The sequence below is a fragment of the Actinophytocola sp. genome (assembly GCF_049647105.1).
In the GTDB taxonomy this organism is placed as follows: Bacteria; Actinomycetota; Actinomycetes; order Mycobacteriales; family Pseudonocardiaceae; genus Actinophytocola.
Map to the genome: position 1 here is coordinate 1 of NZ_JBARWZ010000053.1, position 80747 is coordinate 80747.

The 80747-nt window shown below is 70.5% G+C and carries 78 protein-coding genes; 47 read left to right on the forward strand and 31 right to left on the reverse strand.

What is annotated here, in order from left to right; genetic code table 11:
* The 8 genes from dnaE to WBA97_RS07040 all read left to right on the forward strand — a co-directional run.
* Positions 1-2840: DNA polymerase III subunit alpha (dnaE, locus tag WBA97_RS07005; protein ID WP_424229882.1), on the forward strand; the 2840-nt coding region annotated here is incomplete at its 5' end.
* A gap of 53 nt (positions 2841-2893) precedes the next feature.
* The gene (locus WBA97_RS07010; protein ID WP_424229883.1) at positions 2894-4450 is read left to right on the forward strand and encodes a phosphodiester glycosidase family protein; all 1557 of its coding nucleotides are present in this window, start codon (positions 2894-2896) and stop codon (positions 4448-4450) included.
* A gap of 45 nt (positions 4451-4495) precedes the next feature.
* The gene (locus WBA97_RS07015; RefSeq protein ID WP_424229957.1) at positions 4496-5386 is read left to right on the forward strand and encodes an NADP-dependent oxidoreductase; all 891 of its coding nucleotides are present in this window, start codon (positions 4496-4498) and stop codon (positions 5384-5386) included.
* Positions 5387-5546: 160 nt separating this feature from the next.
* Positions 5547-6812 (forward strand): adenosylmethionine--8-amino-7-oxononanoate transaminase, encoded by a 1266-nt coding sequence (locus WBA97_RS07020; protein WP_424229884.1) that lies wholly within the window; start codon positions 5547-5549, stop codon positions 6810-6812.
* Between the two features lie 350 nt (positions 6813-7162).
* On the forward strand, positions 7163-7882 hold the full coding sequence (gene bioD / locus WBA97_RS07025) for a dethiobiotin synthase (protein WP_424229885.1): 720 nt from the start codon (positions 7163-7165) through the stop codon (positions 7880-7882).
* A gap of 99 nt (positions 7883-7981) precedes the next feature.
* Positions 7982-9016 (forward strand): biotin synthase BioB, encoded by a 1035-nt coding sequence (bioB, locus tag WBA97_RS07030; RefSeq protein ID WP_424229886.1) that lies wholly within the window; start codon positions 7982-7984, stop codon positions 9014-9016.
* Positions 9013-9228 carry a hypothetical protein gene (locus tag WBA97_RS07035; RefSeq protein ID WP_424229887.1) on the forward strand — a complete coding sequence of 72 codons (216 nt, stop codon included), beginning with the start codon at positions 9013-9015 and terminating at the stop codon, positions 9226-9228. Before bioB ends, WBA97_RS07035 begins: the two co-directional genes overlap by 4 nt.
* 168 nt (positions 9229-9396) lie before the next feature.
* Positions 9397-10002, forward strand: coding sequence for a DUF2567 domain-containing protein (locus tag WBA97_RS07040; RefSeq protein ID WP_424229888.1), 606 nt, complete (start codon positions 9397-9399; stop codon positions 10000-10002).
* A 20-nt stretch (positions 10003-10022) separates the two neighbouring features.
* On the opposite strand, the gene WBA97_RS07045 is transcribed toward WBA97_RS07040, so the two are convergent.
* Both WBA97_RS07045 and WBA97_RS07050 read right to left on the reverse strand, forming a co-directional pair.
* Positions 10023-10739, reverse strand: coding sequence for an LON peptidase substrate-binding domain-containing protein (locus tag WBA97_RS07045; protein WP_424229889.1), 717 nt, complete (start codon positions 10737-10739; stop codon positions 10023-10025).
* A 9-nt stretch (positions 10740-10748) separates the two neighbouring features.
* The gene (locus WBA97_RS07050; protein WP_424229890.1) at positions 10749-11465 is read right to left on the reverse strand and encodes an NUDIX hydrolase; all 717 of its coding nucleotides are present in this window, start codon (positions 11463-11465) and stop codon (positions 10749-10751) included.
* A gap of 71 nt (positions 11466-11536) precedes the next feature.
* On the opposite strand from WBA97_RS07050, the gene nadA reads away from it, so the two are divergent.
* The 4 genes from nadA (at position 11537) to WBA97_RS07070 (ending at position 16525) form a co-directional block, all read left to right on the forward strand.
* The gene (gene nadA, locus WBA97_RS07055; RefSeq protein WP_424229891.1) at positions 11537-12547 is read left to right on the forward strand and encodes a quinolinate synthase NadA; all 1011 of its coding nucleotides are present in this window, start codon (positions 11537-11539) and stop codon (positions 12545-12547) included.
* Positions 12544-14175, forward strand: a complete 1632-nt coding sequence (locus tag WBA97_RS07060; RefSeq protein WP_424229892.1) for an L-aspartate oxidase — start codon at positions 12544-12546, stop codon at positions 14173-14175. Before nadA ends, WBA97_RS07060 begins: the two co-directional genes overlap by 4 nt.
* On the forward strand, positions 14172-15017 hold the full coding sequence (gene nadC, locus WBA97_RS07065) for a carboxylating nicotinate-nucleotide diphosphorylase (protein WP_424229893.1): 846 nt from the start codon (positions 14172-14174) through the stop codon (positions 15015-15017). The genes WBA97_RS07060 and nadC overlap by 4 nt, the downstream gene beginning before the upstream one ends.
* A gap of 128 nt (positions 15018-15145) precedes the next feature.
* Positions 15146-16525 (forward strand): cytochrome P450, encoded by a 1380-nt coding sequence (locus WBA97_RS07070; RefSeq protein ID WP_424229894.1) that lies wholly within the window; start codon positions 15146-15148, stop codon positions 16523-16525.
* Positions 16526-16646: 121 nt separating this feature from the next.
* Here the strand turns inward: WBA97_RS07070 and WBA97_RS07075 are convergent, their stop codons facing one another.
* On the reverse strand, positions 16647-17411 hold the full coding sequence (locus WBA97_RS07075) for a carbon-nitrogen hydrolase family protein (protein WP_424229895.1): 765 nt from the start codon (positions 17409-17411) through the stop codon (positions 16647-16649).
* Between the two features lie 75 nt (positions 17412-17486).
* On the opposite strand from WBA97_RS07075, the gene WBA97_RS07080 reads away from it, so the two are divergent.
* Together WBA97_RS07080 and WBA97_RS07085 are read left to right on the forward strand one after the other, a co-directional pair.
* On the forward strand, positions 17487-19010 hold the full coding sequence (locus WBA97_RS07080; protein WP_424229896.1) for an ABC transporter substrate-binding protein: 1524 nt from the start codon (positions 17487-17489) through the stop codon (positions 19008-19010).
* Complete coding sequence (locus WBA97_RS07085) at positions 18977-20173, forward strand: aminotransferase class V-fold PLP-dependent enzyme (RefSeq protein WP_424229897.1); 1197 nt, start codon at positions 18977-18979, stop codon at positions 20171-20173. The genes WBA97_RS07080 and WBA97_RS07085 overlap by 34 nt, the downstream gene beginning before the upstream one ends.
* A 54-nt stretch (positions 20174-20227) precedes the next feature.
* Here the strand turns inward: WBA97_RS07085 and WBA97_RS07090 are convergent, their stop codons facing one another.
* A complete protein-coding gene (locus tag WBA97_RS07090; protein WP_424229898.1) occupies positions 20228-21508 on the reverse strand; it encodes a M14 family metallopeptidase in 1281 nt (426 codons plus the stop codon).
* Positions 21509-21700: 192 nt separating this feature from the next.
* Here WBA97_RS07090 and hisD point away from each other — a divergent pair, with 192 nt between their 5' ends.
* Genes hisD through WBA97_RS07115 form a run of 5 tightly spaced genes read left to right on the forward strand, consistent with a single transcriptional unit; the run spans position 21701 to position 25256 of the window.
* Positions 21701-23026 carry a histidinol dehydrogenase gene (gene hisD, locus WBA97_RS07095; protein ID WP_424229899.1) on the forward strand — a complete coding sequence of 442 codons (1326 nt, stop codon included), beginning with the start codon at positions 21701-21703 and terminating at the stop codon, positions 23024-23026.
* Positions 23019-24122, forward strand: coding sequence for a histidinol-phosphate transaminase (locus WBA97_RS07100; RefSeq protein ID WP_424229900.1), 1104 nt, complete (start codon positions 23019-23021; stop codon positions 24120-24122). Before hisD ends, WBA97_RS07100 begins: the two co-directional genes overlap by 8 nt.
* Positions 24119-24718 carry an imidazoleglycerol-phosphate dehydratase HisB gene (gene hisB / locus WBA97_RS07105; RefSeq protein ID WP_424229901.1) on the forward strand — a complete coding sequence of 200 codons (600 nt, stop codon included), beginning with the start codon at positions 24119-24121 and terminating at the stop codon, positions 24716-24718. The genes WBA97_RS07100 and hisB overlap by 4 nt, the downstream gene beginning before the upstream one ends.
* Before the next feature lie 36 nt (positions 24719-24754).
* Positions 24755-25081 carry an antibiotic biosynthesis monooxygenase family protein gene (locus tag WBA97_RS07110; RefSeq protein ID WP_424229902.1) on the forward strand — a complete coding sequence of 109 codons (327 nt, stop codon included), beginning with the start codon at positions 24755-24757 and terminating at the stop codon, positions 25079-25081.
* Between the two features lie 16 nt (positions 25082-25097).
* Complete coding sequence (locus tag WBA97_RS07115; protein ID WP_424229903.1) at positions 25098-25256, forward strand: hypothetical protein; 159 nt, start codon at positions 25098-25100, stop codon at positions 25254-25256.
* Positions 25257-25421: 165 nt separating this feature from the next.
* Here the strand turns inward: WBA97_RS07115 and soxR are convergent, their stop codons facing one another.
* Positions 25422-25883 (reverse strand): redox-sensitive transcriptional activator SoxR, encoded by a 462-nt coding sequence (soxR, locus tag WBA97_RS07120; protein WP_424229904.1) that lies wholly within the window; start codon positions 25881-25883, stop codon positions 25422-25424.
* 96 nt (positions 25884-25979) lie between these two features.
* On the opposite strand from soxR, the gene WBA97_RS07125 reads away from it, so the two are divergent.
* The 6 genes from WBA97_RS07125 to priA all read left to right on the forward strand — a co-directional run bounded on the left by WBA97_RS07125 (position 25980) and on the right by priA (position 30263).
* Entirely contained in the window at positions 25980-26651 is a 672-nt protein-coding gene (locus tag WBA97_RS07125) for a transketolase (RefSeq protein ID WP_424229905.1), read from the forward strand.
* A 4-nt stretch (positions 26652-26655) separates the two neighbouring features.
* A complete protein-coding gene (locus WBA97_RS07130) occupies positions 26656-27531 on the forward strand; it encodes a transketolase family protein (RefSeq protein ID WP_424229906.1) in 876 nt (291 codons plus the stop codon).
* A gap of 105 nt (positions 27532-27636) precedes the next feature.
* The gene (locus WBA97_RS07135) at positions 27637-28233 is read left to right on the forward strand and encodes a hypothetical protein (protein ID WP_424229907.1); all 597 of its coding nucleotides are present in this window, start codon (positions 27637-27639) and stop codon (positions 28231-28233) included.
* Positions 28208-28867 (forward strand): fibronectin type III domain-containing protein, encoded by a 660-nt coding sequence (locus tag WBA97_RS07140; RefSeq protein ID WP_424229908.1) that lies wholly within the window; start codon positions 28208-28210, stop codon positions 28865-28867. The genes WBA97_RS07135 and WBA97_RS07140 overlap by 26 nt, the downstream gene beginning before the upstream one ends.
* A 9-nt stretch (positions 28868-28876) precedes the next feature.
* The gene (gene hisH, locus WBA97_RS07145) at positions 28877-29506 is read left to right on the forward strand and encodes an imidazole glycerol phosphate synthase subunit HisH (protein ID WP_424229909.1); all 630 of its coding nucleotides are present in this window, start codon (positions 28877-28879) and stop codon (positions 29504-29506) included.
* A gap of 25 nt (positions 29507-29531) precedes the next feature.
* A complete protein-coding gene (priA, locus tag WBA97_RS07150; protein WP_424229910.1) occupies positions 29532-30263 on the forward strand; it encodes a bifunctional 1-(5-phosphoribosyl)-5-((5-phosphoribosylamino)methylideneamino)imidazole-4-carboxamide isomerase/phosphoribosylanthranilate isomerase PriA in 732 nt (243 codons plus the stop codon).
* Here priA and WBA97_RS07155 read toward each other — a convergent pair.
* The 5 genes from WBA97_RS07155 to WBA97_RS07175 are packed head-to-tail and all read right to left on the reverse strand — an operon-like array spanning position 30250 to position 33327.
* Positions 30250-30627 (reverse strand): PPOX class F420-dependent oxidoreductase, encoded by a 378-nt coding sequence (locus WBA97_RS07155; protein ID WP_424229911.1) that lies wholly within the window; start codon positions 30625-30627, stop codon positions 30250-30252. The two genes, priA and WBA97_RS07155, sit on opposite strands and share 14 nt — an antisense overlap.
* Before the next feature lie 36 nt (positions 30628-30663).
* Entirely contained in the window at positions 30664-31230 is a 567-nt protein-coding gene (locus WBA97_RS07160) for a Uma2 family endonuclease (RefSeq protein ID WP_424229912.1), read from the reverse strand.
* Positions 31231-31246: 16 nt separating this feature from the next.
* Positions 31247-31981 (reverse strand): ABC transporter permease, encoded by a 735-nt coding sequence (locus WBA97_RS07165; RefSeq protein ID WP_424229913.1) that lies wholly within the window; start codon positions 31979-31981, stop codon positions 31247-31249.
* The gene (locus tag WBA97_RS07170; RefSeq protein WP_424229914.1) at positions 31978-32703 is read right to left on the reverse strand and encodes an ABC transporter ATP-binding protein; all 726 of its coding nucleotides are present in this window, start codon (positions 32701-32703) and stop codon (positions 31978-31980) included. The genes WBA97_RS07165 and WBA97_RS07170 overlap by 4 nt, the downstream gene beginning before the upstream one ends.
* A gap of 57 nt (positions 32704-32760) precedes the next feature.
* Positions 32761-33327, reverse strand: coding sequence for a TetR family transcriptional regulator (locus tag WBA97_RS07175; protein ID WP_424229915.1), 567 nt, complete (start codon positions 33325-33327; stop codon positions 32761-32763).
* A gap of 43 nt (positions 33328-33370) precedes the next feature.
* Between WBA97_RS07175 and hisF the strand changes: the two genes are divergently transcribed.
* Together hisF and hisI are read left to right on the forward strand one after the other, a co-directional pair.
* Positions 33371-34132, forward strand: a complete 762-nt coding sequence (gene hisF, locus WBA97_RS07180) for an imidazole glycerol phosphate synthase subunit HisF (protein ID WP_424229916.1) — start codon at positions 33371-33373, stop codon at positions 34130-34132.
* Positions 34129-34467 (forward strand): phosphoribosyl-AMP cyclohydrolase, encoded by a 339-nt coding sequence (gene hisI, locus WBA97_RS07185; protein ID WP_424229917.1) that lies wholly within the window; start codon positions 34129-34131, stop codon positions 34465-34467. Before hisF ends, hisI begins: the two co-directional genes overlap by 4 nt.
* Positions 34468-34802: 335 nt before the next feature.
* Here the strand turns inward: hisI and WBA97_RS07190 are convergent, their stop codons facing one another.
* Entirely contained in the window at positions 34803-35411 is a 609-nt protein-coding gene (locus WBA97_RS07190; RefSeq protein WP_424229918.1) for a TetR family transcriptional regulator, read from the reverse strand.
* A 186-nt stretch (positions 35412-35597) separates the two neighbouring features.
* Here WBA97_RS07190 and WBA97_RS07195 point away from each other — a divergent pair, with 186 nt between their 5' ends.
* From WBA97_RS07195 to trpA, 5 genes are all read left to right on the forward strand, one after another.
* On the forward strand, positions 35598-37142 hold the full coding sequence (locus WBA97_RS07195; protein WP_424229919.1) for an anthranilate synthase component I: 1545 nt from the start codon (positions 35598-35600) through the stop codon (positions 37140-37142).
* Positions 37135-37677 carry a Trp biosynthesis-associated membrane protein gene (locus tag WBA97_RS07200; RefSeq protein WP_424229920.1) on the forward strand — a complete coding sequence of 181 codons (543 nt, stop codon included), beginning with the start codon at positions 37135-37137 and terminating at the stop codon, positions 37675-37677. Before WBA97_RS07195 ends, WBA97_RS07200 begins: the two co-directional genes overlap by 8 nt.
* A gap of 137 nt (positions 37678-37814) precedes the next feature.
* Positions 37815-38624 carry an indole-3-glycerol phosphate synthase TrpC gene (gene trpC / locus WBA97_RS07205; RefSeq protein WP_424229921.1) on the forward strand — a complete coding sequence of 270 codons (810 nt, stop codon included), beginning with the start codon at positions 37815-37817 and terminating at the stop codon, positions 38622-38624.
* The gene (gene trpB / locus WBA97_RS07210) at positions 38621-39847 is read left to right on the forward strand and encodes a tryptophan synthase subunit beta (RefSeq protein ID WP_424229922.1); all 1227 of its coding nucleotides are present in this window, start codon (positions 38621-38623) and stop codon (positions 39845-39847) included. Before trpC ends, trpB begins: the two co-directional genes overlap by 4 nt.
* Positions 39844-40635, forward strand: a complete 792-nt coding sequence (gene trpA, locus WBA97_RS07215; protein ID WP_424229923.1) for a tryptophan synthase subunit alpha — start codon at positions 39844-39846, stop codon at positions 40633-40635. The genes trpB and trpA overlap by 4 nt, the downstream gene beginning before the upstream one ends.
* Positions 40636-40826: 191 nt before the next feature.
* Here the strand turns inward: trpA and WBA97_RS07220 are convergent, their stop codons facing one another.
* On the reverse strand, positions 40827-41486 hold the full coding sequence (locus tag WBA97_RS07220) for a hypothetical protein (protein ID WP_424229924.1): 660 nt from the start codon (positions 41484-41486) through the stop codon (positions 40827-40829).
* A 19-nt stretch (positions 41487-41505) separates the two neighbouring features.
* On the opposite strand from WBA97_RS07220, the gene lgt reads away from it, so the two are divergent.
* Entirely contained in the window at positions 41506-42753 is a 1248-nt protein-coding gene (lgt, locus tag WBA97_RS07225; protein ID WP_424229958.1) for a prolipoprotein diacylglyceryl transferase, read from the forward strand.
* 49 nt (positions 42754-42802) lie between these two features.
* On the opposite strand, the gene WBA97_RS07230 is transcribed toward lgt, so the two are convergent.
* The 11 genes from WBA97_RS07230 to WBA97_RS07280 form a co-directional block, all read right to left on the reverse strand.
* On the reverse strand, positions 42803-43867 hold the full coding sequence (locus WBA97_RS07230; RefSeq protein WP_424229925.1) for a diacylglycerol kinase: 1065 nt from the start codon (positions 43865-43867) through the stop codon (positions 42803-42805).
* Positions 43864-44643, reverse strand: coding sequence for an SDR family oxidoreductase (locus tag WBA97_RS07235; RefSeq protein WP_424229926.1), 780 nt, complete (start codon positions 44641-44643; stop codon positions 43864-43866). Before WBA97_RS07235 ends, WBA97_RS07230 begins: the two co-directional genes overlap by 4 nt.
* 53 nt (positions 44644-44696) lie before the next feature.
* A complete protein-coding gene (locus WBA97_RS07240) occupies positions 44697-45491 on the reverse strand; it encodes an ABC transporter ATP-binding protein (protein ID WP_424229927.1) in 795 nt (264 codons plus the stop codon).
* A complete protein-coding gene (locus WBA97_RS07245) occupies positions 45488-46477 on the reverse strand; it encodes a FecCD family ABC transporter permease (RefSeq protein ID WP_424229928.1) in 990 nt (329 codons plus the stop codon). The genes WBA97_RS07240 and WBA97_RS07245 overlap by 4 nt, the downstream gene beginning before the upstream one ends.
* 38 nt (positions 46478-46515) lie before the next feature.
* Positions 46516-47472 carry an ABC transporter substrate-binding protein gene (locus tag WBA97_RS07250; RefSeq protein ID WP_424229929.1) on the reverse strand — a complete coding sequence of 319 codons (957 nt, stop codon included), beginning with the start codon at positions 47470-47472 and terminating at the stop codon, positions 46516-46518.
* Positions 47473-47844: 372 nt separating this feature from the next.
* Positions 47845-48849, reverse strand: a complete 1005-nt coding sequence (locus WBA97_RS07255; protein WP_424229930.1) for a LacI family DNA-binding transcriptional regulator — start codon at positions 48847-48849, stop codon at positions 47845-47847.
* 70 nt (positions 48850-48919) lie between these two features.
* Positions 48920-50281, reverse strand: coding sequence for a GH1 family beta-glucosidase (locus WBA97_RS07260; RefSeq protein ID WP_424229931.1), 1362 nt, complete (start codon positions 50279-50281; stop codon positions 48920-48922).
* A 103-nt stretch (positions 50282-50384) separates the two neighbouring features.
* The gene (locus tag WBA97_RS07265) at positions 50385-51221 is read right to left on the reverse strand and encodes a carbohydrate ABC transporter permease (protein ID WP_424229932.1); all 837 of its coding nucleotides are present in this window, start codon (positions 51219-51221) and stop codon (positions 50385-50387) included.
* Position 51222: 1 nt separating this feature from the next.
* Positions 51223-52212: a carbohydrate ABC transporter permease gene (locus WBA97_RS07270; protein ID WP_424229933.1), complete on the reverse strand. Its 990-nt coding sequence runs from the start codon at positions 52210-52212 to the stop codon at positions 51223-51225.
* Positions 52209-53477, reverse strand: a complete 1269-nt coding sequence (locus WBA97_RS07275) for an ABC transporter substrate-binding protein (protein WP_424229934.1) — start codon at positions 53475-53477, stop codon at positions 52209-52211. The genes WBA97_RS07270 and WBA97_RS07275 overlap by 4 nt, the downstream gene beginning before the upstream one ends.
* 276 nt (positions 53478-53753) lie before the next feature.
* Complete coding sequence (locus WBA97_RS07280) at positions 53754-55094, reverse strand: glycoside hydrolase family 16 protein (RefSeq protein WP_424229935.1); 1341 nt, start codon at positions 55092-55094, stop codon at positions 53754-53756.
* A gap of 417 nt (positions 55095-55511) precedes the next feature.
* Here WBA97_RS07280 and gltB point away from each other — a divergent pair, with 417 nt between their 5' ends.
* Both gltB and WBA97_RS07290 read left to right on the forward strand, forming a co-directional pair.
* Complete coding sequence (gltB, locus tag WBA97_RS07285; RefSeq protein ID WP_424229936.1) at positions 55512-60080, forward strand: glutamate synthase large subunit; 4569 nt, start codon at positions 55512-55514, stop codon at positions 60078-60080.
* Entirely contained in the window at positions 60073-61593 is a 1521-nt protein-coding gene (locus tag WBA97_RS07290) for a glutamate synthase subunit beta (protein ID WP_424229937.1), read from the forward strand. The genes gltB and WBA97_RS07290 overlap by 8 nt, the downstream gene beginning before the upstream one ends.
* A 113-nt stretch (positions 61594-61706) precedes the next feature.
* Here WBA97_RS07290 and WBA97_RS07295 read toward each other — a convergent pair whose 3' ends face one another.
* The 3 genes from WBA97_RS07295 to WBA97_RS07305 form a co-directional block, all read right to left on the reverse strand.
* On the reverse strand, positions 61707-62102 hold the full coding sequence (locus WBA97_RS07295; RefSeq protein WP_424229938.1) for a VOC family protein: 396 nt from the start codon (positions 62100-62102) through the stop codon (positions 61707-61709).
* Positions 62103-62167: 65 nt separating this feature from the next.
* Positions 62168-62554 carry a hypothetical protein gene (locus tag WBA97_RS07300; protein ID WP_424229939.1) on the reverse strand — a complete coding sequence of 129 codons (387 nt, stop codon included), beginning with the start codon at positions 62552-62554 and terminating at the stop codon, positions 62168-62170.
* A 17-nt stretch (positions 62555-62571) separates the two neighbouring features.
* Positions 62572-64008, reverse strand: a complete 1437-nt coding sequence (locus WBA97_RS07305; RefSeq protein WP_424229940.1) for an aromatic amino acid ammonia-lyase — start codon at positions 64006-64008, stop codon at positions 62572-62574.
* 75 nt (positions 64009-64083) lie between these two features.
* On the opposite strand from WBA97_RS07305, the gene WBA97_RS07310 reads away from it, so the two are divergent.
* The 5 genes from WBA97_RS07310 to dacB all read left to right on the forward strand — a co-directional run bounded on the left by WBA97_RS07310 (position 64084) and on the right by dacB (position 69897).
* Positions 64084-64749: a DUF2461 domain-containing protein gene (locus tag WBA97_RS07310; protein ID WP_424229941.1), complete on the forward strand. Its 666-nt coding sequence runs from the start codon at positions 64084-64086 to the stop codon at positions 64747-64749.
* A gap of 165 nt (positions 64750-64914) precedes the next feature.
* Positions 64915-66339, forward strand: a complete 1425-nt coding sequence (pyk, locus tag WBA97_RS07315; RefSeq protein ID WP_424229942.1) for a pyruvate kinase — start codon at positions 64915-64917, stop codon at positions 66337-66339.
* 23 nt (positions 66340-66362) lie between these two features.
* Entirely contained in the window at positions 66363-67283 is a 921-nt protein-coding gene (tesB, locus tag WBA97_RS07320; protein WP_424229943.1) for an acyl-CoA thioesterase II, read from the forward strand.
* The gene (locus tag WBA97_RS07325; protein WP_424229944.1) at positions 67280-68263 is read left to right on the forward strand and encodes a hypothetical protein; all 984 of its coding nucleotides are present in this window, start codon (positions 67280-67282) and stop codon (positions 68261-68263) included. The genes tesB and WBA97_RS07325 overlap by 4 nt, the downstream gene beginning before the upstream one ends.
* Positions 68264-68349: 86 nt before the next feature.
* Entirely contained in the window at positions 68350-69897 is a 1548-nt protein-coding gene (dacB, locus tag WBA97_RS07330; RefSeq protein ID WP_424229945.1) for a D-alanyl-D-alanine carboxypeptidase/D-alanyl-D-alanine endopeptidase, read from the forward strand.
* A gap of 519 nt (positions 69898-70416) precedes the next feature.
* Here dacB and WBA97_RS07335 read toward each other — a convergent pair.
* Positions 70417-70749 (reverse strand): hypothetical protein, encoded by a 333-nt coding sequence (locus WBA97_RS07335; RefSeq protein ID WP_424229946.1) that lies wholly within the window; start codon positions 70747-70749, stop codon positions 70417-70419.
* 318 nt (positions 70750-71067) lie between these two features.
* On the opposite strand from WBA97_RS07335, the gene WBA97_RS07340 reads away from it, so the two are divergent.
* The 3 genes from WBA97_RS07340 to WBA97_RS07350 all read left to right on the forward strand — a co-directional run bounded on the left by WBA97_RS07340 (position 71068) and on the right by WBA97_RS07350 (position 75490).
* Positions 71068-71919 carry a helix-turn-helix domain-containing protein gene (locus WBA97_RS07340; protein ID WP_424229947.1) on the forward strand — a complete coding sequence of 284 codons (852 nt, stop codon included), beginning with the start codon at positions 71068-71070 and terminating at the stop codon, positions 71917-71919.
* Between the two features lie 24 nt (positions 71920-71943).
* On the forward strand, positions 71944-72150 hold the full coding sequence (locus tag WBA97_RS07345; protein WP_424229948.1) for a DUF397 domain-containing protein: 207 nt from the start codon (positions 71944-71946) through the stop codon (positions 72148-72150).
* Positions 72151-72460: 310 nt separating this feature from the next.
* A complete protein-coding gene (locus WBA97_RS07350; protein WP_424229949.1) occupies positions 72461-75490 on the forward strand; it encodes a helix-turn-helix transcriptional regulator in 3030 nt (1009 codons plus the stop codon).
* Positions 75491-75504: 14 nt separating this feature from the next.
* Here the strand turns inward: WBA97_RS07350 and WBA97_RS07355 are convergent, their stop codons facing one another.
* From WBA97_RS07355 to WBA97_RS07370, 4 genes are all read right to left on the reverse strand, one after another.
* On the reverse strand, positions 75505-76035 hold the full coding sequence (locus WBA97_RS07355) for a hypothetical protein (protein ID WP_424229950.1): 531 nt from the start codon (positions 76033-76035) through the stop codon (positions 75505-75507).
* Between the two features lie 3 nt (positions 76036-76038).
* Positions 76039-76659 (reverse strand): peptidoglycan-binding domain-containing protein, encoded by a 621-nt coding sequence (locus tag WBA97_RS07360; protein ID WP_424229951.1) that lies wholly within the window; start codon positions 76657-76659, stop codon positions 76039-76041.
* Between the two features lie 91 nt (positions 76660-76750).
* Positions 76751-77143 carry a PAAR domain-containing protein gene (locus tag WBA97_RS07365; protein WP_424229952.1) on the reverse strand — a complete coding sequence of 131 codons (393 nt, stop codon included), beginning with the start codon at positions 77141-77143 and terminating at the stop codon, positions 76751-76753.
* A 49-nt stretch (positions 77144-77192) separates the two neighbouring features.
* Positions 77193-77801 (reverse strand): DUF4255 domain-containing protein, encoded by a 609-nt coding sequence (locus WBA97_RS07370; protein WP_424229953.1) that lies wholly within the window; start codon positions 77799-77801, stop codon positions 77193-77195.
* A 219-nt stretch (positions 77802-78020) separates the two neighbouring features.
* On the opposite strand from WBA97_RS07370, the gene WBA97_RS07375 reads away from it, so the two are divergent.
* The 4 genes from WBA97_RS07375 to WBA97_RS07390 are packed head-to-tail and all read left to right on the forward strand — an operon-like array spanning position 78021 to position 80590.
* The gene (locus tag WBA97_RS07375) at positions 78021-79559 is read left to right on the forward strand and encodes a phage tail sheath family protein (RefSeq protein ID WP_424229954.1); all 1539 of its coding nucleotides are present in this window, start codon (positions 78021-78023) and stop codon (positions 79557-79559) included.
* A 34-nt stretch (positions 79560-79593) separates the two neighbouring features.
* Complete coding sequence (locus WBA97_RS07380; RefSeq protein WP_424229955.1) at positions 79594-80034, forward strand: phage tail protein; 441 nt, start codon at positions 79594-79596, stop codon at positions 80032-80034.
* Positions 80031-80435 carry a phage tail assembly protein gene (locus WBA97_RS07385; RefSeq protein ID WP_424229956.1) on the forward strand — a complete coding sequence of 135 codons (405 nt, stop codon included), beginning with the start codon at positions 80031-80033 and terminating at the stop codon, positions 80433-80435. The genes WBA97_RS07380 and WBA97_RS07385 overlap by 4 nt, the downstream gene beginning before the upstream one ends.
* Positions 80432-80590, forward strand: a complete 159-nt coding sequence (locus WBA97_RS07390) for a DUF6760 family protein (protein WP_378058128.1) — start codon at positions 80432-80434, stop codon at positions 80588-80590. The genes WBA97_RS07385 and WBA97_RS07390 overlap by 4 nt, the downstream gene beginning before the upstream one ends.
* Positions 80591-80747 lie beyond the last annotated feature (157 nt).

Consider the following 80747-nt stretch of genomic DNA (forward strand, 5'->3'; position numbering starts at 1 on the left):
CGCTGTCGGATCCGAACCGCTTCAAGTTCGACGGTGACGGCTACTACCTGAAGTCGGCCGAGGACATGCGGGAGTACTGGGACTCCGAGGTCCCCGGTGCCGCCGACTCGACGCTGCTGATCGCCGAGCGGGTGGAGTCCTACGAGGAGGTCTGGGCGTACGCAGACCGGATCCCGGCGTTCGAGGTGCCCGAGGGGGAGGACCAGGCCAGCTGGCTCGCCAAGGAGGTCCAGCGCGGCCTGCACTGGCGGTTCCCGGCGGGCATCCCGGACGGGTACGGCGACCGCGCCGAGTTCGAGCTCGGCGTGATCGTGCAGAAGGGCTTCCCGGCGTACTTCCTCGTCGTCGCCGACCTCGTGACGTACGCGCGCAAGGTGGGCATCCGCGTTGGCCCTGGCCGTGGTTCGGCGGCCGGCTCGCTCGTCGCGTACGCGCTCGGCATCACGAACCTGGACCCGATCCCGCACGGCCTGCTGTTCGAGCGCTTCCTCAACCCGGAGCGCGCGTCGATGCCCGACATCGACATCGACTTCGACGACCGCCGCCGCGGCGAGATGATCGCCTACGCCACCGACAAGTACGGGCACGACAAGGTCGCCCAGGTCATCACGTTCGGCACGATCAAGACGAAGGCCGCGCTCAAGGACTCGGCCCGCGTCATCCACGGCCAGCCCGGCTTCTCGATCGCCGACCGGATCTCCAAGGCGCTGCCGCCGCCGATCATGGCGAAGGACATCCCGCTGTCCGGCATCGTCGACCCGAAGCACGAGCGGTACAAGGAGGCCGCCGAGGTCCGCACGCTGATCGAGACCGACACCGAGGTCGGCAAGATCTTCGAGACGGCCCGTGGCCTTGAGGGCCTGATCCGCAACGCGGGTGTGCACGCCTGTGCGGTCATCCTCTCGAAGGACCCGCTGATGGAGTCGATCCCGCTGTGGCAGCGCGACGACGGCTCGATCATCACCGGCTGGGACTACCCGTCGTGTGAGGCCATCGGCCTGCTGAAGATGGACTTCCTCGGCCTGCGGAACCTGACCGTCATCGGCGACGCGATCGACAACATCAAGTCCAACCGGGGCGAGGACATCGACCTCGACCGGCTCCACCTCGAGGACAAGAACACCTACAGGTTGCTGTCCAAGGGCGACACGCTCGGCGTGTTCCAGCTGGACGGCGGCCCCATGCGTGACCTGCTGCGGCGCATGCAGCCGACCGGGTTCGAGGACATCGTCGCGGTCGGCGCGCTGTACCGCCCCGGCCCGATGGGCATGAACGCCCACAACGACTACGCGGACCGCAAGAACAAGCGGCAGCAGATCAAGCCGATCCACCCCGAGCTGGAGGGATCGCTCAAGGACATCCTGTCCGAGACCTACGGCCTGATCGTCTACCAAGAGCAGATCATGTTCATCGCCCAGAAGGTCGCGGGCTACTCCATGGGACAGGCGGACGTGCTCCGCAAGGCCATGGGCAAGAAGAAGCAGGAGGTCCTCGACGCCGAGTTCGAGCGTTTCGAGGCCGGCATGAAGGCCAGCGACCTGCGGCAGGGCGGGTTCTCGTCCGCCGCGATCAAGGCGCTGTGGGACACGATCCTCCCGTTCGCCGGGTACGCGTTCAACAAGTCGCACGCGGCCGCGTACGGCCTGGTGTCGTACTGGACGGCGTACCTGAAGGCGAACTACCCGGCCGAGTACATGGCGGCCCTGCTCACGTCTGTCGGTGACAACAAGGACAAGTCCGCGGTGTACCTGTCCGAGTGCCGCCGTTCCGGCATCAAGGTGCTGCCCCCGGATGTCAACGAGTCGAGCCTGCGCTTCGCCGCGGTCGGCACCGACATCCGCTTCGGCATGGGCGCGGTCCGCAACGTGGGCGCCAACGTGGTCGAGTCGGTCATCAAGACCCGCGAGGCGAAGGGCGCGTACACGAGCTTCACCGACTTCCTCGACAAGTCCGAGCTGGTGGTCTGCAACAAGCGGGTCATCGAGTCGCTGGTCAAGGCCGGCGCGTTCGACTCGCTCGGTCACACCAGGCTGTCGCTGGTGCAGGCACACGAGGAAGCGGTGGAAGCGGTCGTGGGCCTCAAGCGCCAGGAGGCGATGGGCCAGTTCGACCTGTTCGGCTTCGGCGACGACGAGTCGTCCACCCCGTCGAACGACTCGAGCCCGTTGGCGCACCTGAAATTCACGCCGGACGAGTGGCCGCGCAAGCAACTCCTGGCCTACGAAAGGGAGATGCTGGGCCTGTACGTGTCGGCCCACCCGCTGGACGGCGCGGAACGCCTGCTGCGCAAGCACGCCCCGAAGCCGATCGCCGAGATCCTGGACAACCCGCCCAAGGAGGGCGAGCTCGTCCTGTCCGGCATGATCTCCTCGATGGAACGCCGTGTGAACAAGCAGGGCGAACCGTGGTGCATCTGCACGATCGAGGACCTGGACGCCTCGATCGAGGTCCTGTTCTTCGCGAAGAGCTACTCGGTCCTGTCGCAGGACCTGATCGAGGACGCGGCGGTGGCGGTCAAGGGCCGTGTGAACTGGCGCGAGGACAAGATGTCGGTGTTCGGCTCGGGTCTGGTCCCGCTGGACATCACCGACGCGGACCTGGCCGCCCCTGGCGAGGAAGCCCCGTTCATCCTGCTGTGCAACCCGGTCAAGCTGAACGACGAGGTCGTCGGCGAACTGAAGAACACCCTGTCCGCCCACCGCGGCGACACCCCGGTGCACCTGAAGTTCGCGCACAAGGAGAACGGCATCACCCTCGCCCTGGACGACTACCCGATCAAGGTCTCGCCTGCCTTCCTTGGCGAGATCAAGGCGATCCCGGGCGTGGCGGTCGACGCCTGAGCCACTCTGTCAAGGTCTGCCCAACTGTCGTCCATTGTGGTTAGGTGCCACCCATGTGGACGAGGAAGTCGGCCGTGCTGGCCGGAGCTGCCCTGCTTGCCGCCACGGTGCAGTCGCCGCAGGCGGCCGCCGCGCACGACCGTGGTCTCCCGCTGGGGCCCGGTGACCTGACCGAGAGCCGCTCGGTGCAGACACTGCAGCCGGGCGTCACGTTGACCACGATCGTCCGGGGTGCGCCGGATGCGGCGAACACCTGGACGGTCGAGGTCGCGATCCCGGGTGGCAGTGGCTCGCCGGACCCGGACACCCCGCCGACCGCGGTGTCCGACCGGGCGCACGCGGACGAGCTGGCCGCGGCGCTCACCGAGGCCGGTTTCGGCCCCCGGGTCGAGGAGGTCACGACTCCTCGGCTGGCCGACTTCCCGGGCGGCACCCTCGGTTACCGGGTCCGCGTCGGCAACCACCCGACCAAGGAGGCGGCCGACGCGGCGCTGGCCGCGATCCGCGCTGCGGAGTTCACGGCGTCCACGGTGTTCACCGGCTGGGACGGCGACAGTGCCGATCGCGGCCCGTGGGAGGTGCGGGTGCTGACGATCGACCCGCGCCGGTTCGCCGGCGACCTCGTCGGCGACTTCGGCCCGGACCTCGAACGCCGCGAGACCACGAGCGCACTCGGCGCGGCGCGTGGCGCGACGGCGGCCGTGAACGCGGGCTTCTTCGTGCTGGACCCGGCGGCCGGCGCGCCAGGCGACCCGGCTGGCGTCGGCGTGTACGCCGACCGGCTGCTGAGCGAGGCGACCAACGGCCGTCCCGCGTTCGTGTTCTCGGCCGACGGGCGGCACGCGGACGTCGCGCGGCACACGTGGACCGGAACTGTCCGAAGTGGACACGAGGTGCTGACGCTGGACGGCATCAACCGCGTCCCAGGCCTGATCCGCAACTGCGGCGGCACCGGCGACCAGCCGACGAACCACCCGCTGCACGACACGACGTGCACCGACGAGGACGAGCTGATCCTGTTCACGAGCGACTACGGCGCGAGCACCCCGACGGGCCCCGGCGTGGAAGTGCTGGTGGACAACAAGAACCACGTCACGGCGGTCCGCGAGCCGAGGGGCGGCCCGCTGCCGGCGGGCATCCGCTCGATCCAGGCCACGGGTGCGAAAGCGGGCGAACTGCGCGAACTGGGCGCCAAGCTGACGATCACGAGCCGTCTGAACGGCCGCGGTGGCGACTACGTACTGAACGGCGGCCCGGAACTGGTGCGCGACGGCAGGCAACACGCGACCCCGGCGACGGACGGCATGGTCCGCCAGAACGACCCGAGCTTCTACTACGGCTGGGTACAGAAGCGAAACCCGCGCACGATCGCCGGCGTCGACGGCCGGGGCCGCATCCTGCTGGCCACGATCGACGGCCGCAGCACCACGAGCCTGGGCCTGTCGATCGCGGAAAGCGCGGCGGTGGCACAGGCACTGGGCATGCGCGACGCGATCAACCTGGACGGCGGCGGCTCGACCACGATGGTCACCAACAACCAGGTGATCAACAAACCATCGGACGCGACCGGCGAACGCCCGGTGGGCGACGCGATCCTGATCCTGCCGTAAGGCGTGGCCTCCGGCCAGGAGCAGGATGGGCGCATGACAGCACGCATGCGGGCGATCAGCGCCCAGCGAGCAGGCGGCCCCGAGGTCCTGGCGGAGATCGAACTGGACCGTCCGGCGCCGGGCCCCGTCGAGATCCTGGTGCGCGTGCACGCGGCAGGCGTCAACCCGACCGACTGGAAGGCCAGGGCCCGCGGCGGCACGCTCGGCAGCCCCGGTCCGTTCGTCCCCGGCTACGACGTGTCGGGGGTCGTGGCGGCCGTCGGGCCCGGGGTGCGGATGTACGCACCGGGTGACGAGGTGTTCGGCATGCCGCTGTTCCCGAAGCCGCCTGGCGCCTACGCCGACTACGTCGTCGCGCCGCCCCGGCACTTCGCCCGCAAGCCCGCGAGCCTGGACCACGTCACCGCGGCCGGACTGCCGCTTGCCGGGCTGACCGCCTGGCAGTCCCTTGTGGACTGTGCGGGTCTCCTTGCTGGGCAACGGGTCCTGGTCCACGCCGCGGCGGGCGGCGTCGGCCACCTCGCCGTGCAGATCGCGAAGGCACGCGGTGCGCACGTCATCGGCACGGCGAGCGCGGCCAAGCACGACTTCGTCCTCGGCCTTGGCGCCGACGAGGTGATCGACTACACGACCACCGACTTCGCGACCGCGACCGGCGACCTGGACGTCGTCCTCGACACCATCGGCGGCGACTACCGTGCGCGGTCCCTTCCGCTGCTGCGCGCGGGTGGCACCTATCTCGCGCTCACGCCGGGTGAGGACTTCCTGCTGGTCGAGCCGGACCACGCCGGCATGCTCGCGCTCGTCGACCTCGTCGAGAACGGGCGGCTCACGGTCGCGATCGACTCGGTGTTCCCGCTGGCCGACGCGGCGAAGGCCCACGAACGCGGCGAGACCGGCCGTGCGCAGGGCAAGATCGTCTTGCGGGTGGTGTGACGCCCTGGTCCGCCTCCCCGGCATTCACAGTGTTGGTATCGACCCCAGCGACAGCTGCGGACCGTGGGTGGTTGGGTGCCGTCACGTTCCCCTGAGGTCACCTTTGGGCAGGTCCAGACCCTCGCGCAAAGATCCATTGGACAGGACCTAGCCTCCTGAGGTGACCGAAGATCTCGTCGCTCTCGACCGTGCGCACGTCTGGCATCCGTACGGCCCGATGCCGGGCGTGGTCGACCCGCTGGTGGTCGAGTCGGCGTCGGGTGTGCGGCTGCGGCTGGCCGACGGGCGGGAGCTGGTCGACGGCATGTCGTCGTGGTGGGCGGCGGTCCACGGCTACCGGAATCCCGTGCTGGACAAGGCTTTGGCCGACCAGGCGGGCCGGATGAGCCACGTCATGTTCGGTGGCCTCACGCACGAACCGGCGGTACGGCTGGCGACCACGCTCGCGGAGATCACACCCGGTGACCTCCAGCACGTGTTCCTGTGCGACTCGGGGTCGGTGTCCGTCGAGGTCGCGGTGAAGATGGCGCTGCAGCACTGGCGGTCGCTCGGCAGGCCGGAGAAGCGCAGGCTGATGACGTGGCGCGGCGGGTACCACGGTGACACGTTCCACCCGATGAGCGTGTGCGACCCGGACGGCGGGATGCACAGCCTGTGGCGGGGCGTGCTGCCGTCGCAGGTGTTCGCGGACGCGCCGCCATCGGCGTTCGAGCACGACTACGTTGCGCACCTGGCGGCGGTGCTGGAGTCCCACGCCGACGAGCTGGCCGCGGTGATCGTGGAGCCGGTGGTGCAGGGCGCGGGCGGCATGCGCTTCCACGACCCGCGCTACCTGCACGTGCTGCGTGAGCTGACCCTGGCGCACGACGTGCTGCTGATCTTCGACGAGATCGCGACCGGCTTCGGCCGCACTGGCACGCTGTTCGCGGCCGATCACGCGTCGGTGGCGCCGGACATCATGTGCGTCGGCAAGGCGCTGACCGGCGGCTACCTGTCGATGGGTGCGACGCTGTGCACCCCGGCGGTGGCGGACGGGATCTCCCGAGGCGGTGTCCCGGTCCTGGCGCACGGTCCGACGTTCATGGGCAACCCGCTGTCGTCGGCGGTGGCGAACGCGTCGATCGGCCTGCTGATGTCGCAGGACTGGCAAACGCGGGTCAAGCGTATTGAGACAGGTCTGCTGGCGGGCCTGGAACCGGCGCGTGCGTTGCCGGGCGTGCGCGACGTCCGTGTCCTTGGCGCGATCGGCGTCGTGCAGCTGGACCACGAGGTCGACATGGCGGCGGCGACGGCCGCGGTCGTGGCGGAAGGTGTGTGGCTGCGCCCGTTCCGGGACCTGATCTACACGATGCCGCCGTACGTCACCGAACCAGAGGACCTGGCCAGGATCGCGGAAGGCGTGCTGGCGGCGGCGCGCGCCGGATGACCGGCGTGGCCGCCGGCCCCCTCGAACCACGCTACGGCACGGCACCGACAGGAACGGCCACCGTCGCGGTGCACTGTGGACAACCTCCGCGGCTGTGGACAACCCCGCCCACGCGCCCGCTCGTTGTCGGTCCCGCCTCGTAGGCTGGTGACCGGGGGCGCAGCCCACCTGCCACCGCGCCGCGCACGGCCAGCCGCCGCAACACCACCTCGGGCGCGCCATCGAACAAACCGTCGATTCCGTTGCCCCGGCCCCACGGCTCGCGTACTGCCAGCTCATCCGCCCGACGCTCTCGGCAGGTACGGGGCAGTCGAGTTCGCCGGGAGCGGGTGGGTCTAGCCTGTCGCCTCGTGAGTTTCATGGTGCTCACGGGTACCGGTACGGGAGTCGGGAAGACGGTCGTGACGGCGGCCGTCGCCGCGCTCGCGTTGTCGCAACGGCGCAGTGTGGCGGTGCTGAAACCGGCGCAGACCGGTCTCGAGAGCGGCGAACCGGGGGATGTCGACGAGGTCACGCGCCTCGTCGGGCCCGACGTCACCACCTGGGAGCTGGCCAGGTTCCCCGACCCGCTCGCCCCCGCGACGGCCGCGCGCCGCGCTGGCATCATGCCCGTCACCCCCAAGCAGGCCGCGGCGGCCGCCGTCGAGCTGTCCCGAGGGCACGATCTAGTGCTGGTCGAGGGCGCGGGCGGGCTGCTGGTCCGCATGGACGACCAGGGCGGCACGCTCGCCGACGTCGCCTGGTCGGCGGCCGCACCGGTGCTGATCGTGGCGAACGCCGGGCTCGGCACGCTCAACGAGACGGCGTTGACCGCCGAGGTGCTGCGCCGCAGGGGCATCGAGTGCGCGGGTGTCGTCGTCGGCTCGTGGCCCGCCCAACCCGACCTCGCGGCCCGTTGCAACCTCGACGACCTGCCGGTGGCCGCCGACGCGCCGCTGGTCGGCGCCATCCCCGCCGGCGTGGGCACGCTGACCAGGCCGAAGTTCCTCGACATGGCGATTCGCTCGCTCGCGCCGTCGCTGGGTGGCGAGTTCGACGCGACCGGTTTCGCCGCCAGGCACGCCGCCTAGAAGCGTCGCTTCGCCGCGTGAGAAACATCGCGTCCGACGGCGGGAGTCGTGGGGCAGACTGAAGCCGATCAACGCGTCGACGACGAACATGGAGGCACCGTGACCGCAGCTGCCGAACGGACCGGGGCAGAGTCGGTATCCGACCCGCTCGCCGCCGCCAGGGAGCAGGTCCTCGAACGCGGTACCGGTCTCGGCGAGGAACAGCTGCTGGAGATCCTCCTGCTCGACGAGGAGCGCATCCCCGAACTGCTCGCACTCGCCCACAAGGTGCGGATGCGCTGGTGCGGGCCCGAGGTCGAGGTCGAGGGCATCGTGAGCCTCAAGACCGGCGGCTGCCCGGAGGACTGCCACTTCTGCTCGCAGTCCGGCCAGTTCCAGTCCCCGGTGCGCTCGGCGTGGCTGGACATCCCCGGCCTGGTCAAGGCGGCGCGGGAGACCGCGGCGACCGGCGCCAGCGAGTTCTGCATCGTCGCCGCCGTGCGCGGGCCGGACAAGCGGCTGCTCTCGCAGGTGCGGGACGGCATCAAGGCCATCCGCGAGGACGGCAACGACATCCAGATCGCCTGCTCGCTGGGCATGCTCACGCAGGCGCAGGTCGACGAGCTGGTCGAGATGGGTGTGCACCGCTACAACCACAACCTCGAGACCGCCCGCTCGCACTTCCCGAGTGTGGTCACCACGCACTCGTGGGAGGAGCGGTGGGACACGCTGAAGATGGTCCACGCGGCAGGCATGGAGGTGTGCTGCGGCGGCATCATCGGCATGGGGGAGACCGTCGCGCAGCGTGCCGAGTTCGCCGCCCAGCTGGGTGAGTTGAACCCGCACGAGGTGCCGATGAACTTCCTGATCCCGCAGCCCGGCACGCCGTACGAGAACTACGAGATCGTCGAGGGCAAGGACGCGCTGCGCACCATCGCCGCGTTCCGCCTCGCGCTGCCGCGCACGATCCTGCGGTTCGCGGGCGGCCGCGAGCTGACACTCGGTGACCTCGGCGCCGAGCAGGGCATGCTCGCCGGCATCAACGCGATCATCGTCGGCAACTACCTGACCAACCTCGGCAGGCCGGCACAGCAGGACCTGGACATGCTGGCTGACCTGAAGATGCCGGTGAAGGCGCTGAGCGAGCACCTGTGAGCGAACCGTCGAGCGCCGCGACGTACTGCGTGCACTGCGGCAAGCCGCGAGACGAGGGTGATCATCCGCGGTGTTCGGGGGCCAGGGCGGCCCTCGAACCGCCGCGGTTCTGCGCCGAGTGCGCGCGGCGCATGGTCGTTCAGGTGACTCCGGCAGGCTGGTCCGCCCACTGCAGCCGCCACGGTGGCACCAGCCCGCCTCCACGGAACTAAAAAGTGTTGGTCGCGCCCCAGCGAACGTCGCGGATGTCGGGTGGATAGTGGCTGAGTGCCGTCACGGTCCCCTGAGGTTCCGTGGGTTGGCGCGCGGCTGTGTCAATCCACGCCCTAGGCTTTACCACGGGCCGTTCCGGCCCTCGTGGGACTAGTGGGAGGTTGGGCGTGGCGGAACAGCCGGTCGGGGAGCAGGCAGCGCCGGACCGGGGGCCCGAGTACCCGAACTTCCCGCCGCCCGAGTACGCGTGGCGCCCGCCCGTGCCACGGGTCGTCGTCAAGCGTGACCTGCTGCCCGCGGTCAGCGTGCTGGCCACCGTCATGGTGCTCGGGCTCGCCGTCGCCTGGCTGTGGTCACGGCTCGCTCCGGCGCAGCGCAAGGTCATCACCCAGGACGGCGAGCAGGTGACCCTGACCGACGAGAGCTACCACCGCTTCGACGGGCTCGCGATCTTCATGCTGCTGTGCTTCGCGGCAGGCATCGTGGTCGCGGTCGCCGTCTGGTACCTGCGGGAACGCCGTGGCCCGGTGGTCATGGTGGCGGCCACCGCGGGTGGCGCGCTGGGCGGCTGGCTCGCGATGTCGGTCGGCACGGCGCTGGGCGACGGCCGCTGGCCCGCGCCGGAGTCGGTGAAGCCACTGGACATCGTGTCGGTGCCACCGGTGATCGAGTCGGCGTGGGCCATCATGCTGTGGCCGCTCGGCACCGCGCTGGTCTACGGCGTGCTCGCCGTGATGAACGGCATGGACGACCTGGGCCGCCGCCTGGGCTGAGGTGCCGCGCCCGAGTCCGCTCAGTTCTCGATCGCCTGCTGACGCAGGTCCGCAGGGGGAGCCGGGATCGCGTGCAGTGCCGCGAGTATGCCCGCCTCCCGGCTTAACAGCTGGGTCACGAGGCGCAGCCGGTGCAGTGGCCGGGTCTCCTCCAGGATGTGCTGCCGATCCTCCAGTGGCAGCAGGCAGTCCGTGGCGAGCAGGTGCGCGAGCGTCGCCACGTCGACGTCCTCCGCAGGCTCCGTCCAGTCGCCCTGTTTCCACGCCGCGTGGCAGTACCGCCGGTACGCCGCCCGCGCCGACGCGATCAGCTCCCCGATCTTGTCGCCCGCGGCGCGCTGCCCTGGAATCCTCGCGGGTGCGTCCGGCAGCCACTCGACCGTGCCCATCAGGTACGGCGCCGCCTCGCTGTCCACCGACAGCAGCCGGAACCGGCCCTCGCCGAGCGTCACGATGTCGAAGCGGCCGTCCGGCAGCCGTGCCGCCTGACGCAGGATCGCCGCGCACCCGACCGGTTTGAGCTGGTCGAGCGAGGTCACCTCGAAACCGGCCGACGGCGCGAGCGCGACCACCCCGAACCGCTTCTCCGGCACGGTGCCGGTCATCAGGTCGACGGTCAGCTGCCGGTACCTCGGCTCGAAGATGTGCAACGGCAACGTGACCCCGGGCAGCAACACCGTCTGCAGCGGGAACAGCGGCAGCGGCGTTGGTGGCTGTTGTGACGGACCCCTGGGCACGACCCAAGGTTAGGTTGCCGCGCCGCCTCTCGCTTGGTTCGGCGGACGGAGCACCGCGAACGGGTCCGTGACCTCGATGCCTCGTTCGGTGAATCGGAACAGCGCGGCGGGGCGGCCACCCGCCTTGCCCGGCGGCGCGGTGTCACCGGTCGCCTCGAGCAGTCCTCGGCGCGAAAGCACCCGCTGCAGGTTCGTCGCCGACACGCGGTACCCGAGCGCCGCCGAGTACAGCCCCCGCAGCGCCGAGATCGTGAACGTCGGCGGCGCGAGCGCGAAACCCAGGTTCGTGTACGACAGTTTCGCCCGCAGGCGGTTCCGCGCTCGACGCACGATCGACTCGTGGTCGAACGCGGTGCGGGGGAGCGCGTCGACGGCATGCCATGCCGTGTCCGGCGGCAGCGCGGGGTCGACGTCGGAGGGCACCAGCCCGAGGAAAGCCGACGCGACCACCCGCTCGCCCGGTACCCGGTCGGGCGCGCTGAACACCGCGAGCTGTTCGACGTGCGACAACTGCCGGACGTCGACCTTTTCCTCCAGCTGGCGGCGGATCGAGGACTCCACGTCCTCGGTCGCGCCGAGCCGCCCGCCCGGCAACGACCACCGGTGCGCGTGCGGTTCCTGAGCGCGTTCCCAGAGCAGAACCTGGAGTGATCCCGCTCGCACCTGGAGCACCGAGGCCAGCACTTCGTGGTCGGCCACGGTTAACGCGGTGGTAGCATTGCGCATGTTTTCGATCCTAAGGCGAAAACCTCTGGAGAGGAAACCGGACAAGCGGACCGTAGCCCAGGGAGGGACAAGTGGCCGCAACTCTCGAACAAGATCTCACGCCCTACACCGGGGTCGCGCCGGATGCGGCATGGCGCGACGAGGTGCGCGGGCTCGCGAAGGAACGCGACGCCGTGCTGCTCGCGCACAACTACCAGCTGCCGGAGATCCAGGACATCGCCGACCACACCGGCGACTCGCTCGCGCTGAGCCGCATCGCCGCGGCCAGCGACGCGTCCACGATCGTGTTCTGTGGCGTGCACTTCATGGCGGAGACCGCGAAGATCCTTGCGCCTGAGAAGACCGTGCTCATCCCGGACGCGCGTGCCGGCTGTTCGCTGGCCGACTCCATCGACGCCGCCCAGCTGCGCGAGTGGAAGGCGGAGCACCCCGGTGCGGTGGTGGTTTCCTACGTGAACACGACCGCCGAGGTGAAGGCCGAGACCGACATCTGCTGCACCTCCTCCAACGCCGTCGACGTGGTCCGCTCGATCCCCGCCGACCAGGAGGTGCTGTTCCTGCCGGACCAGTTCCTCGGCGCGCACGTCAAGCGGGAGACCGGTCGCGACAACCTGCACATCTGGGCGGGGGAGTGCCACGTCCACGCCGGCATCAACGGCCCTGAGCTGGCCGAGCGCGCCGCCGCGAACCCCGACGCGGACCTGTTCATCCACCCCGAGTGCGGCTGCGCCACCTCGGCGCTCTACCTCGCGGGCGAGGGCATCGTGCCGAGCAGCCAGGTCAAGATCCTCTCCACCGGCGACATGGTCACGCAGGCCCGTGCCACCTCGGCGAAGTCGGTGCTCGTCGCGACCGAGATCGGCATGCTGCACCAGCTGCGCCGCGCCGCCCCGGAGATCGACTTCCGCGCCGTGAACGATCGTGCGTCCTGCCGCTACATGAAGATGATCACTCCGGCCGCCCTGCTCCGAGGGCTGCGGGAGAACGCCGACGAGGTGCACGTGGACCTCGAGACCGCCGCCCGTGCGCGCGGCGCCGTGCGGCGGATGATCGAGATCGGCAAGCCCGGCGGTGGGGAGTGACGTCCTCGGCGCGACCCGGTCCCCGCTGGGAGGCGCAGGCGGACCTGGTGATCGTCGGTACCGGTGTCGCCGGGCTGACCGCCGCGCTGCGTGCCCGTGAGCTGGGCCTGGACGTCCTGGTCGTCACCAAGGACGCCGCCGACGGCGGCAACACGCGCTGGGCTCAGGGCGGCGTCGCGGTCGTGCTGGGCGACATCGAGGCGGACTCGGTCGCGCGGCACATCGACGACACGCTCATCGCCGGGGTCGGCCTGTGCGACACCATGGCCACGTCGCGGATCATCGGCGCTGGCCCGGCGGCCGTGGCACGCCTGCGGAAACTCGGCGCCGAGTTCGACCGTGACAGTCACGAGGGTGACCGCCTCGCGCGCACCCGCGAGGGCGGCCACACCGCGTTCCGCGTGGTGCACGCGGGCGGCGACGCGACCGGTGCCGAGGTCGAGCGGGCGCTGCTCGCCGCCTCCCGCGACGGGCGGGTGCCGATGCTGGAGCACCACACCGCGGTCGACACGCTGCGCACCCCGGCGGGGGAGGTGGCCGGGCTGCTCGTGCTCGACGCGGACGGGGTGCCGGGAATCCTTGTGGCACCGGCGGTTCTGCTCGCCACCGGAGGTCTCGGGCAGCTGTACCAGGCCACGTCCAACCCGTCCGTCGCGACCGCGGACGGCGTGGCGATCGCGCTGCGGTCCGGTGCGCCGGTGGCGGACCTGGAGTTCGTGCAGTTCCACCCAACCGTGCTGTACACCGGTGCCGGCGCGCGCGGGCGGTGCCCGCTCGTGACCGAGGCCGTGCGCGGCGAGGGTGCGGTGCTGGTCGACGCACGCGGCGATCGCGTGATGGCCGGTGTGCACCCGCAGGAGGACCTGGCGCCGCGCGACGTGGTGTCCGCGGCGATCACCAGGAGGGCGGCCGCGCTCGGCGACGACCACGTGTACCTGGACGCGACGCACCTGTCCCCGGCGGAGTTCCGGCGGCGGTTCCCGACCGTGCTCGCCGCGAGCCTCGCGGTGGGCGTAGACCCGTCCGCCGCGCCGATCCCGGTCGCGCCGGCGGCGCACTTCTCATGCGGCGGCGTGGTGGCCACTGTGGACGGACGCACCGCGGTGCCGGGCCTCTACGCGGCGGGGGAGGTGGCGCGGACCGGTCTGCACGGCGCGAACCGGCTGGCGTCCAACAGTTTGCTGGAAGGGCTGGTCGTCGGCGCGCGGGCCGCGGAGTCCGTCGCGGCCGACCTCGCGCTGGGGCTGCCGCCCGAGCGGCGGCTGGCGGCGTGCCAGCCGGTGCCGACCGTGCCCGTCGCCGACCGGGACACGCTGCAGCGCGTGATGAGCCGCTACGCCGCGATCGGCCGCGACGCGGAGGGGCTGGCGGTGGTCGGCTCGGTGCTCGATGTGTCCACAGTGGATCGTCCGCTGGAGACGCGGGAGCTGGTGGAGGACGCGGCGCTGACGCTGACCGCGCGGGCGCTGATCGCGGCGGCCGCCGCGCGCCAGGAGTCCAGAGGCTGCCACGTGCGCGACGACTTTCCCGGCACCGCGCCGGAATCGGCACGCAGCCTGACGGTGCGACTGACACCGTCGGGCCAGCCGATGATCGCGGCACCCGCGATGGCGAGGGGGGCGGCATGAGCATCGACACCGACGATCTCCTGCGCGTGGTGCGGACCGCGCTGGAGGAGGACCTGCGGTACGGCCAGGACGCGACCACCGAGGCGACGGTTCCTCGGGACGCGGTCGCCACGGCGTCGATCTCCCCGCGCGCGTTCGGCACGGTGGCCGGGCTGCCGGCCGTGCTGGCGGTGTTCGACGAGGTCATCGGCGACTACCAGGTACTGTCCACAATGGAGGATGGGGCGAAGGTCGGGCCGGGCGACGACGTGCTCGTGGTGCGTGCCCCGGTCCGCTTGCTGCTCACGGCGGAGCGCACCGCGCTGAACCTGCTGTGCCACCTGTCCGGCGTGGCGACCGCGACGGCCGAGTGGGTCGAGGCGGTCGCGGGCACCGGCGTCGCGATCCGTGACTCCCGCAAGACGCTGCCCGGCCTGCGGTTGCTGGAGAAGTACGCGGTCCGCCTCGGCGGCGGCGTCAACCACCGCCTCGGCCTCGGCGACGCGGTCCTGATCAAGGACAACCACGTCGCCGCGGCGGGCTCGGTGACGGCGGCCCTGCGCGCGGCGCGGGACCGGGCGCCGGACCTGCCGTGCGAGGTGGAGGTCGACAGCCTCGACCAGCTCGACGAGGCACTTGCCGAGAAAGCGGAACTGGTGCTGCTGGACAACTTCACGCCAGAGCGTTGCGTGACGGCCGTCCGGCGGGTGGCGGACCTGGGCGCCACGACGAAGCTGGAGGTGTCGGGCGGTCTCAGGATCGCCGACGCACGCGTCTACGCGGAAACGGGCGTCGACTACCTGGCGGTCGGCGCGCTGACCCACTCGGCGCCCGCGCTCGACCTGGGGCTGGACCTGCGCTGAGCGGTACCCGGGGGTCGGCCTCCGGCCCCCGGGTACCAGCCTCTCATGGGGCACCGACAGTCCCGATGGTCCGAGGCCGCCGCCGGGGCAGGTTGTCCACAGCCCTGGTCCGCGCGTATAAAAATGGCATGGCCACGGTCGAGGCACCACCGGGAACCGCTCTGCCACCTGGGTCCAACCTGCCGTCGCTCGTGCAGACGATCCTGTTCCTGGCCTTCCGCCGCCAGGTCCACGCGCGCTGGCGCCGCCGCTACGGCGAGTTGTTCACGACGCGGGTGGCCGGTGACCGGACCATCGTCACGCTGAGCCGCCCCGAGCACATCCGGCAGGTCTTCGCGGGCGCACCGACGATCTTCCACGCGGGCGAGGGCAACGGGCTGCTGGCGCCGGTCATGGGCGAGCACTCGCTGCTCACCACCGACGAGGGCGAGCACCTGCGTGCCCGCAAGCTGCTGATGCCCGCGTTCAACGGTGCGGCCTTGCGCGGCTACCGCGAGCTCATGACCCGGCTGGCCGTCGCGAACGTCGAGCGCTGGCCGGTCGGCACGCCCTTCGCCGTGCACCCGCGCATGAACGCGGTGACGCTGGAGATCATCCTGCGGGTCGTGTTCGGCATGTCCGAGGGCCCGCGCCTCGCCGAGCTGCGCCCCCGGCTGCGCCGCATCTCCGACATCGGCCCGCTCACCGTGCTCGGCTGGAGCTACGCGAAGCTGCGCGGGTTCGGCATCTGGAAGCGCAACTGGGAGAACCTGCACGCCGCGGATCGCCTGCTGTACGCGGAGATCGCCGACCGCCGCACGGCTGGCGACCTGTCAGAACGCGGCGACGTGCTGTCCCGCCTGCTCACCGCGGCTGGCGGCGAGCTGTCCGACGTCGAGCTGCGCGACCAGATGATCACCCTGCTGCTGGCCGGCCACGAGACCACCGCGACCGCGCTGGCCTGGTCTTTCCACGAGCTGTCCCGCCGCCCGGACCTGTTACGCCGCGCGCAGCAGGCCGCCGACGACGGCGACGACAACTACCTCGAGGCCGTGGCGAAGGAGGCCATGCGCCGCCGCCCGGTGATCCAGAACGTGGCCCGCAGGCTGACCGAGCCGGTCGAGATCGCCGGCTACCGCCTGCCGGAGGGCACCGTCGTGGCACCGAGCATCTCGCTGGTCCACCGCGACGCCAACGCCCACGTGGCGCCGAAGGACTTCCGCCCGGACCGCTTCCTCGGCAGGACCCCGGAGTCGGGCACGTGGATCCCGTTCGGCGGCGGCGTGCGCCGCTGCATCGGCGCGGGCTTCTCACTGCAGGAGGCGACCGCGGTCCTGAAGGAAGCCCTCACCCGCTACGACATCCGCGCCGCGAGCACCACCGAGGAGTTCCCAAAACCCCGCAACATCACCCTGGTCCCGTCCCGAGGCGCACGAATCATCGCCACCCCCCGCAAGGCCACCCCCGGCAAGGACACGCCCGGCAAGGACACGCCCAGCAAGGACAACCCCCGCGGGTCTTTGCACTGAGGCCCGCACCTGGTCAGCAGTTACCTCAGGGGAACGTGAAGGCACGCAACCACCAACCATCTGCGGTCCGAGGGTGCGCTGGGTTGGGACCAGCACTGTGAATTCCGGGGAGGCGGACCAGTCAGATTCTGCGGTTTGCCAGTACCGGGATGTTCTCGCGGGTCTTGGCCACGCGCTCAAGGTCGAGGTCGACGACCAGCAGTCCGGGCTCCGCGCCCAGCGACGCGAACACCGACCCGTCCGGTGCCGCGACGAGGCTGTGCCCGATCCCGGTGGGTGCCGTCGACGGCGTGCCAGGGTCGGCCTGCCCGCAGGCCACCACCCAGCACGTCGAGTCCAGCGCCCGCGCACGCACCAGGAGCTCCCACTGCTCCCGTTTGCCCGGCCCCGCACCCCATGAGGCACCCAGCAACACCGCCGAGGCACCCTTGTCCGCGAGCCCGGTGAACACCCCGGGGAACCGCACGTCGTAGCAGGTCGCCACGCCGACATCGCCGAGCACCACGAGTTCGTCACCCGGTGCGACGGTGCGTGATTCCTGGAAGCCGAACGCGTCGTACAGGTGGATCTTGTCGTAGCCCACGTGCCGGTCACGCCCCGTCGCCAGCAGCGTGTTGAACACCCGGCCGTCCGGTGACGGGGTGAACATGCCCGCCACCACGAGCACGTCGTGCTCGGTCGCGATCGCACGCACCTCGGATGCCCACGGCCCGTCCACCGGCTCCGCGAGCGGGCCGAGCGACGTGCCGAAACACGCCATCGTCGCCTCGGGGAACAGGACCACCGACGCCCCGTCCGCCGCGGCCGCCTTCACCTGCGCCGCCACCAGCTCCAGGTTCGACGACGGCGATGGTGAGGACGTGATCTGGCTCAATGCGACACGCACGGCAACCGACCTCCCGGAGCGAGAATGCGTAATCCCTCCCCGCGAGGATATGTGGCCCGGCTAGGGTCGGGCCTCGTGCCCAACAAGTCGCGCCTCCTCGCGCCGCTGCTGCTCGTGGCCGCGCTGGCGGGTGCCTGCATCGGTGACCCGGCGCCACCGGCCTCCGGTGACCCGGACGGCACGTCGATGGTGATCGCCGTCGCAGAAGAGCCCGCCGACGTGAACCCGCTGTCCGGGTTCGCGGAGAACGGCGCCGCGAAGCTGTTCGACGGGCTCGTCGAGCACGAGGCCGACCTGGCGCTGCGGCCCGCGCTGGCGGTCGACCTGCCGGTGCCCGCCGCCGACGGCCGCTCATGGACGGTGCGGCTCCGGTCGAACGTCACGTTCGCGGACGGGTCGCCGTTGGAGGTCGACGACGTCGTGGGCACCTACCGCGCGATGCTCGACCCGGCACGGAAGTCGCCGGTGCGCGGCCGGTTCCCGATGCTGAAGAGCGTCAGCGCGGTCAACGCGGCGACCGTGCGGTTCGACCTGACCGCGCCGTACGCGCCGTTCCCGGAGCTGCTCGTGCTGGGCATCGTGTCCAGCGAGTCGGTCACCACGGAGAAGCCGGTGGGCACCGGGCCGTACCGCCTGGAGTCGTGGACGCGCGGCAAGCAGATGGTGCTCGCGGCCAACGCGTCGTACTGGGCAGGCCCGCCCGCCATCAAGAACGTCACCGTCGAGTTCATCCCCGACGACGACGTCCGCGCCGCCCGCCTGCGCGACGGCAAGCTCGACGGGGCCGCGCTGCCGCCACCGCTGGCCGCCGGGTTCGAGGACACCGACGGCCTGCTTGTCGCCTACCACAGCGCCGCCGACGTGCGGGCCGTCGTGCTGCCCGCGGGCAACCCGGTCACCGGCGACCTCGACGTGCGGCTCGCGCTGAACCACGCGGTCGACCGCGAGACCATGGTCGAGGACGCGGTCGCGACGAAGGCGCGGGTCGCGCACACGCCCATGCCGAACGTGCTGGCCGAGTTCGTCGACCCGGACGCCACCTTCGAGTTCGACGTGACCACCGCGCTCGACACGCTGTCCTCGGGTGGCTGGGTGCCGGGCGAGGCCGGGGTGCGGACCAAGAACGGCGTGCCCGCGTCGTTCACGCTGCGCTATCCGGCCGGTGACACGGTGTCCGCCGCGCTGGCGCAGTCGTTCGCGGCCGACGCCCGCGCCATCGGCGTCGACGTGACCCCCGAGCCCGCGACCACCGAGGGGACCGGCCCGTCCGTGGTGCGTTTCGGCGACCCGTTCGACCCGGACCTCGAGCTGTACCGGCTGGTGCACAGCGGTTCCGCGCTCGGCGGCTACGGCGACGATGCGGTCGACGATGCGGTCGAGACCGGCCGCTCCTCCACCGACCCGGCGGAACGGGCCACGGCGTACCGCAAGTTCCAGCGGTCGTGGGTGAACGCCCCGGGCATGGCGGTGCTGGTGGCCCCGAACCACACGTACGTGATGCGCGAGAGCTGGGACGGCTACGAGCCGGTCGTCGACGCGGCGGGCTCGGACTTCACCTGGGGAGCATGGTGGAACCTCGAAACCTGGACACCGCAGTGATCGACCTCGACGCCGTGGTGGCCGACACCCCCGGTGCCCATCGCGGCGTGTTCCTCGACAGCGCCGGTTCGTCGCTGCCGCCGGTGCGGGTACTGGACGAGGTGGTGAACCACCTGCGCCGCGAGGCCGAGGTGGGCGGCTACCGCGCCGCGGCCGAACGCGACGACGACCTGTCGGCGGGCTACGAGGTGCTCGCGCGGATGCTGGGTTGTGACGCCGACGAGGTGGCGTTCACCGACAGCGCGACCCGCTCGTGGCTGGCGGCCTTCGACGCGATCCCACTGGCGCCCGGCGACCGCATCCTGTCCACCGAGGCGGAGTACGGGGGCAACGCCGTCCCACTGCTGCGCAGGGCGGCCGAGGCAGGCGCGACGGTGGAACCGATCCCGTCGGATTCCTCCGGCGCCGTCGACGTGTCCGCGCTGCGTTCGATGCTCGACGACCGGGTCCGCCTGGTGTCCCTTGTCCACGTCCCGACGAACGGCGGCCTGGTGAACCCGGCCGAGGCGGTCATCGAGGCTGCGCACGAGGCGGGTGCGCTGGTGATGCTGGACGCATGCCAGTCGGTCGGGCAGGTGGCGCTGACGGGCCTTGACGCGGACATCGTCACGGGCTCGGGCCGCAAGTGGCTCCGTGGCCCGCGCGGCACGGGGTTCCTGGTGGTGCGCGGACGGATCCGCGACCGGCTGCTGCCACGGCAGGTCGACCTGCACAGCGGCACGTGGGAGACCCCGGACCGGTTCTCGCTGCGGCAGGACGCCAGGGTGTTCGAACTGTGGGAGTCGAGCATCGCGGATCGCCTCGGCCTGATCGCCGCGGTCCGGTACGCGCTTGACCTGGGCATCGACAACATCGAGGCGACGGTCCGGTCCCGCGCGGAACACCTCCGGGCGGGCCTGGCCGAACTGCCGGGCGTCACGGTCCACGACCTGGGCACCCACCGGTGCGGCCTGGTCACGTTCACCGTCGACGGCGTCGCCCCGGCCACGGTCCGCGACCACCTGCTGGACCACCACATCACGGTGACCCTCTCGGCCACGACGTCGACCCAGTACGACATGACCCGCCGCGGCCTCGACGTGATCGTCCGAGCCTCCCCGCACTACTTCATCACCCCGGCCCAACTGGACGACGCCATCGCCGCGGTGGCCGCGATGACATGAAGGGCACCTCCGGGACGCTCGTCCCGAAGATGCCCTTCACGGTCATGACCCAGATCAGGTCGCGTTCGACAGGAGGATGTCGACCGCGCCGTCGTTGCGGGTGGTCTGCGGGACGATGTCCTCGTCCGGCGGGTAGAAGCCGTCGATGCCGCCGCCCGACGGGTACATCTCGAAGCAGTAGGAGAGCACCTTGTGCTGCCCCCACATCCAGTCGTTGATGTCACCGTCGGTGATGTACAGCCCGGACGACTGGTCCGGCGTGTAACCGTTCGAGGCGGCCATCTCCTGGCCGATCGACTGGAAGCGGTCGTACTCCGCCTGCGTCATGCCCTCGGTCACCGTGTCGTAGGTGTGCCCGAACGGCCACAGCACCAACTCGGAGAACGTGTGGAAGTCGATGTGCCCCTTGATCTGCTGCACACCGCCGATCACGCGGGAGTTCACGAAGGCCTGCACGGCGGCCACCTCGGGTGCCGACGAGGCCGCCGGGCCGCGGTAGTCCTCCGCGGACGGTGACGTCGACGAACCGTCGCAGCAGCCCCACTTGTACGAGAAGTTCCGGTTGATGTCGGTCCCGACGCTGCCGTCGTCGTTCGGCTGCCGGTTCTTGCGCCAGCCCGCGTACTCGCCGCCGGAGATGTCGAACTCCGCGCCGTCCGGGTTCTGGGACGGGACGACCCAGATCTCCTTGGCGTCGACGTTGGCGGTGACGCCGGCGTCCGACCCGTAGCCGGACGTGAACCGGTCCACGATGCGCAGGCACATCTCGAGGGTCAGGTGCTCCCGCGCGTGCATGTTGCACGTGAACAGCACCTCGGGCTCGTCCTCGTCGGTCGCCGCGTTGTCGCTGATCTTGATCACCGGGATGTCGCGGCCCTCGTAGGTGGTGCCGACGCTCGACACCGCCGTGATGTCCGGGTGCGCGGACGCGGCCGCCTGCACCGCGGCCACCATCTCGTCGTAGGTGTGGTACGCCTCGTCACCGGCTGGGAAGTCCGCCGCCGACGCTCTGGAGACCCCGCCGCCGCGCGCGTCGAGCATCGCGGCCCAGTCGCCCGCCAGCGACAGGGTGAGCCCCTGAGCCCGCAGTGTCGAGGCCTGTGACGGGCTTGCCACGACCTCCATGGCGCCGTCACGGACCCCGAGCACGTCGACGCCCGTGCGGGTGACGTCGGTCCGTGCGTCGGCGGTGTCCGCGCCCTGCACCTGGTAGAGACCCTGGTCCGGTGCGGCCGCCGGTTCCTCAGCTGCCCCGGCCTGCCAGCCGGTGACGAGCACCAGGACGGCCGCCGTGACGCCGGCGCCCGCCCCGAGCACGCGACGTTTGGTGAGCATGTCGCCTCCCCGAAGGCTTATGTGTTGTGATCGTCCGAGCCTCCGGGGGCCATCACGCGGCGACAACCCGTCATTGGTCGGGAACGGTGCGTCGTCGACGGATCAACCGACGAAGGTAGTGGGCCGATCGGGTGCAGTGCCGACGGCTTAGGCTGGTGGGCGTAGGTACACCCGCATCAGGAGAGGAACCCGATGCTGAGCCGCACCGACCTGCGTGGTCGAGTCCCGTCCCCGGCCGAGCTGCGCACGCTTATGCCGCGCGCCGAGGTGGACGTGGACGCGGTGCTGCATCAGGTCCGGCCCCTGGTCGAGGACGTGCGTGCCCGCGGTGTCGAGGCCGCCCTCGACCTGTCAGAGCGGTTCGACGGCGTCCGCCCGGCCGCCGTCCGCGTCCCAGCCCGTGAGCTGACCTCGGGTCTCGCCTACCTGGACGCACCCGTCCGCGAGGCGATCGAGGAGGCCATCGAACGGACCCGGCTGGTGCACGCCGACCAGCGCCGCACGGATGTCACCACCCAGGTCGTCCCCGGTGGCACGGTCACCGAGCGCTGGGTGCCGGTCCGCCGCGTCGGCCTGTACGCGCCAGGTGGCCTCGCGGTCTACCCGTCGAGTGTCGTCATGAACGTGGTGCCCGCCCAGGCCGCTGGCGTCGAGTCGCTCGTGGTGTGCTCGCCGCCACAGGCCGAGTTCGGCGGTCTCCCGCACCCGACGGTCCTCGCGGCCGCCGAACTGCTCGGCGTGACCGAGGTGTGGGCCGTCGGGGGAGCGCAGGCGGTCGCACTGCTGGCCTACGGCGGCACCGACACCGACGGCACGCCGCTGGACCCGGTCGACATGGTCACCGGCCCAGGCAACGTCTACCTGACCGCCGCGAAGCGCCTGCTCCGCGGCCTGATCGGGATCGACTCGGAGGCGGGTCCGACCGAGATCGCGATCCTGGCCGACGACACCGCCGACCCCGTGCACGTCGCCGCCGACCTGATCAGCCAGGCCGAGCACGACACGCTCGCCGCGAGCGTGCTGGTCACGTCGTCGCCCGAACTGGCCGACGCGGTCGACGCGGAGCTGGCCAGGCAGGTCAAGACCACCAAGCACACCGACCGCATCACGACCGCCCTGCGGGGCCCGCAGTCCGGCTGCGTCCTGGTGTCCGATGTGGACGCTGGACTGTCCGTTGTGGACGCCTACGCCGCGGAGCACCTGGAGATCCAGACCGCCGACGCCGCCGGGGTGGCCGCCCGTGTCCGCGCGGCGGGCGCGATCTTCGTGGGTGCGCACAGCCCGGTCTCGCTCGGCGACTACTGCGCGGGTTCGAACCACGTGCTGCCCACCGGTGGTTGCGCACGGCACTCGTCGGGCCTGTCGGTGCAGACGTTCCTGCGTGGCATCCACGTCGTCGACTACTCGGCCGACGCGTTGGCGGCCGTGGCGGACAAGGTGGTCGCGCTCGCGAACGCGGAGGACCTGCCCGCGCACGGCCAGGCGGTCACGGCCCGGTTCGGGGGTCGCGATGAGTGATCCGATCGGGTCCTCCGTGTCGCTTTCCGACCTGCCGTTGCGGGACGACCTGCGCGGCCGGTCCCCGTACGGCGCACCGCAGCTGGATGTCGAGTTCCGGCTCAACACCAACGAGAACCCCTACCCGCCGCCGCCCGCGCTGGTCGCGGACGTGACGCGGGCGGTCGCGGAGGCGGCGGCGAACCTGCACCGCTACCCGGACCGGGACGCGGTCGCGCTGCGGACCGACCTCGCCGCGTACCTGTCCACGTCGACCGGCGTGCCGCTGACCGTGGCGAACCTGTGGGCCGCCAACGGTTCCAACGAGGTGCTGCAGCAGATCCTGCAGGCGTTCGGCGGCCCCGGCCGCACGGCGCTGGGGTTCGAGCCGTCGTACTCGATGCACCCGATCATCGCCGCGGGCACCCGCACGGAGTGGGCGCCGGCCCCGCGCCGCGCGGACTTCACGCTCGACACCGAAGCCGCTGCCGAGGTGCTCGCCGAGCGCGCACCGGACATCGCGTTCGTGACCAGCCCGAACAACCCGACCGGTGGCTCGATCCCGCCCGCCGGGCTGCGGGCACTGATCGAGGCGGCGCCCGGCCTGGTCGTCGTGGACGAGGCGTACGTGGAGTTCTCGGCGCGCCCCAGCGCGATCACGCTGCTGGCCGAGTACCCGGCGAAGCTGATCGTGTGCCGCACGATGAGCAAGGCGTTCGCGTTCGCGGGCGGCCGCCTCGGCTACCTCGCGGCCGCGCCCGCGATGGTCGACGCACTGCTGCTGGTGCGGCTGCCCTACCACCTGTCCGTGGTCACACAGGCCGCGGCGCGGGCGGCGCTGCGGCACGCCGACGAGACGCTGGCGTCGGTGCACAAACTGGCAGACGAACGCGACCGCGTCGTGGAGTCGTTGCGGGGACTCGGGTTCACGGTCGTGCCGAGCGACGCGAACTTCGTCCTCTTCGGACAGTTCGAGGACGCGGCCGCGACCTGGCAGTCCTACCTCGACCACGGGGTGCTCATCCGCGACGTTGGCATCCCCGGTCACCTGCGGGTGACCATCGGCACCCCGGCGGAGAACGACGCGTTCCTGGCCGCGAGCAAGGAGATCAGGTGAACCGGAGCGGCCGCGTCGAGCGGACCACCAAGGAGTCGTCGGTGGTCGTGGAGATCGACCTCGACGGTGCGGGCAAGGTGGACGTGTCCACCGGCGTCCCGTTCTACGACCACATGCTGACCGCGTTCGGCGCCCACGGCATGTTCGACCTGACCGTGCTGGCGAAGGGCGACATCGAGATCGACGCCCACCACACCGTCGAGGACGTCGCGATCGTCCTTGGTGAGGCGATCGGCAAGGCCCTTGGCGACAAGCGGGGCATCCGCCGCTTCGGCGACGCCTGGATCCCGATGGACGAGACCCTCGCCCACGCCGCGGTCGACGTGTCCGGTCGCCCGTACTGCGTCCTGACCGGCGAGCCCGAGATGATGACGGGCTTCGTGGTGGGCAACAACTACCCGACGGTCCTCAACCGCCACGTGTTCGAGTCGCTGGCCTTCCACGCCCGCATCGCGCTGCACGTGCGCGTCATCCACGGCCGCGACCCGCACCACATCACGGAAGCCCAGTACAAGGCGGTGGCGCGGGCGCTGCGCGCGGCGTCCGAGTCCGACCCGCGCCAGCAGGGCATCCCGAGCACCAAGGGCACCCTCTAGCGCGCGTCGCCGGGCACCTGGGGGCATGCTGGGGGCATGTCCACGAGAATCGTCGCCGGTGCGCCGGTTGCCACGCTCATCAACGTGTTCGTGGTGGCGCCGGAGCGGCAGCGTGAGCTGGTGGACCTGCTGACCCGCGTCACGGAGGAGACGATGCGGGGCGTGCCGGGTTTCGTGTCCGCCAACCTGCACGCGAGCACCGACGGCACCCGCGTGATCAACTACGCGCAGTGGGAGTCGGCCGAGGCGTTCCAGGCGATGCTCGCCGATCCGGCCGCGCGGGAGCACATGCGGCAGGCCGGCGAGCTCTGTGAGTCGTTCGACCCGCACCTGTACACGGTCGACTCGGTGCACCACGCGTGAACTACGCTCCTGTGGCATGTCCAAGGAAGTCATCGTCATCGGCCTGCTCGCGGTCGCCGGGTTCCTCGTCGGCGGCGTCTACTCGACGTACCGGACCGCCAAGGCACTCGCGATGATCCTCGGCCTGCTCGCGGTGGTGGCCGTCGGCGGCGCCGTCGTGTGGATGGCTTCCTAACTAGGGCGTGTCCCATGGATCTTTGTGCGAGAGTCTGGTCCTGACCAGCTGTGACCTCAGGGGAACGTGACGGCACCCAGCCACCAACCACCCACGGTCCGAGGATGCGCTGGGTCGAGACCAACACTTTCAAATTCCGCGGAGGCGGATTAGAGCACGCGGACCTCAGATCCCGCCCTCGGTGGCCGCCTTCAGCCGCGGCGCACCAGGCCCGTACGCCGCCAGCAGGTCATCCTTGTTGATCAGGTGGCACGACTTCAGCGACAGGCACCCGCACCCGATGCACGCCGTCAGCCGGTCGCGCAACCGCTGCATCGCGTCGATCCGCGCGTCCAGCTCACCCCGCCACACGTGCGACAGCCGCGCCCAGTCCGCCTTCGTCGGCGCGCGGCCCTCCGGCAGCGTGCCGAGCGCGTCGCGGATCTCCTCGAGACTCAGCCCCACCCGCTGCGCGGTCCGGATGAACGCCAGTCTCCTCAGGACCGCCCGCGCGTATTTCCGCTGGTTGCCCGCGGTGCGCTCGGACGCGATGAGCCCCCGTTCCTCGTAGAACCGCAGCGCGGTGTGCGGCACACCACTGCGCCGCGAGACCTCGCCGATCGTCAGGGGGTCGGGCAGTTTCGACACAGGCTCCACACTACCGTGGACCTCCACCTAGATCGAGGTCATGGTGGTGTTCCCGCCCTTGACCTCCACCGCGCTGGAAGTCGCATGCTCGATGTCATGACGACGACACTCGACCTCGCAGCCCTGTTCCGGCGGATGACCGGCGACGAGAAGCACGAATGGGCCGCGGCGTCCACATTGGACATTCTCTGGGTGCTCTACGACCGCGTGCTCGACATCTCCCCGGACACCGTCGACGATCCGGACCGCGACCGCTTCCTCCTCTCGAAGGGGCACGGCCCGATGGCGTTCTACGCCGTCCTCGCCGCCAAGGGATTTCTCGACCCGGTCGTCCTCGACGACTGGACCTCCTTCACCTCACCGCTCGGCCAGCACCCCGACCGCGTGCTCGTGCCCGGTGCCGAGATCGGCAGCGGCTCGCTCGGTCACGGGCTGGGCCTCGGCGTCGGCACCGCGCTCGGCCTCCGTGCACAGCGCCGGACGACGCCTCGCGTGTTCGTGCTGGTCGGCGACGGCGAATTGGACGAGGGCAGCAACCATGAGGCCATCGCGCTCGCAGGCCGGATGGGCGTCGCCAACCTCACCGCCATCGCCGTGGACAACGGCTCCGCGAGCCATGGCTGGCCGGGCGGCATCGCCGCCCGGTTCGCGGTCGAGGGCTGGCATACGTCCACAGTGGATGGACGAGATCACGACGAGCTGTACACCGCGCTCACCGCCCGCCATGACGGCCCGAACGTCGTCGTGGCAACGATCCGGGAGGCATGACCCCATGCGACAGACCTTTGTGGACACTGTGAGCACCGCGCTCGACCACGACCCCAGGCTCGCCGTCGTCACCGCCGACATCTCCCGCGACGCGTTCGCGCACGCCCGCGCCCGGCACCCGCACCGCGTGCTCAACGTCGGCATCCGCGAGCAGGCGATGGTCGGCGTCGCCGGGGGACTGGCGCTCACCGGCCTGCGCCCGGTCGTGCACACCTATACGCCCTTCCTCGTCGAGCGGCCGTTCGAGCAGATCAAGCTCGACCTCGGCCACCAGGACGTCGGCGCCGTCCTCGTCAGCATCGGCGGCTCCTACGACGACCCGGTCTGGGGCCGCACCCACCAGGGGCCCGCCGACGTCGCACTGCTCGACACCCTGCCCGGCTGGACCGTGCATGTCCCAGGTCACTCCGACGAGGTCGCCGCCCTCCTGCCCGACACGCTGGCCGGCGACGGACGTGTCTACCTGCGGTTGTCCTCCCGGCAGAACGCGGTCGCGTACCCCGCGACGGGCCGGTTCACCGTGGTGCGGGAGGGCACGCGCGGGACCGTGGTCGCGGTCGGCCCGACGCTCGACAACGTCCTCGCGGCGACGGCAGACCAGGACGTCACGGTCCTCTACGCCTCGACCGTCCGCCCGTTCGACCACCGCGGCCTGCGTGCCGCCGGGCACACCGACATCGTGTTCGTCGAGCCGTACCTGGCCGGCACGTCCGCGCACGAGGTCGCCATCGCGTTCGACGACGTCGCGCACCGGCTCCGCGCCATCGGCGTCCGCCGTGACCGCGAGGTCCGCGCGTACGGCACCGCCGAGGAACACGACGTCCTCCACGGTCTCGACGCGCAGGGCATCGCGAAGTCCGTTCGCGAATTCCTCCGATGAATCGCTGACCGATCGCCATCATGGTCTAGACCAAGGTGAGGCCTTTCCCGTACCGTGGCCGGGTGACCACGGTTAGTTAACCTGCCTTCCTGATCGGGGTACACCATGAAGCGTCACCTACTCGCGAGCATCGCGGCGGCAGCCGCGCTCACGCTCGCCTCCGCACCCGCCGCGACCGCCGAGGTGGAGCCGGGCGGGTGGAGTTCCTACTCACCCGGCTTCTCCGTCCAGGAGCGCGGCTGCGGCGAAGTCGACAACCTGACCTTCACGCTGACCTGCTCCACCGCGAGCGGCGACCAGCGCGCCGAGCGCCGCTACACCACCTACACGGACGGCTCGCGTCAGTTCGAGGGCTACTTCCGGATCACGAGCCAGACCGGCACCAGGATCAGCCTCAAACAGACGTTCCACGAGACCGGCAGCGGCCCGTACTTCATGCTCGCCGTGGAGCGCGGCGGCCGCCTCTACGCGGTGCACGGGGGCACCACGCTCGCCACCGGCGCGACCGTCGGCACCACGGTCCGCGTCAACACGGTCCACGACCTCGGCGGCACACATCGGACCTATATCAACGGCTCGCTCAAGCACACCGTGGCGAGCGGCACGGGCGGCTTCTACGACAAGTTCGGCGCCTACCGCACGAACAGCGGCGCCGGGCCCATCTCGGTGGTGTGGAGTGACATTCGCTTCTGGCGCAAGTAGAGCGGCCGCGGCACTCGCGGTCTTCGCGTCGGCCTGCGCACCGGCCGACGCGCACGACACGATCGATGCGGGCATCCGGTTGTCCGCGTCGATCGCGGGCGACGACGTCACCCTGGCATGGGAGGGACACCGGGGTGACGTCGTCGTCGAGTTCGCCACCGAGCCGGGCGGAAAGTACACGATCCTCGGTTTCGTGCCCGGGGCACAGGCCCGCTACGAGCACCCGGACCTGATGCCGGCGACCACGTTCTACTACCGCGTCCGCCCGGTCGAAGGACCTGCGTCCGATGTCGCGACCGCCGTCCCCGCCACGGACCGTGTCGAGGGGGAGGACTGGCTGGTCCCGAGGACGGTGCCCGACGAGCGTGCGAACCCGAAGCCGGGTGGCGCGCCGTCGAACCTCCTCGTCGAGTCGGTCGGCCCCGACGCACTACGGCTGACCTGGACCGACAACGCCACCGACGAAGCGGGTCACCTCGTGGAGCACGAGGTCGGCGGCACGTTCGAGGTCGCGTTCGTCGTGGCCGAGGACGTCAACCACGTCGGCCTGATCGGGGACGGCGCCGACACCTACCGGGTGCGGGCTTACCGCTTCGGGGAAATGTCCAACGTGGTCAGCGAGCGGACCCCGTAACCTGGAGGGGTGGCACGAGTCGTCGTACTGGACTACGGATCAGGCAACCTGAGGTCGGCCGAGCGCGCCCTGCGCCGGGTCGGTGCGGACGTCGAGGTGACGAGCGACCGCCATGCCGCGCTGGAGTGCGACGGGCTCGTCGTGCCCGGCGTCGGCGCGTTCGCGGCCTGTATGGAGGGGCTGCGCGCGGTCGCGGGTGACCGCATCATCGGCCAGCGGCTCGCGGGCGGCCGTCCCGTGCTCGGCGTGTGCGTCGGCATGCAGATCCTGTTCGAGCAGGGCATCGAGCACGGTGTGCAGACCGAGGGCTGCGGTGAGTGGCCCGGCACCGTCGACCGCCTCGAGGCGGACATCGTGCCCCACATGGGCTGGAACACCGTGCGTGCGCCGGCGGACTCGGTGCTGTTCGACGGCCTCGACCCCTCGACGCGGTTCTACTTCGTGCACTCCTACGCGGTGCGGAGCTGGGAGCTGACCGCGGCGGCGCCGATGCCGAGCCCGAAGGTGACGTGGGCGACGCATGGCAGCGACTTCGTGGCGGCCGCGGAGAACGGCGCGCTGTCGGCGACGCAGTTCCACCCGGAGAAGTCCGGCGACGCGGGCGCGCACCTGCTGACCAACTGGCTGAAGAACCTCTAGCATCCCGCGCCGGTAGTCTCTCGGCGTGACTTTCACGCTCTTCCCGGCGGTCGACGTTCGTGACGGCAAGGCCGTCCGGCTGGTCCAGGGCCGCTCCGGCACCGAGACCGCCTACGGCGACCCGCTCGACGCGGCGAAGGCGTGGCAGGACGCCGGCGCGGAGTGGATCCACCTCGTGGACCTGGACGCGGCGTTCGGCACGGGCGACAACCGTGCCCGCCTGGCCGACATCGTGGCCCAGCTGGACGTGAAGGTCGAGCTGACCGGCGGCATCCGCGACGACGCGTCCCTCGCCGCCGCGCTCGGCACCGGCTGTGCCCGCGTGAACCTCGGCACGGCGGCCGTCACCAACCCGTCGTGGTGCGCGGAGGTCATCGCGGGCCACGGCGAGAAGATCGCGGTGGGCCTGGACGTCCGCGCCGACGACGACGGCGTGTGGCGGGTGAAGACGAAGGGCTGGACCGAGGACGGCGGCGATTTCTGGACCGTGCTCGCGCGCCTGGAGACCGACGGCTGCGCCCGCTACGTGGTCACCGACGTCGGCCGCGACGGCATGCTGCAGGGCCCTAACACGGCGTTGCTGAGCGAGGTCTGCGAGCGGGCCAAGGCGCCGGTCGTGGCGTCGGGTGGCGTGTCGAGCATCGCGGACCTGCGCGCGCTGGCCGAGCTGCCGGTCGAGGGTGCGATCGTCGGGAAGGCGCTGTACACCGGCGCGTTCACGCTGGAGGAGGCGCTGGCGGCCGTCAGTCGAGCGTGATCGCGAGGCACACGGTCCCGTCGTGCCCTCGGAACACCTTGCTGGCCCCGATGACCGCGCGTCCCGCGATGCCGTACTTCTTCCTGAGCGTCCGGCGTCCCCGCTCGGTCCCGTCGGCGTCGAGGATCCGCGCGGTGCCCTTGACGGTCTCCCCGCGCGGCTTGCCCCGCAGGTCACACGCGGTGAGCTCCACCGAGGGGTTGTTGCGCACACGCTTCACCTTGCCCGCGGTGACCTGCGTCCAGACGATCAGCTCGTCGCCGTCCCGGCCCACCCACACCGGCGTGGGCACCGGCGTTCCGTCCTTCCGGAACGTGGTGACCAGGAGGTAGGACCCGCGACCGAGCCGCTCGACTTCAGACATACCGGAAACTCTACTTCCGAGTAACTGTGACGGCTCTCAGCGCGGTGTCTCGAGGTCCAAGGTCAGCTCGACCGGGTCTCTGACGCTCAGCTTGTTCTTGTCCAATCCGGCCGGTCCATACGTCCGAGTCGTCGGATCCAGCTGATAGCGGAAGGAGTTGATCTCCTCGCCGTCGGTTTCGACACGCCAGAAGTGCCGGATTCCCGACGCTGCGTATTCCCCCGGCTTGTCGATCTGGTCGGTCGTCACCGAACCTTCGGACATGATCTCGATGACGAGCAGACAGTGCTCTGGGCGAAGGACCTCGTCGTCCGACAGAGTGGCGTCGTAAACCACTACGTCAGGCCGACGGTTCAGCAGGGGAACGTCCCTCAGTCGCAGATCCACGTCTCCGACGGCCGTGTGGTCGGGCCCAGTCGTCGCTTTCATCGCGGCGACCAGATTGTGGGCCATGTGCTGATGGGCCCTCCGCGGGCTCGGGCTCACGACAGCGGCTCCGTCGACGATCTCGATCTGGCGGCAGACTTCTTCCGGCAATGCCTCGTAGTCGGCCACCGTCAAGCGGTCGCGTGTGTGGTCTAGCCAGTCCGAGAGCGCCGCCATGGCTCCAGAGTACCGCTCACGGGGTTCTGCGCCGAAGTGTCGCGGCACCCAGAACCAGCGCCAGAACGGCGCTACCAGCGACGATGACGAGGTCGCGCACGAACGTCCCGCCGAGTTCATTCGAACGTGTGACTGATTCGAGCGCGTTGACGGCATACGATAGGGGCATCAGGTTCGACAACCATTCGAGCACCGGCGTCATCGAGTCGCGCGGTGCGAACAACCCGCAGAGGAGGATCTGGGGCATCACGATCAACGGCATGAACTGCACCGCCTGGAACTCGGTGCGGGCGAAGGCGCTCACGAACAACCCGAGCGCGGTCCCGAGCAGCGCGTCGAGCATGGCGATCAGCAGGAGCAGCGACACCGAACCGTCGATCTCCAGTCCGAGCCAGGTCAAGGAGATCGCGGTCGCCACCGACACCTGGAGCACCGCGACCAACCCGAACGCGATGGCGTAGCCGAGCAGCAGGTCGAACTTGCCGATCGGCATCGTCATCAGGCGTTCGAGCGTCGCGCTCGTGCGCTCCCGCAGTGTGGTGATCGACGTGACGATGAACATGATCGCGAAGGGGAAGACCGCGAGCAGGGCGGGTGCGGCCGCGCTGAACGCCGCCTCCGAGTTGAACACGAAGCGAAGGAGGACCAACAGGAGCGAGGGAACCAGCACCATCATCGCGACCGTGCGGTGGTCGTGCCGCAGTTGCGTGAGGATGCGGCGTGCGGTGGCCAGTGTGAAGGTGGCGTTCATGCGAGTGACTCCTGCCTGCGGACGAGGCTGAGGAAGGCCTGCTCGAGGTCGTTGGCGCCGGTACTCGTGCGGAGTCCTGCCGGGGTGTCGTCGGCGAGGATCCGGCCTTCGCGCAGGAGCAGCAGACGTTGGCAGCGCGCGGCTTCGTCCATCACGTGGCTGGACACGAGCAGTGTCACGCCCTGGTCGGCGAGCCGGTGGAACAGCGCCCACAGGTCCTCGCGCAGCACCGGGTCGAGTCCGACCGTGGGCTCGTCGAGTACCAGCAGTTCCGGCTTCCCCAGCAGGGCGACTGCCAGGCTCGCGCGGGTGAGCTGCCCACCGGACAGCTGGCCCACGATGTGGTCGGCATGCGTGCCGAGTCCGACCTCGTCGATCACGCGGGCCACGTCGCTCGCGGGTGCGCGCAGGATCGACGCGAAGTACCGCAACGCCTCGTTGACCGTCAGGTCGGCGTAGACGGAGGGGCTCTGCGTCGCGTAGCCGATCTTGTCCCGCAGCTGCGCACTGCCCGCCGGCCGGCCGAGCACGGTGACCGTGCCCGACTCGACGATCTGCACGCCGACGACCGCGCGCATCAGGGTCGTCTTGCCGCAGCCGCTCGGGCCGAGCAGTCCGGTCACGGAACCGCGTGGTGCTTCAAAACTGAGGTCGTGCAGGACCGTTCGCGTCCCCCGGCGTACGCGGAGGTTCTCGACGACCAACGCGCTGGAATTAGTCACGCGTTTAATTCTGCGCGTGTCGAGTGAGACCGTCAAGCCGAGAGGAGCCGGTATCGGTCAAGGAGTGAAGTAGTACTGCAACACGGGCGCGACCAGCGCGACGACCTCGTCGTCGGTGGCGGACGCGAGCGGCTCCACCTGGATCACGTAGCGCGCCATGGCCAGGCCGAACGCCTGCGAGGCGGCGCCGGTGAGCCGCAGTGGCGGCAGGTCGAGCGCGGCCGACACCGGGCCGACGACCGCGTGCTCGAGGAACTGGCGCATCAGCGACGCGATCTGCTCGTTGCCGGCGACCGACCGGACCAGGGCCAGGAACGACTGCCGCGTCTCGGGTGCGGACCACAGCCCGAGGAACAGGCGGACGACCCGTTCCCCGATCTGGTCGCGCGGGCCCTGCGTGATGGCCTCGGTGATCGCGGCCGGGGTGACCGGCAGGTTCAAGGCCGCCACGAACACCTGCTCCTTCGACCCGAAGAAGTGGTGCACGAGCGCGGGGTTGACCCCTGCCTCCGCGGCGATACCGCGGATCGTGGCGCCGTCGTAGCCGCGCCGGCCGAACTGGTTGCGGGCGGCGGCGAGGATGTCGGCCCGCGTCTGCGTCTGTCCGGGGCGGCGGCCTGCCACGTTGGCTCCTTCGCTGTCGGTGCTGGTCAGTATCCTCGGTGGCATGGCAGTTGCGGTTCGGGTGATCCCGTGTCTCGATGTCGACGCCGGGCGCGTCGTCAAGGGCGTCAACTTCACGAACCTGGTCGACGCGGGCGACCCGGTGGAGCTGGCGCGCGCCTACGACGCGGAGGGTGCCGACGAGCTGACGTTCCTGGACGTCACGGCGTCCTCTTCCGACCGCGAGACGACCTTCGACGTCGTGCGGCGCACCGCCGAGCAGGTGTTCATCCCGCTCACGGTCGGCGGCGGCGTCCGTGAGGTGTCCGATGTGGACCGACTGCTGCGTGCGGGTGCGGACAAGGTGTCCATCAACACGGCGGCGATCCTGCGTCCGGAGCTGCTTTCCGAGGCGTCGCAACGGTTCGGCGCGCAGTGCGTGGTCCTGTCGGTCGACGCGCGCCGTGCGCAGGGCACCCCGTCCGGGTTCGAGGTGACCACGCATGGCGGCCGCAAGGGCACCGGCATCGACGCGGTCGAGTGGGCCGCCAGGGGCCAGGCGCTCGGGGTGGGGGAGATCCTGCTGAACTCCATGGACGCCGACGGCACCAAGGCGGGCTTCGACCTGGAGTTGATCAGGAAGGTCCGCTCTGAGGTGGACGTCCCGCTGATCGCGTCAGGCGGCGCGGGCGACACGGCGCACTTCGCCCCCGCGGTGGCCGCGGGCGCGGACGCGGTGCTGGCCGCGAGCGTGTTCCACTTCGGACAGCTGCGCATCGGCGAGGTCAAAGCCGCGCTGCGACAGGCGGATGTGGTGGTCCGATGACCACATTGGACCCGAAGATCGCGGCACGGCTGAAGCGCAATCCGGAAGGCCTGGTCTGCGCGGTGGCCCAGCGCCGGGGCACCGGCGAGGTGCTGATGGTGGCGTGGATGGACGACGAGGCACTGGCCATGACGCTGGAAACCGGGCGAGCGACGTACTTCTCCCGCAGCAGGGACAAACTGTGGGTCAAGGGCGAGACGTCGGGTCACACCCAGCGGGTGCACGAGGTCCGCCTGGACTGCGACGGCGACACGGTGCTGCTGGTGGTCGACCAGGAGGGCGCCGCCTGCCACACGGGCGCGGCAACCTGCTTCGACCAGGACCGCCTGCTCTAGTGTCCCGCGCCGGAAATCTGGCACCTGATTCGGCGGCCCAGCGAGTGCCGGGCCGACGAGACCGCGTTGCCGATCCACCCAAGTACAACCCGGTACGAGGGAGGATCGGCGCCTTGCCGGCAGAAACCTGGATCCACCGACTCACGCACCGCATTCCCGGCGCGGGACACTAGTGCCCCGTCAAGGCGAAGAGGGCACGTTTCTCCTCGGCCCAGGCGGCCGCTGGCGGCGTTGCGGGAAAGCCCAAGTACAACCCGGTACGAGCGGCTTCCCCGCGCCTTGCCGGCGACCACCTGGATCCACGGACAAACGACCCACTCCACCTTGACGGGGCACTAGGTGATGGTCCCGTTGATGTACCGCTGAAGCGTGGGCGCGATGGCCGCGGCGAGCGTGTCGATGCCGGCGGAGGCGAGCGGCTCGAAGCGGGCGACGTACCGCACCATCCCGAGCCCGACGATCTGCGTGGCGATCAAGGTGGCGCGCAGGTCGTGGTGGTCCGGCGAGAACTTCCCGATGACCTGCTTGAAGATGAACTTGAGGAAGAAGTCACGCAACATGGCCGCGGCCTCGTCGTGGCTGGTGACGCTGCGCATCAACGCGGTGAACACCCCGCCACCGGACGCGTCCCACTGACCGAGGAAGGTTCGCACGATCGTGTCCCCGACCCGATCGGCCGGTGCGGCGACAAGGATCTCGACGATGTCCTGCGGATTGAAGGGCAACTTGAGCACGGCCTCGGCGAAAAGCCCCTCCTTGCCCCCGAACCAGTGGTTGACCATGGCCGCGTCCACCCCGGCCCGTCCGGCGATGGCCCGCACGGTGGCGCCGTCATAGCCCTGCTCGATGAACACCTCACGAGCGGCGCTGACCAAGGCCTCACGCGTGTCAGCCCCGCCGGGTCGTCGCCCCCGCCGCCGAACCCCGGTCGTCTTCTCCGTCACCCGCCCATGATGCGGCAGCCATCACCTTTTTTCAACAGCTGGTGAATTTTGCGCAGGCCTGCCTCCTGCCCCCTCGAACCACGCTACGCGACCGGGCTGCCTGGTCGAGGCGTCAGACCCTTGGTGGCTGCTCCAAGCCGGTACGGGGTGCGGATCCCTCCCGGGTGGAGGGGCAGAATGGCTCCCATGGTCAGTGTGATCGAAGCCGCCGCTCCCGCTGCTGGGCTCGGGGTGATCAGCCCCACCCGGGAGGAGTTTCACCGGCTTGCGGCCGATCGGCGGGTCATTCCCGTTGTGCGGCGGGTGCTCGCCGACGCGGAGACGCCGGTCGGGGTCTACCGGAAGCTCGGGGCCGGGCGGGCGGGGACCTTCCTCTTCGAGTCGGCTGAGAACGGGCGGTCCTGGTCGCGGTGGTCGTTCGTCGGAGTACGCAGTGCCGCGGCGCTGACGGAGCGTGACGGCGAGGCCGTGTGGACCGGGACTCCGCCGGTGGGCCTGCCCGAGGGTGGCGACCCCATGGCCGCGCTCCGGGAGACCCTCCAGCGGCTGCACACCGACCCGTTGCCGGGACTTCCGCCGCTCACCGGCGGCATGGTCGGGTTCATCGGCTACGACGCCGTGCGGCGCCTGGAACGCCTGCCCGAGCTCACCGTCGACGACCTGCACCTCCCCGAGCTCGTCATGCTCCTCGCCACGGAGCTGGCCGCGCTGGACCACCACGAGGGCACCATCACCCTCATCTCCAACGCCGTGAACTGGGACGACAGCCCCGAGCGGGTGGACGCCGCCTACGACGCGGCCGTGCGCAGCATCGACGAGATGACCCGAGGGCTGCAGACCCCGGCCCCGCCGACCACGGCCGTCTACGAGCGGCCCAAGCCGCGGTACCGGCGACGGCGGTCGCAGGAGGAGCACACGGCCGCCGTCAACGTCGCCAAGGAGGCCATCCGCGCCGGGGAGGCCTTCCAGGTGGTCCTCTCGCAGCGCTTCGAGGTCGCCACCGACGCCGACCCGCTCGACGTGTACCGGGTGCTGCGGGCCACCAACCCCAGCCCCTACATGTACCTGTTGCGGCTCGACGGGTTCGACATCGTCGGCTCCAGCCCCGAATCGCTGGTCACGGTGCGTGATGGACAGGCGACCACGCACCCGATCGCGGGCACCCGGTGGCGTGGTGCGGACCCGGAGGAGGACTCGCTGCTGGAGAAGGACCTGCTCGCCGACGAGAAGGAGCGAGCCGAGCACCTGATGCTCGTCGACCTGGGGCGCAACGACCTGGGACGGGTCTGCAAGCCGGGCTCGGTGAACGTCGTCGACTTCTTCCGGGTCGAGCGGTACAGCCACGTCATGCACATCGTCTCCACGGTGACCGGGCAGCTGGCGGACGGGAAGACCGCCTACGACGCCGTTGCCGCCTGCTTCCCGGCCGGCACGCTCTCCGGGGCACCGAAACCACGCGCGATGGAACTGATCGAGGAGCTGGAACCGACCCGGCGCGGGCTGTACGGCGGCGTCGTCGGCTACCTCGACTTCGCGGGCGACGCCGACACCGCCATCGCCATCCGCACGGCGCTGATGCGCGACGGAACCGCGTATGTGCAGGCGGGCGGCGGGATCGTGGCCGACTCGAACCCGGTCGCCGAGGACGACGAGTGCGTCAACAAGGCGGGTGCGGTGCTCGCGGCCATCGCCTCCGCCCAGACCATGCGTGGCGCGACCGATCGTGGCTAAGCGTCCATTGTGGATGATCGTGGTGCTGTTGCTCGGCGCCGCGGCCGCGCTGTGGGGTGCCAACGACATCAGCTGGCACCCCGCCGAGGCGCTGCCACCGGCACAGAGCCCGCATGACAACGCCGTACTGAACCCGGGTGTCGACTCCGAGCCAGAACGGCCCAGCCTCACCGCGGTCGCGCTGCTGGCCCTCGCGTCGCTCGCGGGGGTGTTCGCCGTCAGTGGATGGATGCGCCGCCTGCTGGGTGCGATCATCGTGGTCGCGGGCGGCTGGGTGTGCTGGCAGGCGATCGCCACCGACGGCGCTTTCGAGCTGTTCACCGGTCGTGGCCTGGCGCTTCTCGGCGGGGCGGCGTTCCTCGCGGCGGGCGTGATGATCGTCTTGTACGCCACCGTGCTGCCCGCGATGGGTGACCGTTACGAGCGCGCCGACACGAGGCAGCGTTCCGGACAGCGTTCCGGCGATCCCGACAAGGACCTGTGGGACGGCCTCTCGGATGGCGACGATCCGACGGCGGATGGACCACGAACGTGAACCCGTGGAATGTGCCGCGACGGCACGGGGTTAGCATCCCTTAAGCGGGAAGGGGCATGGCTGGTGACAGATAGCACGTGCGGAACATCGGAGTCGGCCGCGCAGCCGGGACCGACGAGCGCCGGCGAGTGTGGCCAGTGAGCATCCTCGAGTCGATCATCGAAGGCGTGCGGGCGGACCTCGCGGTGCGTGAGTCGGCGCTGCCGTTCGACGTCGTGAAGGAACGCGCCACCAAGGCGCCGCCACCACGGGACGCCGTGTCCGCGCTGCGCGGCTCCGACATCAGCGTCGTGGCCGAGATCAAGCGCCGCAGCCCCTCCAAGGGCGACCTGGCGAACATTCCCGACCCGGCGACGCTCGCGAAGGACTACGCCGACGCGGGTGCCCGCGTCATCAGCGTCCTCACCGAGGAGCGCCGTTTCGGCGGCTCGCTGGCCGACTTCGACGCGGTTCGCGCGGTCGTCGACGTCCCCTTGCTGCGCAAGGACTTCACCGTCACGCCCTACCAGGTGCACGAGGCGCGCATGCACGGCGCCGACATCGTGCTGCTGATCGTGGCCGCGCTGGAGCAGAACGCGCTGGTGTCGCTGCTCGACCGCGTCGAGTCGCTCGGCATGACCGCGCTGGTCGAGGTGCACACGGCCGAGGAGGCCGACCGTGCGCTCGAGGCCGGCGCGTCGGTGGTCGGCATCAACGCCCGTGACCTGCACACCCTCGACGTCGACCGTGAGGTGTTCGGCAGGCTCGCGCCCGGCCTGCCGTTCGAGACCGTCAAGATCGCCGAGTCCGGCATCCGAGGTCCCGGCGACCTGATGACCTACGCAGGCGCGGGTGCCGACGCGGTGCTCGTCGGCGAGAGCCTGGTCGCGGCGCCCGACCCCAAGGCGGCGCTGGTCCAGCTGGTGACCGCGGGCTCGCACCCGGCGTGCCCGAGGCCGAGTCGATGACCGAGCAGGTGTCCGACCAGCACGAGCACGACCAGCACGACCCGGACGCACGCGGTCATTTCGGGCCCTACGGCGGCCGGTTCCTGCCGGAGGCCCTGATCGCGGCGATGGACGAGCTGACCACCGTCTACGAGAAGGCGCGGCTCGACCCCGACTTCGTCGACGAGTTCAACCGCCTGCTCCGCGACTACGCGGGCCGCCCTTCGCTGCTCACCGAGGCGCCGCGGTTCGCGGAGCACGCGGGTGGCGTGCGGATCTTCCTCAAGCGCGAGGACCTCAACCACACCGGCTCACACAAGATCAACAATGTGCTGGGCCAGGTGTTGCTCACCAAACGGATGGGCAAGAAGCGCGTCATCGCCGAGACCGGTGCCGGCCAGCACGGGGTCGCCACCGCCACGGCGTGCGCGCTCATGGGCCTCGACTGCGTGGTCTACATGGGCGAGGTCGACACGCGGCGGCAGGCCCTGAACGTGGCCCGCATGCGGCTGCTCGGCGCCGAGGTCATCCCGGTGACCACCGGCTCCCGCACGCTCAAGGACGCCATCAACGAGGCGCTGCGTGACTGGGTCGCGAACGTCGACTCCACGCACTACCTGCTCGGCACGGCCGCGGGCGGGCACCCGTTCCCGATGATGGTGCGCAACTTCCACAAGGTCATCGGCCGGGAGGCACGCGCGCAGATCCTGGAGAAGGCGGGCAGGCTGCCGGACGCGGTCGCCGCGTGTGTCGGCGGCGGCTCCAACGCCATCGGCATCTTCCACGGCTTCATCGACGACGCCGACGTGCGCCTGGTCGGGTTCGAACCGGGCGGCCACGGCATCGACTCCGGCGAGCACGGCGCCACGCTGTCCGAGGGCACGCCCGGCATGCTGCACGGCGCCATGTCCTACCTGCTGCAGGACGAGGACGGTCAGACCGCCGAGGCGTACTCGATCTCCGCCGGGCTCGACTATCCTGGCGTCGGCCCGGAGCACGCGTGGCTCAAGGACACCGGCCGCGCGGAGTACCGCTCGGTCACCGATGCCGAGGCCATGGACGCGTTCCAGCTGCTGTCGCGCACCGAGGGCATCATCCCGGCGATCGAGTCCGCGCACGCGCTGGCAGGCGCGCTCAAGCTGGGCCGGGAACTGGGGCCGGACGGGCTCATCGTGGTGTGCCTGTCCGGGCGAGGGGACAAGGACATGGACACCGCCGCGTCGTACTTCGGCTTCACGTCATGAGCGCGGTCGCCGACGTCTTCGAGGCGGCCAAGGCGGAAGGCCGTGGCGCGCTCATCGGCTACCTGCCCGCCGGCTATCCGACGGTGCCGGGTTCGATCGACCTGCTCAAGGCCATGGTCGACGCGGGCTGCGACCTGCTGGAGATCGGCGTCCCGTACTCCGACCCGGTGATGGACGGCCCCACGATCCAGGAGGCGGCGGCCGCCGCCTTGTCCGGCGGGTTCCGGCTCCGGGACTTGTTCACGGTCGTCGAACAGGTGTCGGCGGCAGGCGGCAAGGCCGTGGTCATGACCTACTGGAACCCGGTGCTCCGCTACGGCGTCGACCGGTTCGCCCGCGACCTCGCGGCCGCCGGTGGTCTCGGCATGATCACGCCGGACCTGGTGCCGGACGAGGCCGACGACTGGCTCGTCGCGTCGGACGCCAACGGCCTCACCAGGACCTTCCTCGTCGCACCGTCCTCCACCGAGGAGCGGCTGGCCGCGACGACCGCGGCGACCACCGGTTTCCTGTACGCGGCCGCGGTCATGGGCGTCACCGGCGCCCGCGACGTGGTCGGTGCCGAAGCGGCCGGACTGGTCGCGCGGGCACGCGCGCACACGTCGCTGCCGATCGGTGTCGGCATCGGGGTGCGGTCGGGGGAGCAGGCGGCCGAGGTCGCGGGCTTCGCGGACGCCGTCATCGTTGGCTCGGCGTTCGTCTCCAGGGCGGCGGACGGGATCGCACCGGTGCGGGCGCTGACGGCAGAGCTGGCCGACGGAGTCCGCCGCCCGGCGCTCACCCGCTAGTGTGGGCCGCCGGATTATGTGCCGGATTTCCCGGCTCGGACAATTAGGGCCTCTCCCATGGGTCTTTGTGCGAGGGTCTGGACCTGTCCAACAGTGACCTCAGGGGAACGTGACGGCACTGCACCACCAACCGCCTGCGGCCCCGAGGATGCGCTGGGCCGATACCACTGAGTGATCGCTTGGATACCCGATCAGCGCGGGATCCATTCAGTCGGCTGGTCGGGGTTCAGCGGATGGCCTGCCGTGAACATGCGGTTGTGGAAGGTCGTCTCGTCCTGCGCGGCGAGCGCCGAGACGGTCTCCGGTGACCACGGCAGCGCCCACACGGCCCCGTTCTTGGCGACGACCAGCGGACCGGCGTCGCGGGACAGTGCGGCCTTGCCGTCCAGGACGTTGTCGGGCTGGGTGTTCACCAGGTACGCCCAGCCCAGGTCGGTGATCCGGTCGTCGAGATGCCGCCAGCCCCTGCGGGTCGCGAGCCACGTGACCACCTGCGCGCGGGTCACCGCGGACGGCGGCGCCGTGCCGATCGTGCCCGTCGGCCGGGCAGGATCGAGTCCGGCGGTCTTCATGGCGCGGCGCAGGGCCCGGTCGTTCTCGGCCAGGTACACGCTCTGCGACACCGGATCGTGGCTCACCTGCCAGTAACCGCCGGACTGCTTGCGCACCACGATCGAGACGCCGCCGTACCCGGGCTGTTCGTGCCCGTCGAACACGGCGTCGTCGTTCGTGTCGACCACAAAGGCGGCCGCCTGCTCGGAAACCCGCTGCTCGGCGTGGCGCGGCCCGTAGTTCCGTGCCGCCCAGGCGACCACGTCCTCCCGCGTTACCACGGTCGTCAGAGTAGCCATGGCCCAATTCCCGGACCTGATGCGTACACCACACACGTCGCCCGTTACGGTGACGCGCGTGACTGTGGCGTCCAGTGTCTTCCTGGCCAGCATCCCGAGCCCGGACAGGGGCGTGTGGGAGATCGGGCCCATCCCGATCCGCGCGTATGCCCTGTGCATCATCGCCGGCATCATCCTGGCGATCTGGTGGGGTGAGCGGCGGTGGATCGCCCGTGGCGGCACCGCGGGGACGGTCATCGACATCGCGGTGTTCGCGGTGCCGTTCGGCCTGGTGGGCGGCCGGCTCTACCACGTGGCCACCGACTGGCACCGGTACTTCGGCGAGGGCAACAACCCGCTCGACGCGCTGCGGATCTGGGACGGCGGCCTCGGCATCTGGGGCGCCATCGCGTTCGGCGCCGTCGGCGCGTGGATCGGCTGCCGCGTCAAGGGCGTGCCGCTGCCCGCCTACGCGGACGCCATCGCGCCGGGCATCGTCGTCGCGCAGGCCATCGGCCGCGTCGGCAACTACTTCAACCAGGAGCTGTACGGCGGCCCGACCGACCTGCCGTGGGGTCTCGAGCTGTACCGGCGGGTCAACGAGCTCGGCGAGGCCGACAACCTCAACGGCGTCGCGATCAACCACATCCCGGTCGACGGCAGCCCCGTGCACCCGACGTTCCTGTACGAGCTGCTCTGGAACCTGCTCGTCGCCGCGCTCGTCGTGTGGGTGGACCGGCGCTACCGGCTCGGCCACGGCCGCGCGTTCGCCGTCTACGTCATGGGCTACACGCTCGGCCGCACGTGGATCGAGCTGATGCGCACCGACGACGCGACGCTCGTGGGCGGGGTGCGGATCAACGTCTGGGTGTCGATCCTCGTGTTCATCGGGGCTGCGGTGTACTTCGTGCTCGCGCGGTCGCGCGGGGAGCGGGAGGACCCGGCCACCTTGCGCGGCAAGGACGCGCCTCCGGTCGACGAACCGGACGGCGATGCCACGCCGGATCCTGACGCCGATGGCGCGGACGACGACGCCGACGACGCTGATACTGATGCCGGCGCTGCCGGCGCTGACGGCGCTGACGGCGCTGACGACGCTGACGACGCTGACGACGCTGACGACGCTGACGACGACGCCACGGCGCCGGAGAAGGCGGACAAGGCCGAGGCTGACGTCACGGACGACGAGAAGGCCGACGAGAAGGCCGCCGAGAAGGCCGCCGAGAAGGCCGACGACGTGACCGAGCCCGAGAAGAAGTCGGACGCCTCGTCGAAGGCCGACAGCTAGGATCGGCCGCCCGGCAGGCCAGAACTGCCGAGAGCGGCTGGGTTCGGGGTCAGCGGCTGACCAGGCCCCGGCCGGTGATCAGCGGCAGGTCCATTGCCGTCAGCAGCCCGGGTTTCGCGGCCACCACGGCCGGGATCGCGTTCACCAGGCGCATCGCCGTCGCCTTCAGGCCGCCGGTGTTGTGGTCGCCGTCGGAGGCCTCGATGTGCAGGTCCAGCGTGTAGTTCGGCTCGCCGGTGATCTCCACTCGGTAGCCGCCATGGCCCGGCATCGTCGGCCACTCGGGGCCGAGGTCGGGGTGCAGCCGCGTCACGTGCTCCAGCACGAACACCGCGCGGTCGCCCACCATGCCGCGTACCTCGAACCGCAGTGCCGCCGCCGTGCCCTCCTTGATCACCCCGGCGGGTACCTCGATCCGGTGTGGCGCGGGCAGCCGGGTCGCCTCCTCCTCGAGGCGGTCGAGCCTGACGCCGAGCCCGACCGCGAGCTGGCGCACCACGCTGCCCCATGCCAGCGACAGCACACCCGGCAGCAGCAGGAGCGGGGTGTCGTCGAGCGGGCGGCCGAAACCCATGATGTCGAACAGGATCTTCGCGTTGTCATACGTCGAGTAGTCGAGGATCTCCAGGCAGCGCACCCGGTCGATGCGCTCGCACACTGACGTCAGCACCAGCGGCAGCCAGTCGTTCGCGAACCCGGGGTCGATGCCGTTCACCCACAGCGACGCGCCGCCCTCGGCCGCCGCCGCGTGGATCGGCGCCACCAGGTCGTCGGGCACCACGCCGTGCGGGAACTGCAGGAAGACGGGACCGCTGGCCACCACGTTCACACCGGCCCGCAAGAACCGCGCGAGGTCGGCCAGTGCGTCGGTCAGGCGGTCGTCGGCCATCGCCGTGTACACCACGCAGTCCGGGCGGATGGCGATCAGCGCCTCCGCGTCGGTGGTCGCGGCGATGCCCAGCGTGCGGCCGAGCCCAGCCAGCTCACCCGCGTCCCGGCCCACCTTGCCCGGAGTGGACACCCAGACGCCCGCGAGCTCGAGGCCGGGATGTGCCGCGATGCCCGCGAGCGCGTGCCTGCCGACGTTGCCGGTACTCCACTGCACGACTCTCATAGGTCAGACAGTCCCAGGTCGAGGTTCGGTTGCTGGAGGCCGCCGTCGACCTCGAGCACCTTGCCGGTCACATAGCCACCAGCGGGGGAGGAGAGGAACAGCACGGTGGCGGCCACTTCCTCCGCCGTGCCGATGCGACGCAACGGTGTCGCCTGTGTCATCTTCTCGCGCAGCTCGTCGTTTGTCAGCACGACGTCAAGGGCCGACGTCGCGACCGACCCGACCGCGATCGCGTTGACCCGCACCCGGGGCGCGAGGTCGTAGGCGGTCAGCTCGGTGTAGTGGGACAGGGCGCCCTTCGCGGTGCCGTAGGCGAGGTAGCCGCGTCCTGCGACCCGGCCCATGATCGACGAGATGTTCACGACCGCGCCCTCGGTCATGAACGGCACGGCGGCGCGGGTCAGCGCGTGCGCGGTGGACACGTTGAAGTGGAAGGCTTGTTCGAGGAAGTCGGTGGTGGTGTCGAGGAACGGGCGGGGGTAGGTGCCGCCGACGTTGTTGACCACGATGTCCAGGCGCCCGAACGTGTCGTGCGCGATCCCGGCCAGCCCGGCCGCCGCGTCCACATCGGACAGATCGACGGGTACGGCCCGTGCGCGCCGCCCAGCGGCCGCCACCCGCTCGGCCACCTCGTCGAGGTCGCTCGCCGTCCGCGCGGCGAGAACCACGTCGGCCCCGGCCTCGGCGAGCGCCACCGCGGTCGCGGCCCCGATCCCACGCCCAGCCCCGGTCACGACGGCCACCTGGTCGGTAACCAGGAACCGGTCGAGGATCACGAAAAAACTGTAACACGTTCTACCAAATCGGCCGCGAGTCCAACCGGCACGGATCAGGTGGGCCGGACTCGCGCGGGGCGGGTCGGGGCCACCACTATCTGGCCGTCCTCGGTGGTCAGGACTTCCACCCTGGCGTCGTAGTGGCTGGCGATCGTGTCCCGGGTGAGAACCTCGGCCGGTGTGCCCGACGCGACCACGTTTCCCTTGTCCAGCAACAGGAGCTGGTTCGCGTACTGGGCAGAGAGGGTCAGGTCGTGCAGCGTGCTGACCACCGTAGCGCCCTCCTCGCGGCGCAGGCGGTCGATGAGGTCCAGCAGTGCCTGCGCGTGCCCGATGTCCAGCCCGGTCGTCGGCTCGTCCAGCAGCAGCAGGCCCGCCTCCTGTGCCAGCACCCGTGCGAGCACCGCCCGCTGCCGCTCACCACCCGACAGCGTCTGCAGCGCACGCGCCGCCAGCGGCGCCAGGTCCAGGCGCTCCAGCACCTGCGACACCACGGCCAGGTCCGACCCGCGTTCACGCGCCAGCGCGGGCAGGTGCGGCGTGCGGCCCAGCAGCACGTAGTCCGTCACCGTCAGCCGGTCCGGCAGCTGCGGGGTCTGCGGCGCGTACGCGATGGCTCGCGCGCGTTCGCGGTTCGACAGTGCCGAGATCGGCACGTCGTCGACCAGGATCTCGCCATCGTGGCGCACGATCCCGACGATCGACTTCAGCAGCGACGACTTCCCGGCGCCGTTGGGGCCGATGATCGCGAGCCAGCCGCCCTTCTCCAGCGTCACGTCGACGTCCGAGGCCACCACCCGGGTGCCGTACCGCGCGCTGACGCCACGCAGTGAGAGTGCGGCCGTCATCGCAGCCGCCCCCGGTACATCCGCAGCACCAGCAGGAAGAACGGCGCGCCGGTGAACGCCGTGATCACCCCGAGCGGCAGCTCGGCGGGTGCGAACGCGGTCCGCGCGATGTGGTCGGCGATGATCAGGAACATCGCCCCGCCCAGCAGCGACAGCGGCACCACCACGCGGTAGCTCGCCCCCGCCAGCAGCCGCACCACGTGCGGCACCACGATCCCGACGAACCCGATCAGCCCGCTGACCGACACGGCCGCCGCGGTCGCGAGCGACGCCGACAGCAGGACCACCACCCGCACCCGCCCCGGGTTGATGCCGAGCGACGCCGCCTCGTCGTCGCCGACCGCCAGCACGTCCAGCAGCCGCCCGCACAGGCACAGCACGGTCGAGGCCACCGCGATGTAGGGCAGCGTCACCAGCACCTCGCGCCAGCTCGACGTGTTCAGGCCGCCGAGCATCCAGCTGTAGACCTGCTTGATGGTGTCGGTGTTGAGCTGCTGCGCGAACGTTTGCACCGCGGTCAGGAACGACGCGACCGCCACCCCGGCCAGCAGCAGCACGGCCGTGCCACCGCCAGCCGACCGGCCCAGCACCCACGTCAGCGACACCCCGCCGACCGCGCCGGCGAACGCGGCGACCGGCAGCGGCCCGATGATCCACCCGGTCGTCTGCGGCGCGGCGACCACCACGATCGTCGCCGCCATGCCGGCGCCAGCGGCCGCGCCGAGCAGGTACGGGTCGGCGAGCGGGTTGCGGAACACGCCCTGGAACGCGGCGCCCGACACCGCGAGCGCGGCGCCGACCAGCCCGGCCAGCACGACCCGGGGCACCCGCACCTCCCACACGATCGCGGCCTCGGTCGCCGTCAGCGGCGACGTGCCGCCGGTGAGCTGGGCCCACACCTCAGCCACGACCCTGGACCAGCCCAGGTTGGCGGCGCCGAGCAGCGTCGAGAGCGACGCCACGACGACCAGCCCCGCCACCGCCATGGCGAGCACGCCAGGGCGGAGGCGGGTGGGGGTCGCGGTCAGTTCTGCTCGCCTGCCTTGGTCACGGCGTCCGCCACGGACTGGGCCAGGTCGACGACGCGGGGACCCCAGCGGGACGCGAGGTCGTCGTCGAGCTCGACCACGTTGCCGTTCTCCACGGCCTTCAGCGTGTTCCAGCCCGGCCGGGCGGCGACGGTCGCGGCGGACTGCCCGCAGCACTGCACGTCCGCGAGGAAGATCAGGTCCGGGTCGGCCTGCAGGATCGCCTCGTTCGACAGCTGCGGGTAGCCGCCCGCGTCCACGTCGGCAGGGTCGGCGATGTTGGTCAGCCCGAACAGGCCGTAGACCTGCCCGATGAACGTCTTCGACGTCGCGCTGTACAGCGTGGTGTCCAGCTCGTGGTAGTACGTCAGCGCCGTGGCGGGCTTCTGCGTGTCGGCGACGATCTTGTCCAGGCCGGACCTGGTCTCCTCCACCAGGTCCGCCGCCTCGTCGGCGTGGCCGGTGGCCTTGCCGATGGCTTCGATGCCGGCGTACACGTCGTCCAGCGTCTGCGCGGCGGGCATCTCGAGCACCGGCACGTTGATCGCCCCAAGGGACTCGACGAGGTTGCCGGGGTCGTCGGAGATCACCACGAGGTCCGGGTTGTGGTTCGAGATGGCTTCGACGTTCGGGGTGAGCCCGGACAGGTCGGTCCTGGGTGCGTCGGCCGGGTAGTCGGACTGGTCGTCCACGGCGACGACCTGCTCGCCGGCGCCCACCGCGAACAGCGTCTCGGTGTTGCTCGCCGACAGCGACACGATGCGCGCCGGCCGCTTCTCGATGGTGACCGGCTCACCGCCGGGCTGGTCGACCGTGACGGGGAACGCCGTACTCGTGGCGTCGGGCGAGTCACCGGGTGGCTGGTCGGACGGCTGGTCGCGGTTCGCGCACCCGGCGACGAGCAGCGCGCCGGCGACGGTCAGCGCCGCGAAGCGCCTGGCGGTGGAGGACAACGGAGCACCTCGGGTAATCGGGCCCAGCGCACGGGCGCGACCCGGGAGGCCCCGGCACGCCGCGACCCTGCACCGGGGGCGGTTGGCGTCGACGCGGCAGGGAGGCGACCTGGCTTTGACAGTTGCGGGACAGCGCCGGAATCACACCGGACTTCGCTACCTCAACGCGTCACCGGTCAGTTGGTGCTGACCAGCCTAACGACGCTATCACTAGTGTCCCGCGCCGGGAATGCGGTGTCTGAGTCGGCGGATCCAGTTTTCTGCCGGCAAGGCGCCGATCCTCCCTCGTACCGGGTTGTACTTGGGTGGATCGGCAACGCCGCCAGCGAAAGGCTGGGCCGCCGAATCAGGTGCCAGATTTCCGGCGCGGGACTAGGCCGACTCGCGTTCCACCAGCACGGTCGGCAGGACCACCGGGTCCGCGACCGGGTCGCCGCCGATCTGGGTGAGCAGCAGCTCGGTCATGGTGCGGGCCTGGTCGACGATCGGCTGGTGGATGGTCGTCAGCGGGGGTTCGGTGTGGCGGGCCATCTCGATGTCGTCGTAGCCGACCACCGCGACGTCCGAGGGGACCTGGCGGCCCGCGTCGCGGAGGGCGCGCAGTGCGCCGATGGCCATCAGGTCGTTCGCCACGAAGACGGCGTCCAGGTCGGGGTGGCGGTCGAGCAGGGCCGCCATCGCCTGCTGGCCGGACTCCCTCGTGAAGTCGCCGTACGCGACCCGGTCGGCCTTGCGGCCCTCGGCCGACAGGGCGCGGTGATACCCGGTCAGGCGGTCGATGCCCGCCGTCATGTCCTGTGGGCCCGCGATCGTCGCGATCCGGTGGCGGTCCGAGGACAGCAGGCGCTCGGCCGCCAGCTGGGCGCCGCCGACGTTGTCGACGTCCACATAGGACAACCCGGGCATCGGCCGGGACGGGCGGCCGCCGACCACCGTGGGGATCCCGGCCTCCAGCAGTACGCGGGGGAGCGGGTCGTCGTCGTGCATGGAGGCCAGCAGGACGCCGTCGACGTGTCCGCTGCGGACGTAGTCGGCCAGCTGCGCGTGCTCAGCCGTGTTCTGTGCGTTCACCAGCACCAGCTGCACGCCGGTGCCGATGAGCGTCTGGCTCGTCGCGATGATGATGTTGCCGAGGTACGGGTCGTTGAGCACCGTCGCGTCGGGCTCGCGCATCACCAGCGCGATCGAGTCGGTCCTGCGCATGGCGAGGCTGCGGGCCGCCCGGTTGGGCACGTAGCCGAGCGCCGCGATGGCGGACTCGACCGCGACCTTCACCTCGGGGGACACCCTCGGCGACCCGTTGATCACCCTGGACACCGTCGCCCGCGACACCCCCGCCTCCGCGGCGACGGTGTCGAGTGTGGGCTTCGAAATCAAGTCCGCCCCTCGCAGGCTCGGTGCGGCCGTTCACGGTCGCCCTGCGTCATTGATTCGCTCGCAGGCTCGCTCATTCCTCTTGTATGCCGTTCGTCTGAATCACCTGCCGGTACCAGTGTGCGCTGTCCTTCCAGACACGAGCCTGCGTCGCGTAGTCCACGTGAACGATGCCGAACCGCTTCGCGTACCCGTACGCCCACTCGAAGTTGTCCAGCAGCGACCACACGAAGTATCCCCGAAGGTCCACGCCGTGCGTGATCGCCTCGTGCACGACCTCCAGATGATCCCGCAGGTAGCCGATCCGGTCGTCGTCGCGTACCCCGTCGACGCCGAGCTCGTCGTCGAACGCCGCCCCGTTCTCGGTGATCATCAGGGGGATCTGCCGGTACTGGTCGTGCACCCGGTGTACCACGTTACGCAGGCCCTGCGCGTCGATCGCCCAGCCCATCGCGGTCCGAGGGCCGGGCGGCTGGACGAACCGGACATCGCGGCACCCCGGCCACGGCGACGGGCCGTCGGCAGGCGGGCCCGCGTCGACCAGCGTCGGTGTGTAGTAGTTGATGCCCAGCAGGTCGATCGGTGCCGCGATCACCGCGAGGTCCGCGGGCAGCACGAACGACCAGTCGGTCAGCCGTGCCGTGTCGCGCAGGACGTCGACGGGGTAGTGACCTCGGAACAGCGGGTCGAGGAACAGCCGGTTGGCGAGCCCGTCGATCCGCCGCACCGCGTTCGTCGCGGGCGCCGACGTGACCGCGGGCAGCACCGACGACAGGTTCAGGGTGATCGACACCTGCGCGGGCTCCGGCAGGACCGCGCGCAGCGCCTGCGTGCCGAGCCCGTGAGCCAGGAGCAGGTGGTGCGCGGCCCGCAGCGCCAGCGCCGGGTCGGTCCGTCCCGGCGCGTGCTCGCCGGAGGCGTACCCGAGGAAGGCGGAACACCACGGCTCGTTCAGCGTGGTCCAGATCGGGACCCGGTCGCCGAGGCGCGCCCCGACCAGCTCCGCGTACTCCGCGAACCGGGCGGCGGTGTCCCGCGCACCCCACCCGCCGGAGTCCTCCAGCTCCTGCGGGAGGTCCCAGTGGTAGAGCGTGAGCATCGGCTCGATGCCGTGTGCCACCAGCTCGTCCACCAGGCGCTCGTAGTGGTCCAGCCCGGCCGCGTTGGCCGGGCCCTTGCCCGTCGGCTGGATCCTGGGCCACGACACGGAGAACCGGTACGCCGCCAGCCCCATGTCGGCCATCAGCGCGACATCCTCACGGAAGAGGCGGTAGTGGTCGGCCGCCACGTCCCCGTTGTCGCCGCCCTCGACCCGGCCCGGCGTGTGGCTGAAGGTGTCCCAGATGGACGGTCCTCGGCCGTCGACATCGTGCGCGCCCTCGATCTGGTAGGCCGCCGTCGCCGCGCCCCACACGAAACCGTCGGGAAACCTCATGACGCCCCCTCGCCCACTCGATGGTTCGCTCCGCAAGCTCCGGCCGCTTGATGGTTCGCTCCGCAAGCTCCGCGCGCTTGATGGTTCGCTCCGCAAGCTCCGCTCACCCCTTCACCGCCCCCTGCATGATTCCTCCGATGATCTGCCTGCCCAGCACGAGAAAGACGATGAGCATCGGGAAGGTGGCGATCACCGTGCCCGCGAGCACGAGCGAGTAGTCCACCTCGATGCCGCTTCTCGTGTTGGCGATGGCCACCTGCACGGTCGGGTTCTGCGTGTTCAGCAGGATCAGCGGCCAGAACAGGTCGTTCCAGTACGTGATGAACGTGAGCAGCCCCAGCACCGCGGCACCCGGCCGGGCGATGGGCAGCACGACGTTCCAGTAGATGCGCAGCGTCGACGCGCCGTCCACGCGCCCGGCCTCCAGCAGTTCGGTCGGCATCGCGGAGTACAGGTACTGGCGCATGAAGAACACGCCGAACGCGCTCACCAGCGCGGGCACGATCACACCCCGAAGGTCGTTCGCCCAGCCGAACCACTGCGTGACCATGATGTAGAGCGGGATGATCGCGAGCTGGGTCGGCACCAGCATCGTGCCAACCACGGCCGCGAACAGCCCGCCTCGGCCGCGGAAGCTGAGCTTGGCGAACGCGAAACCCGCGAGCGTGGACGTGAACACCACCGCGATCGTGATGGTCCCGGCGACGATCACCGAGTTGGTCAGCGCCAGCCCGAAGTTGCCCTGCTCGAACGCCTTCTCCAGGTTGTCCCACAACGAACCGCCCGGCACGAGCGGCGGGGGATAGCGGCCGATGGCCGACTGGTCGCGCGAGGACACCACGACCGACCAGTACAGCGGGAAGATCGAGACGATGATGATCGCGAACAGGATCGCGTAGGTGCCCCAGCGGGCCTGGTCGGGTGCTCGTCTGCGTGTCATGTCAGTCGTCCGCCGATCGGATCCGGCGCACCAGCAGGAAGTTGACCAGTGCGATGACGACGGTGATCACGAACAGGGTCCACGCGATCGCGGCCCCGTAGCCGTACCGCCCGTTCGTCCAGAACTGCTGGTACAGGTAGAGGACGACGGTCTGGAACTCCCGTTCCGGGCCGCCGTTGCTGTTACGGGTCGTGTCGAACAGGAATGGTTCCGCGAACAGTTGCAGCGCGCCGATCGTCGACACGATGACCGTGAAGATGATCGTCGGGCGCAGGCTGGGGATCGTGATGTGCCAGAACTGCTGCCAGCGGCTCGCCCCGTCGATCGACGCGGACTCGTACAGCTCGTACGGGATGGTCTGCATCGCCGCGAGGTAGATCAGCGCGTTGTAGCCGGTCCAGTGCCAGATCACCATCGTCGACACCGCGAGCCACGACGCCCACTTGTCCGCGCGCCAGTCGACCGGGTTGTCCATGAACGGCTGCAGGAAGAAGTTCAGCAGCCCGAAGTCACGCGCGAAGATCTGGTTGAAGATCAGCGCGACCGCCGCCACCGACGTGATGTACGGGACCAGCACGCCCATGCGCAGGAACAGCCGCCCGCGCAGCCGGTAGTTCAGCAGGTGCGCGATCCCCAGCGCCAGCAGCAACTGCGGCACGGTCGACACGATGCCGATGCCGAAGGTGTTGATCAGCGCGTTGTGGAAGTTGTCGTCGGACAGCAGCTTGCCGTAGTTGTCGAGCCCGACGGAGACGTCCTCGCTGCCGGGCTTGCGCGGGCTCCACGCGGTGGTCGAGATGACCGCCGTGTAGATCAGCGGGAACAGCCCGAAGACCGCGAACAACCCGAAGAACGGCAGGACGTACAGGTACGGCGAGCCCTTGACGTCGAAGCGGTACAGCCGCGACCGCCAGGCCTGCCCGCGGGGTGAGGGCCCCGTGGGGCGCCGCCCATCAGGCGGCGCCCCACGGTCGGAGAGCTGCGTGCTCATCCATCACCCGCGGCTGCTTCGATGTCGTTCATCGCCGACTCCCAGGCCTCCTCGGGATCGGTGCCCTGCTCGACGCTGTTCAGCGCGCCCGCGAACGTGTTGCCGATGACGCCGCTCTGCGGCCCGACGACCTGCACCGGCGCGTTCTCCAGCGAGGCGGGGTAGATCTTCCCGGCGGGTGCGCCGGAGAAGAACTCCGACGTGAAGTCCGCGATGTCGGGCTGTGACCAGGTCGACTCCTGGCTCGGGAAGTTGCCGATCGATGTGAACAGCTTGATGTTCTGCTCCGGCGCGGTCAGCCACTTCGCCAGATCGACGGCCTTGTCGACGTTCTTGCCCTGCGACGGCACGGTCACGTACGAGCCGCCCCAGTTGCCGGAACCGCCTGGGATCTTCGCGATGTCCCACTTGCCCTTGGTGTCCGGCGCGTTGCCCTGGATGTAGCCCATCATCCACGCGGGGCAGGTGATCGTCGCGAACTGGCCCTGCTGGAAGCCGGTGTTCCACTCGGGCGAGAACTCCGGCAGCGCGGCGGACTGGCCAGCCTTGATCGCGCCGACCGTGAGGTCCCACGCGTCCTTGACGACCTTGTTGTCCTCGACGATCAGGTCGCCGTTCGCGTTGTAGAAGGTCTCCTCCTCGTTGCCGAGGACGCCGGTGAAGACGTGCCCGCCCGCGTCGAACCACTTGGTCTTCGGCGCCTTCTGCTGGAACTGCTTGCCGATGTCGACGTAGTCCTCCCACGTCGGCCACAGCGCGGACACCTCGTCACGGGTCGTCGGCAGGCCGGCCTGTGCGAACAGGTCGGTCCGGTAACACATGGCGAGGCCGCCGATGTCGGTCGGCAGGCCGATCAGCGCGCCACCGTCCGCGGTGGACGCACGCTGCACGGTGGACTCGGTCCACTGCGCGGTGTCGACGCCCTTGTCCTTGAAGTTCACGAACGAGTCCGACTGCCCGATGAACCCGGACACCTGGCCGACCTCGATCACCTCGAGGTCCGCCGTGCCGGAGCCCGCGGTCAGGCGGGCCTGCAGGTTCTGGTGGTGCGTGCCGAAGTCGCTGCGGTTCTCGACGATCTTGACGCCGTGCGCCTTCTCGTACTCGTCGTAGAGCGCGCGGTTGTCCGGTAACGAGAAGCTGTCGCCGAAGACGTTGATCGTCAGCGTGTTCCCGCCGTCCTCGCCGGATTCGCCGCCTGAGCCACAGGCGGTGAGGACGAGGGCGGTCGCGGCGATGCACGCGACGATCCCTGAGTTACGCATGTCTGGCCTCCTGCGGCCACGTCGGTGTGGACAAAGCATGAGAGCGCTCTCATGGGTTACCGAAGGATCTCGGGCCGACCTGGTTGTGTCAAGACCCGTAACCGGGACGTTGTGGACAAAAGCCGGTCCCCCGCACCTGGGACGTGGCGCGGGGGACCGGTGAAAAGCGATCCGAGCCTCCACGTGGCCTGTTTCGGGTCGCGCGGATCGCCAGCCCGCCTCCCCGGAGGTCAACGGCGTCGGCCGTGCCGGGGCATGGTGGACGTCTGTCGGGCACTATCTCCCGAAGTTGAACCAGTTGACGTTGACGAAGTCGGCAGGCTGGCCGCTGCTGAACGTCAGGAACACGTCGTGCACGCCGGTTACCCCGGAGATGTTCGCCGGGATGGTCCGCCAGCTGTTCCAGCCGCCGGTGTTGCCGACCGCGAAGCTGCCGATCGGCGCGTTCGACCGGGAGTCGAGGCGCACCTCGATCAGGCCGCTCACCCCGCCCGCCGCGCCGGAGGCGACCCTGGCCACGAACTGCCTTGCCGCCGACGACCCGAAGTCGATGTCGTCGTAGCGCGCCCAGTCACCGTTGCCGACGTAGCCGACGTGGCTGCCGCCACCCGTGTCCGCGGTGCCCTCCACGCTCAGGCCACTCTGGCCGTTGAACGACTCGGCCTCGATGCGGTCGTACGCGCTGCCACCGTCACCGGGCGGCGGGTCGGTCGGACCGCCGCCGCCACCGCGCGACCACACCGCGACGTAGTCCACCAGCATCGGACGGCCGGACACGGTCGAGGCCGTCGGTGTCGCGAACCCCGCGACCCCGTCCGGGAAGGCGCCGCCCATGGCCACGTTCAGGATGATGAAGTAGCCGTGCGAGGTCATCTGGTTCCACGTGTCGGCGGGCAGCTGGCCCTGGCTGACCGAGTGGAACTGCTGACCATCCACGTACCATCGCAGCTGGTTGGGCGAGACGCTCCGGTCCCACTCGAACCGGTAGGTGTGGAACCCGGACTGGCACGTCGAACCGGGGCACGCTCGGCTCGCGCCGATCCCGTTGTTCTCGTTGCACGGCCCGCCTGGCGCGACGCCACAGTGGAGCACGCCCCACACGGAGTTGATCCCGTTGACGTTCTCCATGATGTCGAACTCGCCGATGCCGGGCCAGTTCCAGTAGTTACCGCGGAACGGTGCGCCAAGCGCCCAGAACGCGGGCCAGTAGCCGAGCGCCTCGTTGCCGGTGACGTTCGGCATCTGGATGCGGCTTTCGATGCGCAGCACGCCACCTGACGGCGCCTGGAAGTCCGTGCGCTGCGTCTCGATGCGGGCCGAGGTCCAGTTGCCCGAGCTGTCGCGCAGGGGGGTGATGCGCAGGTTGCCGCCGCCGTCGACGCTGACGTTGGCCGGGTTGTTGGTATGGGCGGCGATCTCGCCGGTGCCCCAGTTCCATGGGCCGCCGGGATAGCTGTGCCCGATGTCGAAGATCCAGTTCGACGACGACGGGAGTGTGCCCGACGAGCCGTTGAAGTCGTCGGCCCAGACCTGTGTCCAGCCCGAGTCCGGCGGCGGCACGGATGCTTCCGCGGTGTAGGTGAGGGGTGTCAGGACGAGTACTGCGGCAGCGGCCACACCGAAAGCGAACCTTCGGCGCGATGGCGCGCGGGTAGTGGGCATGGGCGGTGACCTCCTTGTCACGCTCGGGCAGGGTTCCGAGTGCCTGTTGAACAGGCCGCAGATGTTGCCGATAGTCATGGAAGCGCTCTCACAACGGATTGTCAACAGTCGGCCACGTCTCGTGGACCTTCCATTCCGTGTGGGGTCGGTTACGCTGACCTAGGCGAGGAAGCCGGTACCCGATGGGCCCCACCAGGGCGAAGGGTGCATATCGCGCGGATCATCCAGATCGTTACACCCAACGCGAGAAAATCCGCCGTCGACACATGGCTCCGGGGTTTCGGGACTGTTAAGCTCACGTCAACACGCGGGCCACCGCCGTCCCGCGCCCAGCTAACAGTTGAGCGCGAGGACGACGAGGGAGGTCGACGCGTGATCTATTCCGCCCTACCCACCGCACGAGGTCTTTACGACCCCACCACCGAACGTGACGCGTGTGGCGTGGCGATGGTCGCGGACATCCAGGGGCGCAGGTCGCACGGCATCGTGACCGACGCTCTGGTGGCGCTGGCCAACCTGGAACACCGAGGTGCCGCGGGCGCGGAGCCCACCAGCGGCGACGGCGCCGGCATCCTCCTCCAGCTCCCCGACGGACTGCTGCGTGCGGTCGTCGACTTCGACCTGCCCGCCCCCGCGCGGGACGGCGCCAGCACCTACGCGGCAGGCATCGCCTTCCTGCCCAAGGACATCGACCAGCGGGCCAGAGCCGTCTCGCTGGTCGAGCGCATCGCCAAGGAAGAAGGGCTCGAAGTCCTCGGCTGGCGGGACGTGCCGGTGGCTCCGGACGCGGCCGACGTCGGCCCGACCGCGCAGTCGGTCATGCCGCACTTCGCGATGCCGTTCGTGGCCGCGCCCACCGACGTCGACGGCAACCGGATCGGCGGCATCGAGCTGGACCGCTTGGCGTTCTGCCTGCGCAAGCGCGCGGAGCACGAGAGCGGCGCGGCGGGCTGCGGCGTCTACTTCCCTTCGCTGTCCGCGCGCACGGTCGTCTACAAGGGAATGCTGACGACCGCGCAGCTGCCGGTGTTCTTCACCGACCTCACCGACCCCCGGCTCACCAGCGCGATCGCGCTGGTGCACAGCCGGTTCTCCACCAACACGTTCCCGTCGTGGCCGCTCGCGCACCCGTTCCGGTTCGTCGCGCACAACGGTGAGATCAACACGATCCGCGGCAACCGCAACCGCATGCGCGCGCGTGAGGCGCTGCTCGCGAGCGACCTGCTGCCCGGCGACCTCGCCAGGCTCTACCCGATCTGCGACCCGGACGGCTCGGACTCCGCGTCCTTCGACGAGGTCCTCGAGCTGCTGCACCTCGGCGGCCGCAGCCTGCCGCACGCGGTGCTGATGATGATCCCGGAGGCGTGGGAGAACAACGCCAACCTGGACCAGGAGCGCCGCGCGTTCTACAAGTTCCACGCCAGCCTCATGGAGCCGTGGGACGGCCCCGCGTCGGTCACCTTCTCCGACGGCACGCTCGTCGGCGCGGTCCTGGACCGCAACGGCCTGCGCCCGGCGCGATGGTGGCGCACCACCGACGACCGCGTCGTGTTCGCGAGCGAGACCGGTGTGCTGGACCTGCCGCCGGACCAGATCGTCGCGAAGGGACGGTTGCAGCCCGGCCGCATGTTCCTCGTGGACACCGCGGCAGGCAAGATCGTCGACGACGACGAGATCAAGTCCGGGCTGGCCGCCGAGCGTCCCTACGGGGAGTGGCTGCACGCAGGCCTGCTCAAGCTCACGAACCTGCCCGACCGCGAGCACGTCGTGCAGACCAACGAGTCCGTGCTGCGCCGCCAGCTCTCCTTCGGCTACACCGAGGAGGAGCTGAAGATCCTGCTCGCGCCGATGGCGACCACCGGCGCGGAGCCGATCGGGTCGATGGGCACGGACACCCCGCCCGCCGCCCTCTCGAAGCGGCCCCGGCTGCTCTACGACTACTTCAAGCAGAACTTCGCCCAGGTGACGAACCCGCCGCTGGACGCGATCCGCGAGGAGATCGTCACGTCGGTGCAGCGCATCATGGGCCCGGAGCAGAACCTGCTGGAGCCCAGTCCCGCGTCGTGCCGCCACATCCAGCTGCCGTACCCGGTGATCGACAACGACGAGCTGGCCAAGCTCATCCACCTCAACGACGACGGCGACATGCCGGGCTACGCCTGCACTGTCATCCCCGGTCTGTACGAAGTGGACGGTGGGGGCGATGCGCTGGCCTCGGCCGTCGAGCGGGTGCGGCGCGAGGCGTCCGAGGCGATCGCGGCCGGGGCACGCACGCTCGTGCTGTCCGACCGGGACGCCGACCACCGGATGGCGCCGATCCCGTCGCTGATGCTGGTCTCCTCGGTGCACCACCACCTGGTGCGTACCAAGGAGCGACTGCGCGTCGCGCTGGTCGTCGAGACCGGTGATGCCCGCGAGGTGCACCATGTGGCGCTGCTGCTGGGTTACGGCGCGGCGGCGGTCAACCCGTACCTGGCGTTCGAGACGATCGAGAACCTGGTCCGGCGCGGCACGCTCACCGGCATCGAGCCGAGGAACGCGGTCCGCAACTACGTCGGCGCGCTGGTCAAGGGCGTCCTCAAGATCATGTCGAAGATGGGCATCTCGACCGTCGGCGCCTACACGGCCGCGCAGGTGTTCGAGGCGTTCGGGCTCTCCAGGGACGTGCTCGACGAGTACTTCACCGGCACCGGCAGCAAGCTCGGTGGCGTCGGCCTCGACGTGATCGCCAAGGAGGTCGCGGCGCGGCATCACCAGGCGCACCCGGAGAACCCGACCGACCGCGTCCACCGGCGTCTCGAGGTCGGCGGCGAGTACGCCTACCGCCGCGAGGGCGAGCTGCACCTGTTCACGCCGGAGACGGTGTTCCTGTTGCAGCACGCGACGAGGACGCGCCGCGAGGACGTGTACCGCAAGTACACCGAGGAAGTGGAGCGGCTCAACCGTGAGGGCGGCGCGCTGCGCGGCCTCTTCCGGTTCAGGACCCAGGGCCGGACGCCGATCCCGCTCGAGGAGGTCGAGCCGGTCGAGAGCATCCTCAAGCGCTTCAACACCGGCGCGATGTCCTACGGGTCGATCAGCGCGGAGGCGCACGAGACCCTCGCCATCGCGATGAACCGCATCGGCGGCCGCTCCAACACCGGTGAGGGCGGCGAGGACACCGACCGCCTCTACGACACCGAGCGGCGCTCGGCGATCAAGCAGATCGCGAGCGGCCGGTTCGGCGTCACGAGCGAGTACCTCGTCAACGCGACCGACCTGCAGATCAAGATGGCGCAGGGCGCGAAGCCGGGCGAGGGCGGGCAGCTCCCGCCGAACAAGGTGTGGCCGTGGATCGCCCGTACCCGGCACTCGACAGCGGGTGTCGGGCTCATCTCCCCGCCGCCGCACCACGACATCTACTCCATCGAGGACCTGGCCCAGCTGATCCACGACCTCAAGAACGCGAACGAGTACGCCCGCGTGCACGTGAAGCTGGTCAGCGAGCAGGGTGTCGGCACGGTCGCCGCGGGTGTCTCGAAGGCACACGCGGACGTGGTGCTCATCTCCGGGCACGACGGCGGCACCGGCGCCTCCCCGCTGAACTCGCTCAAGCACGCGGGCACGCCGTGGGAGGTCGGGCTCGCCGAGACCCAGCAGACGTTGATGCTCAACGGTCTTCGCGACCGGATCACCGTGCAGGTGGACGGCGCGATGAAGACCGGCCGCGACGTCGTGGTCGCCGCGCTCCTCGGCGCGGAGGAGTACGGCTTCGCGACCGCGCCGCTGATCGTGGCCGGCTGCGTGATGATGCGCGTCTGCCATCTCGACACCTGCCCGGTCGGCGTCGCGACGCAGAACCCGGTGCTGCGTGAGCGGTACACGGGCCAGGCCGAGCACATCGTCAACTACTTCCACTTCATCGCGAACGAGGTGCGCGAGCTGCTGGCGGAGCTCGGCATCCGCACGCTCGACGAGGCGATCGGGCACGCGGAGCTGCTGGAGGCCGACGACGCCATCGACCACTGGAAGGCCAAGGGGCTCGACCTGTCACCGATCTTCGAGGTGCCGGAGACGCGCTACGGCGGTGCGCGGCGGCGGATCCGAGGACAGGAGCACGGCCTCGAACAAGCGCTGGACCGCACGCTCATCCAGCTCGCCGAGGCGGCGCTGGAGGACGCGCACCCGTTGAAGCTGGAACTGCCGGTGCGCAACGTGAACCGCACCGTCGGCACGTTGCTGGGCGCCGAGGTCACCCGCCGCTACGGCGGCGAGGGCTTACCCGACGGCACCATCCACATCGAGCTGACCGGCTCGGCGGGTCAGTCGCTCGGCGCGTTCCTCCCGGCGGGCATCACGCTCGACCTGGTGGGCGACGCCAACGACTACGTCGGCAAGGGCCTGTCCGGTGGGCGGATCATCGTGCGGCCGCACGCGGACTCGGCGTTCGCCGCCGAGCAGCAGGTGATCGGCGGCAACGTGATCGCCTACGGCGCGACCGGCGGCGAGATCTTCCTGCGTGGCCGCGTCGGGGAACGGTTCTGCGTCCGCAACTCCGGTGCCGTCGCCGTCGCGGAGGGCGTCGGCGACCACGCGTTCGAGTACATGACCGGCGGCCGGGCAGTGGTGCTCGGGCCGACCGGGCGCAACCTCGCGGCCGGCATGTCCGGCGGCATCGCGTACGTGCTCGACCTGGACAAGAAGATGGTCAACACGGCGATGGTCGACCTGCAGCGGCCGACCGCCGAGGACCTGAGGTGGCTGCGTGACATCGTCGCCGCGCACCACAAACGCACCGGATCGGCGGTAGCGGCGTCGCTGCTTGGCGACTGGACACGTCGAGGGGCATCCTTCACGAAGGTCATGCCACGCGACTACCAGCGCGTGCTCGAGGCGATGCGGCTCGCCGCCGCCGAGGGGCGCGACATCGACGAGGCGGTCATGGAGGCTTCACGTGGCTGACCCCAGCGGTTTCCTCTCCTGCGAACGCGAGGACGCGCCAAAGCGGCCCAAACCGGACCGGCTGGCGGACTGGCACGAGGTGTACCTCGACCAGGACAGCGGCGAGCGCGACAAGCAGGTCCGCGCACAGGCGTCGCGGTGCATGGACTGCGGCATCCCGTTCTGCCACTCGGGTTCCGCCGGGTGCCCACTCGGGAACCTGATCCCGGAGTGGAACGACCTCGTGCGGGTCGGCGACTGGCCCGGCGCCAGCAACCGCCTGCACGCCACCAACAACTTCCCCGAGTTCACCGGGAAGCTGTGCCCCGCGCCGTGCGAGGCGGGCTGCGTGCTGGCGATCAACCCGCTGTCCGGCGGGGCGGTCGCGATCAAGCGCGTCGAGGAGGCGATCGCCGAGGTCTCGTGGGAGAAGGACCTGATCCGCCCGCGTCAGGCGATCGTCTCGTCCGGCAAGAAGGTCGCGGTCGTCGGCTCCGGCCCGGCCGGGCTCGCGGCGGCGCAGCAGCTGACCCGTGCTGGCCACGAGGTCACCGTGTACGAGCGGGACGACCGGCTCGGCGGGCTGCTGCGGTACGGCATCCCCGAGTTCAAGATGGAGAAGAAGGTCCTCGACCGGCGGCTCGGGCAGCTGCGCGAGGAGGGCACCCGGTTCGTGACGGGCTGCGAGGTCGGCGGCAGCAAGCCAGGCGATCTCTCGGTGGAGACGCTGAAGGCGAAGTTCGACGCGGTGGTGCTCGCGGTCGGCGCGCTGCGCGGCCGGGACGCGCAGGACGTCCCCGGCAGGGCGCTTTCCGGGGTGCACCTCGCGATGGAACACCTGGTGCCTGCCAACAAGGAGTGTGAGGGCGACGGCCCGACCACCATCTCCGCGCGCGGCAAGCACGTCATCGTGATCGGCGGTGGCGACACCGGCGCCGACTGCTACGGCACCGCGACCCGCCAGGGCGCGCTGTCGGTGACCCAGCTCGACCAGTACCCGCAGCCGCCGACGGCCCGCGACGACGAACGGTCGCCGTGGCCGGTGTGGCCGTGGATCCTGCGCACCTATCCCGCGCACGAGGAGGCGGGGGAGCGGCGGTTCGCGGTCGCGGTCGAGTCCTTCGTCGACGACGGCGCGGGCAACGTGAAGGCCTTGCGACTGCGTGAGGTGAAGGTCAGCCGCGACCCGGTGACGGGGATCCGCGAGGTCGTCCCGGTGAACGACCACGTCGAGGAGCTGCCCGCGGACCTGGTGCTGCTGGCGATCGGCTTCGAGGGCGTCGAGCACATGCCGCTGCTGGACGGCCTCGGCCTGTCGCTCACCACGCGCGGCACGCTGTCGTGTGGTTCGGACTGGCAGACGCGCGCCGAGGGCGTGTTCGTCTGCGGCGACGCGCACCGAGGCGCTTCCCTTGTGGTGTGGGCGATCGCGGAGGGCCGGTCGGTGGCAGGCGCCGTCGACGCGTTCCTCACCGGCCACTCCGACCTGCCCACCCCGGTGATCCCGACGGCCCTTCCGCTGGCCGTCGTCTGAGCAACTGGTCCCGCACGACGAGGTGCGGGCCGTCCGACGCCTGACCCCGCACAGCGTTGTGCGGGGTCAGGCCGTTTTCGCGAGCACCGCCTCCCGCGCGGTGATCGCGGGGTTCAGGCCAGGTTGAGCTGCCACGAGACGCCGAAGCGATCGTTGACCCAGCCGAATCTGGTGCTGAAACCGTGGTCGCCGAGCGCCATCAGCTCCGTGCCATCCGCCGCCAGCGCCGCGTACAGCCGGTCGATCTCCGCCTCGTCCGCGCAGTCCACGTACAGGGAGACCGCCGGGGTGAAACCGAACTCGTGCTTCACCGCGCTGTCGATGCACATGAACCGCTGCCCGGCGAGGGTGAAGATCGCGTGCACGACCGTGCCCTCCGCCCCCGGTCCCTCCGGGCCGTACCTGGCGAGCGAGACCACCTCGGCGTCGGAGAACAGCGACCGGTAGAACGTCATCGCCTCCTCGGCCCGGCCGTCGAACATGAGGAAGGTCGTGATCTTCTGGGACACCGCGTACTCCTTAGTCGACGCTTATATAAGCGTGGACTGTAGCAGGGTGAGAAGGTCGGCCGCCGCTAGAAGAGCCTGCCATCGAGCAGTGAGTTCGCCACCACCCACAGCGCGCCGATGGCGGCGAGCCCGACGAGCGGCACCCACGCGCGGGGCCGGTAGGACGGCGTGAACCGCAGCCACGTGAACAGCAGCCCGGCGGGCAGGACGAGCAGCACCGGCACCGTCAGCATCCTGGCGACGGTCTGGGAGTCGCGGCAGTAGGCGGGCCCGTCGGGTCCGTAGTCGCTCCCACCACCGCACCCCTCGGTGACCAGCGGCGACAACAGCCCGACGGCGAAGGTGAGCACCCCGACGGCGACCAGGAGCACGGTGCCGACGGCCGCGAGAACGAGCGGCGCGGTCCCGTCCTCGCGACTCTCGTAGTCGTCCGTTTTGTCCTCGTCGGTCACAAGGTGATGATTACAGGTCAGATCTCGGACAGCGGGTCCAGGAGCGCGGCCGCCTTCGTGAGGTCGTCGGAGAACGGGCGGTCGGCCGTGTTCTCGTCCAGGGTGGCGTCCGCCAGTTCGAACGCGTCCCGCACCGGCAGGTCCATCAGGTCGGCGGGCCGCATCCGCAGCGCGCGCACGGCCGCGACCAGCTCGCACGCGAGGACCTGCCGGTAGGCCTCGGCCGCGGCGCGAGCCTGGCGGGCGGCCTGGGTGGAGAAGCTCGCGTGGTCCTCGACGCCGCGGGACACCACCGCGGTGCCGAGCGTCACCGGCAATGCGGCCTGCCGCAGCATCGCCAGCGCGTCGTGCGCGACGTACTCGAGGATCATCACGCCGGAGCTGCCGGGTGGCCCGTCGGCGAGGAACGCGGGCAGGTCCGTGAACGACGGCTCGACGAGGTCGCCGAGCCGGGCCGCGGACAGCTCCGCGACGTGGTGGATGGTCGCCCTGGCCTGGTCCAGCGCGGTGGCGAGGTACGCGGTGTGGAAGTGCGCGTGGTGGAACACGTCCCCGGCGGCGAGCGACACCATCGGGTTCTCCGTGCTGGCGTTGACCTCGATGGTCAGCACGGACCGCAGGTAGGCGAGCGCGTCCAGCGCGGGGCCCTGCACCTGCGGGAACGCGCGCAGCCCGTACGGGTCCTGGATGCGCCTGCCCGCAGGCGGCGCGCCGGTCATGCCGAGCAGCCGCCGCATCTCGCCCGCGCACCACACCTGCCCCGGGTGCGGGCGGGCGGCGTGCACGGCCGTCGCGTACGCCTCGGGGGAGCCGCCGAGCACGACGTAGGACAGCGCGGCGACCACGTGACTCGCCCGCACCAGCCGCTCCAGCGCCAGGCACGCGAGCGCCGCCTCGGCCAGCGTCGACGCGTTGCTGCTCATGAACGCGAGCGCGTCGGCGGTGTCGAGGAGTACCGGTGGCAGGTGCCCGGTCGACCACGGGCGCTCGCCCGCCAGCGTCAGCGCGGTCTCGGCGAGCACGGTGAGGTCGCCGGTGCCGATCGCGCCGGTGGCGTGGACGCGGGGGTGCGCGCCCCTGGTCAGGGCCTCGGCGAGCGCGACGAGTACGCGCGGGTGCACGCCGGAGCCACCCGCGGCGAGCTGGTTGAGGCGGACCAGCATCATGGCGCGGACGTGCTCGACGGGCAGCAGGTCACCGGCGCCGCCCGCGTGGCTGCGCAGCAGGCGCCTGCCGTGCTCGGGACCGGAGTCCTCGTCGATCGTGAGGTCACGGTTCGCGCCGACGCCGGTGGTGCGGCCGTAGATCTCGCGCCGTGCCGACAGTTCGGTGACGAGCCGCCACGCGTCCTCCGCCCTGCGCACGGCGGCCTCGTCGACCGTCACCGGCACCCGCTCGTGCGCCACCAGCCCAATGTCCTCGCAGCGCAGGGTTCGACCGTCCACGGTGAACATGTCGCCAGGGTAGGACCACCGTGGATGTACGAGGGGCGGCCGGGCGCGACCGCCCCCTCGTTGCATACTGCGGCCATGGCGTTCACGGGGTTCGGCGAACACGCGATCGACTTCTACGACGGGCTCGAAGCGGACAACTCCAAGTCATACTGGGAGGACAACAAACACCTCTACGCCACGGACGTCCGCGCGCCGATGGAGGAGCTGCTCGCCGAGCTGTCGCCGGAGTTCGCCTCGGAGTCCAGCAGGGTCACGGTCTTCCGGCCCTATCGGGACGTCCGGTTCGCGCGGGACAAGACGCCGTACAAGACGCACTGTGGCGGGGTCATCGAGCCCGGCCGTGGTGCGGGGGCCTACTACGTGGAGGTCGGGCCGGCCGGGCTCCGGGTCGGCGGTGGGTGCTTCCACCTCCAGTCCGACCAGCTGGCGCGGTTCCGTGCCGCGGTCGCCTCGGATCTCTTCGGGGAGGCGTTGTCGGCGATCGTGGGGCGGTTGTCCCGTGCCGGGTGGGAGATTCTCGGGGAGCAGCTGAAGACCAGGCCTCGTGGGTACGACGCCGGCCATCCCCGGATCGGGTTGTTGCGCCACAAGTCGTTGTACGCGGTCAAGGTGTGGGCGCCGGACGACGGGCTGCACGAGCGGGAGGCGTTGCGGCGGGTGCGGACGGGGTTCCGCGCCGTGCGTGCGTTCAACGAGTGGGCGGCCGACCATGTCGGGGTCTCGGAGGTGCCCCGGCGTTGACCGGAGGGCCAGCATGATCGGTTTGCGGGCCGGGGCGGGTGGGAACCTCAAAACTGTGTTCAGGGGTCGGTCGGTGTCCGGTGGACCAACAGGGAGATAACTTTCTGGATCGATCCGCCTGTTTTTTCGGGATCGTTCCAGGGCGGAGGGCTAAGCTACGTGTCCGTGAGTCGACGAGCGAAGATTGTATGCACTCTGGGGCCCGCGACGGCCACCCCGGAGAAGGTGCGCGACCTGGTCGAAGCCGGCATGGACGTGGCCAGGATGAACTTCAGCCACGGCAGTCAGAGTGACCATAAACAGGTGTATGACCTGGTACGAGCCGCGTCCGACGAGTCAGGCCGGGCCGTCGGCATCATGGCCGACCTGCAGGGCCCGAAGATCCGTCTCGGCACGTTCGCCGGCGGCAAGGCCGACTGGCGGGTCGGCGACGTCGTGCGGATCACCGTCGAGGACATCGAGGGCACGCACGACCGGGTCTCGACCACCTACAAAGGTCTCGCCAGGGACGCGAAGGCCGGGGACCGGCTGCTGGTCGACGACGGCAACGTCGGGCTGACCGTGCTGAAGGTGGAAGGCCAGGACGTGGTCTGTGAGGTCACCGAGGGCGGCAAGGTCAGCAACAACAAGGGCATCTCGCTGCCGGGCATGGACGTCTCCGTGCCCGCCATGTCAGAGAAGGACATCGAGGACCTGGAGTTCGCGCTCCAGCTCGGCGTGGACTTCGTGGCGCTCTCCTTTGTGCGCTCGCCCGCCGACATCGACCTCGTGCACCAGGTGATGGACCGGCTCGGCAAGGGCAGGCTGCCGGTCATCGCCAAGCTGGAGAAGCCGGAGGCCGTCTCCAACCTCGAGGCGATCGTGCTGGCGTTCGACGGCGTGATGGTCGCGCGTGGCGACCTGGGGGTCGAGCTGCCGCTCGAGCAGGTGCCGCTGGTGCAGAAGCGCACCATCCAGATCGCGCGCGAGAACGCCAAGCCGGTGATCGTGGCGACGCAGATGCTCGAGTCAATGATCAACAACTCGCGTCCGACGCGGGCGGAGGTGTCCGACGTCGCGAACGCGGTGCTCGACGGCGCCGACGCCGTGATGCTCTCCGGCGAGTCCAGCGTCGGCCGGTACCCGATCGAGACCGTGCAGACGATGTCGCGCATCGTCGAGGCCGTCGAGAGCGAGTCCGTGGTCGTGCCGCCGCTGACGCACGTCCCGCGCACCAAGCGCGGTGTGCTGTCCTACGCGGCCCGCGACATCGGTGAGCGGCTCAACGCCAAGGCGCTGGTCGCGTTCACGCAGTCGGGTGACACGGTCCGCCGCCTCGCGCGCCTGCACACGCACCTGCCGCTCCTGGCCTTCACCCCGGAGCCGTCCGTGCGCAGCCAGCTGTCGCTGACCTGGGGCGTCGAAACGTTCATCACGCCGCAGGTCGACTCCACGGACCTCATGGTCCGCCAGGTCGACAACGCGATGCTGTCCATCGGCCGGTACCAGCCCGGTGACCTTGTGGTCGTCGTCGCAGGTTCGCCGCCCGGCACCGTCGGCTCGACTAACCTCATCCGGGTCCACCGGCTCGGGGAGGAAGACCACGCCTGAGCCCCAGAGCGAAGAGGGCTCCCATGACCGAAGCGGCACGTCAGGCCGCTGCCGACCTCGCGAAGCTCGGGGTTCTGCGCGGCCAGCCGGTGTTGGACGGGCTGGTCGCGCTCCTGGACCTGGAGCGGATCGAGGAGAACATCTTCCGCGGGGTCAGCCCGTCGGACTCACCCGTCCGGGTGTTCGGCGGGCAGGTCGCGGGGCAGGCACTCGTCGCCGCCGGGCGGACCGTGCCGCCGGAACGCAAGGTGCATTCGCTGCACGCGTACTTCATCCGGGCGGGCGATCCGAGCATCCCGATCGTGTACGAGGTGGACCGCATCCGTGACGGTCGTTCGTTCACCACGCGCCGGGTCATCGCGGTCCAGCGTGGCAAGGCGATCTTCGCGCTCTCCGCGTCGTTCCATCAGCTAGAGCCCGGTGCCGAGCATGCGGAGACCATGCCGGACGTGCCGCCACCGGACGCCCTGCCGTCACGCATGGAGAGCATGAAGGCGTACGCCGAGAAGCTCGGCCCGATCGCGACCATGCCGAGGCCCATCGACGTCCGCTACGTCACCGACCCGCCGTGGGAGCTGCGCGGTCAGCACAACAACCAGGCCCGCAACCAGGTGTGGATGCGCGCCGACGGCACGCTGCCGGACGACGAGTTGCTGCACGTCTGCGTGCTCACCTACGCCTCCGACATGACGCTGCTCGACTCGATCCTCGTGCGCCACGGCGTGTACTGGGGCTTCGACCGGATCCTCGGCGCGAGCCTGGACCACGCGCTGTGGTTCCACCGGCCGTTCCGCGCCGACGAATGGGTCCTGTACGACTGCGCGTCGCCGACCGCCTCCGGTGCGCGCGGGCTCGCGACCGGCCGGTTCTTCGCCCAGGACGGCACCCTGATCGCCACGGTGGTCCAGGAAGGACTGCTGCGGATCGCCGGAGACGACTCGTGACCGCGCGCGAGGTGCCGGTCCTGGCCACGGCCACGATCGGCCACCGCGCCTACCACCTCTGCGCCAGAGGCGACGGCTTCGTGGCCGTGTCCGCCGACGGCGACGCGACCGTCCTCGACGGTGAGCTGCGGGTGGTCGGCACGCTGAAGCTGGGCGGCCGCGTCGGCGACGTTGCCATCACGCCGGACGGGACGACCTGGGCGTGGGCCGCTGATGGCCGCCTGTGGCTCGGTGAACCGGGCGGGCAGGTCACGGCGGCGCCGCTGGCGCACGAGGCCTCGTGCCGGTGGCTGCCGTCCGGACAGGAGGTGTGGGTCGCGGCGGGCACCGGTGACGAGGTGCGCGTGGAGATCCGCGACCCGGACCACCACGTGCGGGCCACCGTGACCGTCCCCGACGAGTTCGGCGGCGCCATGGTCCTGCTCTGCGCGCACCCCGCCGACGACGCCGCGGTGCTGTGGGTCGCGGCGGGACAGGACGGCCAGGAGGCATGGCTGCTCACCGACGGCGGTGCCGGGATTCGTGCCGAGCGGCTCCCCGTCGACGAGTGCAGGCCCCCGCTCTTCCTGCCGGACGGGCGCTCGGTGGTCCTCTGCGACGACGACCGGATGGTGCTCCTGTCCTGGCCGGACGGGTCCGAGCCGCGCACGCTGACCTGGGCCGAGGTCGACCAGGAGGCGGCGAAGGACTACCGCGACGGGCCGGGCGAGGTGATCCGGCTGACCGGTGACCACGTGGCGTGGACGACCGGCAACGGCCGGATCCGGGTCGTCGACCTGACCACGATGACCGTCGTCGACGAGATCGTGCTCGCCGGGCACCCGGTGCGCACGGTGGCCGAGCTGTACGGGGGGTCGGAGGACAGGAACCCGTGCACCGACTTCGAGTACGCCGTGCACGGCGCGGGCGGGACGGTCCTGTCGGTGCACGGGCAGGACACGCTCGTGCTGTCGGCCCTGCGGGACTGGTCGCCAGCCTGAGTGCGGCCATGTTGGTGATTGTCACGGCGCGCAGGGGATAGGAAGATTCCCCACCAACAGCCACTGTGCCCCCTTGGGAGGCGTTCATGCGTTCCCGCTTGCTTGGTTTGCCCGCACTGGTGACCGGTGTCCTGCTGGTGTTCGGCGGCGGGATCGTGTCGCCGGTCGTCGCGCAGGACCGCGGTGCGCTCGCCGCCGACCTCGACGCGATCCTCGCCTCGCCCGGCATGGAGGGCTCCGATGTCGGGCTGGTGGTGAAGACCCTCGACGGGCAGACCGTGTACGCCCGCGCGTCCGAGCGCAGGCAGCAGCCCGCGTCGAACGCGAAGCTCGTGACCTCCATCGCGGCGTTCGACGTACTCGGCCCGGACTACCGCTTCGACACCACCGTCCACGCGGCGGGCAGGCGGGCGGGGCCCGTGCTCGACGGCGACCTGTACCTGAAGGGCACCGGCGACCCGACGACGCTGGCCGCCGACTACGACGCGCTCGCCGCACAGGTCGCCGCCAAGGGCGTGAAACTGGTGCGCGGCAAGCTCGTCGCCGACGACACGTGGTTCGACGACGTCCGCCTCGGCACCAGCTGGGCGTGGGACGACGAGCCGTACTACTACTCCGCGCAGGTGTCCGCGCTGACCGCCGCGCCGGACACGGACTACGACGCGGGCTCGATCATCATCCGCGTCGCGCCCGGTGCGGATGGCAAGGCGGTGGTGACCACCGAGCCGCCGACCAGCTACGTCAAGGTCGTGAACACCGCGGTCACCGGTGCGGCGGGGTCACCGAACACGATCGGTGTCGACCGCGTGCACGGTGCGAACACGTTCACGGTCACCGGCTCCATCCCGTCGGACGGCGCCGCGACGGGCGAGTGGATGGCGGTGTGGGAGCCGACCGGGTACGCCGCCGCGTTGTTCCGTGCGGCGCTCGGTAAGCACGGCGTGAAGGTGCTCGGCACGACGGCCCTCGGCGCGACGCCCGCGAGCGCACCGGTGGTGGCGTCGCGGCAGTCGATGCCGCTCCGTGAACTGGCGGTGCCGTTCCTCAAGCTGTCGAACAACCTGCACGCCGAGATCCTGGTCAAGGCCATGGGCAGGAAGACGTCCGGGCAGGGCACGTGGAGCGCGGGCCTCGCGGCGGTCGCGGACCGGCTGCCGTCCTACGGCGTCGACCCGGCCCGGCTGTCCCTGCGGGACGGTTCCGGTCTGTCCAGGATGGACCAGATCTCGCCGGACCAGCTGGCGGCGCTGCTCGGTGCCGCGCGATCGCGGCCGTGGTTCGGCGACTGGCACGAGGCGCTGCCGATCGCTGGCAAGGCCGACCGGCTGGTGGGCGGCACGCTGCGCAGCCGCATGCGGGGCACGGCCGCCGAGGGCAAGGTGTACGCCAAGACCGGATCGCTGACCGGCGTGAGCGGCCTGTCCGGCTACGTCACGAACGCGGCCGGTGAGCAGTGGGTGTTCTCGATGGTCACGAACAACTCGGTCGGGGTGAACGTGAAGGGCCTCGAGGACGCGGTGGCGGTGCGGCTCGCGCAGGAGGGCGGCGCGGTGACGGCGCGGTCAGTGGTGCCCGCCCCCGAGTTGCCGTCGGAAGCGACCGAACTGGAATGCAGCTGGGTAAAGGCGTGTTGAGTGGACCCGGGCCGTCCGATGGATCTTTGTGCGAGGGTCTGGGCCTGCCCAAAGGTGACCTCAGGGGAACGTGATGGCACTCAGCCACCAACCACCCACGGTCCGCGAGTGTCGCTGGGTCGGGACCAACACTTTTAAATCCGGGGAGGCGGGAGAGCATCCCTCATGCGGGTTATCTTCGGCGGTTGGTCGCGAATTCGATGCGGTAGCTCGATCGATTCCGACAACGCTCCGTGAAACTTGATGACCGTTTCGGACGGCCGGAAGGCAACTTTTGGGACTCTTGCAAACTCGGTGAACACTCTGAGTTGACTCGAAGGTCAGCGCCACGAGCCTTCGGGATCCGCGCCTGCGCGGGACACCGGAATCCGGGAGGCGGACGGGTGGCGGGTCCAGAGCCGGTCGGGGGCGGTCCTGGACCCGCCAGGTGTCGGGCGGCTCGCCGGTCTGGGGAGGCGAGCCGCTCGACCAGACGAGCGCGGGGATGGAAGGGATCTCCCGGGCCCGTCGTCTGGGTGTTCAGCCGCCGAAGGCGACCCGCCTGCGCATCGGCACGGCGGTCTCCTCCGGGAGGTCCTCCTCGGTGGCCACGAGGCACAGGTGAGCTGTCAGATACGCCCGGCACGGGGCGGGTGCGCGGCCGAAACGCCTGGTCCGGCAGCTCGGACAGCGTCCGTGCGCGTCTGGCGAGTGCTCGTCGAGCACAGCCTTGAGCGCCTCGACCACCCTCGGCAACTCGAACCGCGCCATCAGTGCCGCGGCCTGCTCGTCACCGAACTGGGCGCGGTAGGTGATGTTGGTCAGATAGTCGGCCAGCGACGTTTTCAGCTGCCCAAAGATCGGACTGCTCACGATGTGACTCCCCGGGGCCGGGAGGAGGTGGTGGCCTGGTGGGCGCGTCGAGTTGCGCAAGCCGACGCACGCGTCAAATTGCTACTCGACCGGTCACTCCGGCCAGCCAAGCCTTGGCAGGCGCCAGAGGCTCGATTAGCAGCTTGCGATAGGGGACAAGCTTTTTGCAAGTTGCAGTACACGATCGGGTGAAGCGCTTCGGGCGGGATGCAATTGCATACGCTGTCCAGGCATTCTGATCACGTTTCCGAGGGCTCGTGACAACTCGTGTCCAAGTGAGAACATCGATCTCAGCAACCATCCACAGTGAGGTGATCCATGTCGCGAGGTCCCAGCCCGACGGTCCGCCGTCGACGGCTCGCGGCCCGGCTGCGAGAGCTGCGCGAGAACGCCAACCTGACCATCGACGAGGTAGGCGAGAGGCTGGAGTGCTCGGCGTCGAAGATCAGTCGCATCGAGACGGGACACGTCGGGGTGACCCCGCGTGACGTGCGGGACATGCTCGAGGTCTACGGCGTAGACGACGACGAGCGTGAGGCGCTCGTCCAGCTGGCGAGGGAGGCCCGCAAGAAGGGCTGGTGGCACGCCTACAACGAGGTGTTCACCGGTTCGTTCGTCGGCCTGGAGTCCGACGCGTCCTTTCTGCACACCCACCAGGCGCTGCTGGTGCCCGGCCTGTTGCAGACCGAGAGCTACACCCGCGCGGTGATCCGCGCGATCCGGCCCGACGCGTCGGAGGCCGATGTGGAGCTTCGCGTCCGCGCCCGTATCAACAGGCAGAAGCTCATCACCGTCGAACCGAACCCGCCGGAGTACTGGGCGGTGCTCGACGAGGCGGTGCTCCACCGCGTGGTCGGCGGCCCCGAGGCGATGCGCGAGCAGCTGAAGAGGCTGGTCGAGCTGTCCTCGCTGCCGAACGTCACCCTCCAGGTCGTGCCCTTCTCCTCGGGCGCGCACGCGGGGATGGAGGCGCCGTTCCTCATCCTCGGTTACCCAGAGCAAGCCGACCCCGATGTCGTGTATGTCGAGAACAGCACTTCCGGTGTCTACTTGGAACAGCCGGAAGACGTTCATCGGTATACGTTGATGTTCGACCATCTACGTGCGGCTGCGTTGAAACCAGACGACACCGTCGACTTGGTCGACAGGACAGCCGGCCGGCTGTCCTAGTCCGCAAATCGAGAGGAGCAGAGCGTGACCGCTTCTGACCTGATCGGCGCGCGCTGGCGCAAGAGCAGCCGCAGCGGCGCAGGCAATGACTGTGTCGAGCTCGTCGTGGCCAGAATCGGCGCAGCGGTGCGTGACTCCAAGAACCCGCAGGCAGGCCACGTCTCGTTCGAGACGCCCGGCTGGTCCGCGTTCATGGGAGTCCTCAAGGAGGGACGCCTCGCCAGCTGGTGAGGCTCCTCAGGCTGCGCCGGACGAATAGTTCCAGCCCTGTATGAGAACGCAGCCCACAGGTGCTCTCGTGACCCCGGAGCACCGCCCCAGGCCCTCAGGCGGTCGTCGTACCCGCCAGGCCATCCCTTACCCCGGTGCCGGCGCCGGAACTGCGTGATCTCCCGATGCCGTCCCACCACCCTCAGTACCAGGCTCGGTGCCGTGTCCCGGACTGTGGAATCGACTGTGCCGACGACGGTGTCAACGACGGTGCCAACTGTGCCGACGACGCGGGAAAAGACGCACGCTCCCCTGCGCGGGGCGTGACAGTATGCAGAGTGTGGCGCGTCTCGGATCAGGAATACCTCTGGTGGCACGTGACCGAGAGCTCGGCCGGTTGCGTGGTGCCTTCGACCAGGCCGCGGGTGGCACCGCGACCGCGATGCTCATCTCCGGCGACGCGGGCGTCGGCAAGACCAGACTGACCGACGAGCTCGCCGCGCACGCACGCGACAAGGGCGGGATCGTGCTCACCGGCCGCTGCCTCGACGCGGGCGAGACCGGCCTGCCCTACCTGCCGTTCGCCGAGGCGATGTCCCAGGTGCCCGACCGGGAGCAGGCGGTGCTCGCGCATCCGGCGCTCGCGCGGCTGTTCCCCGACGTGACGCTGCCCGTCGGCGCCGAGCGCCGCGAGGCCAACATGTCCGCGATCACCGCCGTCGTCCCCGGCGTCGGCGGGCGGCTCGGCAACCGGCCCGAGCAGGACATCGGCCAGCTCCAGCTGTTCGACGCGGTGCACGCGCTACTGACCGGCCTGGCCGCCACGACGCCCGTCGCGCTGATCCTGGAGGACCTGCACTGGGCCGACGGCTCCACCCGGCGGCTCCTGTCGTTCCTCGTCTCGCGGCTACGTGACCAGCGCATCCTCATCGTCGGCACCTACCGCAGCGACGACCTGCACCGCCGCCACCCCCTGCGCCCGCTGCTCGCCGAGCTGGTCCGCCAGCCCGCGATGGAGCGGCTGGACCTGACGCCGTTCAACCGCGCCGACTCGCGCCTGTTCGTCACGTCGCTGGCCGAGGACGGGCTGCCGGACGACCTGGTTCGCGAGGTCGCAGGCCGCTCGGAGGGCAACGCGTTCTTCGCGGAGGAACTGCTCGCCGCGTACACAGAGGACGGTGACGAGCTGCCTGCCACGCTGGTCGACGTGCTGCTCGCGCGGGTCGAGCGACTGAGTGAGGCGGCGCAGCGGGTGGTCAGGGTCGCCTCGGTGGCCGGCCGCCGCGCGCCGCACGCCCGGCTGCTCGCGGTGTCCGAGCTGACGGAGGCCGAGCTGGAGGAGGCGCTGCGGGAGGCCGTGCAGCACCACGTGCTGGTCGCGAAGCGGGACCAGTGGATGGACGTGTACGCGTTCCGCCACGCGCTGCTGAGCGAGGCCGTCTACGGCGACCTGCTGCCCGGTGAGCGGGTGCGGCTGCACGCCGCGTACGCCCGCGAACTGGCCGCCGCGCAGGGACAACGCGGTGCGGCGGCGGCGCTCGCGCATCACAGCATGGAGAGCCACGCCCTGCCGCAGGCCCTGGCCGCGTCGATCGTGGCGGCCGCCGAGGCAGCCGACAGCGGCGCGCCCGCCGAGGCGCTCGGCCATCTGGAGCGCGCGCTGAAGCTGTGGGAGGGCGTCGCGCGGGCCGAGCGGCCGGAGAAGCTGGACGAGGTGACGCTGCTGCGCCGGGCGTCGTTCATGGCGGGCAGCTCCGGCGACCCCGAGCGGGCGGTGTCCTTCGCGCGGTCCGCGGTGAAGCTCGCCGACTCCTCCGGTGACCGGGAGGCCGCTGCGATGATGCGCAGGCGGCTCGCGTCGGCCCTGTTCGTCGTCGAGGGCAAGGAGGACGAGGCGCGGCAGATCATCGAAGCGGCGTGGGAGATCGCGGCGGACCTGCCGACGAGCTGTGAGAAGGCGTGGGTGCTCGCCGTGTACGCCCTGATCCTGCGCAGCAGCCGGGAGCCGGTCGAGTCGCGGAAGTTCGCCGAGCTGGCCGTGCGGGAGGCCAGGGCGTGCGACGAGGCGGGCGTGGTCGCCGACGCGCTGATCACGCTCGGCGCGCTGGACGAGTCCGAGGGCCGGGTCGAGGCCGGGCGCGAACGTTTGCGGGAGGCGATCCGCATCGCCCGCGACGACGACGCGCTGAGCGTGGAGCTGCGGGCCCGCTACTACCTCGCGGTCAACACGTACGAGGCCGGCGAGCTGGACGACGCCGTGCGGATCATCGAGGAGGGGGTCGAGCGCGCCCGCGACACCGGTCTCACGTGGAGCACCTACGGCTTCGAACTGCGTGCCATCAAGGTGATCGCCCGCTACGCGCGCGGCGACTGGGACCAGAGCGAGGCGGCAGCGGAACCGCCGGGCATGCGGGTGTCGAGCACGGTGTCCGCGCGGCTCGCGGCGGTCGGCAGCCACGTGATGGTGTCGCGCGGCCGGCTCGCCGAGGCGGCGAAGCTGGCGGCGGAGCTGCGGTCGGAGTGGCACCGGGACTTCCAGATCGCCTCCTCCATGAGCGCGGTCGGCGCGGAGCTGGCGCTGTGGCAGGGCCGTCCGGAGGAGGGCGCGAAGCTCGTGCGCGAAGCCCTGGAATGGGCCGAGCGGGTCGGTGGCCAGTGGGTGCTCGTGAACATCCGGCTGAGCGCGCTCGGCGCGATGCTGTACACCGACTACGCGGAGCGGGCCGCGCGGCGCAAGGACGAGACCGAGCGGAAAGCACTGGTCGAGGAGGGGCTGCGGCTCGTCGAGCTGGCACGCAAGACCGCGAAGTACGGCAGGCCGCGCACCGGCACGCTCGGGCCGGAGGGACGGGCGTGGCTCGCGCGGGTCGAGGCCGAGGAGAGCAGGCTGCTGGGCGCCAGTGACCCGGCGTTGTGGGAGAAGGCGGTCGAGGCGTTCGACTACGGCGCCGTGTACGAGCAGGCGATGTGCCGGTGGCGGCTCGGCGAGGCGCTGCTGGGCGCCGATCGCCGGGACGAGGCTGCCGAGGTGCTGAAGGCGGCGGACGAGGTGGCGGAACGGCTGGACGCCCGCCCGCTGCGGGACGCGCTGCGCAAGCTCGCCAGGCGGGGCCGGATCGCGCTGACCGACGGGCAGACCTCGAGGGAGGCGCTCGACCCGTTCACGCCACGCGAACGGTCGGTGCTGCGGCTCGTCGCGCTGGGCCACACCAACCGCCAGGTCGGCGAGGCACTGTTCATCAGCGAGAAGACGGTGAGTGTGCACCTGTCCCGGATCATGGCGAAGCTCGGCGCCAACCGGCGCGCGGAGGCGGTCGCGATCGCCTACGACCGTGGCCTGCTGGAGAATCAGAACGTATAGCGCGCGGACGCCGGTCAGCGGGGGGTGAGGCGGCCGGGGGTGACCGGCGCGGCCACGAGCAGGACGATGCCGATCGACGCGAGTTCCTTCTCGTGGCGCAGGAACCAGCCACGTTCGGTGCCGTCCTCGGCGGGCACCCGGTCCCCGGTGGGCAGCGCGGTGACCGCGAGCGCGTAGCTCGCCGTACCGCGCACGGACACGCCATGGTGGGTGAAGCCGATGGCGCAGTCACCCGCGAAGGTGACGGTGTTCGGCGCGCGGAAGTCGTGGTGGAGCTGGGTGAACACGTGCCCGGCGGTCGCGGAGACACTGGGTGCCGCGGAGCCGAGCCCTCGGATCATCAGTCCTTTCGCGACGGTCGCCAGCGCCGCCAGCGCACGGGCCCGGTCGTCGGGCCCGCCGGCGGCCAGCACGTCCAGGTCCCCGGCCAGCCGCAGCTCGACGGTCACCGCCACGTGCCCGATCTCGACCTCGGCCCCGGCCGCGGGCGTGGGTGGCAACGCATATCGGAACACCACGTGGTCACCCGTCTCGGCAGCGGTCATCGGTCAGCCCACCTCGACGAGTGCGGCGGTGGCGGGCAGTGCGACGGTTCCCGCCCCGGTCAGCGGTTCCGCGTGCCGTGCGAGCCATTCGGCGACCGAACCGGCCGGTGTCGCGGGGTCGGTCGTGACGGTGAGGGTGTAGCCCGTCGCGTCGGCGGCGCCCTGGAGCGCGCAGGTGCCGGTGTACTCGACGGCGGTGCCGTCCACCAGCTCGGCGCTGCCGGGCAGGAACGTGGCGCCGGTGCACGTGATCGCGGGCGGCTCGATGGCGAGATCGGCGGTGAGGTCGGCGATGGCGTCGCCGCCGTCCGCGGCGACCTCGCCGGTGAGGGTGAGCGCGAGCCGGATGACGAGGTCGCCGACCGCTACCTCGGCGGTGGCGACCGGTTCGTCCGGCCAGCGGTAGCGCGCGCCGGTGAGCGCCTGCCAGGTCGCGGTGTCCGCGACACCGGTCGCCGCGAGTCCCTGCTGCGCCTGGAAATGCCGGACCGTGCCGGCGAGGGCCGCGTCGAACTCGCCGGACTCGGCGGTCACCGGCTGCTGGTAGTGGTGGTTGAGCGACTGCTGGAGGTAGAGCACCCATTCACCGCCGTCGCCCGCGGTCAGCTCCGGCTCGCCAGTCATGTCACCTCCACTAGGGCCCCGCGCGAACCGTACGTGCCGCCCGCGCACCGATCCGATGACCGATGGGGCAGAACATGAGGCACCGGCGCGGTCAGCCGCCGATCATCACCGTGCTCACCGCGACTATCGAGCTGGTCGGGGCCGGGGACGGGTCGTTGCACGTCATGACGGTGTCGCCGGTGCGGGCCGCCGGTTTGTTGTTGATCAGCACCGTGCCGCTGCCCTTGGTGACCGTGCCCTGGTTGGTCGGCGGGAGCTGGAACGGGCCGCCCTGCGGGAGGTGCGGTGGCGCGTTCGTCGCCGTGCTGCCGAGCGTGGCCGCGGGCTGGCCGCCGATCACCACGTTCGTGCTGCAGCCGCCCGTGATCGTGCCCGCGAACGGGTGGGGGAGCGGCGTCGGCACCGGCCCGCCTGGCGACGGGATCATGATGATGTGGATGTCGGTCCCGACGACCTTGTCACCCATCTTCGCCGCGGGGCTCACGACTCCTCCTTTCCCGCTGCGTGGTGCCGGAACGCTCCGCGGGTTCCGCTCACGGTGTCCGCACCCAGCGCCGGGGCTGCGCGGGTGCGAGCGCACCGCTGCGCGCGGGCACGTTCTGCCCGCTGTTGAGCCGGATCTTGTCCGCGGGCGGCGCGAGCTCGGTGTCGGGCGCGGGCAGGAACGGCGCGCTCACGGTGATCGCGAACGAGGCCCTTGCCGGCATGCCGAGGTTGCTCCACAACGCGCCGGGGTCGGTGTCCGCGATCTTGATCAGTACCGGGGTGCCCGCGGCCGCAAGGGACGCCGGCATGCAGTCGGCCGGCAGCGAGTCCGTGAACAGCATGGTGCGCAACGCGGCGCCGAGCAGCAGGTGCTCCTCGTTGACCTTCTCCGCCCGCGCCGTGACCAGGTAGGACAGTGCGCAGCGCCTGCTTGGCTCCCGCCGCGCACGCACCGCGCCCCGTTCGTCGCGTTCGTCGGCGAAGCCGGACTCGCGCCCGCTCGGGTCGTCGTGCAGCCCGTACAGGAACAGGTCGATCGCGTTCGTCGGGCGTTCGGTCTCCCATGTCGGCTTCGGCGGGTCGAGCCGGACCATCGTGCCCTCCGGCAGCGACCGGCCGAGCAGCACGCACAACGCCTCGTCCACCTCTGTGATCACGGAACCCAGTGTCGCGACGCGCCCCGCTCGCCACACCGCCACACCGCCCGTCCTTTCAGCGCGTTACCGCCGCCCGAAAGGGCAACCGCCCGAAGGGGCGGTCCCGCCTGCCCTCCCCACCGCCCCGCGACGACTGAGCCAACCGGTGCGGAATGAACACACTCAGGCAGAGCCGGTCACGCCGGTCACGCGTACTTCGCAACGAGGGAGACACCCGAGATGGCCAGCAGTTACCTCGCGCCCGGTGTGTACATGGAGGAGGTTTCCTCAGGTTCGCGGCCCATCGAGGCCGTGGGAACCGCGGTGGCCGCCTTCGTGGGCTTCGCCGAGCGCGGTCCCCTGCACGAGCCCGTGATGGTCACCAACTGGACGCAGTTCAAACAGAACTTCGGCGACTTCGTCGAGGGCTACTACCTCGCGCACGCCGTGTACGGGTACTTCCAGAACGGTGGCGGCACCGCCTACGTCGTGCGGGTGGGTGGTGAGGGTGCGCCGAGCGGCAACGGCAACGGTCAGATGGCGCTGCCCGCCGCGGAGCTGCCCTCTGCGGGTCAGGACGCGAAGCCCGGGCTGACCATCTCGGCCCGCAGCGCGGACGCCGGCGACCTGGCCGTCGAGGTCGCGCCTGCGACCGAGGAGGGCGACGACACCTTCCGGCTCGTCGTGAAGCAGGGCGGGCAGACGGTCGAGACCTTCGACAACGTCACCGCCAAGCGTGGCCCGAACAACGTCGCGACCGTGGTCCGCCAGCAGTCGAAGCTGATCATCGTCGAGGAGGTCAAGGGCAAGGCGATGTCGGTGCCGAGGGCCGGTGAGGTCGCGCTCGGCTCGCCGGCGCCCGTGCCCGCCAAGGTCGAGGCGAACGCCTACGTCGGCAACTCCGCCGACCGCACCGGGTTCGGTGGCCTGGAGGCCATCGACGAGGTGACCATGCTGTGCGTGCCGGACCTGATGGCCGCGCACCAGCGCGGTGCGCTGACCGCGGAGGACGTCAAGGCCGTGCAGCTCGCGATGATCGCGCACTGCGAGCTGATGGCCGACCGCGTCGCCATCCTCGACACCCCGCCCGGCCTCAACGCGCAGGAGGTCAAGGACTGGCGCCAGGACGTCACCGGCTACGACTCGAAGTACGCCGCCATGTACTGGCCGTGGATCAAGGTCGCGGACCCGGTGGCTGGCAAGCAGGTCTTCGTGCCGCCGTCGGGCCACATGGCGGGCATCTGGGCCCGCAACGACTCCAGCCGCGGCGTGCACAAGGCGCCAGCCAACGAGGTCGTGCGTGGCGCGGTCACCCTGGAGCTGAACATCACCAAGGGCGAGCACGACGTGCTCAACCCGATCGCGGTGAACTGCATCCGCAGCTTCCGCGGCCAGGGCATCCGGGTGTGGGGCGCGCGCACGCTGTCGAGCGACCCCGAGTGGCGCTACCTGAACGTGCGGCGGCTGTTCAACTACGTCGAGAAGTCGATCCTGCAGGGCACCAACTGGGTCGTGTTCGAGCCGAACGACCCGAAGCTGTGGGACTCGGTCAAGCGCACGGTCACCATGTTCCTCCGCCGCGTGTGGCGGGACGGCGCGTTGTTCGGGCAGCAGCCCGCGCAGGCGTTCTTCGTCAAGTGCGACGAGGAGAACAACCCGCCGGAGAACCGGGACGCCGGGATCCTGACCGTCGAGATCGGCATCGCGCCGGTGAAGCCGGCCGAGTTCGTGGTCTTCCGGATCTCGCAGTTCGCCGAGGGCGCCGGCCTCGAAGAGTGATTGTCTTTCCCGCCTCCCGTAAGGAGTTTCAACCATGGCTGCTGGCGACCCGATCACAGCTGCACGATTCTCGATCACCATTGACGGCTACGAGATCGCCGCGTTCTCCGAGCTGCAGGGCATCACCACCGAGGTGAAGCCGGTGGAGCACCTGGAGTCCAGTGACAAAGAGGTGATCCTGAAGAAGCTGCCGGGCAAGACCGAGCCGGCGACCGTCGTGCTCAAGCGCGGCAAGTCCGACCACATGGCGCTGTGGGCGTGGCACGAGTCGGTGCTCAACGGCGACATCATCAACGCACGCAAGTCCTGCTCGCTGGTGATGTACGGGCCGGACGGCAAGCCGGTCGCGCGATACCACCTCGAGCACGCGTGGCCGTCGAAGCTGGAGGTCGGCGCACTGAAGGCGGGTTCGTCCGAGGTGCTGATGGAGACGGTCACCATCGTGTCCGAGCGCATCCAGCGCGTGTCCGCGTGACGGCGCCTGCCAAGGCGCCCGCCGAGACGGGACTGCGGACCGAGTACCCGTTCACGCTGCCGCGCGGCTACGTGGACGAGGCGGGCCGCCTGCACCGCGACGGCGTGATGCGGCTCGCGACCGCGCGGGACGAGATCACCACGCAGTCCGACCAGCGGGCCAAGCAGAACCCCGCGTACCTCACGGTTCTGCTGCTGGAGCGCACGGTCACCGTGCTCGGCGACGTGCCGGTGGTGGACACGTTCATGATCGAGAGCCTGTTCGCCTCCGACCTCGCGTTCCTGCAGGACCTGTACCGGCGCATCAACGCGGACGGGCACACCGAGGTCGCGGTCAGCTGCCCGCACTGCGGCAACGACTTCGCGGTGGACGTCGCCGGTGATGCGCCGGGGGGATCGTGACGTACGCGGTTGACCGCGTGTGGGAGGAACTCGCGTACGTCGCCTACTACCTGCACTGGGATCTGGACAAGATCCTCGACCTCGAGCACCCGGTCCGAAACCGCGTGATCGGTGAGATCGGCAAGATCCACACGCGGTTCGCTGACGAGTCCTGAGTGGACCCGGACAGGAGGGGAAAGTCCATGCGCTGGCCATTCCGGCGGAGGCGGGAGACCACGGACGCACTCGTGGCCCCCGCGGCTCCGGTGCCGTCCACGGCCCCGGCCGTGCACGCGCCTGCCCGGCAGTGGGCCGCGCTGCCAGCCATTCCCG

Coding starts and splice junctions, on each gene's coding strand:
- WBA97_RS07010 (WP_424229883.1), top strand. CDS start 2,894: ATGTGGACGAGGAAGTCGGCCGTGCTGGCCGGAGCTGCCCTGCTTGCC.
- WBA97_RS07015 (WP_424229957.1), top strand. CDS start 4,496: ATGCGGGCGATCAGCGCCCAGCGAGCAGGCGGCCCCGAGGTCCTGGCG.
- WBA97_RS07050 (WP_424229890.1), bottom strand. CDS start 11,465: ATGCGCAATGCTACCACCGCGTTAACCGTGGCCGACCACGAAGTGCTG.
- nadC (WP_424229893.1), top strand. CDS start 14,172: ATGAGCATCGACACCGACGATCTCCTGCGCGTGGTGCGGACCGCGCTG.
- WBA97_RS07070 (WP_424229894.1), top strand. CDS start 15,146: ATGGCCACGGTCGAGGCACCACCGGGAACCGCTCTGCCACCTGGGTCC.
- WBA97_RS07085 (WP_424229897.1), top strand. CDS start 18,977: ATGGTGGAACCTCGAAACCTGGACACCGCAGTGATCGACCTCGACGCC.
- WBA97_RS07090 (WP_424229898.1), bottom strand. CDS start 21,508: ATGCTCACCAAACGTCGCGTGCTCGGGGCGGGCGCCGGCGTCACGGCG.
- hisD (WP_424229899.1), top strand. CDS start 21,701: ATGCTGAGCCGCACCGACCTGCGTGGTCGAGTCCCGTCCCCGGCCGAG.
- WBA97_RS07100 (WP_424229900.1), top strand. CDS start 23,019: ATGAGTGATCCGATCGGGTCCTCCGTGTCGCTTTCCGACCTGCCGTTG.
- WBA97_RS07110 (WP_424229902.1), top strand. CDS start 24,755: ATGTCCACGAGAATCGTCGCCGGTGCGCCGGTTGCCACGCTCATCAAC.
- WBA97_RS07115 (WP_424229903.1), top strand. CDS start 25,098: ATGTCCAAGGAAGTCATCGTCATCGGCCTGCTCGCGGTCGCCGGGTTC.
- WBA97_RS07125 (WP_424229905.1), top strand. CDS start 25,980: ATGACGACGACACTCGACCTCGCAGCCCTGTTCCGGCGGATGACCGGC.
- WBA97_RS07130 (WP_424229906.1), top strand. CDS start 26,656: ATGCGACAGACCTTTGTGGACACTGTGAGCACCGCGCTCGACCACGAC.
- WBA97_RS07135 (WP_424229907.1), top strand. CDS start 27,637: ATGAAGCGTCACCTACTCGCGAGCATCGCGGCGGCAGCCGCGCTCACG.
- WBA97_RS07155 (WP_424229911.1), bottom strand. CDS start 30,627: ATGTCTGAAGTCGAGCGGCTCGGTCGCGGGTCCTACCTCCTGGTCACC.
- WBA97_RS07160 (WP_424229912.1), bottom strand. CDS start 31,230: ATGGCGGCGCTCTCGGACTGGCTAGACCACACACGCGACCGCTTGACG.
- WBA97_RS07165 (WP_424229913.1), bottom strand. CDS start 31,981: ATGAACGCCACCTTCACACTGGCCACCGCACGCCGCATCCTCACGCAA.
- hisF (WP_424229916.1), top strand. CDS start 33,371: ATGGCAGTTGCGGTTCGGGTGATCCCGTGTCTCGATGTCGACGCCGGG.
- hisI (WP_424229917.1), top strand. CDS start 34,129: ATGACCACATTGGACCCGAAGATCGCGGCACGGCTGAAGCGCAATCCG.
- WBA97_RS07195 (WP_424229919.1), top strand. CDS start 35,598: ATGGTCAGTGTGATCGAAGCCGCCGCTCCCGCTGCTGGGCTCGGGGTG.
- trpB (WP_424229922.1), top strand. CDS start 38,621: ATGACCGAGCAGGTGTCCGACCAGCACGAGCACGACCAGCACGACCCG.
- trpA (WP_424229923.1), top strand. CDS start 39,844: ATGAGCGCGGTCGCCGACGTCTTCGAGGCGGCCAAGGCGGAAGGCCGT.
- WBA97_RS07220 (WP_424229924.1), bottom strand. CDS start 41,486: ATGGCTACTCTGACGACCGTGGTAACGCGGGAGGACGTGGTCGCCTGG.
- lgt (WP_424229958.1), top strand. CDS start 41,506: ATGCGTACACCACACACGTCGCCCGTTACGGTGACGCGCGTGACTGTG.
- WBA97_RS07230 (WP_424229925.1), bottom strand. CDS start 43,867: ATGAGAGTCGTGCAGTGGAGTACCGGCAACGTCGGCAGGCACGCGCTC.
- WBA97_RS07240 (WP_424229927.1), bottom strand. CDS start 45,491: ATGACGGCCGCACTCTCACTGCGTGGCGTCAGCGCGCGGTACGGCACC.
- WBA97_RS07245 (WP_424229928.1), bottom strand. CDS start 46,477: ATGGCGGTGGCGGGGCTGGTCGTCGTGGCGTCGCTCTCGACGCTGCTC.
- WBA97_RS07260 (WP_424229931.1), bottom strand. CDS start 50,281: ATGAGGTTTCCCGACGGTTTCGTGTGGGGCGCGGCGACGGCGGCCTAC.
- WBA97_RS07265 (WP_424229932.1), bottom strand. CDS start 51,221: ATGACACGCAGACGAGCACCCGACCAGGCCCGCTGGGGCACCTACGCG.
- WBA97_RS07270 (WP_424229933.1), bottom strand. CDS start 52,212: ATGAGCACGCAGCTCTCCGACCGTGGGGCGCCGCCTGATGGGCGGCGC.
- WBA97_RS07275 (WP_424229934.1), bottom strand. CDS start 53,477: ATGCGTAACTCAGGGATCGTCGCGTGCATCGCCGCGACCGCCCTCGTC.
- WBA97_RS07305 (WP_424229940.1), bottom strand. CDS start 64,008: ATGTTCACCGTGGACGGTCGAACCCTGCGCTGCGAGGACATTGGGCTG.
- WBA97_RS07310 (WP_424229941.1), top strand. CDS start 64,084: ATGGCGTTCACGGGGTTCGGCGAACACGCGATCGACTTCTACGACGGG.
- tesB (WP_424229943.1), top strand. CDS start 66,363: ATGACCGAAGCGGCACGTCAGGCCGCTGCCGACCTCGCGAAGCTCGGG.
- dacB (WP_424229945.1), top strand. CDS start 68,350: ATGCGTTCCCGCTTGCTTGGTTTGCCCGCACTGGTGACCGGTGTCCTG.
- WBA97_RS07340 (WP_424229947.1), top strand. CDS start 71,068: ATGTCGCGAGGTCCCAGCCCGACGGTCCGCCGTCGACGGCTCGCGGCC.
- WBA97_RS07350 (WP_424229949.1), top strand. CDS start 72,461: ATGCAGAGTGTGGCGCGTCTCGGATCAGGAATACCTCTGGTGGCACGT.
- WBA97_RS07355 (WP_424229950.1), bottom strand. CDS start 76,035: ATGACCGCTGCCGAGACGGGTGACCACGTGGTGTTCCGATATGCGTTG.
- WBA97_RS07360 (WP_424229951.1), bottom strand. CDS start 76,659: ATGACTGGCGAGCCGGAGCTGACCGCGGGCGACGGCGGTGAATGGGTG.
- WBA97_RS07375 (WP_424229954.1), top strand. CDS start 78,021: ATGGCCAGCAGTTACCTCGCGCCCGGTGTGTACATGGAGGAGGTTTCC.
- WBA97_RS07380 (WP_424229955.1), top strand. CDS start 79,594: ATGGCTGCTGGCGACCCGATCACAGCTGCACGATTCTCGATCACCATT.